Here is a 99,674-nt window from a genome sequence, read left to right on the forward strand (position 1 = left end):
TTTCGAAACATTCAATCAGAATCTATTTATGATGCAGCAAAAGAAAATGATTACTATCATGCCTCACGTTTTATAATCAGCGCTAGAAAATAGAAAACTAGACAGAAAGCTTTTCTTTTTTAACAAAATATCACACAAAAACCGATTAAAATGGAATTCCTTTCCACTTTGATCGGTTCTATTGTTACATCAACATGATTAGTGCAAAAAAGTATCTAAAGAAGTTTATAATTACGTTAAACTTAAAATGATTCCTTAGTCTACTTACCAAGCAGGAATCAAAGCATTATCATAATGAGCTAATATGAATTCCGCTACATTGTCTTGCTGAAAAGCTTCAACAATTTTTAAGTATATTTCATTCTCTGCATCTTCTGTACGTGCGACAATAATATTGATATAAGGTTGTAGATCTTCATTATCTGGATCAATGTCTAAAGCGAAAATCGCATCTTTAACTGGATTTAATCCAAAATCTATAGCCAAGTCACTATTCGTAATCCCTGCTGCCAAGTCAGGAAGTGCTTGAGGAATCAATGCCGGATCCGCTTCGACAATATCCAAATTCAAAGGGTTTTCAATAATATCCGTGATATCTGGCAAGAACCCTTTACTTGGATCTACCTTAATCAAGCCGGCTCGGTCTAAGACAATAAGAGCACGTCCCATGTTGGTCACATTGTTGGGAATCGCAATTTGATCACCTTCAGACAGTTCAGATATATCACTAATGTTGTCTGAATAAATATTCATTGGGCTAATAATTGTATTCCCAATGGCAACTAATTCATAGCCTTTATCTGCAATTTCACTATTTAAAAATGCATTGTGTTGGAAGGCAGTTAAATCTAACTCGCCTTCTGCTTGCGCCTGGTTTGCATAAATCCCATCCATGAAACTAACTAATTCAATTTGAATAGCTTCGCCTAAATTTTCTTGGACTAGCTCCCATATAGGGTCAGTTGAGTCACCAATGACACCGACAGTAACCGTCGTTTGTGCACTTGCAGTTCCATTTACAGAAACACTTAAATATATTACCAAACCTAGTATCGCCAATAACTTCTTTAATTTATTCATCTTGTTTTTTCCTCCTTAATGACCTTTAGCGACCGCATGCTAGTATTAATAACTAAAGCTTAAATCTGTCACGCCATCCAATGTCTTCGCATATTTCTCGCTAAAATAGCGTGCCATTGGTAAGTTTTGATCTAAATAGTTACCACAGTCACGAGCTGCTGCACCTGGAATTTCACCTTCATAGGTCGCACAGAAAACAAACGTTTCTTTCAATAATCTTAATGTATCAGCTGGGTTAACTTGATTGGTCAGAATTAAATAAAATCCTGTCCGACAGCCCATTGGTCCAAAATAAATAACTTCATCTTTAAATTCCGCATGATTACGTAAAAAAGTAGCGGCTAAATGTTCGATCGTATGAATTTCTGCTGTATTCAAGACTGGTTCAACGTTCGGGGCCGTAAAACGTAAATCATAAGACTTAATCACTTGCCCTCCGACTTGATCCTCAAGTGATAAATATAAACCTGGTTTCAAATTTAAGTGATCTACTGTAAAACTTGCAATTTTTTCCATTAGTTATGTTCTCCTATCATTGTTAAAGTTATTGTTAAAAACAAGCGAATTCCCCACTTTAAGGCGGTCTCATCGAATGTAAATTTAGGATGATGTAAACCAAAATTGGCTTTAACCTCTCCAGATTCCTTAGGTTCTGCTGCTCCGACCATCGTGAAAGCAACGGGTACCTTTTGAGCGTAAAAAGAAAAATCCTCACCAGCTAAAGTTGGTGTAAAAGGCTCGACAACCTTTCCATAATGCTTACTTAAATTTTCACTTAATTGCTTCACTAGGCGCTCGTCATTGATGAGTGGAGCGGACGGCGCATCCCCTGCTTGCAGACCATCAATCTCAAACGTCGCTTCAAACTCAAAGCCATAGAGCTTGGCATAGCTTTCAAGCGTTTCAATTATGATTTTTCTAATCTCTAATAGAAGCTGCTGATTTAATGTACGGATTGTGCCACCAAAGTTTAAATTATTGGGGATCACATTCGTTGCCTCACCTGAATGAATATAAGTGACAGAAAAAGTATGCGTCTCTAAAGGATTAATCTTGCGACTCAATTGTGTCTTAATCGATGACAATAAATTCAGACTCGCATTAATTGGATCAACCGTCTCATGTGGTCGACCAGCATGTCCGCCTCTACCTCTAATCGTAATATCAAACCAACTGCCGGCAGCCATAATGGGCCCACTCGCTAATTGATATTTGCCAACCTCTAATTCTGGCCATAGATGCAGCGCATAAGCTTCATCAATCGTTTCTAAAAACCCTGTTTTGATTAGTTCCCTTGCACCTGCCACTTCTTCAGCAGCTTGAAAGACAAACACGATGTCTCCTGATAGTCTATCCTGATAAGGCGCTAGTATAGCAAGCACACTAAGCAAGATGGCAGTATGTCCATCATGGCCACAAGCATGCATCAAGCCAGGTTTCAGTGACTTAAAGGGTAGATCGGTCGCTTCCAAAACAGCTAAGGCATCGATATCTGCTCTCAACAAAATCCTTTTTCCAGGATATTTTCCTACTAATGTAGTTTGCACAGTTGTCGGCAGTAGCCTTTCCACAAAGAGACGTTCATTAATTTGTTTGATGGCATGTTCAATGTAATTGGCGGTTTCAAATTCCTCATGGGCTTTCTCAGGATATTGATGTAAGTGACGTCGCCATTTGATTGTTTGTTCCCAAATAGCTTCAATTTCACTCTCAAATAAATCTGATTTATACATCATGTCTCGCCTCCTTTTAATGCATCGTCATCCCGCCGGTAACATTGATTGCTTGTCCCGTCATATAAGAGGATTCACCTCTCGTAAGAAATTCAATCACCCCTACCACGTCAGCCACTTCAGCGGTACGCCCCAATGGAACCTGTGAACAATCTTCTGCATAAACTTCTTCGGCAGTCATCCCTCGTAAAGCCCCACCTTCAATTCTTTCACGATATTTCATTGGCGTTTCGACAATCCCTGGACAGACCGCATTGACCAGAATATCGTTCTTAGCTAATTCTATCGCTGCCGTTTTGGTCAACCCAATCACCGCATGCTTAGAAGCCACATAAGAACTTAGACCACGGTAACCATTCTTACCTGCTTGAGAAGCAATATTAATGATGCGTCCTGGCAATTGTTGCTTAATTAGTGCTTTCGCTACTACTTTCATTAACTCACTCACCGCAAAGACATTAATCTTAAACGTGTCTTCCCAATCCTTCAATTTACTTTCAATCGTAAAATCCATTCTAGATATCCCAGCACAATTGATTAGCACAGTCGGCACACCGTGTTCAGCAATGACTTCTTCAATAGCTTCTGTGATATCATTGACATTCTTTAAATCGATTGCGACTTGGATTTCATTTGGACTTAAACTTTCCGCCTGACTATGTTGACGGTCTAAATTAATTACAAGATGCCCTTCTTTGATAAAATGCTCTACACACCCGCGACCAATTCCTGAATTCCCCCCAGTAACGAGGATCAATTGTTGCTTCATGATGCTCTGCCTCAATTCTCTTCTTTAAAGATTTCTCTGTTATTCTCCGGATCAAATATGCCTAAAAAGTATTTATCATCCAATTATGAAAGAGCAAGCTCGGACTGTTTATTGTTGAGTTCACAATAACACCTCTATTCCCTACGATTTTTTACTAATCAGTTCTCTATCAAATATTTCGACAGACAAAAAAACCGCCCCTTTGAATGCACCATTAATTGGACATACAAAGGGACGGTTCAACCGTGTTACCACCCTAAATTTATAATAACCTCACAGCTATTATCTCAATAAGTGCCATTGATTAATATCAATGAGACCCGGCAATATAACGGTTGCACCCGTTCGAAAAGCGTTAACCTTTCGAAAACTCAGAGCTCATCTTCACTCATTCAATCCATACCCTTTCACACCATCCAGGCTCTCTTAAAAGGACTTCCTCAGTTACTCTTCTCTTCAAAGTAATAATGTTATTAGCTTAATTAAATTAAGATTAGTAATTGAATAAAATATTATCATTTGTCGTTCTGACTGTCAATGACAAATAAATATATTCAACACAAATTACCACTATTGACTATTAGTGCAACTTTGAACGCTGTTTAAATATACTTTACAACATAAGCCACCAATTCTTCTAGAAAGGCTGTTGTTATCAATTTTGTTCGATTGCCGTCATGCGATTAGCACAACTTAGGTTTTTGATACCAAAGAACTATTTGGCATATTTTGTTTGATAAGTGGATTTATTCTTTTGTCATTAGTTTTGTACAGTTCTCTTTTGACTATTTCTGCATATGACATTGTTAATATGAATATAAATTTCGTGACAATGGCTTGTTTCAAAAAAAGTTCAAATTCACGGATAATTCTTATTATAAATATTGATGCTTTCTTATTCTCCAACAGCTATACTATCGCTTCTCAGCTGATTGAGTAACACACGCCACATGTTTCTAGATCCAAGACTTAGTGTGATTTGATCAATTGAGTATTATGTTATTGTTTAAAATTATTCTCTTTCTAAGTCTAATTCTTCTGATTTATAGATAGTATATCCCTCATAATAATATGAGTGGTCAATACCTTTCATATACATTTCTCGATCATCAATTTTGTCAGTCAGTGCATTCTTTAATAGATGCTTAATTTCAATATCTTTAATTGGACTTCGTTCCATCGCTAAAAGGTAATCATCCTTATCAACTAGACTCCAGTTTACCACTTGTCCTAATTCCTTCTTAAAAATTAAATCTAACCAAATTCGCATACTACGACCATTACCTTTTCGAAAAGGATGTGCGATATTCATTTCAACATATTTTTCAACAATCTCATTAAAAGTAGTTTGAGGCATTTTTTCGATATTTTTTAAAGCAACTTCTAAATACATGATAGGTGCAAATCTAAAATTTCCTTTTGTAATATTAACGAGTCGTGTTTGACCAGCAAATTCAAAAATATCACCAAATAAAAGTTGGTGAATCGTGTATAAAGAGTTTACCTCTCCTAGCTTTAACTGATTCAATAAACCACTATCAAATAGTTATATTGCCTTGGTTTTACTCATCATTTCTTCCACTCTTGCTAATTCTACAGAATCAGATATACCTAATATATTTTCTAATACCAAAACTCGCCCTCCTTTTATTTATAGAATCATTAGTATTCTTCAATTATACTAAAAGATCAGCCTTCTGAATATTATAAACATATCCCAAAAGCTGACTTAACAATGATTTACTCTTTAATCTTTTCCATCAGCTATACTATTGCTTCGCAGCAGAGAGAGTAACTCACTCCGTTCGAACTCTCTCAAGTAATACTACACACTCCACATGGTTTAAATGTGCATTATCCTCTAAAATACTCATGCTCAATTCCAATTAACTTGCTTCCATTAAAATTAAATTGTACTAGCCAAGGTATAATTCCTTTAATTTTATTGAAGTCTTCAAATGAAAATTTCCCAGTATAATGATTTATTATCGTAAAGAGAGATGTTCCGTGACTTCCAACAACAATTGATTGTCCCACGTGAATCTCTAACAAATTCTCAAGAGCAGTGACATTCTTTAGTGCAACTTCATTTAAATTCTCACCATCTGAAAACTTATAATTGAAATCTTCCCATTGTTCTTTAGAAAACTCATCAAAATTTTCAATCCACTGGTCAGTAACTTTCCGTTCCCTAAAGTCCTCAACAGTAATTATATTCAACATTTTTTGATTTGATAATGGTTGTATCGTATCTATTGAGCGTTTATAAGGACTGAATACATAGCAGCAAGTTCTATATTTTTAAAGTAATCGATAATTTGTTGACGGTCAGATAGCCCTTTCGGAGAAAGTTCTCTCGTAAAATCATTATGATTATCTAGATTCGATTCGGCATGACGAATAGAATATACAGTGGTTGTCATATTTACACCCTTTTCATGTACTTATTAGATTTTTCAAAACATAAAACAAAATATTGTCACAATTATAAATCAAAAGAAAAACCCACAACTCTACTCCAGTGTCATGGGCTATTTGAATCCGTCTTTCATACTTCCATTTCAATGCCAGATTTAAAGCATATGACAAAGCGGTCATCATAAACAGTAACATTCTGGATAATCTTCCTTACAAGGGTATCATTATATCTCAGAGTACGGTATTTGTTATTACGGATTAATTCTATCAGCTCGTTGATCCTCTCATTCTCACCATTCAAGGATGCTTCTTCAATAAGGACTGTGCTTTTGTAAAAAGGATGACAGCAATGACAGCTGAAAATGCCTCTCTCTTTAGTAAGGCTGTCATGTGGCACCGATTTTTAATTATTTTGGAATAATGTAGGACGTGATTCCCTTGATTTTGGCCGTTTTGCTAGCGCCGGTAAAATTATACACATAGCAAAAATCATAATTTACTTCAGTGCCGATTACTTTTCCATGCACTGATGCCACTCTTCCGTGAGTAATAATATCGTGAAGGATTAATTCGGTGATTTTGCCTTTGTGATATTCGGCCGTCCTAATGAGGATGGCTTTCTTTCCTTCGATTGTGGCCTCTCCAATAATTTCCCAAGTGATTTTATCAGACATATTTTCTTCTAAAATAGCTTCGTCATTGGTTACAAAAGCGAGACTGAAATCTTTCAGAATTAGCTTTCTCGGAGCATTGTCGCATCCGTCAGGCATCGAAAGTTTGATGTTTTTAGTCATACTTGCCTCCTTTAGTGTTTAAATTAGCGTGTTATTTTCCATTGCGATCCATCTTGCATTCTGCGTAAATAGCCCTGACTTCTTTCAGGTCTAGAGTTGTGAGCTATTTACGTTCTTACTTATCTTTCTTTTCCAACAAAGCCAAACACTCTACAAGTATTAAATACATCGTATTAATGTTGATTGATAAGTAGAGATGGTGTTTTAATTTTTGCTTGTATTCCTTTTATCTTTTCTAAAGTCGTCTCTTGCTTCATATCAATTTAATCAAAACCTCAATAAAGATAGCCCTTCTTTTATGTAGAAAATCCGTGACAGTAGACTTGTTTCAATTAACAAGTTCATCATCACGGATAGCTCTTATTACTAATATTGATATTTTCTTATTCCCCAACCTTTTCCATCAATACTATACACTCCACATGGGACGAGTTGATACAATTGATGTATTTGCGAATTTTAACAAAAGGCTCGTATGTGGAAATATGTCGACTATTTCGTACGTTCGTGGGAACATATCCACCAATCGTACCGTTTACGAAAAAGGCACTCTTGCTAGGAGTGCCCTCAATCATAAAAATCGGTGTAATTAATAGTCTTTTTTCTTTACCGGAATCCAGATTTCGCTTCGATACTTTGGATTTCCAGTGTCTGGACTCTCGTTCCACAAAATTTCTGGACCTTCAGTTAACTGAACTGTATACAACAATAACAGCATCTTGTTTTCATTTCAAGTATTTCTAAATAGTCTCCTTTGCTTACATACATCACTCTAAACATCCCCTAAGTCAAGTATATCTAGTTATTTTGACACCCGCATAAATTTATTGACACCCCGCTATTGGAATGACACCCCTAAAATAAAAAAATCTAGCTTTCTTATTCGCTAGAGTCACCTTGATTCATATTCAAATTTCAAAGCCCTTTATTTCAAGCACTTTTCACCCTATTAGGTGTAGGTAATTATATCCATTTGAGTAGAGTCATATCTCCTCCATGCAATAAGGGAAACTTTCTTATATAAATATTCTCATTCTCTGGGAAGTGTATTTCCCCATTATCCATTTCCCAGTTTCACCCCTCTCATATTATTGCTATGTTTTCACTTATCCCTATATCACCACACAAAAAAACAAGGCCTATTCCAAACTATCGATAACATTGAACGATAGATTTTGAATAAGCCTTTGACTTGTTTTTATTAAATTGTCAGAGCTCACAGACTTTATCATATATACTAATCTTACCTGAGCTATACTTGTTTGTTTTGCTCACAAAATATCACCGTCTTAAAGTTGAATTTTTTTTAATTCACTTTATCCGCCAATTCGGTAATAGAATCCTACAGTGTTTGTAATTATGGTTCTATCAAAGACTTTTATCCAACAGCTCCAACCCATAATTTTCTATTTGTCCATTTACCGCTGAATCAATCCACTCAATAATGTTCTTCTCATTTCCTAATGAATCGAATGGGTCTCCATTAAGTATGGTATGCTGTGTGTTTTGAGTTTTAGGATCTTCTTTTAAACTCCAAATATAAATACCTATTCCTGGAATGTCCTCTTGTAATTGTCCTACCATTGTCTTCAAATGAGATTGGTATTGGTCTCCTAATTCTTTCGTATTCGCCATTTCCCCACTATCTATATAGGATTGATACTGGAGCAGTGTATCATCCCTGTATGAAGAATCAAACAAAATTTTAACTCTATCGCCTCTTTTTTGATAAAGTGCATTCAAGCTATCCAACACTATATTATTTCCTTTTAAAGGTTCTGAAATCTTTTCAGGTGATTTCCACAAGTTCACAGCTGTTTTATTCCAATCATCATATAAGATTAATGCTGAATCAACTGCAACAGTCACATTGTTAGCAGATGGAAATCTATCTATCACATCATCTGCTAATAAGGATGTTGCAAACGCTCCTGCTGAAAATCCTGTAACTAGCAATGTATCTGGTTCATCAATGTACTTTTTAGCCTCATTAACAAAGTTGGAATAGTTTGTATACCCTTGATGATAAACTGTTTTTTCTTTTCCATCTTCAGTATAGGTATACTCTCCTGTTCCCGTATGAAAATCTCCAGAAGCATAGGGTATCACCAAAAAAGACCAATCTTTGAATGGATTTTTATCGCTATCAGACCCAATTCCTAATTGAGCAACAAAATCCTGTCCCATCATGTTGGTAGCAAAAAATTCTTTGCCCCCTTTTGAAGTCTCATCATTAATACTTACGCCACCACCGAAGAAATAGACAACGACTTTATTTTCAGTTCCTTTTCTAAAAATCCCATGCCACTCGCTCCCATCGGAGGATTTTGTCCCCTCAGGTGTAACACGATACCATTTACCTATTTCTGGATCCCCCGTTAATTCAGGGAATGATTTGAGAAATGTCATCTTCAATGTAATAAATACGGCTAAAAGTAGTACTATAATGATTGAAAAAATTATACCTACTATTTTAAACTTTCGTTTTTTCTTTTTTTTCAAAATGGCTTCCATACTAATTCTCCTTGAAATCTAGTTTATTATTGATTTTTCTCGATATCCTGCCAATTTGTATTGGTTAATATCTCTGCTTGCTCACCAACAAAGGATTTTTTGGCTTCTTCATCCCCATAAAGCTGATATAACATCCAAGCAGTCATATACCCATCAGAACGTTCAAGCATATCCTCGTGCTCGGCACCAGATGCTCTCGCACGAATTTTTGCAACATCTTCAGGAATTTTTTCATAAATCTCAATCATATCCTTTAAAGGACTCACACCCGCAAATTCTTTTGTAACATCTTCTACACCAGCATCATCTGATTTTCCTGTTCCCGCTACCATAAAATATGGAATTCTTATTTTACTTATATCATAATCCCAACCCATATTCGTAGCGAGTAATGGATATGCAGCACTTCCTGTGAAGATTGTTTTATATGTTTTGCCGTTTTCATACTTTGTCACAGCTGCCAACGCTCCAGCTCCCCCCTGTGAGTAACCGATGATAGCAATATTTTCTTGATTAATTTTATCCGATAACACACTCTCGGTCCCAAGAGAAAGTACAAAATCCAGCGTTTTGGAAGCCGTCTCACCTGTCCCCGTTTGCGGATCATCATTGCCAACTACAATAAATCCCCAACTTGCCAGTCTATCAAAAAAGGGTTTGTAATTGACTGCTCTAGTACTACTCGCATTGACTACGAGTATCATTGGGTACTTTTTATTCGTATTCTCCAATTCTTTTGGATACCAGATGCGTATCTTTTGGATACTTTGGTTATCAGAGTCGAATTCTGTATATGCTGTTTCAAAATCACCTCGATTGGAATACTTCATTTCAACCATCGAATCACTCTTAAAATCCTTATAGTATTCATCGGTAAGATATGCCTTTCCTTCGTCCATCTTGCCTTTGATAAACAGCACACTGATTATAATCACAATGACAATCATAATAATCAATAAGGCTATACCAAATATTTTCAATAATTTTTTCATAACAAATCTCCTAATAAAATCAAGTTAACTTATGGATCAATTCACGCAAAATATAAAAAACCTCTTGATGATAAGACCATCATTCGAAATGATCTGACGCATTATTTCGTTTTATCATTCAAGAAATCAATCAAACGGTCAAACGCCTCCTTTGCAATCGGATCTGTGCGCTCTGCACCAATAAAGCCATGATCTTTGATCTCACCATATTCTATGTATGGATCAACAAGAATATTTTCACCTCCAAGCTCATTAAGTTTATTGTGCATGACATTCATATCGTGCCTATATTCACTTCCGAGCAAAAAAGCACTAGGATATTCCGCCGTTAAGCTTTCCATGTTGTTATATTTCAGAATATCATCATTCGATAGATAGATACTTCCTTTTACATAATTACCAACAAGCATTTTCGTTGCAATATTAAAATTCTTATAGTCAAGAGGTGCATCATCTAACACAACTGCTTTTACTTGATTCGGATTTAACACAGGTACAATACCTAATGACTCAGCATAGGTAGGATTCGTGATAATACTTCCAAGCTGACTTGTCATAATTGCTCCAGCAGATGAACCCATGATTATGATATTATCCATATTCAGATGGTATTCCTTTTGATGCTCCATCATATAGGCAAAAGCACGGTTTGCTTGAATCAATGGAACTGGAAAACGGCAATCGGGAACGAGACCATAGTCCACATTCACGATGTTATATCCTTGTGCACAAATATCGTCCAATAAAGCAGTAGAATCAGTCTCTGCTAATGGATCGCCCATGTTCTTACTACCTGCAAAAAAACCTCCACCATGAAAATAGAAGAGGGTAGGACGATTTGTCATCAAGTTTGCATCAGGATATATTACATCCAGATAACTATTTGGATATTCTGCATCATAGCGAATTTCACTAATGAGATATTGACCATTTTCTTTTTTTCCATGAATAGGTTCATAAAATGGTTCATAAGAATTAATGGGGGAATTTCCATACGTCAGTTTCTGAATCGCTCCCACAACTATCTGTGTATTTGTTGTAATGACAATATAAAGTATTATAAGTAGCGTGATCAAAACACCAAATACTGAGAAAAATATTTTCAGCCCTTTATGTTTTTTCTTTGCAGTTCTCTCCTCCACTTTAGAATTCTCCTCTTTTCACTTTTACTATATTTTTTGTATTCCTTAAAAGCCCCATCAGATAATCATTAATAAGCTAACTTTCTTTCTTGATAAATACTATTCATTTTGTCTCGTCTAAGGCAAACAATAAATATCACTTGAATTATCGTTGTAACAAGTGTATCATATCTTTATTGAGGAAATAAGTGTTTCATCAAAATGAAACAGATTGAAGAGGTTTGTATCATCTTATGAATATTAATAACCACCAAAAAAAAACTTATGTAAAAAAACAGATTACTCTTGCCCTCCTAGAACTTTTAAAAGAGAAAGCTATAGATGAAATTTCTATTAGTGAACTTACAAAAAAAGCTCAGGTTGGAAGAGTATCATTTTACCGTAACTATCAAACGAAGGAAGATATTCTTAAGGAAGAATCTGATAGGCTCATAAATGAATGGGGAAAACTTTATGAATCAAATCCGGATTCTTCACCCCAGACACTTTTTCCTTCTCTATTTGATTTCTATAAACAACATAAAGACTTTTATACAATTCTATATCATGCTGGTATGTCGACTATAATACAAGAAACCATTATTCGTACAATACAAATAACCCCTGAAATGGAAAATATTGAAGCCTATATTAAGTCATTTTGGGCATATGGTATCTACGGTTGGTTAATTGAATGGATGAAACGCGGAATGCCTGAGTCTGGTGATGAACTCTATCAATTGTTTAAGAACATGAATCAATAACCTCATTCAAGTCTTAAATTAAAACCAACACTTATACGGCATTAGAGTTTTAGATTTTTATGTGCATTTACCGTACTAGTCGCTTTCTAAAAATACTTCGCTTTTACTTTATTGATATTTATTCTTCTTTTTACAACATAATGAGTGTTCTGAAAAAAATGATATTCGTTTCAAGAGGGGGGGTGCAAGGGGGTGCATTTTTCATGTCATTCATTTCCTGGTGTATGCTTGCACTCTTAGATATGTATGTTCCCTCTTACATAATTTTTCACCTAACAAACAAGGGGTATCCCAAGCTAACATTACCTTTTAACGATAATCTTAGAATAATCCCCTGTTTTCTACACTTTATTTACTTGTCAGGGTGCAACTTTTGACATCAAAGCTAGCGTCTCCACATGTGTTGAGCATAAGCTTTGGATTGATTTTGATATTTTGGAAGCGGATCTAGTTAAATGACATTAGTCATTACTAGCAAACTACTGTCAAATTACTACAAAATCTACTCTCAATTACTATTAAACTAACAAGGTTAAAAATTTCTATTAGCGAAGCGAATAGTATTGTTTGGGATCATTCTTTGAATTACCGTGCCATCCAACTGCTCCTTTTTCCAACATTTTAAAAAAAATTTTCTAGTTGTCTCTGTAATCATTTCAATTAATTCAGCAGTTATTTTTACTGTAATCCGATCATTTCCCTATAAATAAGCCCATATTTTGCGTTCATTTTCATTGAATTCATCAAAATCTAGTTTATTCTCTATGTCATCTACTCGTTCATCCAATCTCATTTGGCGTGAAGCATAGTTGTTTTCTAAATTCAAAACGATAGAATACCTGTTAAATATTAGCAGCCTGAAAATTCTTCTCTTAGATAGAAGATATCCACTGTAAGCTTTTGTATGTGGAGATATATCAACATTCTCTTTTGCGATTTTAATAAAAAGGACACTCTTACTAAAGAGTGCCCTCAACCATAACAGTGATATAATTAGTAGTTATTTTTCTTTACCGGAATCCAGATTTCACTTCGGTACTTCGGATTTTCGGTGTCAGGACTCTCGTTCCACAAAATTTCTGGCCCCGGCGCAACCTCGTACCCTGAGGATGGAAACCATTCAGAGTATATCCTCCCCCATACATTTTGAAGTGTTTCTGGGAATGGCCCAACAGATTCGAAAACAGCCCAAGTACTGGCTTCTATTTCCAATACATCGAATTTTCCTGTTTCATCACTTGAAGTTGTTACACCGATATAATGATCCAGCTCGCCTTTTTCTTCCATTCTTCCTTCCGAAAAATTAGCAGATGCACTAATAATACCTGTTGGCTCTATATTTGAGAGTGCTTTTAATTCATTAATAACCTTAGGGGTTAAAAGTTCAGTCATTTTTGCAATCTCTGGATTGACCCCTTCAAAAACAATTGCAACTCTCTTTTTAAATCCTACTAACTTAAACGACCCTTTCTCAACAATACGATAATTCATCTCGCATCCTCCTTTAATTGATAATTGAAAGGTCATTCTAGGATAGGCTTTTAACTGCGTGTTCTCACTTCTTGCTTCAGAAGGAAGAATACCATGCATAGAATGAAAAGCACGGGAAAACGAATCAGCTGAATCATAACCATATTTGACAGCCACATCGATTATTCTCAAATTTGTATCTTTCAAATCAAGAGCAGCCAGCGTTAATCTCCTTCTTCGAATATATTCTGACAAACCAATTCCTGATAAAAATGAAAACATCCTTTTAAAATGATACTCTGAGCAGTAAGCAATTTTCGACACTTCACTGTAATCAATTTCTTCAGTTAGATGCTCTTCAATATATGCCAAAGCTTTATTCATATTACTTAACGTATCCATCAAACAACCTCCTTTCAATTTCAATATTATCAAAGGATTTAATTCCCCACCCGATAATCTGTGCACAATAAAGTCGACTAAGTTTAAAAATATTACTTACAATTACAACTATTATAATGAACTGAACTTCATCTACAATTAAAGACTTAGGGAGTTCTTCCGCTGAAATGTTACAAACCACAAGCGTCTCAACATGTGGCGAGGATAAGTTGTGGATTGATAATATGATGTTGGAGTAGGCTTATGTTCGAATGATGTTGGTAATTACTATAGAGTTACTGTAAACTCACTGCCAAATACTATAAAGTTACTAGCAATTACTATCAAACACTACCCCAAAATATGTGTTTAAGGTTTAGCCATGGTTGTAGTGAACCCCAAAAGTTGGAGTTTATTTAATTGAATATTAAGCAGCTAATTGAGTGTCTTGTTTTCATAGCGCTGTTCCACACTGACCGCAAAATCGAGCACCGAGAACAACGCCGGAGCCACATTTCGAGCAGAACTTTATCTGCGGCTCAGCTTGGTATGTCAGCGGCAGATCCTCATTCGGCGCAGCGTCAGACAGAAACAGCCAGTATATATCCTCGCCATCCTCGCATAAACCGATGGCTCCGGCAGGCGATACCACATAAAAGCTGTCCTCGTCCATAGGATTTTCACTGTCGCTTGTCTCGGCAAGCACCAGCAAGCCTTTTACGTCGTAGTTATCATTGGAAGTGGCAAAACTCCAGCTATTACAGCGTGTTACGGCGAATTCCACCGCCTCTAGCAATGTATTGAATTTTTTCATTAAAAATCTCCCTCCTTTTTTATTTGAACAGCAGATTATTACACCGCTTACAGCGGTCATTTTGTATGGGGTTCATCATGGAGCAGACATTGCAGTAAATGATACGGTCTTTAGATTTGTCGTACTTCTCGTATGTACCGAATTTGGGATGAAACCGCACCCTGTCACCAACGGAGAGATAATCATACATATGCCGCCCGCTGCCCTTTTCCACGATGGTCTTTTTCTTGTCTGCATCGGTGTTAATGATTGTGGTATATTCCGTATAGGTTCTGTAATTATCATCCTCCCCGCCCCTATGTTCGCTTTTCTCCTTGCTATACTTATTGACGACCACACCCTCCCACATTGGTTGCTTGGTTCTTCTCAACGCCAGCAGATTAACGACCAGCATAACAAGAGCAATGCCAACACCGATGACAAGGGATTCTCCAAACGGGAAATCATCCATCAGCAGACCGGCAATGGGAAAGCCGATGAGCGGCACGAAAACCAATATCCACATACAGCCAATAGAGGATTTCCTGTTTATCTGTGCAGCGGCCAGTATCTCAGGGCAGTTATACCTGTCGGAAAAGCCGACCAGCCCCGCTCCGCTCTGTGGGGGCGCGGGAGTTGCTACATGGTGTGGTTCCATCGACTCCGACGTTGCCGAATTCACCGCCTTTCCGCAGCCAATACAAAATTCGGCTCCCTCCGGAAGCGTTGCGCCGCAAGCAGTACACACACCGGGGGCGTTTGTTTGTATTTTTGTGCCGCAGCTTGAACAGAAAGCCATACCCTTCGTAATCTTGTTTCCACAGTTGGGACAAAACATATACGTATCACTCCTTTGCTCGATAATTTGAAATGCAGCGGGCTTCCTCGACGCTGGTTTCTTCTTTTTTCCTCGTCTGGCTGTGCGTATGACAAGCAGCAGCAAAAGCAGAGAATAGATAGGGGTGAGAATGTGGTAAATAATTCCCCCTTCGCCCATCTCGCTAAATTCGCTCAGCATGGCGGGCTTATTCACATAAGGTAAAAAGCTAAGGTAGCGGATGCGCTCGGAGCGCGTTTCGCCCTCATCTAAGCTCGGCCATGCCTCGTCGCTGCTATAGATCACATAACCCTGGTATTCCTTGCCATTTGCTATAAACCAATATCCCTTGGAAACGGTTCGTGAGCGATTTGGCTCCGCATTCGTGTCATCCAGTCTAGATTCGTAGCTGTCCACCGTGCCCATAACGCTGTCGCCCCATATCGCCAGAGCCAGCGTGGAGAGACTTGAATACATGGCAAACAGCAGGACAGTGTAGATCAGGATAAGGATGGGCAGGGGGATGTTTTTATTCGTTTTCTTCTTTGCCATCGGGACGCTCCTTTCATTGTTGTTCGAAGTCACACTTTTTACGCCAGCCTACGCCAAACAGATGCAGAACGGTAAGCAGAAAAAGCGGCGGCAGCGTGAGCGCGGCATAGGAGTGAAGCGGAACGATCAGCAGCACCACCGCCGCCAGTTGTATATAGCCAAGCATCCGACACCAGCAATGTCGGTGGAGCCTCCCCGCAAAGGCCAACCCCGCGATGGCCGTGACCATAGAAAAGATGTACGCTATTCCAGCCGCGAAGCAACCCGCTCCGGCGTAGGTGTAGTCCAGCGCCGCATTGTCAATGAGGTTTAAGCACCACAGCAGCATGGGTAAGGCGGCAAGCAGCATCAGTACGGATGAAATCCGCAGAAGCATTCGTTTTGGCTTCACCGTCTTTGAGCCGGGGCCAAGATTCGTCGCTTTGGTACATCACATATCCCCGGTATTCCTTACCATTCACCATAAAATAATAACCTTTAGAGATGGTGCGAGACCGATTTTCTCCCGCACTTGGATCATCCAATCGGCTGTTATAGCTATCCACCGTCCCCATAACTCTGTTACCCCACAGCCCCAAGGCAATGGTAATGAGGCTATTATAGATGGCAAATAAGAGACATGCGTAAATCAGAATGAGGATGGGTAGTGGTATTTTATTGTTCTTTTTCCTTGCCATGAAAATTACCTCCTTTCATCGTGCTAGACTCACTTTGGCTTAATCTATCTTCACATATACATCTCCGGCCCAAGACCATCCATCATTTATCTCAAAAAAGGTAAAAAGCTCTATTTTACCGTCGGTTTCCTTAAAGCTAAATTCGATGTCAATTTTATCCCCCTCTTCGTATACAGTTGAGAGGCCATACCCACTGTTGAATTCTGATGTATAGGTAAAGGAAATTCCATCCAAGACAAAACCATTGCCGTCTTTTCCTAAGATTAAGGTTTCTCCATCCCTAAGAATTTCTCCGTCGCGGCACTCCCGATAGGTACCGACCACATCATCTATGTTAAGCAAAACGTATTCATCTTTCTCATCCTCTGTTTCCATACTCTCCATCTGTCCTAGTGAAATCACCGTGACCTTTTCCGTCATCGTGAAAGTCTGGGTCAGAACGGCATCTTCCGGGTATATTGCGTCGCTGTCTTTCGGAAACAGCATAATTCTGTCCGGTGCTCCCGCCAGAAGGTATGAAAGATATGTGAATTCACTTTTGACAGCCCATTGGTCATCGTCCCGCGGCGCATGCAGCGTCCATGTGTCGGGTATATCGATAAGAGTGAAGCCGCTTTCATTGCCGAACCGTATCGTGTGTTCTTGATATTTGCACGGATCGCCGGAATCGATCGGCGCAATCTCCTGAACCTGAATGCTGTAGAATTCGTTGAATGGCTCGCAAAGCTTATACAGAGAAGCATAAAGCGCATCCTGTTGCTGTGCAAGCAGAAATTTCTCTATCCACGGTAAAACGTTTTTTCTTAACCGTATATGCATGTCCCTTCTAAGTGCCTCGGTATACGTTGCCTTCTGTTCTTCCGTCGGTGTATAATAGTTTGTTTTACCGGCTTCGGCTACAGCAAAGGTCAGCGCGTCGCTGCCTTCCCTGAATACGTCTTTCCAAAATTCTTCGGAGTATCCTTCGATCGCATCCAGCACCGTTTTATATGCCGCTTCAATCCCTTCTACCGATGCCGTTCCATTCTGCCATTCCTTCCAGTATGTTTCTACAAATAGTTTGTACCAGTACTGTTCGTCAAATATCGCATAGTCCCTGTAATACTGGTCAAATATCGCTCTGTTGGTTGCTTCCTTATACTCTCCCGCCGCTTGGACGCCAGAGTCTAGCCCAAACGCAACTACAGCGACACCGACAAAGGCTGCACTGAACGGCAAGGAGCCGTACCCGGTCATATAGGTGAATAAGGAGCCGCTACTCGAAAAGATGTTCTTGTAAAGATTCGCTGCCGCAGTCCTGTCATTGCCGTTTGAATTATACAGATCCATTCCGAGCTGTGTTAACGCTATCCCAAGCCCAATAACAGAGACGCTCTTTGACACCTTTTCGGTGGAAAATCCTATTTGCATGGACGTCAGATTTGCAAATGAGTTTACTGTGTTGACGAGTTCGTCAAAGATGCTATAGATGTTGTTGGTTGTGTCAATGCCCTCGGGCGAAAATATGTTTTCCGCCCATGGCATGGAATTTCTCGTGTTTCCGTTTTCTACGAAGTCTTTTACAATTGCTCTGGCATCTTCTCGCGGCTGATTCTTAATGATATCCCAATACAGATGGCTTACCTCCATCTTTGCGTTGCTCGTACCTTTTTCGGAAATGTAAAAAACGCCGCCAGGATAATTACTCCCGAGATAAACGAGCTTCACGGGTGAAAGGGATGTCAGACTTGCGGTAACTGTGCCGTCGCCGTTTTTGACGGTACTCTGAGGTATCCACATCCCATAATCACTATTGTAATGCTCTAATACAACCTCACCGCCGTCGGCAGTTTTATTGTTGTATGGAACGGTGACCGTAAGCGGTGCGTAAAGATGATGCATTTCTCCCAGAGTAATGTCATATTCCACCGACGTAAGTCCGGAGGCTTCGTCAACCGATTGTTTTTTGCGGCTGACGGTCAGTTCCTTTTCACCGTCAATGAGGTTTAAGGTATCGACATCAATCCTCACACCGGACAGTGTGATCGATGCGTTATCCGTGGAGACAATCGCCTTTTCGGTCTCAACAACCGCGCCTTTGCCGCCGCCCACCATAAACCCCGGCCAGCCGTAGAGAGCCACCGCCGCGATCTGTATGACGAGCAAGACGGACAATATAATACACAGCGCATTACGCCCGCCGTTTCTTTTCGGTGCTGCGGCACTTTTTCTTTTTGGTGTCGCAACGGGCGGGATTGGTTTTTGAGGTTGTGCCTCGGTTATAAATTGTGGCTGCGGCACAGTTCTCGGCTGTTCTTCGGGAACAGGACTCACGGACCCATCAAGAACCGGCGCGCCGCATTTGGCGCAGAAGCGAGCGCCGGTATGAAGCTCTTTTCCACAATTAGTACAAAATTTTTCCATAATTACACCTCCTTATGGTCGTACCAGCGCCATCAGTGCCGGTGTCCCGTCTGGCGTATCCATCGTACCGACAGCGTATTGCTTTCCATTAAGCTCGTAGAACTGCGCCAGATGTATGGTTCCCGGACCAGACGCCCATAGGTCGCCATTTTCCCACTTGCCCATGAATACGCTGTCTTCCATATCCGTTTCATCGACGCTTTCTCCCTCGTTTGCCAAAAAAATTTGATACCAGTCGAGAGTTAGAGTCAGACTCTCCGCAGTACCTGTAAGGGAGACATTTAAAAACTCCATAGCACCTGCGTCGTATTCGTTATTGGGGTCATAAATAATCAGTGCTTTCCAACTCCCGGTCAGCGATCCGATATTGTCGATAATATTCGCATCCGATGGAAGACCGTCATAAGCCACCTCTTCTGTGTACCAGAGAAAGTCCGCTAAATCGGGGCGTTTCTCTGTGGACAAGCTGGCGTATGTTTCTTCCATGGATAAATTGGTGTCTTTTTCCTCAATGGATAAGCTGGAATCTGTTTCCTCCGGTTTGACAACACTGCCGCTTTCCGTAGCGACGGGTGGAAATTCTTCCTCCTGAGGTGGTGTGGCGGGTACAGTTTGCTCCGCACTCAGCCCAGGAGAATCATTTACTTCTGCTGACTGCAGATTGGGTGGTATGGTGAGAATGCCTATTACAAGCATCATCAAATTCAATGCAATCAGTATTGCGGTTATGACTTTTTTACCGCCGCTATCCATCGCCTTATCATTAATCATTTTACTCCTCCTCTCCGCCCCGAAGGGAACTTTTTAATAGACCCTGTCGCCCTCGTAACTGCCGAACTTTGAGGAGCCGTCTTCATATGTGAGACTTTCATCAATGGCGATGTGTATAGTATCCTCATCCCGAGTGAAGGTCAGTATGGTAAGAACTGTATGACCGTCATCAAACTCGGCGTACCTTGTTGCCACACCAAAGTTAAGGTCGTACTCATACTCTGTTTCTGTTCCATCTGAAAATCGCATCATCATCATGTCGCCTGCTTTGTACAGCTCTATCTGTAGTAGTTTACCCATGCCTTCAACTTCGTAAGTACCTGTTATCTCATCAATACTAAAGCCGGTATAGTCCACAACTGGCGCAGGCTCGGTATCCGTTGTTGCTTCAGGAGTGACCGACGTAGAGGGCACAGCCCCAGTGGGGGAAGAGAACCTGAACCTCAAATCCGGCGCTACGTTGACAAAGCCGGAGTAATAGTGCATGGTGACCTCGCTTATGTCGATCTGCCGCTGATAGACCATCCAGCCGCTGACGGATTCACCTGGTGAAAGCTCTATCTCGTCCTCCATATACCGCTGGTTCCTGTCGGCAACATCCGGCAGCACCTGTGAATTTTCCTCCGAGGTCATGTCGCTGTCATCACCAGTGGGGCCTTCCTCGTAGATGATATAGAGATCCTTCTTGTCGGGGGATTCCACCGGTTCGTTGGATGCGTTTGTAAACGTAAACCAGACCTTCACATATTCAAATCCATCTTTCGGCCTTGAAATCATACCTGTATAATCGAAAGGCTCCGTTCCGTCAATGGTGATGGAAAGCCCGTTTGCCTCGGCTACTTCTCCGATACCGTAATACCTGTTTTCATCTGATCCCGCCTTGTCGGAGGGAGCATTGCCTGATTCGGCGGGTGGGGGGCTTTCGGGCGTTGATTTATCGTCGTTTTTTTCACCGCAAGCGGCGAAGGTGAACATAAGTACCAATGATAAAAATATAATTAATGTCTTTTTCATAAGATTACCTCCTAAAAGTCTTGTTATAGCAAGCCAACTTCCAGTCAGTCGGTCTTGTATCCTTCATACCGGGGTCCATCTTTTGTTTCGTCTTTAAATAACATAGTCGTTTCACCGTTTACTTTTGTACTCCCATCCTCAAGGATAAAAGTATATTTTGAATCTATTGTGATTTCACTGTCTTCATGGGGAATCTTTTGAACATATGAAGCTGTTCCCGAAGCCGGATCATAGGATAATTCGAAAGGTTCTTCACCTTTAGCATCGCTGGATGCCACCAATTTATCTCCGTTCTTTGTGAACACGACAGTATGCTGCTGTTCTTTGCCGTCATAATAGGTGTTCATAGAATAAGTCCCGGCGATATCGTCGAGGGAAAGCCCAGTCTTTCCTTTTTCCATTTCCTCAGACGGTGGAGCGGTAGATTCTTCGGAATCCAAGAACATCTCGTAGAGCAGATTTCGCAGATTTTCTATGACCTCATTCAGCTCTTCCTCGGTGTAATAGTATTCTTCCTCTATTTCCTCTGCCAGCTCTGCGGCGGTCTTAGGCTCTGCTTCCTCCGGCACGGGCAGACCCACTTCCTTTAATTCCTTTGCCATCTCATCGGGGGTTTTCCCTTCTGTGCTGATCTCGGTCATGGTTACGGTGGTCTCGCCATCATCGCCCACGGTAATCGTGCCACCAAGTATCTTTCCCTCGCTGACTAAATCCAGTACGCTCTCCCCGATATAGTTGAGCTTATCCAAAGACCCCATCTGTTTTGAAAACTCTGCACCGGCCTTTATTCCTGCCTTGATCGAGTCTCCGCTGAACACGTTGACCCCTCCGGCGATAGATGCGATGGGGCCCACAATATCCTTGAGGTCGTTGGCAGCCATTGTCACTTTATTATTTTCGCCAAGGATGATGGTGCTCCCGGTGGAAGCGATGTCCACAATGGTATCAACGCCACTGATGACCATGCCTCCTGCCTCTAAAATGCCCGTGGCTGTACCTCCGCTGGCGATTACGCCACCAATATATAGTCCTGTTTTGCAAGCGGTCTTTGTCGCCATAGCCGCGTTCTCGAAGCTCTGCATCGTATCGCCTTCGGCAGAATAGGCTTCGCCCTCCAGAATGTTTTGCGCCATTTTAAGCTGGGCAAAGGCATTTTTTGCATCGGTTCCAAGGTTTTCCGAAAGCTGCTTGATTTTTTGGCCTGAAGGGTAGGAGTCGTATTTTTCGGTCAGCTCCTTTGCCCATTTCACAGCGGCGTTTTCCTCAGCTGCGTAGGCCACCATAGTAAATAGACCAATCCCCGCAGGGCTTGATGAGGTATAGGACGTGGTTGCCGCCTGCGTAGACGCGGAGCTGCGCAGACTTTGAGCATAATCTGCCAATTCCGCTGCTTGGACGCTGGCCAGCTCACAGAGCCGCCATGCCTCAAGCGTGTCGGCAGTCATAGCTTTCAGCTCGTCTATACTGCCATTTTCAATGTCATACTCAATCAGCGCCTCAGTTTTGAGCCGGGCTATGATGTACTGCTGTGTCGCTATCGCGCCCGCCTGTTCCACGGCGGCGCGTTCTGTGGCAACTGCGGGAAGGGATACCGTGGTGTTTTCTTCTGTTTTACCGCCGCAGCTGGCAAGGGTAAAAATCATAATAAGCGCCAGAAATAAAGACACATACTTTTTCATTGCATTACCTCCAAGGTTTATATTTTGCTTCTTGTGTTACCATCCGGTGATTTCCGCCCGTACGCCTGTTTCGTGCCACAGCTTTTGTGCGGCCTCCACAACCATCTGTTTGTGAAGCATACCGTGCAGCAGCTCTACCCGCATGATCTGATCCTTATCGCCAAAGGTCAGGTACATCCGCTCCTTATCAATTTGAACGGCGCTCAGGCGCACGCCATGTACCCCGTCGAGACCCCATCGGTAGATTCTGCTGCCAATTAACACACCAAAGGTAGATACTACAGTTTCCTCAGAGTCTTTTTTTATTTGGCGGCCCGGTATGGAGATAAGAGCCGATGGCACTGCGAGGATGCGATTATCCCAAATGAGTGTTGCGTCATAGAGCAGACGACTCTGCCTCAACAATAACAGGAGAGATATAAGGCTGATAGATCCAAAGGCGAAAACTGCTTCTAACATAAATGTAGCGCCGAGCCACACCGCCAAACTAATACTGGCCGTGAACAATAAAACATATTCATTGCGTCGTTTGCGGATTAATTTCATTTGCATCATACCTCCCTTCAGTATAAATTTTAGGGAAGGGTGCCTCAAAAAGCATCGTTCGAAATGATGAATTTGCAGAAAAAAGCCTCTCATACTAAAGTATGAGAGGCCAATAGAACCCTGTATTTATGTGGTTTTATGTATCATTCAATCGTTTGATTCTTCAGCAGGGTGCTTATGAGTTGTGCCCGACTACCTACATCATATTTTGAAAAAATGTTCCTTGCATGTGTTTTTACAGTACTCTCACTGATAAACAAAGCCCCGGCAATTTCCCGGTTTGATTTGCCTGAAAGGATTAGCTGCAATACCTCCTGCTCCCGGACAGTCAGCGGATCAAGAGTTTTAATTTGACGAACAATGTCCGTTTGCTGTGACTGGCCCATATTGTCATAAGCAGCAAGATAAGCATGGCTTTTCAGCAGTAAGACAAGCTGGTTGTTCAGCGGCGGCAGCATAACCAGTGTAACGCAAACCACAGTAAGGGCAATCACCGCAACCTCCGCACTTGGAAGCCCAATAGAGGTTACAAACATTCCCAAGAAGCCTCCGCAAAGGACTCCGAATACATTGGCAGAAAGTCCAATTCCAAAGGTTTGTGTGGGGTTGTCGCTATAATCCAGCATTTCTCCAAGGATGCTCCACCAAAACAGATCAAAAATACCGCAAGCACCTAGCATCAGCGTATCGACAATCAGATAGTCAGAAGTCTTTCGCCCTAACAACATAAAGCTGATGAACGCTCCTATAATCATTGCCATTCCAATATACAAAATTCTGGAACGCTTTGCTTTAATAGGTAAGTTCCGCATAATAACAAGCGCTACGATATAAGGCACGGCCCAATACCAGCTCACCAATCCCGTCAGATGCTCAAAAGCAGGATTTATTACCTGATACATCAGTCCAGAATTAATTGTGATGATAAAGACAAAAAGACACAGCAATATCAGTTGGCTTTTAATGCCGCCATGCGTTTTATTTTTAAATGTTTGGTTCTTCTCATTATCTTGCTCCAAAGGCAGCATCCAGATGAAGGCTATACCGATCACAAGGCAAAGCATAGTAAGGCTTAGCCCGACAAACGGTGAGCGATTCATGGCAAACACGTTGACTGCAATCATCAGCAAATTAGAATAAATCAGAACGTCGGCACAGGATTTAATGCGTTCGTCCTTGGGAGTAAAGGCCCTGAGAAAAAATCCCCATGCCGCCACCGCGCAGCCGCTAAAGTATCCGCTGACGATCAGTCCGCCCAACCATAGAGAGGAGGGAGCAAAAAAGAAGGGAACAGAAGCGGCTAAGCATAAGCCCATGCCGCCGAGCATCATGCTTCTGGCGGCCGCTTGTGATTTGACAAAAAGACCGCAGGTAAAAAGCCCCGCAAAATGTGCGATAATTGCAGCCAGTATGTAACGGTCGGTGTCTGTTTCACGCAAATCCAGCAGGCTGTACAGCACCTGCCCCTCAAACTGAAACGACAGAATATAGGCAAAGAGAAATGAAAATCCGACAACAGAAATCCTGCGGGCGTTTATTGGTTTATGGCCGTTCATGTGATAACCTCCTCTCTTTTTTAATTGGATTTCCTGCCTTTTATAACGCTTTATCAATGGCGTTTTCCATGATTTTCATCCTCATTTCTTATCAGCCTTTGGCTTATATTTTCGATAGCCGTTCATGAACAAGTGGCAGCAGTACCTTGTCGACCTCACGCCTAAATTCTTCGTCCTCAAGGTATTTCTCACAGAACTCTTGGTTCTTTGTCATACGTCCCAGCACCACATCCATTATGGTGTTGTCGTAGATGATTTTGAAGAGGTCGAGCGGGTTCTTAGAACGCAACACCATTTCTTGGTTGCCCGCCATATCTTGTACGAACTGTTCTAAAACCTTATCCATTTCGGTGAAGTTCGTGCCAAGCCGTTCATTTAGGCTTTGAATGATGGCAGACAGAACCTCTTTTTCATCCTCAAGCGGCAAGCCGCCTCCAGAGGTTCTCTGTTTCAAAAGACCATCCTCGTTCGCCAACACAATGGAGCCTTCAGATACTTTCTGTACCCGATAATATTGAAGCATAACGTCGTTACCAATGTCGGGGGTGTGTTCCGTATCGTCTTTTGGCAATTTGCGAAGCAGGCACTTGGCATAGGCATGGAACTTGTGAAGGTTCTCGTCGCCGAGGCTTATGATGTGCGTGAGGAATGAATATAGGCGGATGAATTTCGCCAGTGCACCCTTGAAATCCATCTTGTCTTGTTCCTCGGTCAGGGCGTTATAGCGGTCTACAGCGGGGTCGATAAAACCATTCAACTTAGCCAAATCAATGTTGCCTTGTTGCTTACTTGTCTTAAAGAAAACCTTGGCTAAAGCATCAATTTCGCTATCCTGATAAATCATAAAGCTATCAAGCACATTCTTAATGTCGTAGATGACATTCGGGTCGGTCGTTTCGGCCACGCCCGTCGCTTGATAGTAGTCTTGGAACGCCTTCTCGATGTCTTCGCGGGAGCTGACGAAGTCCAAAATAAATGTTTCGGTCTTGCCCCTGCACGAGCGGTTGACGCACGAAAGTGTCTGAACAGCCTTGATGCCAGTCAGCTTTTTATCAACATACATCGTATGCTACAGTGGCTGATCAAACCCTGTCTGATATTTTTCGACGACTATCAAAATCTGATATTCAGCGGTATCGAATTTCTCTACAGTTTCGTTGTCCGGAAACTTGTTCAGGTTGGATTCCGTGTACTCCTTTATTTCGCCACTCACCTTATCTTTAACCGTACCAGAAAAAGCCACCAAAATGTGTAGTGAACCCCAAAAGTTGGAGTTTATTTAATTGAATATTAAGCAGCTAATTGAGTGTCTTGTTTTCGGTATGCAACCGGAGATAAGCCGCTCAATTTTGTTTTGATACGTCGATGATTATAATCTATATAATGTTCGATGCGCTCTTTTATTGTATCATAACTTACTTGTTCGACACCATAATACATTTCTTGTTTTAAGAGACTAAAGAAATTTTCCATCGGTGAGTTATCTAAGCAATTGCCTTTGCGAGACATGCTTTGAAAGATACCGTGTTGTTTTAAGGCATTCACCCATGAATTATGTTGATAATGCCAACCTTGATCACTGTGGATGGTCGTTCGATACAACGCATGTTCCGTGACCAAAGCGAGTGCCTCATTTAAAGGATCTAAGGCAATATCTAATGTCGGATGATTGGATATCTTAAACGAAATAATCTCACCGTTATATAAATCTAATATTGGACTTAAGTAAAGTTTTTGGTCGTCTAAACACTTAAACTCGGTCACATCTGTCACGAGTTTTTGTAAAGGAATCGGTGTGGTAAATCGGCGATTCAGTTTGTTTTTAGCGGTCTTACCCACTGTTCCTTTGTAAGAATTATAGCGGCGATTTTTATGAGAAAACTTAGTGCACTTGATTCCTAACTGGTCCATCAAGCGTTTAACTCGTTTGTGGTTAACTTGATGCCCTTTATTTTTAAGCGCCTTTTGAATACGACGATACCCGTAGTTGCCATCATTTTCATCGAAAATTTCTTGAATAAGACTTTCGAGCGCTTCATCTTTATTTTTCGTTTCTTTTTTTGAATAGTGATAATGATAAGTTGATTCTGGTAAGCCAGTTACGCTCAAAACATCTTTAAGCTTAAACTTTTCCTGACTTAATTCATAGACAATCATGGCTTGTTGTTTGCGCGTGGGTCTTTCAAGCCCAGCGCTCTTAACTTTTTTAAGTAAGCTAGCTCCAGACGTAAGTATTCATTTTCTTGTTTTAATAAGTTAAGTTCATCGGTTTTAGGCGTTGACTTCTTGTTTGAACCCTTCACATTTTTTGAATATTTAGGCATCTTAGGCGGTCTCCCTTGCGGTTTATTCAGACCTTTGGCACCTTCAGTTAAATAAGTTCGTTTCCAATTCGCTATAATCGACGGGTCTTTAATGTTGAATAGATTCGCAGTCTCTTTATAGGAAGCGCCAGTGTCTTGCTTAAATCTTAAACATCTAGCTTAAAATTTAAAGGATAGTGTTGCTTCGTTATTTGATGACGTAAGCCCGCTTCGCCAAACTGCTTGTATTGATTGGTCCATTTAGTCACCAAAGACTTACTTGAAAGTTAGATTTTTAATTCTAACTTTTGGGGGTCAGTACAAAAGCTTATATACTGAGTCTTTTAATCTAATTAAAAGAAATTCAACGAGATAAACGACGATGACCGATACCGTCAGAACTGCTAAAGTCACATAAGGAACTTAAAACAAACATACGCCTACATGTTCAAAACTATCAATGTAGGCTTTGAATTCAAGCTTATATAAAAGCTCTATAAGTAATGGTTAGTGTACCTGTACTCACGTGCTGACTACTTTCTTCATAAGTTTGATCATTTTCCTATCCAACCTAACACCCTTACTCTTATTGACTAGTTCCTACAGACATACCCCTGCTTGCATAATAAAAAGGAGTCACTTAATCTTTAAACTAAGTTTACTCCTTTTAATATTAGTGGAAGTTCTTATGTGGTCCATCAAGAACATTATAACATCAAGATTTTAGTCTCTAACCTTTTGCATCAGTTAAACTTCGTTACGCAGCTGAGGCTTTATATCGCTAAGCTCTAACAGCCTCAAGCAATACGACACACTCAGCAGACGACTTCTACCAATCAGACTGCGCCTATCGGCTTGTCTTCTTGGGAAGTCCGTGCATGGGCGGAACATCTACTTCTTCTGTCGCTAATGCTCTTTCACAAGTAGTGTTACCGTCTCAACGTGTCATATTGGGCATGTAATAATTGATTATAGTGTGTTGGAAATGTGGTTTGAATGATTATTAATATAAACTATTGACTGACCACTCCCAAATTTTAAATCATATATAGCCCTTTGATATACCCCTAATGCTTTCATTATATTTTCACTCTTTGAATTTGAGTGAAAACAAAAACGTTGTCGACCTTTTTCATCAATACTTGGTTCAAATCCTGTCACTTCATAAGCAGAAACCACTGTATTATTTATCCCCGTATTGATTCCTAAAATATATTTAACTTTTTCAGCTTTATCTTTCGCAACTCTCCAAGTCCCTAACGTTCTAGATTTAAGATTATGGTCATCTCAATCGTAAAAAGGGTAATCATACGTTTCATCCTTATCTAACTGGAGGGAGTCTGTTATCTTGACAGCAAGTATAAGTTCGTCAGTTTGTAATTCAGTTATGGACATTGGGATACTTCCAAACTGTCTTTCCAAATCACCCACTTCAGTTCCCCGGACTCCATGACCATTTACTTTATTTGTTAGGTTTCGAGGCGAAAAAATGTTAAATAAATTTATTAAAGTGTTTTCGCTCGCGAACGCTTCTCGTTCTGATAACCAGTAATTTAAAATTACTTTTTTTATTGGAAATCCTTCTGCCTTAATAGCTCTGATTTTGTTAATTTTTAAGTCTTCAGTTTTATCTTCACTTTCTAATAGCAGTTCTAATTTTTTATTAAAGGCAGCTTTCTCATGATTAAAGACACGATTCCCCTTCCCTTTACCGATGTAGAATATCTCTTCCTCATCGTTACTAGTATCGACTAAACAATAGATGTAGAACTCTTTATCTTTGTTTTTATTTAAATATGATAATACTTTATCTGAAAATTTTTCCATAAAATATTCCTCTTTATCATCTTTTTCAATTCTGAAGCTATCTAGTATTCAACAAATCAATTAAATAGGCTTCAACATCCTCGTTAGCTTATCTAATGTTTTCGGTGGGTTAACCAGAATTTCACGGGCCTTATCCATATCAACTTTCACATTATATGTTAAAATTCCTGTTGGTTTACCTTTAAAAAGATAATAAACAATATAACCACCAGCAACTTCTTCAATAATCGCATCATCACGGTTTCGACTCATTTCACCAACACCTTCAATAGAAATATCTAAGACATCCGTATAAGAGAGTGGCGCACCATGATTATAAACTTCTTCAGCGCCCGTCATGTTTCGTCCCGCTACTTTCCCAGAATACTCCGCTTGCTCTTCATGTTCAAAACGATTACGTCCTATGATTACATCTGGATAATTCAACACATCTCCTGCTGCATAGATATGTTTGTTGGAAGTTTGCAAATACTTGTCAGCAATAACACCATTACCCACTTCTAAGCCAGCTGCTTCTGCTAATTCAACATTTGGATTTAATCCAATTCCTAAAACAAGAATATCCGCTTTCAATACAGCGCCATTCTCTAGTTTTAGACTTACTTGATCGTCCTCTACTTTGTAACTATCAGCATAGGCATTGTTTATCAAGGAAACGCCAATATCTACAAAGCGCTGTTGAAATTCTTTAGCAAGCATTCGTGGTAGTCGTTTTTCATTTAATATTTCATTAGGAAAAACAAGCGTCACATCCATATCATTCAGCTTTAGACCTGCTGCAAGTTCTGCTCCAACCCAGCCTCCTCCAACGATAATGACTTTGCTCCCAGGTTTGGCAAATTTTCGGAGGTTTCGGTAATCTTCTAGGTTTCTTAAAGCTAGGACACGCTCACTCTCCAGCCCATCAATCCACTTTGGAGCGCCACCCAGTGCATAAAGCAATTTTTCATATTGATAGATTTCTCCACTCTCATTCTCAATCGTTTGTTGATCGGCATTAATTTGCTTAACAGTTGTCCCAGTTAAGATATCAATCGATTCATCATCAGAAATATTATAATATATTGTTTCTTTTGGATAGTCTGGCTCTGTCCAAAATTCTTTACTTAATGGAGGACGATAGTAGGGTTTGTCAGTTTCTTGTGTGACTATCAACAATGTCCCTTCACGGTCATACTTACGAATTTCCATTGCGGCATTGGCCCCAGCCATCCCGCCACCTAATATTATATATTTATATGAATGTTGCATAAATCATGCCTCCCTTTTTCTCTTCCTACATATATTACCAAAATTCTTCTTAAATGTTTTTGTATATGCTATATTTCATATTTTCTCTATGAGTGTCTCAGTCATTCAAGTATAACCTATTAATAAAATATCAGCTTACTTATTGCCCATTTAGAGAAAAAGAAAGCTGCGATCCATAATTGTTAAAAATATACATAAAAGTGAGACACAAAACGATGCAAATGATATTGCATCGTTCTGTGCCTCTTTAATATTTCGGTTGTGTTATATGTATCTAAGTTCAACCTTAAATACTTTAATGGTATATTCTACTATCCGTGAAGCTGCTTAAAATTCTATGCAATCAGTGACCAAAGATGTTGAATCGTACCATTCTCTAACAGAATAAAAATACCCAAGCCGATGAAAACGACTGGTACGATGACTTTTTCGTAACGCTCAACTACTTCACCAATCATAGGAACCGAAGCCAGTCGTTTGGATAAATAACATAAGATAAAAATCCCAATGATAAAAACAAGGATCACAACCATGACTTCCTGGAAGGACATTCCAGTAAAGTAAGGAATATAAATTCCCAAATTATCTCCGCCAAGGGCAATGGTCAGAGCAACCACACTCGCAACTTCTGACTGTCTATGCGACATCTTTTCTTGCAAGTCCTTTTCATCTACATCTTCATCGATGAAGATAGCCCGAATCCCTAGAATCAAAGGAAGTAAACCAAGTAACCCGATCACCCAATCTTGTGGAATAAAGTTCAGGAAGTACGCTGCAATGAGACTAAAGCCAACGAGCAACCCCGTTCCAATATATTGGCCAATATAAATTGATCGTTGTTTACCAGTATTCATGGTAGAGAAAAGAATCGTTAAAACAACCAAATAATCGATGGACGTAGAGATAAAAACTAACATTGAAGATATAATTATTTCCATAAGCTTCCCCTTTCAATATGTTTATTAGAATTGGTGGTTTTCACACAAACACATCAACTTGGCCAAAGCCAAGGGAGAATGTTTAATAAATTGCTTCATATAAAACATCCAACTTTCATATTTTTTCACATGACTCATATGCTTTCTAAACCAACGTTTATGAAGTCGCTTTGTTCCCTCATGAATTATACCATTAAACATACAATGTTTCAGCCTCTCAGCTTGCTCATTCTGCTTGTCTTCTTGGAAAATCCGTGCATGGGCGGAACATCTACTTCTTCTATCGCTAACGCTCTTTCACAAGTAGTGTTACCGCCTCAACATGGGACGAGTTGATAGAATTGATGTATTTGCGATTTTTGGTGAAATGGTCGTATGCGGTAACATGTCGACTATTTCATACGTTCGTGGGAACAGGTCAAAAGTAAATATTATCGAATTCTAACTCTTGATTGAATAGTATTTCTTATTTTATTGTAAAATTTAATTTCCTCTATATGTTCAATCACCATAGACACGCAATAATCCTGAGTATAATTTAGATCATTAATACATTTATTTGAATTAATTATAACAAGTGTACAGGACGAAGTAGGTATATTTTGAGGTTCCCTCTTATACTCTTTTACACCTTTTTGATAGCATCCTTTTTTACGAGTATCGATTCCCGGATCCATAACTATTTCATATTTTTTATCAATCACATTTGCAAGTTGTTCCTCATCACTTAAATCTACTTCAGCAAATTTATTTACAATGATATCAGAGTCTAACGTATGGAATAATTTAAACTCCAATTGATTTCCTAAATAACTATCTCCGCGAGTCATTCTTGTTGGTGGATTGAATGTTAGCGCCACTGGCACCCTTTTATGACCTTTGGCTTCGAAAAAAAGCTTTGGAACATCAACAGAATAGACTTGAATCTTGTTTAATCCAATTGTAGCTTCATCCAATAAAACTACTCTATTATCAAAGGACGCTATAGCATACTCATAGTTTGGTAAACCGTAACCTAATGAGTTAAAATGAAACTTCTTCTTATCGGTATTAGTCCCTTTAACATTTTTGATTTCAGGTAATCTAGTTGATTGTAACAATAGGTTTTTCAACAAATTAGCAGATCCATTTGGATATTTATTTGCAATTTTCCCAAGTATATTTGTAACCATAGGTGCTGAAAAACTAGAACCCACATCGTATGTAAATAATCTTTCCATTGGTAAGTTTGACAATAAAGGTAGCTTACCACTCATATTTTCTTTAATGTTTCCACCGCTTTCTCGTAATATCATGTTACCACCATCGTGAACATCTTCTGGTTTTAATATATTATTAATACCCGGATCAACTCGTGTAAAAGGAGATAGCTCATTTTCATCGGCTATCGGTGTCCATAATTCTTTTTTATGAAAGTCTAGTGATTGCTCCATAATATTAATTTCATGAGCTACTAACCCTACTGTAATAGAAAGAGCAGAAAGGTAACGCAGCGATCGACTACTACAAACACTACACAAAAATAAAAAATGTTGCAGTAGACATAAAGTCACTTTACCTAAAAAGGAACCGAAGTATATTAAAGAAAAAGTTGCTCAAGGATGGCGACTAGATGTCATCATTGGATGTTTTGAACAGCCAATCAGTTGTTCAATGAGAACCTTATATCGTCGATTTAAATATGGCATCTTTGATATCACAACACTCCCTATGAAAGGTAAGAGAAAGTTAAACGAACACCAAGAACGACGGGGAAAACAAGCGTTCAAAAGAAATATCTCTGAAAGAGAAAAAGACTACCCTCTATTTAAAGATGAGTTTGGTCACCTTGTTAGAAAATCATTAAATTATCAAACACCTTTGGAAGTATTTTCAAATTACATAAATGACTCACGTTTGTCTAGCTTATATTGACAATTCAAAAATAATTTAATTCATCTCGATTTTTTATTCTAACTACAATTTATTTCTTTTTCACCCTCCCCTACGCATATCACTTGTCCCAACCTTCATTTAATATTATATTATAATCAAGTTATTGTTTGCTTTTTTCTCTGATGGTTAATATAGTAATCACTTGGATGATTTTTTGAGGAGTGAAATGATGAAGAAGATTATCTTACTGTGCTTTTTACTTTCTTTAATACCTATTCAAAGGGCGGAGGCTCAGTCTCTATCTCCTGTCTTTAGGAAGGATTATGAAGGCGCGGCTGTGCCTTTTTCTGGGTCTGGCTTGACAAACCGTTTGTACAATGAAGTGATTGAGGACTTTGAGGTGGAGATTTCTAAGGATTTTGTCCTGGAGGCCATGGAGAGGAACAATCGCTATCCTGCACTAGTTCCGATTGAGGATGAGGACGTAATGGTTGGGTTCTTTTCGGGGATGGATGAAAACCGTGACCTTATCTATATCTATCAGTATATACTGCCGAATCCGTCTTTGGACTTTGATACTTTTGTCAGTCTGATTCATCTTGTGGATCCGACGATCTCTGAGGCAAACTTACGTGAAGTCTATGCCCCTTGGGTTGAGGATTCCACTTCGACAGACAAGATTGAGCTATCAGGTCATAGCTTTGATGCTTCGCAACACCGTCATCACAATCATGATTATATTGAGGTCTCTTACCATTTCCCGCTGTCGCTTTATAACAATGCTGACACTGTGAATCTCACTAACTCTTTCTATGATTTAGAAGGGGATTTCCCGGATATCTTCTCCCCCGATTATGAAGGCGAAGAAGTCTTTGTCGACCGTGCCTATATCAATCGCATTCTGGACCAATTAAGCCAGACTTTTGGCTTCGAGCTGACAGAGGACCACCTCGATGCGTGGGGCAACACCGTCTATTACTACCCATCTGAAATGGCCAAAGCTGGCCGTTTGAATGAATTTTACATTTTCTCTGGCTTGACTGGTGAGCGGAATGTCCTAGAGATTCGCTTCACTAATGGCTTCGACACCTTCGACGAGTCTTACAACCTCTATTATGATAAGATGACGCGAAGCTACTTCCATTTCTTCGGGAAATTACTCGATCCGACTTTAGACGAGGAAGCTATCGAATTAGCCTATGAAAAATTCCAAGCGGGAGAGGATGTGGAGATGGGCCGCATACACGTCCAATCTAACGGCTATACTGACAACACCCTCAGCATGTCCCTACAGATTCCGACCTCTCAACTTGAAGACCCCGAGACCTACTACTTCGACTCCGTCCCTAGCAACCAGGCCCAAGACGTCCGGATTGACGAAGACGTCCACCACCTAGCTACTGTAGACCGGTTGAATAATCCAGACCGCATCTACGCCGACTACCAGATTGATGAGCAAGTGGTCATTAATCAAACTGATCAGAAGGAAATCTACCGACAATTACTAGACGACCACCAAGTCAACATGCCCCACTACCAAGAGGAAATTCATGTGACGGGCGAGATCATAACCTACTTAGGTTCTGGAAATTGGAAGACCCTTCAAGTTGACGACAATGATTATTTTGCCTCCTTCATTATCTACCTTGAGGGCGATGACCTGCCTGTACTTGAAGGGAATGTCACGGTTGATGGACGCAGCCTTGGTGTCATACGAGCGGGTGCGGGTTCTGGAGGCCGAGTTTTATACCTAATTGCTGAGACTATAACCCAAAATGGCGAGGTCATCTACAATAGAGGAGGATCCGACAATGACTAAAAAACTAAAGATTTTGAGTCTCATCATTCTCATCCTAGCCCCCGCCCTCTTGTTAGCCTATACCAAAAGCAAAGCTGACGCCCCCATCCGCGCCACCGTCCCTGAGGCTTACGAGATCTACCTCAGTGGTGGGCACAATCAAGTCTTGGAGCGCTTGGACCAGTATATTGATGAAAATGCAAAGGGTGGTGAAGACAGCGATGATGCCGGTGTGGCCAACGCGCCCTTCTTCGTCAATATGTCCGAGCAACAATTACTAGCCAAGTCAGCCTTAGAATTCCATAACGCCATTACTAGCGACATCAACCAAGACTTCATGTTCGTGCCGACTGCTATGGTGAATATAGCGGACCGGACTGTCACAGTGGATGGGCAGGACTTAGCTTTTACAGTGGATGGCGAAGACTCCGCTGGACGCCCACTCTATACTCTGACCTCCGACAGTGACGTAATCAGCGACAATAACCTCAGCGTTTTAATTCGCAATGGGGATAGTTTGATTGAGGCGCGCAACAACGCCTACTGGTCTCGCACTTGGCTAGCCATTGCTTACTTCATCGGCTTGTTTACAGTCGGTGTGCTAATCCTGTTCAACCTTGCCTCTCTTTCCACATGGACTGTTGGACTGTACATTAAAGGTGCCGAGCCTGGGCCAATGATTAAGATTGGCTTCGTCGTCTCAGCAGTGACACTGATTATTGTTGGCTTTATGTTTATGTTTATTACCTTTACCGAGATAGGTTAGTTAGTGTACACTCCCCCCAGGCCGAGGCTTGTGGGGAGTTTCTTTGGATTGACCGTCACAAACTCATTGAGAGTCACTTAGCAAGTTTCCTGATTAATATTTATGAAATTAACTTTCTAACTCAGTCGACAAATTAAAAAGGAAGATTTTGAAGTGACCCCCGAAAGTTAGAGTTAAAAATCTAACTTTACGGGGGGCGTTTTTGTGTCACAAAAGCATTCATATAAATTCAAATTAAAGGTTGTCGAAGAGTATCTAACTGAGACATTAGGTTACACCTTACTCGCTAAGAAACACCATATTTCAACGACAAGTTTGATTGAAATATGGGTTAACCAATTCAAAACCAATGGGAAAGAAGGCCTTAAAACCAAACGACGAAATGCAACCTATCCTTTAAATTTTTTAGTTAAATGTTTTAAGATTTAAGCAAGACACGGGTGCGTCCTATATAGACACAGCGAATGCTTTTGGTATAAGTGAGCCATCCATCATAGCCAACTGGCATCGTCAATACGAAAGGTTTGGCACCCAAGGTCTGAATAATCCGCAATGATTTCATTAGCCATATCTTTAAAGGTGATGGCGGTAATTAAGTGATTTTGCCCGTGTACCATCAGTAAGGACAAGGCAACTGGATCGCCACTTGCTTCTTGGGATAACAAAGCAGTTTGGGCGTGGTGGGCTTCAATCAGCGCTGCTCAGGCTAATAGATGTACGTCAGCTTTTTCAAACAAGTTGCTTAGTCTATTGTTGGCCCCTTATCACGGGTAAACAAAGAAATACTCAAAAACTACACCCAAGACCTGAAAAAAGCCGTCGACCTCGCATCCTAACAGTTAGGATATGAAGGGAATAAACGAAAAATAGTCCAAGCAATTTATTTTAAACTGCTTGGACTATTTATACTTACACGCCAGATTCAAATGTACATTTTATTTTCCGTATCATTAGAGCCTTTCAGGTATGAATAATCGTTGCTCATTATCTTCTGTTACGATATATAGCAACTCTTGATCTTGATTAGGCAAAGAGATGACTTCATTTATCATTTCATCGATATCTCTATTACGAGATAAAGCTTCAGTAGTAGTCAATAATTTCTGATTTATATCGGCTAGTCTTTCTTCAACTTTGGCCACTTCTCGCTTAGGCAAACCTGTTACGACGGACTTAAGCCCCTTACTTGACGCCTCACCAATATTTTTTGAAAACTTTCCAACAGACCCAGAAAACTTCTCAACTTGTCCAGGTAATTTTAATCCCTTTTTCTTAGCTTTGTCTTCATCCTTATCCTTTTTCAAAAACGGTAAGTTGCTAGAATTTTCGCTAAAACTTTCCAGAAAGAACTGCGTTTCAGATTATGAGCGAGTTGGTGCTTCAGCACTTACTCGCTAACATGCGTATATTGGTTTAATTAATAATGGTACTTGTACTATACAATTGAATCAGAACATTCAGAAGCTACTCTATTTCAGCTTAGTTTGCATCACACTTTGTGTGATACGGCACTATTCTTCCATCTTATAAGCGAGTTGACGCTTTAGCACATACTCGCTTAAATGCGTTAGAAGTCTCCTGTCTGAACGCCCTGTCTCACATCCTATCTTAAAGCGGCTTGCATTTCATGGATGTAGTCGTAAATGTAAGGCTTTGCTTTTTCACCGTGGGTTTCCACTAGACGCACAATCCCACTCCCTACGATCACGCCATCTGCTTTAGCTGCAATATCTTTAACCTGACTAGGTCGGTTGATACCAAAGCCAACTGCTACTGGAATATCTGAAACTGCCCGAATTTCAGCAACCATAGCTGAAATATCCGTTGTGATATTTGAACGGACCCCAGTTACCCCCATTGAAGATACTAAATAAATAAACCCTTCCGCCTCTTTAGCAATCGCTCGAATTCGATTTTTTGACGTTGGGGCTATCAAAGTGATCACTTCAATCCCATATTGGCTAGCAACTAGTTTAACTTCTTCTTGTTCTTCAAAAGGTAAATCAGGGATAATAATACCCGAAATACCAATTTCCTGACACTTGGCGAAGAAATTGTCATAACCGTAAACAAAAACTGGGTTTAAATAAGTCATAAAAACTAATGGTACATGTATTTTACCTTTTAAATCAGCCACCATATCAAAGACATTATTCAAGCGCACCCCTGCTGATAAGGCCCGAACGCTCGCATTTTCTACGACTGGTCCTTCAGCGATTGGATCTGAAAATGGAATCCCGATTTCAATCAGGTCAGCCCCTGCTTCTTGGGCAGCTAGGATATTTTCAGCTGATTGGTCCAGGTTGGGATCGCCTGCCATCAAATAGGTGATAAAGGCTTTTTTATCTTGGAATGCTTCAGCTATTTTACTCATAAATCTCTTCTCCTTTATAACGGGCAATGGCTGCCACATCCTTGTCCCCGCGTCCTGATAAACAAATCACAATGCTTTGGTCTGGTGACATGGTTGGGGCCAGCTTCTTAGCGTAAGCCACAGCATGTGCTGATTCAATCGCTGGAATAATCCCTTCTATTCTAGATAAATATTCGAAGGCAGCTACCGCTTCATCGTCTGTTACCGGTACATATTCAGCGCGCCCAACTTCATTTAAACGGGCGTGTTCTGGGCCGATGCCTGGGTAGTCAAGCCCCGCTGAAATAGAATAAACTGGTGCAATTTGACCATATTCATCTTGGCAAAACAAGCTCTTCATACCGTGGAAAATACCTCTCGTCCCCTTAGCAATAGTCGCTGCATGTTGAGTGGTATGAATGCCTTTTCCAGCCGCCTCACACCCAATTAACCGAACTCCTTCATCTTCAATAAAGTGGTAGAAAGTCCCAATAGCATTAGACCCACCACCCACACAAGCAATGACCGCATCCGGTAATTGCCCGTGATTTTTCTGGAATTCATCTTTAATTTCACGAGAAATCACACTTTGGAAGTCACGCACCATAGTTGGATATGGATGAGGCCCCATGACAGAACCTAGAACATAATGGGTATCCTCCACCCGGTTACTCCATTCACGCATGGTTTCATTCACCGCATCCTTCAAGGTTTTGGTCCCCTTAGCCACACTGTTAACCTTAGCCCCTAACAATTCCATCCGAAAGACATTCAAAGCTTGGCGATCTGTATCTTCTTGCCCCATAAAAATCTCACATTCCATCTTCAACAAGGCCGCCGCTGTTGCTGTCGCCACCCCGTGCTGACCAGCCCCAGTTTCTGCAATTAAACGGGTTTTCCCCATTTTTTTCGCCAACAAGGCTTGCCCTAGGACATTATTAATTTTGTGCGACCCGGTATGGTTCAAGTCTTCTCTTTTTAAATAGACCTTGGCCCCGCCTAAATCAGCCGTCATATTCTCTGCATAATATAAACGCGACGGACGACCAGCATAATCATTTAATAAAGTCGTCAACTCCGCCTGAAATGCCTCTTCATTCTTATAAAAATTGTAGGCTTCCTCCACCCGTTGCACTTCAGCCATCAAGGTTTCTGGAATATACTGGCCACCAAAGTCGCCAAATCTACCATTAGTCATGTGTTACCTCCCGTATTTTCGCTACGAATTTCTGCATTTTCACTGGATCCTTTACCCCGTCTGTTTCAAGTGACGACGACGCGTCTACCGCATATGGTCGGACCACTTTTAAGGCCTCTTCAATATTTCCAATCCCTAGACCTCCAGCCAGAAAAAAGGGCTTCTCTTGGTATGCTGACACCATTTGCCAATCAAATATCTTCCCTGAACCACCGCGGCTAGGACTCAAGCTGTCGAATAATAAATAGTCAGCTTGATTTGGATCTACCACCAATTCATCCCCAACCGCAACCGATTTGATAATGTGTTGGTCAACTTGACCCTTCAAATGTGCAATATAAGCCTGGTCTTCTTCGCCGTGTAACTGGACTAAATCAATAGTCCCCGCCTGACAAATCGCCACAATCTCTTCAATTGGGGCATTTACAAAAACGCCCACCGTTTGAATATCCGCCGCTAAATCACGTCTAAAACTTGCCGCTAAGTCAGGCTTCACATACCGCTTGGTTTCTGGCACAAAGATAAACCCCACATAATCTGGTTTAGCCGCATTCGCTGCCTCAATATCTTCCGGCCTTCTCAAGCCACAAATTTTCACTTTAATCATTACAAAGCCCCTTTAAGTTCACTTAATTTCACTTGCTTATCCTCAGCCAACATCATAGATTCACCGATTAAAACCGCGTCCACCCGGTTGTCATGCAATAATTTGATATCCGCTGCTGTCTTAATCCCACTCTCAGCAACAAATACCGTGTCATCCGGCGTCAGATTTCTCAAGCGAATCGAATTTTGGAAGTCCACTTCAAAGTTATGTAAATTTCGGTTGTTGACCCCGATAATTCGGCTACCAGCTTCAATGGCCATGGCGATTTCATCCGCATCATGGGCTTCCACTAAAACCGACAAGCCCAATTCGTCCGCTAAGGAAATGTATTCGGCCAACTGGTCTGGACTTAAGATTGCACAAATCAATAGTATAGCGTCCGCCCCGATTGCCCGAGCTTGGTAGATTTGGTAAGGGTCGATCACAAAATCTTTCCGCAAAATGGGAATATCCACTGCTTGGCTAATTTCCTGTAAGTATTGGTTGCGCCCTTGGAAATAATCTTCTTCTGTTAAAACCGATAAGGCCGTCGCTCCAGCCGCTTGGTAATCTTTGGCAATGTCCACATAAGGGAACTCTTTAGCAATTAAACCCTTTGATGGCGAGGCTTTTTTCACTTCGCATATAAAAGACATGTCCCCTTCTTTCAAGGCTTGTTCAAAAGCAAATGGTGGCAAATGACGGTCTGGAAAAGTCACCAACAATTCTTCCAAAGGTGTTTTCAGCTTATCCTCGGCTACCCTTTTTCCCCGGGTAATAACAATTTCATCTAAGATACTCATGCAATGACCTCCTGACCAATAAGGTTTGTTGCGGCAATAAATTCATCTAATTTGGCTTTAGCCTTACCTGAATCAAGCATTTCTTCAGCCAGTCGAACACAGTCGCGTAAAGACAATTCATCTTTACCCATGTACAGGCAGCAAGCCGCGTTCATGACAACGATATTGCGGCGGGCACCTTGTTCACCGTTTAAAATATCTAAAGCGATTTGAGCATTCTCTTCTGGGTCTCCACCGATTAGCTCGCTCAATTGACCACGTTCAAGGCCGAATTGTTCTGGGGTAATAAAGTAGCTAGTTACCTTACCATCATTGACTTCACAAATAGTTGTGGTATCCGTAATTGTAATTTCGTCCAAGCCGTCATGACCGTGAACCACCATAGCCCGTTTCACATTCAATTGGTTTAATACTTGAGCAAGCGGTTCCACTAATTTCTCGTCGTATACACCTAATAACTGTTTGGTTGCACCCGCTGGATTGGCTAAGGGACCTAGAATATTGAACATGGTACGGGCCCCTAATTGTTTACGGACAGGCGCCACATGTTTCATGGCTGAATGGTAAGTTTGGGCGATCATAAAGCAGAAGTCTGTTTCCTCTAAGATTTGTGCACTTTGGTCCGCCGTTAGGAAAATGTTTGCGCCCAAGGCTTCCAGTACATCCGCTGACCCACATTTACTCGATACTGACCGGTTACCATGTTTGGCTACCGCAACACCAGCCGCCGCAACGACAAAGGAAGAAATGGTTGAAATGTTGAAGGAGTTTAGCTCATCCCCACCCGTCCCAACAATATCAAGGACGTCCTTTTTCGCGGATAATTTAAGGCCCTTATCTCGCATGACTTCAGCTGAAGCAGTAATTTCGTCAATTGTTTCACCCTTCATCCGCAAAGCCGCAAGGTAAGCACCCATTTGACTGTCAGTAGCTTCCCCTTCCATCATTTGGTTCATAACCTGGCCTGCCGTTTCTTTAGATAAATCATTGCCTAAGAATAATTCATTAATCGCCTTGTTAATCATGAGTATTTCCTCCTACTTTAAGAAAATTCTGAATCATCGTTTCGCCTGAAGGTGTCAGTATCGACTCGGGATGGAACTGGACGCCAAACATTGGATATTTACGGTGACGCACAGCCATCACCTCACCCTTGTCCGATTCGGCAATCACCAATAGCTCATCCGGCATACTTTGTCGGTCCGCAATCAGCGAATGGTAGCGGGCTACTGGCACAACTGGCGGTAACCCTCTAAAAATCTCACTCCCACTCGCCACATGAATGGTCGACTGTTTCCCGTGGACAGCCGGTTGGGCATGAATAATATCCGCCCCGTAAGCTAGACACATCGCTTGAAGACCTAGACAAACCCCTAAAATTGGAAAGTGGTCAGCCAATTCTTTGGTGACAGCTACTGTGACGCCTGCATCCTCCGGTCGTCCTGGACCAGGAGAGATGACAATATGTGAGGGACTTAAATCAATAATTTCTTCGATGGTGACTTGGTCATTTCGCACAACTTGGATGGCTTCACCCGTATTCTTGCCGATCAATTGGTAGAGATTGTAGGTAAAGCTGTCGTAGTTATCAATCAGTAAAATCATGGTTACGCCTCCTCGTGTCCTAATGCTATCATCATGGCTTTGGCCTTGTTCTTCGTTTCTAAGTATTCTTTTTCAGGATCTGAATCTGCCACAATCCCTGCGCCAGATTGGACAAAGACTTGGTCATTCTTCAAGACAGCCATCCGGATCCCGATACACATATCCATGTTGCCGGCAAAGTCGATATACCCTAAAGCACCGCCATATGGGCCTCGTTTGGTATTTTCAATTTCATCAATCAATTGGCAGGCCCGAATCTTAGGGGCACCGGATAAAGTACCCGCTGGTAGTGCTGATTTTAAGACATCTAAACAAGTCGCGTCTGGTCTGACTTTGGCTGTTACCTTGGATGAAATGTGGCTGACGTGTGAAAACTGCTTGATGGCTCTGTATTCACTGACTTCTAGGGTACCGAATTCAGCGACCTTTCCGATATCGTTGCGGGCTAAGTCAACAAGCATGTCATGTTCGGCCAACTCTTTTTCATTTTCCAAAAGGCCTTCAACCAATGCTCTATCTTCCGCATCCGTTGCCCCGCGCGGTACAGTACCGGCTAATGGGAAGGATGAAGCGACACCGTTACGAACAGAGACCAGGGTTTCCGGTGATGCACACGCGATTTCTAAGTCATCGAAATGCATGTAGACCATGTAAGGTGACGGGTTAATCGTCCGAAGCAGGCGATAAGTTTGTAGTAATGACCCGGAAAAAGGGGCCTTAAACCGGTTGGATACCACCGCTTGGAAGATGTCACCCTCCACAATATGGTGTTGGATTTTCTCTACGATACGCTCGTAATCTTCTTGGCTAAACAAAGCTTCAAAATCGCCCACCGCTTGGGTCAAGTCCTCATCGCGAACATGGTCTGGACGCATAATCAGCTGCTCCATATCCTTCAAGTCTGTAGCCCCTTGGATGTAGTTTTCTTCTAATTTATCGGTTTCAATATTGACGATTAAGACAATCTTTTGGCGGAAGTGATCAAAGGCAATGACCTTATCCATCAACATGAAATGGTAGTCCCGGAAATTTTCTGGGTTATTTTTCGTTAACTGTAGAGATGGTTCCGTATATTTGATGCAGTCATAAGACAAGTAACCAACCAAACCACCTGTAAAAGGCGGTAAATAATCAATACTTGGGCTCTTATAACGGTCAAGGATATCGTTCAAGGATGCTAGTGGATCATCTGCTTGGAAGCTTTCTTCTTGCTTGCCCTCTTGCACGGTTACTTGACCGTCTGTTGAGTAGATCGACAAGTTCGGTTTATAGCCAATAAAAGAATAACGGCTCCAGTTATCCTTATTCACCACACTCTCCAGTAGGTAGAAGTGGTCGGATTGTTTGCTGATCGTTCTCAGCACTTCGATTGAGGTTGCTACATCGGAAAAAATTTCTAAAGCAATTGGAATAATCGTATGGTCTTTGGCTAACTGTCTCGCCTCTTCTAAACTTGGTCTAATCATTGTCGTACGCTCCTTTTAATTCATTATTAAAATCATAAAATTACGGCTAGTCATGACGATTGGGGCGAAAACAACAAAAAAAGCATCCATCCATGACTTATACAAGTCAAGGACGGGTGCTCTAAAAACATCCGCGGTACCACCTTGAATTTACAGACACTACGCCTGTACGCTCTGCAGGATACTAACATATCCCTCGCAACTGACGTATGCGTCACGTCGCAGAATAATCAGAAGTTTATCTCCAAAAATACACTTCCTTTAACTGCGCCCTCCGTGGTCCATTTGATGCACTGCGTTGTGCGAGGCTCTCAGTAACCCCCACTCCCTGTAACTGCACGTTACACCGTTATCTCCACTTCATTGGTTTAAAGTTGTTATTCGATTAACTAGATTATAACGGGACAGGCAAAAAGAAGTCAAGGGTTTTATTAACAGAACATTAAAAATATGGATGTTTCAATCATTATATCTTAATTATTCATATCAAATGTTCATTGCAATTTCTTTACCCATTTTAGGTATCTCAGAAACAAAATTCATAATTTTATCCTTGGAAAGGTTTCTAAAACTATCTATATTGAGCATCCTATTCAGTTCTTTTTCATTATTTAAACTTTTGACCATAACTTTTCTCCTTATTATAACTTCACGAAACTTTTCTCGCTGCATACATCAACAAAATCAATCGTCATAAATTTAGCCAAATAATACTACAGCGCGAATTTAGATTTCAGCTACCACTTAACTTAAATGTAATATATACCATTTCTTCCAAATCAAGCAACAAATTATAAATTAATTGAAGCAACAATAAAAAAGCTAGGTATCCACTAAGGTTGTAGATACCTAGCTTCCTAATTATTTGAAAGTATTATTTCAATTATAATATTTCCTTTACTCGGCCAACGGTGCCATCTCTAGCATGACTTTAATACCATGTGGATGGTTTTGAGAGTTTGTCAGGATTTTACCCACAATACCCTCTGTTAATTTTCCAGATTGTTGGTCCTGTTTTTGAACAATTTTTACCTGGTTACCAATTTGAATATTACTTCTTTTATTACCTTCGTTCATGATGGGCTCCTTTTAAAGGTCTCGATTTTTTTATAGTCGCAACCATTTGTTTAACCTATTTTATCAGAAGATCATCGAAAAAGGCTAATATGAAAAAAATGTAAAGCCAGTCGCTGTACCTTTACCAATATCACCAGTAATAATCCCAACAACAAACCAACATAAAATACCGTAGCATAATTATTCGGGTTCTATTTCCAAAATAAAATCTCCCTATCAGTCCTCTAACAACCTAAACTTATCTAACTTTTTAACGTTCGTTTTTCTCAAATTATTGAAAGTATGATTGTATATTTTATATTGTAATATATACAATCAAGACTATTATTTTTGGGATAAAAAAGGCTATAATCTATTCAATTATAGCCTGCATAACCAATAAAATTGTTCCTACATCAATCTATCTTTCACTAAGTCGTTAAATCGCAGCTAATGCTTTATCTAAGTCAGCTATGATATCATCCACATTTTCAATTCCGATAGATAAACGGATTGTTTCAGGCTTAATACCACCTTCAGCTAGTTCTTCTTCAGTTAACTGACTATGGGTCATTGAAGCGGGGTGAACCACTAATGATTTAGCATCTCCAACATTCGCTAATAGAGAGAATAATTCTAAATTTTCAATGAAATTAACCCCACCTTCATAGCCACCTTTAACACCAAAGGTAAAGATTGAACCCGCCCCTAGAGGTAAGTATTTTTCTTTTAAGCTATAATATGGGCTACTTTCTAACCCCGCATAATCAACCCATTCTACTTTGTCGTGTTGCGCTAAGAATGTAGCCACTTTCTCTGCATTTTCAACATGACGATCCATACGTACGTGTAATGATTCTAAGCCTTGAACTAATAACCACGCATTGAAAGGTGAAATTGAAGCCCCAGTATCTCGTAATAGCGTCGCACGAATTTTTGTAGTATATGCTGCTGGGCCAAAGGCATCTGCGAAAACAAGATCATTATAAGTTGGATCTGCTTGACTTAAGCCTGGGAACTTATCATTTTGTTTCCAGTCAAACTGTCCACTTTCTACAATTACCCCACCGATTGAAGTACCATGACCACCAATAAATTTAGTCGCTGAATGGACAACAATATCTGCACCATGTTCAATAGGTCGTGATAGATAAGGTGTTGCAAAAGTATTATCAACGATTAGTGGAATACCATGTTTATGCGCTACTTCAGCTAAGCCACTAATATCTTCAATATTTCCAGCCGGATTGCCAATTGTTTCTACAAATACAGCCTTAGTATTGTCTTGAATAGCTTGGTCTACATTCGCTAAATCACTCGTATCTACTATCGTCACATCGATACCGAAGTCCTTGAAAGTATGTTCAAATAAGTTGTGGCTTCCGCCATATAGGTTAGCTGTCGCTACAATGTGATCTCCTGCTTTAGCTAAAACTTGAATAGCATAAGAAATAGCGGCCATACCCGAAGCGACAGCCAAACCAGCTGAACCACCTTCTAAAGCAGCCACTCTACCTTCAAAGACGCCCTGAGTAGGATTTGTGATTCGTGTATAGATATTGCCACCTTCTGTTAAGGCAAAACGATTAGCTCCTTGCGCTACATCATCAAAAACATAAGCTGTTGTTTGGTGTAGAGGAACAGCACGTGACCCTGTTTCATCAATCGTTTGGGCAGCGTGAATGGCTTGTGTCTCAATTCTATAGTCTTTTGTCATAATAAATTCCCCCGATTTTATAATTTTTTTTATAAAAAAAGCTTCCATCCCTTGCTTATGCAAAGGATGAAAGCTACTTCATGGTACCACCTTAATTTATTATATTATCGCTAATATAAACTCACAGAGTACGTTAAAAAATCATTATACTCTTTCCCTGTAACGGGGGCTCCCGAATAATCCTCACCTATCTTAGGCTTAAACTATTATGCTCCAAGACCATTTTCTTCTAATCTCCTTGACCTACTTCCACCACACATAGGCTCTCTCAACAAGGGTCATAAAATACTTATCCCATCATCGCGTATTGCATATATCAATTTAGATATATGATAATGGCATTTTGATGATAAGTCAACCTTTAATTTTAATTTTCTTTTCATTTTAAACCTTTTGTTAAGCTTTATTCATTATATTAATAAATATGTAGCCTATAACTTTTTAAAATTAGTTTTATAGCTTCATCAACTGAATTTTTGCTTACAGGTAATCTCTCCGCAACTTTTACTTACGCATTAAATTACTGCTGATACTTTGTCTAGATCTGTCATGATATTACTGACACCTTCGAGTCTAAAGATAAACGGATTGTTTCAGGTTTAATGCCACCTTCAACTGGTTCTTCTTTCGTTAGTTAGCTAAGTGTCACTCAAACCGGATAAACCACTAATGATTTTTCAATTCCCACACTCCCTAAAGCACTCCTACCTACTATCAGCACACCTTGCCAATCCAATCAAATATTTACAAATAAAGTATCACCAGGTGAATTGCCGTAGCCCCATAAACAAAAAAATTCCCTTTTTAATAAGTACCACCTACAATTTTTCCTGCATAATACATAATATACTCTCCCATCATGGCTCGATGAGTAATATCTTATAAGTTCCCTAGTTGTTCTAAAATATAATCTAAATATTCTTTACTGGATGACATAGCGCACCCCCAAGTATTATCGACTTAGCTTATTTTTATAAAAATCGTTGAAGTATTTGCTTAGTTTCTTCGTCGTTTGATTCAGATTGATTGGCACTTTGAGAGACGGTATGGATAATATCCGCTAAGTTGATTTGCTGCATCTCCAATTCAACGCTACGTTGCAATCGATCATATTTTTCGGCTAATACACCTTGGATATTACCTCCTACGATACAGGCAGGTGCTGTCTTCTCATCCACACGAAATAGTTGTTGCGCTTCATCAATTGCTTGATAGATATCGTAAAACGAAATATTTTCGGGTTCTCTACTTAATTTCGGATTGGCTTTTCCTGATTGACTGGTGATCAGGCCAGCCTTTTTAAGGCTACTCATAATGCGTCTAACAGAAACGGGATTAGCATTCACACTTTTGGCAATGACCTCACTAGATAAGTCTGTGCCTTGAAGCATCTCGATATAAACTAGAATATGAATAGCATTACTAAATTTTACTGAATATTTCATCTGAATATCCCACCTCTTTTCTCTTGACTTATTATAGCACATTCACTATCATTAACCTGTAACTTTAATTGTTACAAGTTAATGAAAAAGGAGTGTTTATTCATGAAATATTTAGTAACTGGCGCAACAGGTGCCTTTGGTGGCCTCGCATTAGACAAATTAAAAACATTAGTTCCCGTATCAGATATCCACATCTTAGCGCGTAGTAAAGAAAAAGCTACGCCACTTGCTGAAGCTGGCTATACAGTACACATCGGTAATTACTTAGATAAAGCATCTTTAAAAGCTGCCTTCACAGGTATTGACCGCTTATTACTAGTTTCATCAGCACCCGGCACTCGTCAAGAAGAACATCAAAATGCGATTAATGCAGCCAAAGAAGCTGGTGTTAGCTTTATCACCTATACAAGCTTTGCCCATGCAGACCAATCTTCTGCCGACCTAGCAACTGACCACCGTTATACCGAAAAAGCCATCAAAGCATCCGGCATTCCATTTACAATTTTAAGAAACAACTGGTACTTGGAAAATGAACTACCGCTTGTAGGTGCAGCTTTAAATAGTGGTAAACTATTATACACCGCTGAAAATGGTAAAGCAGGTTGGGCATTACGTCGCGAATACGCTGAAGCAGCTGCGATCGTTTTAGCTGGTGAAAAAACTTTCCCTGAAATTCTAGAATTATCTGGGAAACCAGTAGACTACATTACTTTAACTAAAGCACTAGCAGAAGCAATAGGTAAAGAAATTACCCCTCTAGATACTAACGACGAAGCATTCGTTAAAAATCTAACTGACAATCAATTACCAGATCCAGTAGCAGGCTTCTTCCTAGCGATCCAAGGTGACATCAAAAATGGTGTATTAGATGTACAATCAGATGACTTTGAAACGGTATTAGGCAAGCCATTAACACCGCTTGTGGATGCCTTTAAAGAATTACTTCAATAATTTCATATCGTTCAATAAACCATTCTTCATAAAAAGATCAAGAGCCCCTACTAGCTAGCCTTAATGACAACTAGTAGGGGCTCTTTTTGAATATGAATACCTTCAAATCAAAAAAACGTTTCTGGCTACTTAAAATTTGACATCAAGTCAAAGATCCAACCACCAATAGGGACAGCCTTTTATTAAGCACCCGTCTATCATATGTATTGCCGTATGGTTAATCTACGTCATCATTTAATCAACTACTAAAAGCGTAATTTTTCTTTTTTTACTACCGTATTGCTTTATAGTCCAAATCTGTATATGAAGAATTAGTAATCAAATTGATTAATTGATCGTAAGTTTCAGGGCTTATTGCCTCCTTAAATCCATCGTATCATTGACATGGACTTTTCCAATTTAGTTCATTGGTATTAGATGGTGAACACGAATAAAGTTTTTATCGTGTTCGCCATATACCTTTTCGAATTCGAAGCCACAGACAAAACACTTACATCCATAATATTGAATACACTTTTGACGTGCTATAGAACTTCACTGATACTTGTTTACTAATGTTAACTCTTCTGAATCAACTTGAGCCACTAATCTTAAACGAGCATACATGCCACCTAATGCTTTTAAGTATTCTTCTTTTATAAACCAATACTCTTCGTCGTTTACAATTTCCTCCCTTGACGTGGTGTTAAGTAACTCCTCGATAACTCCCAAGGAAGAGGAACTCCCAAACTGCCTAGGACAAAATAAAAAAAGTCAGGAGACCAAGCCCACTGACTTTTGAAAACCTTGTTTTTAATGGTTAACGGTTAGACATGATGACTTTAATTTCGTCTTCATTAATACCTACCATCGCTTCGCCTAAATCAGTTGAGATTTCGACTAATTTGGCAGCATCTTTGTAATGGGCTACTGCTTCAACTATGGCTTTGGCACGTTTTTCTGGATTACCTGATTTGAAAATACCTGAACCAACGAAAACTCCTTCAGCACCTAATTGCATCATTAAAGCCGCATCAGCAGGGGTTGCCACCCCGCCAGCAGAAAAGTTCAACACAGGTAATTTCCCCGTATCATGGACTCGCTTTAATAAATCATAAGAGACACCTAACTCCTTAGCTTGGTTAAAGAGCTGATCATCTTGTAACGAAGCCACATAGCGGATTTGTTCATGGATTTTTCTTAAGTGACTAACCGCTTGACTGACATCCCCTGTTCCTGCTTCACCTTTAGTACGAATCATTTTAGCCCCTTCTTGAATACGGCGTAAAGCTTCACCTAAATCTCTAGCTCCACAAACGAAAGGTGTTTCAAAGGGTTGTTTATCAATATGATAAACTTGATCAGCGACTGATAAGACTTCTGACTCATCAATATAGTCAATTTGTAAACTTTCTAAGATTTGAGCTTCGACAAAGTGACCAATTCTTACTTTCGCCATGACTGGTATAGAAACTGCTGCTTGAATTTCTTTTATCATTTGAGGGTCACTCATCCGACTAATACCACCAGCAGCTCGAATGTCTGCAGGAACTCTTTCTAAAGCCATGACCGCTACGGCACCAGCTGCTTCAGCAATTTTAGCTTGTTCCACATTTATCACGTCCATAATGACGCCACCAGCTAATTGTTTATGTACTTCTTCAATTGATCGTTTCATTTTGATTGCTCCTTTATACATATTATCTCCACTTTAACAATCTTTTGGATGTTTCTTAAGATGCAAAAACAGATATTTTTATGGGTCCAACTAGTTATTTATTGTATAATGGATAATACGAGAGGAGGAAAAGCATGATTACGGTAAACTTTAACGAAGACCAACACCTCTACTTACAAATAGTCGATGAAGTCATTCGGCAAATTGCCCAAGGACATTTAAAAAGTGGAGACCAACTCCCCTCACGCAGGGCTTTGGCAGATCATTTAAAAGTCAGTCTTAATACAGTCATTAACGCTTATGACCAACTGACCGATGAAGGCTATATAGTGCCGAGGGAAAGATCTGGTTATTATGTGGATTTACTAGAAATTGATATGTTGCCCTCTGAGGAAATGGAGACAAAGCCGCTAAAACATGAGCATTCTACAATAAGTGAAGTCAGCCAATATACTTATGATTTTCACTTTGCCAACCGTGATATGTCAACTTTAAATCCCAAACAATTATTGCAGTATGCACCCGAAGCGCTAGCAAGAAGCGTGGTTAATTGTAATTTAAAAGATGACTTGGGTGCTCTCTCTTTACGCTTGGCTATTGCTAATTATTTACGTAAATATCGGGGAGTGAAGACTTCAGCTGACAATATCATCATTACAGGTGGTCATACGGCTAGCTTACAGACACTATTTGCCTTATTAGACGATGCGATTTATGCCTTAGAAGATCCTGGCTATTATAAAAATTTAGATTTCTTTACAGACTATCATCAAAAGACGATTCGAATTCCGATTGATAAATATGGTTTCTCAGTTAAAGTTTTGGAGACTACCTCAGCTAACATCGTGATAACTACTCCCAGCCATCAGTTTCCCACTGGCATTATCATAGGGATGCGTCGACGTCAGCGTTTATTAAAATGGGCCTATCAGGCAGAAAACCGTTATATTATTGAAAATGACTACTATAATGAGTTCCGCCTTAAGGGCCGTCCTGTTCCTGCTTTGACAAGTCTGGACGACCAAGAGCGAGTCATTTTATTAGGGGCCTTTCGTCAAAGTATGGGGTCAATTTTTAAGATGTCTTATTTAGTTTTACCCGATCAATTAATGAATAAATTCCATCAAGCTAAATTAAAAATCAGTGATATTTCCAGCTTTGAGCAATATTTAATGACTGATTTTCTCAATTCTCCCCATTTTCCTAAATATATTAATAGCCTGCGGACTAATTACCGTCGTAAGGAAAAAGCGGTTCTAGCAGCGCTTAACCAAACCCAACTACCCCTAACCATTAAGGAAGCAGGGGCTGGACTTTTCTTAATTATTAACTTTGAGGGTGAGATTCCACCGACTGACGTGATTCAAGCTAGGCTGGCTGAAAATAAGATCCGCTTACAACCGGTCAACCACTACGCTAAATTAAAGAACCGGTTCGACCAAAGTTATATATTAGGTTATGGTGGGCTAGAGCTTGATGAAATTGATCAAGCTATTCAAGCTTTAGTCTCTATTTTTAAATAAAGCAAAAGACTCAGTTAGTCAGCGAAATGTTGTGACCCCCAAAAGTTAGATTTTTTTACTCTACCTTTTGGGGGTCACTACACTATCGATACCGATACCTGTTATGGCTGCTGTTAGCAGCCCCAAAACGTCAGGTCTTTGTCTAATCAAAAATGAATTACAACAACTCAATGTTAAAGCTATTATTACCCAACTTCCCACGGTAAGCCCTACCCTTATAGATAGTCCCAGCAAAACTGCATCAAAGGGTGAAGTTCCAAGGTCTGATTGTATTGTAAATGAAATACTAAGGGTTAATAATAAAATTCCTAATACATAAAAAATATATTTCACTTTTCGATACCTCATTATTTTATTTTTTGTTGCAAATACAACAAAAATAGGTTAAATTTAATGTCGATTAATCTTGTTGCATTTGCAATAAAACATTTAATAAGGAGTTAATTTATGAAGGAGATTCTTCGTGAGATTGGAATGATAGCAAGAGCGTTAGATTCTATAAGTAATATAGAATTTAAAGAATATGACCTTACAAAAGGACAGTATTTGTATCTTGTACGAATATGTGAGCACCCCGGAATCATTCAAGAACAGTTGGCTGAGATGATAAAAGTAGATCGAACAACAGCCTCTCGAGCTATAAAGAAACTTGAAAAGAATGGCTTTATTGAAAGAAGAGAAGATAAGTATAACAAGAAAATTAAAAAAATCTTTCCAACTATGAAGGGGGAAAATGTTTATCCTAAGATTAAAAGAGAGAATGATCATTCGAATAGTGTCGCATTAGCAGGTTTTAGCGAAAGAGAAGTAGAAATCATTTCTCACCTTCTTCAAAGAGTTAGAAAGAATATAGAGGTTGACTGGGAATATGTAAAAAAAGGGAACAAGAGAAGTTATTGATTATATTAAGGGGCGAAAAAGTAACATGACGATAAGAACGAAAAAGTGCACGGTTGAGGATTTACAAGCACTTCAAGAAATAAGTATAGAAACATTCAATGCAACATTTAAAGATCAGAATTCACCTGAAAATATGACGTCCTATTTGGAAAGGGCATTTAACCTTGAACAATTAGAAAATGAATTATCCAATATTTCTTCAGAGTTTTATTTTGTTTATTTTAAAAATGAAGTCGCTGGATATTTAAAAATCAATATCAATGATGCTCAGTCTGAAGAAATGGGCCATGATTCACTTGAAATCGAAAGGATTTATATTAAGAACAAATTTCAAAGACATGGGCTTGGTAAAGTTCTGTTTAATAAAGCATTGGAAGTTGCGAAGGAACATAATAGAAAGAAAATCTGGTTAGGTGTATGGGAAAAGAATGAAAATGCTATTTCCTTTTATAAGAAAATGGGATTTATTAAAATCGGAACCCACTCCTTTTTTATGGGTGATGAAGAGCAAACAGATTTGATCATGAGCAAAACACTCGTATAACCCTATTGGAAAGGTGGATTTCTATGTATTTTCCAAAAATTTTAAGATGACAAATGTTGATGAAATGTGGGAATTTATTCAAAAAAACTCTTTTGGTACGGTTGTTACAATAGTTCAGGGGAAGCCAATTGCCACTCATGCACCGTTACAATTAATCCGAACCAGCGATGGTGACTACATTACTGGGCATATGGCTTATGCGAATCCTCAATGGAAAGCGTTTGAAGTAGAGAAGGAAAATATTCTTGTTATATTTCAAGGTCCTCATGGGTACATTTCGTCATTTGTGAACGATTCAAGTACGGCCTTAAAATCCAGCCTGTTATTTGATGAAAAAGCTCCCATGACGTTTTCCCAAACAGCAATAACTGGATATGTTCCATTCGTTGCACACCTCATTTCTTCTATGATTCGGATTGCATGATAAAATAAACTGGATTGACTTCCAGTAAGACCTTCTCGTTTACCAATATTAGATAGGTTCTGACAAGGTGAACCAAATGTAATGATATGAACAGGTGGAATTTCCCCACCATTTACTTTTGTAATATTTCCTAAATGATGGATGTTAGGAAAATGCCGCTTCGTAATAGATATGGGAGCTTTTTCAATTTCACTTGCCCAAATCGGTTGAACCCCATAACGAGAAGCAGCTAATGGAAATACACCAATCCCATCAAATAAACTTCCTAAAGTTAGTTTTGTCATATTCCACCTTCTATTCTCCTTTTTTAGGCGCAAAAAAAAGACGTTCATTTTATTTGAACGCCTTACAATATTTTTATTCTATTGTGTTCCCATACCCTGATCAATTACCACTGAAATGGTAATGTGGTTTTTCAGTACTTTATTTCTCGTTTTTTCACCTTCTCCCACAAACACGAAATGCTTGTGAAAGTGTTTAAAACTAAGGATTTCTATATAGTTTCTCTTTGTAGCAACGATACACACTCCACATGGCACGCTAGGACAATATGAATAACTAGTCAGCGTGTCCGTTCGTGAAAACTTATCATAAAACCTTTTAACGATATCTACTATCTATAGTTAAAAGGTTTCAGAAAGATTGACTGGGATTTATTAAGCTTTAGTTATCGGAATCCAAAGTTCCATTTTGTAGTCTTTGCTGTGCATATCACCTTCATAGTAATATTCAAAGTCGGGTTTTCCTGAATGTGCATAGCCATGCTCGGGAAAAAATACTTCCATCGCATATTTCCACCCGTTATGAATACATTCCGGAACACTTCCTATTAACTCTACAACTGCATACTCTGCTTCTTCCACTTCCAAAACATCTAAGCCCATGCTTATGGCTTTGTCTATATCAGTAACTATATAGCCTGCCATATAGTTTATGGTATTGTTTTCTAAAACATCGTGATTATCAAGGTTTACTATGTCATGACAAATACCTACACTTTGATCGCTTCCTAAACCTAAAAGTTCATCGTGGCTATATTTTTTATATAGCTTATCCCAAACACTTGGGCATACTGATGAGTTGATGTTTTGTTCATTAATCCCTGCAACTGTAAAGGCTTTTTTCTTTTGAATTGTAATATTCATACTTCTTCCTCCTCTTACACTAAGTGATAATTGCACTCGTGAAAATAATTTGAATGGCTTCCCATTTCGTACCTCTGAAGGGGTAAATCCATGAAAATTCTTAAAAGCAGAACCAAATGAATCTGATGACTCATATCCAAATTTGAGGGCAATGTCAATAATCTTTTCATCGGTATCTCTTAATATTATGGCTGCTTCTGTTAATCTTCTACTTCTTAAATATTCCGAAAGCGTTATTTCAGTTAGAATAGAAAATAATCGACTAAACATTGAATAAGAGTATCCTGATAGCTGCGTTACTTTCCTTTCCTCTATCTCATCATCAAGAACTGTTTCAAGATAATCAATCGTATTATTGAACGACTTGATAATATTCATTTTGGTTTCCCTCCTCTCTTTTGGTTTACTTTAGTATAGTGGAGAATATCTTTTACTACCCTACAGTATTCGTACAAAATTTATAGGTCTTGCCAAATTGGATTGTCAACACTAAATCAAACAAATATTATAGGGTCTGTACACATGGCATAGAGTGTGGAGCACTCTTATTGTTTTTGTTGTCGTATTTAATATTACAATCCATCTAAAAATGAGAGTTCAAACATTATCACAAAGCCTAGGTTCGTCACTCTATTACTTATTCTTCATACTTCTTCTCCATCAACACAATCGTCTCAACATGGCTTGAGAGGACAGAATGAATGTCATTTGAGTATGTTCGTTCTCGGAAACATATCCACTGCGTTTTTAGCACTATCGGTAGACGGGAACATATCCATTCATGAAAAAAAATAACGTGTCTAATTGCATAATCATGATTGAGTAGAGTTGTCAAAAGAATAAACATAACGTATTTCAGTAAGTTTTTTTCCTGTAATTTCAATAATGCATTCATCGTCTTCATTGCATCGCCACTTATTCTTCCGGCTGAATCAATACTACCCCCTGCTCTGAGATGACAATAATGATATCACCTGAAGCTGGTATCCCCTTGTTGGAAGTATATCTTTCAAAAAATTTGACAAAACTTATCATCTAGTACAATTTCCATGCCTAAAACCACAATATTAATATCCCTCGACTACTATAACTTCACCTTCTTCATCAGTTGGGGGTTGAAAATGATCATAATAAGTGGAAGCTGTTTGCTCCGTCAATATGATATCATTTTGATGATTTCCGTTTCTTTTTCGAATACGTTCCATAACAACTTCCTTAGGTGTCTTTATATAATAGATTTTGGGTTCTATGTCGTATTTCTTTAATAATGAAATATATTCATTTCTCATTTCTCTAGACCAAAATGAATAATCGAGAACAATATCAATGTTTTGCATGATAAGTGAAATTAGTTTTTCATCAAGATAGGTTTTAATATCTTCTAAAACCTCCTGAGGTAAAGGATGTTCATTCAAACCTCGTTTGAATGATTCTTCATCATAAGATAGTATTGTCATCCCGGTCCTTTCAAATTTTTTTGCTAGTGTTGATTTACCTGCTCCCGCAGGGCCGCACATTAAAATAACTTTACTTTTCGACAAATTATCTACTGTATTTTTCATTGATATAACCTCCTATAACAAACCAAGAAAACATGACACTCTCCTTAAGCATTATTACTATTCGCTCTTTTCATGATTTCCTGTACTATTGATGTTTTAGCATTCGCATAGTGCTGGACATGCCTCCATTTATTCTTTGCCAAGCTTCGTTTGACTTGTGCATATTTGTCCCGATCAGTATCATTAGTCCGCAACCAATCACGGAAGCGTAACATTCTATCAATCTCTGATGTGCCCAAACTGAACACATGCAGATTAATATCGGTATCCGGTCCTTTAAACAAACGATGCTCAAACCAGTCAAGTTCTCGAATCTGTAGCACATATCCGGCCGCTTCCAACACTGGAACGTAGGATGACTCATCAGCAGAATCCTTAACAACCAACCGTATTCTTTTGCAACTCATCTCGGAATAAATTTAAAAAATATATTTTGAAGTGACAGTAATACTTTCGGCATTTTAAATTGGGTATTTATCAAAGTCAATGAATCGACAGCTTCTGGGAAATCAACTGCATAATTAAGGGCTAAAGTACCTCCAAGTGATATACCGAAAATTTGTCTCCTGAGTTACCACAAATACGTTTAACTTCATCATATAAATTTTTATAGCCAATCGGACCTTTATCTTGTACAACAACCAAATTAATCTCTGATGTATCCTTCACGGATAATTTTTCCTTGACTGCCTCCCAGCTCGAAGGTTCTTGCCCCAGGCCATGAATCAATATTACTTTCATTAAATTTCTCCTTTAAACCATATCGAGTCAGGTGATTTTTAGCCTATTTTGGCTATTACCAAATAAATGGTATCAATCGATAAGGTACCTTTTGCTTATACTCGGCATAGCCTGACAATTCTTGTTCAAGAAATACCTCTTCTGATTTGATTCGTTTAGCAATAATTAATGGATACAACAGGAAAATAGCAAAGGCGTAAATTGATCCTAGTATCAAAGGCATCGATAAAAACAGCAAAACCGTCGCACTATACATTGGATGTCTGACAATTCCATAAAGCCCTGTATCTATCAACTTTTGGTTTTCCTGCTTCACTATTGTCCGACTAAGATAGGTGTTCTCACGCAGCACCTCAGCATATAAAAGGTAGGCCACAAGAAAAACTAGGGTCGCTGAAATCACTACTCCCTTTGGCAAAATATACCAATTAAACCGAACGCCTAGTCCAGCCACAATAAAGCCTGCACAAAACATTAATCCACTTAGTTTTACAACCAGGCTTTGATCTTTTTGTTTTTCTTTTGCATTCAGTCGTTTTCTTAATAACTCTGGATTTTTATACATCATGACAAGCCCCGCGCAAAACATCGGAATAAACAGGATGCCCATGAATAGCCATGCATTAGCATATGCGGTCGTTCCAGCTGGTAAGAATATCAATAGCCCTACTAGCAAAAGTCCCAATGTGAATTTTGCGATTGCTTGAATAAATAAAGTTAAGGTCATAGCAATTCTCCTTTCACGCTTCTCATTCTAAGGAATCATCGACTCAATTTTATCTGTCATAATTTGCTCAAAGATAAATTTGTAGCTCGTTTTTTAAATACATCCGCATCATAAATTATCCATCTGCTTCTTCACAAATTCTACCATTTCCAAAATGACAGGTTTTATTTTAGAAATAACATATTCCCCGCTCTGCAACTCAATATTATCGATTTCCTGTTTAATAATGTAATCCACTCTTTGAGGATTATCGTTTAGGACGTATTTCAGAGGTTGATCTTTTAACCGATTGTAATAGTGAGTTTGAATTTTTCTGTTATGACCGGAAGCCCAAACTTCAAATCTAAATGTCTTATGTACAAAGACAAGTTGAATTTTAATCCCCTTTGCCTTTAATTCTGGATCAGTTAATTGAAAATAGGCAAAATCCATATTATTCTCAGCGATATTACCAGAAAAAGAATAGTCCGGTAATTCTTTTTCAAGCCCAACACGTAGAAACCTAAATAATTTAATGAATTCCTGATAACCAAGTTGAAGTTCAGTGGTTTCTAAAAGATTTTTATAAGTTTCTAAATAGTTACTATTGAAGTTCATATTTTCACCTTCCTAATATTAATGGTGCTATTTTGTAGTGTATTTTCATAATTGAAATAAAGCGGTATCTTTCTTCAATTATCTTATCACGATTAGGGGATAAACGGAAAACCCACAACTTTGTTTAGAGTCATGGGCTTTCTACATCTACAAGTTACCGCTAGATCGTATTATTTATCAATAACCCATTCTCCAAGACTGTATGTCTAAATCATAGATAGATATTTTATCAAAATATCGAGTATCCTCATCCTAATCCCGCTCAATGACATCAATGCCAAATAGTCTCAAAAGCGTATTAAAGTTATAAGGGTAAGAGTTATCTCCTTCAAATACTACCGCCTTATGCCCATCACTATATTTAAATTCCAACTCCCACTGTGTTCCATCAAGTACCGTGTATCCAAAGCGTCCAGTTGTATAATGTCGTCTCCACTCACTGATGTGTAGCTCTTTAAGCGCAGCTACGAATATATTTTTTGTATATGGTTCATCATTATCATCCAATAATAAGAGTGGTTCCTTTACTTCCCATAACTTTGTATAGGCTTTCAATTCATCGGATAGCAGTACAATATAGGTACGATAACCACCCAAATAACCTCCAATGTTAAAAGTAATCTTACAGATAGCATTAACGTTTGCATCAAAATCAGCTATCTTTTTTTCAGCCTTTGATAAATTATAAATTCCGCCAGCCTCAACATAGGCTTGTTTGGCTATATCTAAATACTCACGGTTCCAATAAATTCGGTTATCTTTACTGGGCTTAATAACAGTTTTCTTGTCAGCATATGGGTTTTCCAGAGAATTTTTGAGGCGACCTATTTCTTGCTTAAGCCCTCGGATAGTGGTCATTATTTCCTCTTTCGTTTTTCCTTTAAGATGCTCTTCATAGTAACTTTCCGGACTGATCATCATAATAGACTGTCTCCTTTATTCGATAGGAACTTTTATTTCATCACCAACAGGTCAAACAAATCCCTGCTGAAACTTGATACCAAATGCATCTCCAATAACTTTTATCTCATCTAAACTTCCTGTCACCCGTTTTAATTTCCTATTGATGTTCTGCGGAATCTATCAATTGTATCTAACAAATTCAGAAACGTTTATATTCAAAAGTATATAATGGAACTTTGCCTATTTTGTAAAGCATCACTTTTTCAATTATTTGATAACTTAAAACGACATAGTTCTAATATATCCAGGTATCAAACGATTCCGTTGAGTCTGTCAAAAATAGATTTTTCAACGTCATCGCGGCCCAATCTACATCGTCTGCCTCAAACTCAATTGACTGATTCTCTTCAAAAAGTTTATTAACAACAGCTAATACAAAATTCTCAAACGTACTTTCATCTTTTGAGCAAACATAAGCAATTAAATTATCCGAAACGAAAGCAACATGTTGGATGCTATTATTTTTAACATAGTAAACTTCTGCTGGTAAAATCTTTGTAAAGTCCTCAAAAGTAGCTGATAGAGGATTTATCGCTTGGTGAGTCTCTTTATAGTGATTAAAAAGCAACTCGCAACACTCTCTATAGTCATTTTGACCTCGGATTGCCTTGAATATTTTACTTTCACCAGAGGATAAACCCTTTAGCAAATCTTGTTTCTTTACTTCCATTTCATGACTAATTCTAGCCTTCTTAAAGCCTTGAGATGCTAAGAAAGTTGTTTTCTGAGTTTCAAGAGAAGATATCATCACTTGTAGTGGAGACTTCTCTTCATCAGCAATTTTCTGAAACAAGTTCGCCTCACTTATTACTGCTGTATCCTCCAAATCAAATTTGATATAACAATGATTCTTATGATAAGTATTTCGATACGTTTCGACTTTAGCTAGTTGTTCTCCAGAGTTTTCTATCAGATACTTATCTTTATGCTTAGTAATTTTCATGTTCATATCCTTTCATTAAATCAATCTCAAATGATAGAAAGCCCACAACTTTATTTAAGAGTCATGGGCTACCTACATCTATAATTTACTGCTAGATCGTTATTATTTATCTATTTTGACTAAGAGACAAACAGTCTCAACATGTGTCGTATGCGGGAATTGGTCGACTGGTTGAACCGTGACCAATTCATAACCGAATTCACGTAGCCAGACTAAATCTTCTGCTAAACTTTTAGGCGCACAGGACACATATACAATCTTATCTGTTCCGTAGCGGCCGATGCTACGCATCACTTTACCGCCTGCTCCACTTCTAGGTGGATCCAGGAGTAACATATCTGGTTGGCCCCAAACGTCTCTTAACTCTTTAAGCCCGGTACGTGCGTCAGAAGTCATGAAGAAGGTATTGTCCAAACCGTTATCTTTCGCATTACGACGCGCAGAGATAATCGAATTTTCGACAATTTCAATTCCAGCTAATTCTTTACTGTTTCTGGCAAGTGGTAAACTAAAAGTCCCCACACCACAGAATAAGTCTAATACTTTCATGTCTGAATTAACATTAGCCATCTCAAGAGCCAACTCAACTAATTTTTCTGCTTGTACGGGATTAGCCTGAAAGAATGTATCCGGCCAAATACGATACTTAAAGCCATTTAATTCATCATTGATATAATCACGGCCATGCAGGATATACGTCTCATCAGCTTGAATTCTTTCAACTGCTTCTTTGTGTTCTACCCACTGTAAACTGACTAGATTCTCAAATTTCGATGTCAGTCTTTCAACTAAATCATCGACGGCTGCTTGCAATTCACTTGGTGCTTTCGTCGCATAAACAACAACCATAATCTCTTTTGTCACAAAAGAAGTTCTAAGTAATAAATTACGTAATAAACCTGATTTTTCATCTTTGTCATAACCTGGAAAGTTATAATCCTTTTGCCATTGACCAAGAACGTGTTTAATCTCAACCATCACTTTTGGCGCAAGAATCGAATCTTCTAAATCAATCACATTGCGAAAATTCCCTTGTTGATGCATGCCAAGTTCGCCTGTCGCACCAAAAGTCAATTCCATTTTATTACGGTAGCGCTCTGGATTTTCCATCCCAATAATCGGCTGAACTAAAGCCGGATCAAAGCCGGACTCTTTTAAGTAATCTTTGACCATATTCGATTTATATTCTAATTGCGCATCATACAACATATATTGTAGTGGGGTTCCTCCAGAAATTGCTTCATGGATTGGGACGTCTAAATTACGGGTTGGGCCTGCTTTAAGTAGCTCATCATACTCAACCACTGCTTTACTGCGACCTTTCGCATTTTCAACCGTTACTCTGACCACATCACCTGGAACAACATTCGTTACATTAATATTTAGATGTTTTCCATTCGATCCTCGATCTGGTGGATGAATATAACGGGCATAACCGTAACCGTTTGGGTTGATAAATTCAATCGTTACTTCAAGTGTTTCTGTTGGATATCTTTTTTTAGCCATTTCTTCACCTTAACCTTTAAAAGTTCTCGATACACCTTAGTATACTAAAAAACGGCCAAAAGCACTATCACACTTGGATATCCTTCAATTGGATCAGAAAAAGAAGCCGTCATCATCATTATAACTTTCACACTCGCCTTGCCAGTCTGACATACTTTCCTTAATGACGTCACATAATTCATCGTAACTTTCTTTGTCAACAGGCCCATGTGTCAGCATGGCTTTGTAGAATTTCTTAATACTAGCGGCATTGGCTTTAATGGTCGCTGGTGTGGCCCAGTCGGGTTTACGAACGAAATAATCTCCGAAATATGCATCGAGTTCATAACCACACCCGTCTTTCATCTCTTGGACCGATCGATTCATAAGATAAGTATTTATATAAAATTCAGTATTGTCTAAATGCTTTGCAATCGTCTTTGCTTTCAAATTGGCCGCTTTTAATTCTGCTTCAAACACTTCTAAATAACGTTGATTTTGCTGACCAAGTCTTTCAATTTCAATTTCATAATCCTTTAAAAAAACTCCTATCTTTAAATAAATCATTGGAAAAAAATGATTTCCAATTACTCCGGCAAGTTTTTTATTTTTTGGTGCATCCGAATGAGTTGCTCCAAGCTAGCGTTTAAGCGTCCTATTTTGTCCTGGGTTTCGGCAATTTTAATCGCTAGCAGACTTTCTATTTCTTGACGGTCCTTGAGAGGCATCGTCTGGATATCTTCAATTGTTTCAAAACTTTCATCAAAAGCTACTAATTGCTGAATCTCATTTAATGAATAAGCCAGGTGTTTGAGTTGCTGAATATGCTGCAGACGCTCAAGATCCTTTTCATTATAAAGGCGTGCATAGTGATCACGGTTGGGACTGATTAAACCAAGCTTTTCATAATATCTGAGCGTATCTTTCGACAGACCTGTTCTGGCCACCACTTCATTCGTTCGCAATTTGAATCCCCTCTCTTGACATGGAGCGCACTCCATCTTTTAGAATAAGTATATCAAATAATCTTGAGGAGTGAGTAAATGTTAATGTTAAGAATCTTGACCTTTTTATATGGTTTATTGACGGTCCTGGCAATTGGCGAAGATGCAAAAATTTATGGTCTACAATGGGTGCATGCCCTCTATCCGCTATTTTCTCTGTGTTTAATGTATTTTGCCATTAAAACTGAGCCGTTGAATTTACTTTATATCGGATTAGTCGGTTTATTACTCGCCGCTGCCATAAGTGGCTTGGTAATGAACACATTTCACTGGAGCCATCTTATTGTACGCTTGGTCGTTTCACTCCTTCTGTTGTGGTTTTGGATCCAACTTAGTTAAACTAAAGAGCAGCCCCTGGGCTGCTCTTGTTTTGTGATTATTGGCTGGCTTTCATTTCTGTCGCTAATGTTCTGATTAATGGTTTTAACCAACTTTCAAGTTCATCCAGTCCAAAGCCTGCTGCTTCAATTTTATCTGAAATCAGATACCAGTTCTCTCGTGTATTAAACGGTGAACCAGTAATGGTTTCTTGCGTATAGTCGACTTTCACTGTTTGCCCAGTCATTTCTTGTAACCACTCGATAAAAGTTTGACGACTAATCGAATCGCGAGAACTTATATTTAGACTACCGGTTTGTTGGTTTTCAATTACCCATACAATCGCATTAGCCGCACTACTACCTTTAACAAAATTAATTTTTGCTTCTGGGTTATTAAATTGAATCGTGTCATTGTTGAGTGCTTTTTCAACGTACAGGTGCAAACGTTTCGTATAATCATCCTCATCTAAAACAATTGGAAAACGAAAGGCAGTTACCTTGAATGGTGCTTTTGTGAACAAGACTTGTTCGGCTTGACGCTTGCCTTCGCCATAATCCACCTGTTTTTCGGGGTCGATATGGTATGCGGTTGGATCAAAATCTGCTTCAACAAAACCATCTTTGGCACCATCGTAGACAGCTAAAGAGGATGTAAAATAATAATGTTCCAGTTGCTTTCCAAATTTATCAATCCGAATATGGGCATCGCTTGCATAATAACAGATGTTATCGAACACCGCGTCCCAGTTTTCTGTCTGGACGAATTCCCAACCAGCATGGTCGCGGTCGCTTGCGTCTAATGCGATATGCTGCGCCTTGCCTTCAAATGGATTTGGTTTATTGCCTCTTGTCGCAAGCGTCACATCATAGCCTTTATCTAATAATAGTTGTACTGCTTTCTTGCCGAAAAAATTGGTTCCACCTAATACAAGTATCTTTTTCATTTCAGTCACCTTTTCCTCTTTGGTATGCTCGCTCCTAGGACTTTCTAAACTTTCATGGTTAGTCGATATCTATAGGATATACAAGATAAGAAAGCATGTCTACTATAACTATTAGCAACAGGTTGGTTGGGATAATCATTGCTGATTGAGTGTTTATCATGGATGTGTCTAATTTGGGAATTGTTGCAGCTGTTGGTTTCGTTGACTGGCTGTGGTTCTTATTGTATCCGGAGGTGGGGGTGCAAATTAGTTGCACTATTTCTTGGTTTATTACACTTACACTAGGAGGGGGTGCCACGATGTTCATGGATTTAGCTAATTACTTTGGGACGAATGCGTCAAAGTATGTTCAATATGTCAGTGAACATGTTTCTTTGAGCTTGAGTGCTTTAGTGATTGCGATGTTGATTGGCCTGCCCTTGGGATATTTTGGCTACCGATTTAAGCGTGTAGGTAATCTGTTTTTGACGGGTTCGCAAGCTTTGCGCGTTATTCCGAGTTTAGCTGTGTTGTTTATTCTAATTCCAATTGTGGGAACGGGTAAGTTGCCCGCGACGATTGCGCTAGTGTTTCTGGCGGTGCCTCCGATTGCGATTAATACTCAAGTTGGTTTTAGTGAAGTGCCTGCAGTCACAATTGAAACAGCAACCGGTTTGGGAATGAATAGTCGTCAATTATTTCGTAAAATACAGATTCCATTGTCTTTGCCTTATTTACTGAATGGCATTAAATTGGCGCTTGTTGAAATCATCGCGAGTGCGACTTTAGCGACTTATATTGGTGCAGGTGGTTTAGGGACTTTGATTTTCACTGGTCTAGGGCTTTATCGGCTAGATTTATTATTAATTGGTGGGTTATCGGTCGCGATTCTGTCTCTGTTTTCAACCGTCTTGTTCGATTACTTTATTAGAAGGAGTGATATTTAATGATAAAAAAATATTTAATCAGTCTTGTCGCAGTGTTGTTCGCCTCTGCGATTGTGACCAGCAGTGTCAGCGTCTCAGCTAATCACGAAGGAGAAGCCATTCGTATTGGTTCAAAAGATTTTACGGAGAATTTACTGGTGGCTGAAATTTATGCCTTAGCATTAGAGGCTGAGGGGTTTGACGTGGAACGCGTGCCAGCTATCTCGAGTGCGATTGTACATACAGCGATTACTAATGATGAAATTGATTTGTATCCTGAATATACTGGTACGGGCTTATTGACGGTTTTACAGTTGCCAATGGAAACGGATCCGGAGAAAGTGTTTGAAATTGTAAAGACTGAATATAATGAGCAGTTCGACTTAACCTGGTTAGACTATTCCCAGGCCAATGATAGTCAAGGTTTGGTCATTACGACGGCCAAAGCCGAGGAATTAGAGATTGAGACGATTTCTGATCTTCAAGCTCACGCCGATGAGTTGCGTTTCGCTTCTCAAGGTGAATTTGATATGCGTGAAGATGGGCTTCCTGGTTTAGAAGGCGTCTATGGCAGTTTTACTTGGGCCTCTTCCACGATTTATGATAATAGCTTAAAATACCAAGTGTTAAAAAATGATGAAGCCGATGTGACGCCTGCCTATACGACCGAAGGTCAGCTTGTGAATAATGATTTGTATACAGTTCTAGAAGATGACAAGCAATTCTGGCCGCCTTATAATTTAGTGCCGATTGTGCGTAATAATGTCTTGGAGGCTCATCCGGAAATTGAAGAGATTCTAGGGGAAGTTAATGATCAGTTGGACACAGAAAAAATGATTGAATTGAATGCTAAAGTCGATGTTGATGGCGAAGAATATCTAGAAGTTGCTAAGGAATTTTTCGATTCACTTAAGTAGCTTTTGAAGGGAGAGTATGATGATGCCAATAGCTATTGAATTTAAATCGGTCAGTAAAACATTTCATCTAAACGCAGAGCCCGCTCTGTCTGATGTTTCTTTTCAAATTAAAGAAGGCGAGTTCATCACCGTTTTAGGTTCATCTGGCTCTGGTAAAACCACTACCCTTCGCATGATGAATCGATTAATTGAACCTGACAACGGCCATATTGAGTTTTATAGTCATGATATACGAGGGATTGATGCGATTCAACTTCGTCGACAAATGGGCTATGTTGTACAACAAATCGGCCTATTTCCTCATTTGACGGTGGCTGAAAATATAGCGACTGTGCCTAGTCTATTAAAATGGGATAAAAGGAAAATATTGGCTCGTACAGAAGAGTTACTTCATTTAGTGAAACTTCCTCCTGAGGATTATTTGAACCGTCGTCCGCGTGAATTGTCTGGTGGGCAACAACAAAGAGTCGGTGTAGCCCGTGCTTTAGCTGCTGATCCGGCCATTATGTTGTTGGACGAGCCATTCGGTGCGGTGGACGCCATAACGCGTTTAGATCTACAAGCTGAAATCCAGAAAATTCATCAGCAATTAGATAATAAAACCTTTATTTTTGTGACACATGATATCAATGAAGCTTTTAAATTGGGCGATCGCGTGATGATTATGGATCACGGTCGTATTTGTCAGTTTGCTCCGCCTCGGGAAATTATTCGCTCTCCTCAACCGGGTTTTGTTCAGAAATTGATTGATACAGTCAATGAACAAGAAGCATTGTGGGGTGAGTTCAAATGATTGACTACTGGCTTCGCTACAACGACCGCTTAATTGAAGCAACTTGGCAACATGTGCAGATTGTTGGACTGGTGATGTTGATCTCAATTATCATTGCGGCCAGTCTGATTGTGCTATTGGCTCGTTTTCCACGATGGTTGAATCGTTCTATTTACTTGTTTTCGGTAGTTTATTCCATCCCTAGTATGGCGCTGTTCGCTCTGTTGATTCCTTTAACTGGCTTAGGTCGTACGACTGCGATTGTAGTCTTGGTGATTTATTGTCAGTATATTCTGTTGCGAAGTTTTAATACTGCCTTGTTGGAGGTCGATCCTTTGATGGTTGAGACAGCTACCGGGATGGGCATGACGCCTCAACAAGTGTTTCGTAAAATTCAGCTACCACTCGCAATGAAGGGGCTACTGGCTGGCATTAAAATTGCGGCTATTTCAACGATAGGTATTACAACAATTGCTGCGACGATTAATGCAGGTGGGTTGGGAACGATTCTATTTGATGGGATGCGTACAGCAAGTTTAGTTAAACTATTTTGGGGTACTATATTAACAGCAGGTTTATGTTTATTGGTAAATGCTATATTGTATGTGGTTGAACGTTTGGTGGTTCCGTTGGAAGATTAATAGGTAATTTGATAAGCAAGCAGTGCCTAATGGGGCTCTGCTTGCTTTTTGTTTTAAGAGGTAGAGGTCGAAAAACTAAACCTACAGGCGGACTACATTGCGGAATAAAATGTCGTACGACTGTAGGTTTTTTTCATCTTATTAACGTTTCTAACCGAGAAAAATAAATAAATATTTTGTTAGAATTTTACTGTCTAATTTTGTACTTAAATGCTTTATCTTTAAATAAATAGTCAAATGACTTATGAGTATTAACATAACTATTCGAAGCGGAATGTTTCTGAAAGTTACTCGTCACTATATTGAGAATGGTATTGTATTTAATTCTATCATCTACCAAACTTTTAATTCTCAAAACTCGGAGTGGTTCATAGGGAAACAAGATTCCAAATGCACAAGCCATTCTAAGAACTGTACGCGAAAAAGCTTCTGAGTAATAACAGTTTTCGCATTTGAAATGCTTATGATAGAAGTTGGTATTAAAACTTTTACATTCTGGACAATAGATTCCTTTCTGAACGACTGCGTAACGTTCTGCTGTTAAAGACATCAAATGATCATCCTCTACACTATTTTTCAATAGCCATTCTACTTCTTTTTGCCAAGTTTCTTGAGGATATTTTCTACTTTCCTCCTGTAATTTACGAATAAAGGAACGCAACCTTGCACGTTTAATGAAGGGTAAACTAGCATCATCAATATCAACTGTATCCTCTTCACTGATAAAAACAACATAACTACTCATGGGGATTTTAAATCCTTGTTCACGCATCAATTGAGCCAAAAGTTGATGCGTTCTTTCTAATTGTCGAAAATCATCATGATACTTGGGCCGACCATTGACTTGCCATAAGCCCTGACTATAAATATATTCTGCAGTATAATTTTTAACTTCAAGAATAGTCACACCTGATGGCTTAACCAACAATATATCAATTTGAATTTCTCCCCCGCGTGTTCTATATCGTAAGTCCTTAAGAAGTAGCCAATCTTGAGGGATTTCTTTTTGAAGAATACTTGCGAGTTCAACTTCTCCTTGAAAGCCTGATTCACAATACTTCAAATCTTGTTGTTCTTTCTCATCTAACGCTTGACGAACATACATTTCTTCCAACCAATAATGTGCTTGGGTTTTATACAACATATCTGATTCTCCTTTTATTATTTATATATAAATACGTAATTAGTGTCCAAACATGCCTCGAATTTATTAAGTTTTCGTTAAGTTTATTTCATAATTAGATTTGTAGCTGATTTTTGTCCAATAACATAGTTTTAAATGAGAAAATAAAATATTAAACCTGATTTTATCACTTGGAAGTGATATATCAAACTGCTACATCACCTAGAAGTGATATAACAAACTGCTACATCACCTGGAAGTGATATATCAAACGGCTACATCACCTGGAAGTGATATAACAAGTCGCTACATCACCTGGAAGTGATATATCAAACGGCTACATCACCTGGAAGTGATATAACAAACGGCTACATCACCTGGGAGAGATATAACAAACGGCTACATCACCTGGGAGTGATATAACAAACGGCTACATCACCTGGGAGTGATATATCAAACGGCTACATCACCTGGAAGTGATATATCAAACGGCTACATCACCTGGGAGTGATATAACAAACGGCTACATCAACTGGGAGTGATATAACAAACGGCTACATCACCTGGGAGTGATATAACAAACGGCTACATCACCTGGGAGTGATATAACAAACGGCTACATCACCTGGGAGTGATATAACAAACGGCTACATCACCTGGGAGTGATATAATAAACGGCTACATCACCTGGAAGTGATATATCAAACTGCTACATCACCTGGGAGTGATATAACAAACGGCTACATCACCTATTACTGACAATTCCATGCAACAAACCCTTCCCCACCCCATCAAAAAAAGCATTGTTCGCCATTTAGTCTTTCAATGCTTTCAACCCTCTATTAAATAAACTCAAAGACTCTAAAAACATCCCTTAAGCAACTTGTTCTCTGTCATTCCGCTAATATTCAACTCAGTCACTTCAATTCAGAAAACACCCGTTATTATCTAGTGATTAAAACCGTATAGTTTCTTACATACGAACTAGCTACGTCCTATTTCATGGATAAAATAGCTAAGTGAAACCAAAGGAACGCAAAAAAGCGAACCAAATGATTAGGTTCGCTATTTTGTCCGAAATATTCTTTTATTAATTAACTTTCTTTAATAAAGCGACACACTCCACGTGGGGTGTCTGGCCGAATAAATCAACGGGTTGAACAAATTGTAATTCGTAGCCTGCTTGCGAGAATAACTCACAGTCACGTGCACAAGTCGCTGGGTTACAGCTAACGTATACGATTTTTTCAGGGGCTTGTTCAATAACAGCTGTCACAAAGTTTTCTTCTAAACCTTTACGTGGTGGATCCACTACAACGACATCAAAGTTTACACCTAAGTCGTTCCAACGTGGTAACCATTCTTCGGCTTTACCAACTTCAAAAATCACGTTTTCAATTGAATTTAATTCAGCGTTTTGCTCAGCCATTTCAATGGCTTCTGCAACGATTTCCATGGCATATAGATTTTTCGCATGTTTGGCTAAAGCTAAACTTAAAGTACCAATCCCACAATAAGCATCTAGAACAGTTTCTTTACCAGTTAGACCTGCAGCCTCAATAGCTGTTTGATAAAGTACTTCTGCCTGGGGTGTATTCACTTGATAAAACGAGTTAGGTGAGATGCGGAACGTCATATCAAGCATTTTGTCTTCTATAAAGTCTCTACCCCATAAAATTTTGTTCTCGCCACCTAAGATAACGTTCGTGTCCTTATTGTTAATGTTCTGAACGATGCTGACAACGTTTGGTAATTGTTGCTTAATCTTTTCAACGATAAACTCTTGTTTTTCTAAACGTTTTTGGTTGATCACTAAGATGATCATCATTTGACCAGTATAGTGGCCACGCTTCACAACGATATGACGCATAACACCACGTTTTCTTTGCTCGTCGTAAGGTTGAACGCCTTCTTCACGTAGAATATCACGAATCGTAACAATCGCTTTGTCAATTTCTGGTTGTTGAATGTAGAAATTTTCTACAGGTACTAAATCGTGACTGTTACGACGGAAGAAACCAGTTTCCAATTGTCCTCTAATCGTACGAACCGGGATTTGTGCCTTATTGCGGTATTCCCATGGATGTTCCATCCCTAGAGTTGGTCTTACATCAGCATTTGTGAAATGGCCAATTCTTTGGAAGGCTTGAGCCACTGCAGATTGTTTATAGGCTAATTGCGATGGATAATTCATATGTTGTAAAGTCATTGTTCCTACTTGACGGCCTACTGGATCAGTAATTTCCACTCGATCTGGACTTTCAACAATAATCTTTTGTAAACGACCATAACCGAATTTCTTACCCGCCTTAGTAATATTGAAGATAATTTCTTCCCCCGGGATTACTCCTTCGACGAAAAATGGAAAATCATCCACTTTAACCACACCAGCACCTTGGGAAGTTAAGTCAACGACAGTCGCTTGTAATTCCTCGTTCTTTTTAAATATACGCATTTCTTTCATAATTAGCTCCTAGCTGTTTCATTTTGTTATCCTATTGTACCAAACATCTGCCCAAGATACATATTTCTAAAAAAAAATTAATAATATATTTTCACAACTTGTCTGTACGCGTTTTCACCAAAGTGTCATGACAGTACGTTTTCCCCTTAATAAAATATTTAATATTTCACAAAGGTAACTTGTTTTTATAAAAAACATTACTTTTTAAGGTTTTTAGACTAGTGCATTCTCTCACGTTATGTGTTACAATACGCTCAGAAACAATTTCGAGGAGGAAATTTTGTGAAAAAGATTAAATTAGTCGGATTAGGTTTAGTTGCTTCATTGTCATTAGCTGCTCCAGCAGTTTTAGCAGGTGTAAGTGGGTTTGATTACACTCCAGCAATCGTTCAAGCGCAAGAAGATGGCACAGTATTGAAAGTAGCTTATTTAGCTGCTCATGGTGATCGTTCATTCACATCCGTTGCAGTATTAGTCAAAGGAGACGTTATTGTTGATGCATACCTTGACGAGTACCAATATAGCGAAGGCTATGAAGGTGTGCCAAACTCAGATGCAAGTTTTGGTGAAGCTTTCCCAGAAGGCCTAGTCTTAGCAAGTAAAAAAGTTAACTCAGAAGCTTACTCAGCATCTATGGCTGAAAAAGCAGGTTCAACAGTTGCTTATGACGAAAACTTAGCAGCTATCGAAGACTCAGTTAAAGGTAAAACGTTTGAAGAAGTAGAAGCTTTAATTGGTGAATTAGATGCATTAGGGGAAGACGGAAACGTATCTGATGTTGTTTCTGGTGCTACATTAGCTGATGCGGGTGGTTATGTTGGTGCAATCTTAGAAGCTGCAAAAACAGGAATCGAATTCCCAACAGCAGCAACTGAAGCTAGCGAATTAGAAATCAAACAAGTTTTAGCAGCACCACATGGTGACAAATCATTTGCCTTAGTCAACGTTGTAATGGACGGTGACGTTATCGTTGCGGCCTCTCTAGACGAATTCCAATTCGTTGAAGGTGATCAATGGACAGGCGTTCCTAACTCAGACGCTGCATTTGGCGAAAACTATCCAGAAGGAAGCACTTTAGTTTCTAAATTAGTAGATAGCGAAGGATACTCAGCTATGATGAGTGAAATTGCTGGTTCAACTGTTTCTTACTATGACAACTTGCAAGCTGTCGTTGCCTCAGCCGTTGGCAAAACAACTGACGAAGTGGCAGCAACAATTGAAGAATTAAACGGTTTAGGCGAAGACGGAAACGTTTCTGACGTTGTTTCAGGTGCTACTTTAGCTGATGCTGGTGGTTACTTACAAGCAATCTTAGACGCAGCAAAATAATTTAAACTAAATACTATTTAAGCGACTTGTGCACCATACACAAGTCGCTTTTTTATTCTGGAAATAGTTAGACGCCTTAAATCATTTATTCAAACGTCACTTAAAATTTGATATATACGGCTTAGCCCCTCATAATGAAAGAAAGCTAGATTGTTCATCATGTCAAAAGCTGATGAAAGTAGGTGAAAACATGAATTTTTTAAAAAGGTATCTAGTGACCTTACTCATCATTCTAGTCGGTTCAGTTACTTTTCAAGTCAATCGAGTCATTGCGAGTACCGTAGAAGAAACGTTTATAGAGACGCTTTATACGGTCACTTATGAGGAAGCTGCTGAATTTGATAAACGCATTGAAGAGGACTATCATGATTTTGTTGTTAAGGAATTAAATCAGGCGCCTAATTTACCACTAATGCCTGTCGTCCTAGTTAGTTTTGAAAGTCAGTATATGACAAACTTGATCAATGAGCAGTTCGAATCCTTAGTTGAAGCTGACTATTTGGAAAAATTGCTGATTAACGGCGATTTAACGCGAATCTACGTCTATGCCTATGAGCATCAAACCAATTATTCTGTAATAGATCTCAACATGATCAGCGAAACACTTGAAGATGACTTGATTAAACAGAAATGGTCCTTCACAATTGTCGAGCAAGATACTAATCAAAAACCAACAACCACTTGGGAGCTAGAGGCTCTATTCAATCGTTCGGCTACGTCTAACTTACTGACTCACTTCGAACTCACTCAAGACAGTCCGTTTAAATAATAACCCTCTCATAACTGTGACTTCGTCTAAAATTTCAAAGAGCTCACGGTAATGTTGACAGAGAATTAAAAATCTCTGTTGACATTATTAGGAGCTTTTGTTGTGTTAAAAGTAGTTTGAAACAGAAATCAACCCCATTTATCACTTCGCAGGCAGCTTTCACCAAATTAAAAAAACAGCAACCAAGAAACAAGTCCTTTCTGACAGAATATAAAAAATACTCCAGCTCCGCTCTTAAACATAGCGGCAACTGGAGTATTCTGACTGTTGATTTAGCCTTTTAAGAAACGCGTTAAGAATTCTTTTGTACGCTCTTCTTTAGGATGACTGAAAAATTCTTGAGGATTACCTTCTTCAGCAATCACCCCTTTATCCATAAAGACAATACGGTCTGACACATCACGCGCAAATTCCATTTCATGCGTCACGATAATCATCGTTAAACCAGATTTTGCTAAATCACGCATAACTGTTAGTACGTCGCCAACCATCTCTGGGTCTAAAGCAGACGTTGGTTCATCAAACAACATCACATCTGGTTGCATCGTTAAAGCACGTGCAATCGCGATTCTTTGTTGTTGACCACCTGATAATTGACTAGGGCGGGCATTAATATAAGCACTCATCCCCACTTGTTCCAAGTGCTTCAAAGCTAACGCTTCTGTCTCAGCCTTAGATTTACCTAAAACTTTAATGGGACCAACCGTACAGTTGCCTAAGACATCTAAATTGTTAAACAAGTTAAATGATTGGAAGACCATGCCAATATGACTCCGGTATTTCGTTGGATTATATTGACGTTCTAACACATTGTCACCACGGTAGTTAATTTCGCCACCTGTAGGATCTTCTAGTAAATTGATACATCTCAATAATGTCGATTTACCTGAACCAGATGAACCGATGATTGAAATAACTTCCCCTTCTTTAACAGAAAAGTTGATGTCCTTTAAGACTTCATTCGTACCAAAAGTTTTGCTTAAATGTTTGACTTGAATAATTTCACTCATGTTAAACACCTGCCTTATCTTTAATTTGGGCTACTTGGTTTTGATTGCCACCCACTAATTGGAAGTTAGCATTCCCATCCATACGACGTTCAATACGCCCAAGGATCCAAGTCACAGTATAAGTGAGAATGAAATAAATAACAGCCGTCACTAAGAATGTACCAAAGAAATTAAAGTTATTCGACGCAATCGTATTTGACGTGAAGTATAATTCATTTACCGAAATAACGTTTAACACTGACGTATCTTTAATATTAATCACAAACTCGTTTCCGACTGATGGTAAAACGTTTTTGAACACTTGCGGCATAACGACCTCTTTCATTGTCTGCCAATGTGTCATCCCAATCGCACGCGCTGCTTCGAATTGACCTTTATCAATTGAAATAATCCCACCACGTACAACCTCGGCCATGTAGGCACCCGTGTTAATCGAGACAATTAGAAAAGCTGCTTGTAAAGATGAAATATTCCACCCCCATAGAATCGCCGTCCCATAGTAGAAAACCATTGCCTGAACAATCATCGGCGTCCCACGGAAAATTGAAATATAGGCATTCAATAACCAGTTAACAACCTTTATGAACACTTGTTGGCCCTTGTTTTTCGACGTAGGAATCGTACGAATCACACCAACAAGCACCCCAATACCCAGACCAATAATCGTCCCCGTTAAAGAGATTAATAATGTATATCCAATTCCCCGCATATAACTGTCTCTATTATCTAGAAATATTTGGAGCATATCCTGTAAAAACTCTAGTGTACCCACTTTTTTTCCTCCAATTAAAATAGCATTTACGCATCAACTGCTTCAATAATATGAAAATTATATCATAATCCCACAGCTCAACCAACCTGAATCTGGCGATGCACCAAACAAATATACTAACAAGCATCCACCACAAAAGCAATGGGCAAAATAGGACTGACAAGCCTCTAGCGAAAAAAAGAGTCTACCGACAAACACTTTGCTTTCAGTAGACTACCCTTTAACCTATTCAAATGCTTAGACAATTAACATATCATTGTCATCAAACTGCCAATCAGGACCGAATGCTACTTCCCAATAAAAGCCATTCAACTCTTTGAAGTAACCGCCATAGCCTCCCCAACTTGTTGTCTGAGGGGCTTTAATCAGCTCCGCACCTGCTGCCAATGCTTGCGCCATCACTTGGTCGACTTCTTCTTTGGACTTTCCATTGTAAGCTAAAGTGACACCAGTAAAACCTTCAGGCGGCGTCAAAGCAAGCGGCCCTCCAATATCCTCTATTAAATCTTCAATCGGAAATAAAGATATACGCGTCCCTTTATTCTTAAAAAAAATCACGTTAGGTTGAGTCTCATCGCCGACCACTGACACATCAAAGCCTAAACCCTCTCGGTAAAACTTGAGTGAAGCAGCCATATCTTTTACACCGAGTGTTAATAAATTTAAACGATTTAATTTCATTCTTTCACCCTTATCTTTCGTCTACTAGCTTCACATCCTGAATCGCAAAATAATGCCCTTCTTGATCTGCGAAATTAAAGACATTCCCCATCGGCATCTCAACTAAATCTCCAACCGTAATTCCTTGATCACGAAACTTATGATACAAAGCTGTCGCATCTGGCGTTTGAAACATTAAAGACGGAGTCCCCAGATTGAGTTCCGGTGATTGAGCTGCGATGACTTTTCTGTCAAACAAGACAATACTCGTTTGACTATTACTCGCCGGAGCAAGCTCCACATAATGCATGCCACCTGCTTCAGGCTCTATCTCCTCAAGTAACTCAAAACCAATCAGTTCAATCCAAAATTTTTTCATAGCTGTCACATCATCAACATAAACCATGACTTGCTTTAATCGCTCAATCATCATATTGTCCTTTCTTTAAAGACAGAGTCACTTCACTCGGAAAATTTACTTGCTTCTACCGTGAGTATTTGCCACACACTAGTCCATCACTAAGTAACAGTCATAATGAGGATTAACGTTGACATCATCTACGGTTAACACTGCCCATATCCACAGTCTTCCCTCAGTATTAATACGCTTTCATTATGACATACTATACTTCCCATGACAAAACATTCCCTTGGCTATTAAACCAAAAATCACTCTAAATTCCTTATGCGTTTAGAAATCAGAACGTAAAAAAAAATCATCTACCTGTTAGAGTAGATGACTGAGTAGGTTTAGTTAGCGCCTGGTTGAGTATTAATGGCTTTTTCCATAATTTCTTCACGTTGGTCGTCAGAAATTTCTGCTAACGCTTTGTTAATGTCTTCTAATAATGGACTATCTTTCTTAACACCAACTGAGATTGTCGCGTCTGCTTCAGGCACATCAAATGATGGGTCAAGTAATACATAAGTAAAATCTTCTAATGCATTCGTTGCTGAGATAGCTTCTGGAATCTCAGAAACATAGGCATCAATACGTTTAGATTGAAGGGCTACACGCATGACTGGGAAAGCATCCATCGCTTGTTGAACGTCTGCACCTTCCAGTTGCTCCAATAAAGCATAGTGTAACGTCCCTAATTGTCCCGTCACTTTTGCATCTGCAAAATCACTAATTGATTTAGCTCCAGCAAATGAAGAGTCTTTCAACATCACCATCGCGAATTGAATGCTATAGTAAGGATCTGAGAAATCGATAACTTTCGCACGTTCTTCTGTTGGTGACATACCAGCAATAATCATATCGATTTTTCCTGATTGAAGGGCTGGTAATAAACCTTCCCACTCAGTCTTGACAATTACCACTTCACGACCTAAAGCTTCACCAATTTTACGAGCAATTTGAACGTCATAGCCGTTCGCGAAATCGGGTGAGTTTTGAATCGTCACAGCATCATTACTATCATCGGACTGTGTCCAGTTATAAGGAGGGTAAGCAGCCTCCATTCCAACTAATAAGGGGGCATTATCTTGAGCATTCACGAAAACAGTAGGCATAGTTACTGACAGTGATAATAAAGCAACTAGCGAGATTAATAGCATTCTTAGGTGTTTTCTCATTATTCTATCCAACCTTTCATTTATACATGCAAAAAGTATAGCAATCTTTACCTATGAATGCAATGCTAGAAAGTCTAAGATTCTTCTAAGGCTGACACGTCTTATCAGTCTTGCGACCGATTATCTTATGTATCTGTTGCCAAGTTTTAAAGAGTCCGCTAAACTGAAGTAAGAATGCATTTGGCAAAGGAGTCATGACGTGAAAATATTACTACATAGTGAACACTTAGAGAAAATTAAAAAATCGGGTTTAGGAAAATCCATCCAACATCAAATGCGCGCACTTGAAATTGCAGGCATTGATTTCACCACAGACTCAGATGACGATTTTGACTTACTACACATCAATACCTATTTTCCAAAATCAATGCTTTTTGCCCGTAAAGTACGTGAAAAAAGCATCCCAGTGGTGTATCATGCCCACTCAACAGAAGAAGATTTCAGGGATTCTTTCCGATTTTCAAATCAAATCGCTCCTCTTTTTAAACAGTGGTTGGTCCAATGTTATAAATTAGGTGATATGATTATTACACCGACTAGCTACTCTAAAAAAATCCTCGACACTTATGAACTCGACACTGAAATTGTTGCTATTTCAAATGGCATTGATTTGGATCGTTTTTCTCCTATTGATAATGCTCGTGAGAAGTTTCTAAGTCAGTATGACTATGCTGAAGATGATTTTGTGGTAATGGCCATTGGCCTTTATTTAAAGCGTAAAGGAATTCTCGAATTTGTTGAGTTAGCTAAACGTATGCCCGATGTCAAATTTATTTGGTTTGGCTTCACAGACCTCTCTTTAGTTCCAGATGAAATTGAAGAAGCTGTTGAAACAGAATTGCCGAATTTATATTTTGCCGGCTATGTCGATAATCAAGATATCCTACTTGCTTTGCAAGGAAGTGATTTGTTTATTTTTCCGACTCATGAAGAAACGGAAGGGATTCCAGCGATTGAAGCCTGTGCTTCTAAAGCGGATTTTATCGTCAGTGATATTCCAGTCTTCGATGATTGGCTAATTGATGGCGAGACCACTTACAAGGCAAAAGACATCGATGAATTCGAACATAAAATTCGCGCCTTTAAAAACAAGGAGCTACCTTCCTTAACAGAAGCTGCCTATCAAGTTGCATTGGATCGTGATTTGCCTGCTATCGGCGAACAATTACGAGAAGTCTACGAACAAGCATATCGCTTAGCCCAAGACCGTAAAATCTAAGGCCAGAATATGAACCCAAAAACGCCCGCGAGTCAGTCACGACTTGCGGGCGATTCATGTTTATTTAGTCATCTACTGGTCCATCTCTAAAAACAAGGCCAATATATTCAACTTCAAAAAGCCCTTCTTCAGTTTGCTTTACTTGGGATACTTTTGGGATGTAGCCAGTATAGCCAAATGAATGATAGTAGAGCGTTTCTGGTATCAAAGAGGCGTCAGTATATTTTTTAGTGACACCAATCGTAAGTATTGGAAACTTTTCAAACATGAGCCTATCTAAAGCTTCGTCGACACCGAGGTAATAGAATACTTCATTAAACATCGGATCATTTTCATCGATAAAGTGAATCGCCTGATAGTCTTTCTCTATGCCACTTTCTAAAAGCTTAGTGCCTGTGTTGATCAATTCAACTTTTGATGGTGAAAGACTAACATGCGCCGAAACTATCCTTGCTTGCGGATTCCATAAAGTAAGCAAACCTACCGCAATTACTATTAATCTGACAATCTTTTTCATAAAGAATCGCTCCTTTTCTTTAACAAACTTCGCTCCACAACATGTTCATCTAAATAATCACGCGACATAACGAATGACTTATGCTAAGATTTTTAAAAAACGAAACCGTTTTCAATTTAATTATAACTTTTTTTTTGCATAACAGTCAAATGTATCGATTGTTTTTTTTTGTTTCTTCTTTTTTTGCGCTAATCCTACCATATCAAAACCATTTCATTCCCTGCTATTTTCAGATGTATTGGAAGGATAAATTGAATTGAATAACCAAAAGAAAAGATGGCCAATTACTGTAAAGGACAACTATAAAATCTCTCCGATTAAAGCCCCTTCTCCTTCCGTTTACCTCCAAAAACAACAGTAACACTTTTCAATTACAGATCTTGTATCTAACTTTAGAAATAACTACTTCTAAAAGTAACTGATTTGTGTTATGTTAGTTATAAGTGAGGTGACAATTATGATAAAACATACCATTAGTAATAGAGAACGAGATATTCTTTCTTTGATGTGGGAAGCAAGCGAAGCGTTAACTGCCAAACAAATTTGTGATTTAAATGAAGAGTTAGTTATGAGCACCGTTCAGACGTCCCTTAGAAGTTTACTCAAACAGGAGCTAATCAAAGTAGATGAGGTTGTATTTAGTGGTAAAGCACTTTCACGCAGCTATATTCCAACTGTTAGCCAAGAAGAATTTATTGTGGACCAGTTTGACTCCATCAACATCCAGAAATTTATGACAGCATTCTTTGACCAAGGAAAAGGAATTTCTGAGGAAGAAATTAACAAGGTAGAAGCATTATTAAATAAAGCGCGTAAATCCGAGTAATTGGAGGCTGCCCTATGAACCTTTCTTTTAAAACGCTTTTTATATCGATTGTTTTGAGTGCACCATTTATTCTTTTGTCGCATATTTTGATGAAAAAATAAGTGATAAATCACTTATTTCTGCAAGAATGTTAAATTTAATTTCATTATTAATTTTCTTTAGAATATTATTACCATTCGAGTATCCTTATACCCTTACTATCTATTCAAAAGTAATTTTTCCTTTTGTACGTGATCTTTTCCTCACTGAAATCCCCCTATTCAATATGAGTGTAATGGTATTTCTCTGCATAGTCTGGGCACTTGGCAGTTTCTATAAGTTCATTAGGTTAATTCGAGAGTATCTGACTCTAAAGAAGTTTCTGAAATACGACTTTTCGGATGATCATTTTATGAATCTTATTCCCCCCGCTTATCAACAACACAATGTAAGGGTCTTGCCAAGTATCAAATCGCCCTGTGTAGTAGGTATTATTAAACCGACAATCATTTTACCGATTACTTTCTTTACGGAGAAAGAATTGGAGTATATCTTTCAACATGAGTACTTACATATTTCACGTATGGATTTACTCCTCAAAGGTATCTATGAACTGTTAGTCATCATTTATTGGTGGAACCCTTTGATGTATATCTTTAGACAACAATTTTCTACAACGATTGAATTGGGCGTAGATGAAGCGCTTGTTAAGAACTTTTCGAAGAGTGAAAGGATTGACTATATTCAATTAATGCTAAAAGTTCAAAATGAACAAAATTATTCTGATAAAGAATCGGAATTTGCGCTGTATTTTACCTCAGCACCAGCTGAGCCCTTATTACAGCGTGCCTCTAATGTTTTGAATAAACATAAAGTTTATCCCAGTGTTTGAATCTCAACCCGAAAACTGAACACTCAAAAAAAGAGTGTTGTAAGTTTTCGGGTTATTTTTATGCAAAATTTTCGGTATACTCTATTTGAGTTATACAGAAGGGAGTGGACAGGATGAGTAAAAAGATATATAGCCAAGCTGAGATTCAAGCTTTAAGAAACAATCCTAATGTGAAAAGTGTGACAGAGAAAAGTATTACCTATTTTCATCAGAATTCAAAATAAAGGCCATTAAACAAAGCAAACAAGGCATGAAATCCACTCAGATATTTGAACTTGCTGGACTTCCGTCTCATTTAATCGGAAAAGGAAAATCCGATCAATCACTATCACGTTGGAAAAGATTATATAAAGATCACGGAGAAGATGTATTGTTACAAGAGACTCGCGGTTCAAAAAATAATGGTCCCTATGGACCAAGAGAACAATTATCGTTACAAGAGGCGCTAGACAAAGCAAATGCCCGTATAGCCTATCTAGAGGGGAATCTTGAACTAGTAAAAAAATTAGAACAGCACGAGAGGAGCGTGAAAAACGACAAAAGAAACGACTTAAGTAAACAAGAACGCTTTAGATTAATTAACCAAATTATTCGTGAGAATCAACTTGCTGGAATGGTGAATCATTTATGCGACCTTGCAGGGGTAAGTAAAAGCGGCTACTATTACTGGCTAAATAGTAGCGATAAACGTGCTGAGCGTGATCGAAATGATTGGGAAGATTTCCAATTGTTATATAGAATTTTTCTGGATAAGAAGAAGTGTGGGATTGATGAAATAAAAATGGCGTTAGAAACTGAATACGATGTAGTAATGAATCATAAAAAAATCAGAAGAATTTTGCGCAAGAATAACATCATATCATCAATACGAGCAGCGAAACCATACCGTAAAATGATGAAGGCAACCCAAGAAAATGCTACCAAGAAAAACCTTGTCAATCATCAGTTTGATCAAGGTATCCCGTACAAAGTATTTCTCACAGATATCACTTATCTTCCTTATGGAAGTGGACAATGGGCCTATCTTTCAGCGGTTAAGGATGGTGCTACCGGCGAGATTGTTGCACATCACTTCTCAACTAGCTTAAAAATGAATTTAGTTTATGAAACGCTAGATAAATTAAATAATGTGATTAAGGATATGCCAGTAATGGAAAGGTATATCCACTCAGATCAAGGGCTTCATTATACCTACCCTGTTTTCCAGGAAAAAGTTGAGAATATGGGGCTAATTCAGTCTATGTCGAGGCGCGGTAACTGTTGGGACAATGCACCTATGGAATCATTCTTTGGTCATATGAAGGACGTTGTATTATCTGAAAGAACAGAAACACTACAAGATCTTTGGTATGCAGTTGAAGATTATATTGAATTTTACAACAATCGTCGCTATCAGAAAAAATTAAAAAAGATGACCCCGACAGCTTATCGGGATCATCTTTTGTGGGTAGCGTAACTCTCTTTTTTTATTTGTTCAGTTTAACGGTAGGGTTTCACATGTACTTTCGGACTACCTTTTTATTTTGCCTAAAGTTTCAAATCAGATGGCGGTTTATACTAACGCATTGATTTGGAAACCGCGGTCTTCCAATACGTATAGAATTGCTTCTGCTGTATCGATGGATGTTAATAGTGGCACACCACGCTCGATGGCAGCTTTACGAATTAATTGACCCGAGTTTTGGTCGTGTCGCGCGCGACCCCATGTATTAATGATAATTTGTGCACGTTCTTCGGTAATCAAGTTCACTAATGTTTGCTCAATTTCTTTTTCGTCTGTTACTTCATTTGATGTCACTGCAACAGTATCAATACCTGCAGCTTCAAATTCCGCTTGCATGTCGCCCGTTACCATGACACTGAAGCCAATTTGACGGAAACGTTGTGCCAATGCCAAACTTTCTGCTACGTCAGCCTTGGTAATTGTGAACAAGACATTACCGAAATCATTGACGTGGATGTTGCTACCTGCAAAGGCCTTGTATAGTGCTTTTTGTAGGTTGATATCTGAACCCATCACTTCACCAGTTGATTTCATTTCTGGTCCTAATTGCGGATCAACTAGGTTCAATTTAGTGAATGAGAATACTGGTGCTTTTACATGAACCATGTTGCCTTCAGCGTAAAGACCTGGTTGGTAACCTTGGTCAATAATGCTTTCGCCAAGGATAGCACGCGTTGCTACTTGTGCCATTGGAATACCCGTTACCTTACTCAAGAAAGGTACTGTACGGCTGGCACGTGGATTTACTTCAATCACATAAACTTGGCCATCTTGAACAATGAATTGAATATTCATCATACCCAAGCAATTTAAGCCAAAAGATAGACGTTCAGTGTAATCGACGATGGTCGCCTTCACCTCATCAGATAGACTTTGTGAAGGATAAACGGCCATAGAGTCACCTGAGTGGACCCCAGAACGTTCGATATGTTCCATAATCCCTGGGATTAAGACATTTTCACCGTCACAAATTGCATCGACTTCGACTTCGGTACCCACTACATAATGGTCAATCAAAATTGGACGGTCTGGAGAGGCAATCATGGCATCTTCCATATAGCTGCGTAAGTCGGCATCGTTATCCACGATTTCCATACCACGCCCACCTAAGACATAACTTGGACGTACTAAGACTGGATAGCCAATCTTACTTGGGATTTGTAAAGCATCTTCTACAGACATTGCTGTAAAACCTTCTGGTTGAGGGATTCCTAAGTCTGTTAAGGCTTGCTCGAACAAGTCACGGTCTTCAGCACGATCTAAGTCTTCTACGGTTGTCCCTAAGATAGGAATACCTAATGCATGTAATGGTTCAGCTAGATTTATCGCTGTTTGACCACCAAATTGTACAATAACCCCTTCTGGTTGTTCAAGGTCGATGACATGTAGTACGTCTTCTAAAGTAAGTGGTTCGAAGTAAAGTTTATCCGAAATAGAGAAATCAGTTGAAACTGTTTCTGGGTTGTTATTCATGATAATCGCTTCGTAGCCAGCTTGTTGGATTGCTTTAACAGAGTGAACTGTGGCGTAGTCAAATTCTACCCCTTGACCGATACGGATGGGACCTGAACCTAATACTAAAACAGTCTTTTTGTCTGAAGGCATACTTTCGTTATCAGCACTATAGGTTGAATAGTAGTATGGTGTGTTCGATTCAAACTCGGCCGCACAGGTGTCAACGGTTTTGTAGACTGGGCGAATGCCGTTTGCAGCTCGTAAGTCACGTACATCTGCTAAATCATTTTCCCATAGTCTAGAGATGGCTAAATCAGAGAAACCATAACGTTTTGCTTCTTTTAAGACAGCAACATCTTCTTTATTGGCTTCAAGTGTATTTTCTAATTCTACAATGTGCATTAAAACATCTAGGAAATAGAGATTAATTTTTGTCATGTCATGCAATTGTTCAATGGTATATCCGCGGCGCAAAGCTTCAGCTAAGTAGAAGATACGGTCATCTTGTGCACGTGTAATCTTATCAATTAAGGTTACTTCATCAGCTTCGCGACTAGCAGTTGTTGCCATGTGTTCAGCACCAATTTCTAGTGAACGGACAGCTTTTAACAGCGCTTCTTCAAGGTTCGTACCAATAGCCATGACTTCACCAGTGGCTTTCATTTGAGTACCTAACTGACGATCACCTTTCTCGAATTTATCGAATGGCCAACGTGGAATCTTCGCAACCACATAGTCCAAAGCTGGTTCAAATTCGGCTAAGGTTGTACCTGTTACAGGGTTGATCAATTCATCAAGTGTTAACCCTACTGCGATTTTGGCTGCAATTTTGGCGATTGGATAACCAGTTGCTTTAGATGCAAGCGCTGAAGAACGGCTCACCCGTGGGTTTACTTCAATAACGTAGTAATTGAAGCTGTTTGGATCTAAGGCTAATTGCACATTGCAACCACCTTCAATACCTAAGGTACGGATAATCTTTAATGATGCATCGCGCAACATTTGGTTTTCGTGGTCTGTTAGAGTCAAGGTCGGTGCGAAAACAATTGAATCTCCTGTATGAATACCAACTGGGTCAAAGTTTTCCATGTTACAAACAACCAAAGCATTATCTGCGCTATCACGCATTACTTCGTATTCGATTTCCTTGTAACCAGCGATTGAAATTTCAATCAAACATTGGTTTACAGGCGATAATTTAAGGCCCTTAGCAACAATTTCACGTAATTCAGCAGGGTCATTACAAATCCCCCCACCTGTTCCACCCATGGTAAAGGCAGGACGTACAATTACTGGATAACCAGCCTGTTCTGCGAAAGCTAGTGCTTCGTCAACTGTATGTACAATATCACTCTCAGGAACTGGTTCATTCAATTCACGCATTAGATTACGGAAAAGGTCACGGTCTTCAGCTTGATCGATAGCTGATAATTTTGTACCCAATAATTGGATACCTAATTCATCTAAAATACCATCATTGGCTAATTCAATCGCCATGTTTAAACCTGTTTGGCCACCTAAAGTAGGTAGAATCGCGTCTGGACGCTCTTTACGTAAGATGCGTGATACAAATTCTAGCGTAATCGGTTCAATATACACTTTGTCAGCAATTTCCGTGTCAGTCATGATAGTTGCTGGATTGGAGTTAACTAATACAACTTCATAACCTTCTTCACGTAAAGATAAGCATGCTTGTGTACCAGCATAGTCAAATTCTGCTGCCTGTCCGATGATAATTGGACCAGATCCAATAACCATAATCTTGTGAATATCAGTACGTTTTGGCATTAAATAGTCCCCTCCAAGTTCTTGTTGTTATCCATTAATTCAATAAAACGATCAAATAAGTGGTCTGCATCATGTGGTCCTGGTGCTGCATCAGGATGATATTGCACACTAAAAGCAGGTAAAGTTTTGTGGCGCACACCTTCTACCGTTTCATCGTTGATTTCGATATGAGTGATTTCTAAATCTGTATGCACTAATGAATCAGCATCTACCGCATAACCGTGGTTTTGAGAAGTGAAATCAATACGACCAGTAGCAATTTCACGTACAGGGTGGTTAAAGCCACGATGGCCGAATTTCATTTTGAAGGTTTCGCCACCATTCGCTAAACACAACAATTGGTGACCAAGACAGATACCAAACAAAGGTATTTTACCTTGAATTTCATTAATCATGTCTAAAGCTTCTGGAATACTCGTTGGATCCCCAGGGCCGTTGGTTAACATGACGCCATCAGGAGCTAAACGTAAAATTTCTTGGGCAGTTGTATCATATGGTACCACCGTTACATTACACTCACGTTTGTTTAATTCACGTAAAATTGAATGTTTCAAACCAAAGTCTACTACGACCACATTCTTACCAGCATTTGGATTCACATATCGCGTTTTAGTTGATACTTGCGCTACTTGGTTTGTAGGCAAGTCTGTCGCGCGAAGTGTCGCAAGCGCAGCTTCAATGTCAGTCCCCTCATTTAGTAAACTAGCTTTCATCGTTCCGTGACTACGGATTGTTTTGGTTAATTGACGCGTATCAATATGTTTAATGCCTGGTATATCATATTCCACTAAGAACTCATCTAAGCTCATTTTTGATCGCCAGTTAGATGGGAAACGTGCAACTTCACGACAAATGATAGCCTTCACGGTAGGGTCTACAGATTCAAAATCATCAGCATTTACACCATAGTTTCCAATTAATGGAAAGGTAAATGTTAACATTTGACCGTTATAACTCTGGTCAGTTAATGATTCTTGATAACCTGTCATTCCTGTTGAAAAGACTACTTCGCCAATAACCTCTTTCGTAGCACCAAAAGCTTCACCATAAAATGTTTCACCAGTTTCTAACAACAATATTTTTTCCATTTTTTCACTCACCTTCAACGAACATACCGATTATGACCATTTACATTTACACTATAAAAAAAAGCACTTAGCCCGAGGGCTAAGCGCTTTACGACACTACAAGTAAATTGAAGATATAGTAAACAAACCATTCGCATGGTTTCACTTGACCCCTTGTAAGCCTCACAGGACTTGATTTAAAGGTTGCTTTGTTTTTTCTAAGATTACGCTATTGACTATGCAAAGTCAACAAAATCATGTAAAAAACTTTCATTTTTCACAATTTTATATACAATCTACTCATAGAATTCTAATAAAAGTCCCTTAAATCCGGTCTCCTGAAATTTCATTACTATATTAATTTAGGTTAGAATGTGCAAATACTGAATAAAAATGAAAAGACAACAAGCAAGCACAAATCCTTATTCCTTAAAGCTACTTGTCTCTTTACAAATGCACTAGCTTTATTTAGCTTGTCTTATCGAATGCTTCTCGTTCAATCTTATACCAACTATGCAAGTGGGTACTATAAGTAATCGCAGCATATAAACGAACAAATAGTAGATAGGGTCTATAGAAGATCGAATCTAGAATTGTAATACCAAAAGCTTTTAAGGTATCCCCGCGGAAAAATTGATAGTCTTGGATAAAATATCTGCCCACGTAGAAAACCATCGTTTGAAAAACACAAAACAGAAAATATAACAGCGCAAGTGCTATCGCGGAAGAAACATTTAATATGCCTAGCATGAATGATAAAGAAATAATGATGATACCTAGTAATTCAATAAATGGCGCCATCAATTCACATAGAAAATAGAATAAGTACGATACGGTACCTAGTAAACCATATTTAGGATTTAATATGATGGTACGATGTTGCCACATACTTTGTATTAATCCTCGATGCCATCTCGACCGCTGTTTCGTCAAGTCTTTTAAAGTAAAAGGCGCTTGCGTCCAACAGATTGCATTCGCAACATACCGATTATTATAGGGGATTTTATTCTCTACGTAATACCGATGTAAGCGTAAAGCCAAGTCCATGTCTTCAGCCACACTATTCACATCATAACCATTCACACGAATAAGCGCTTCCTTTTTAAAGAGACCAAACCCACCCGATACATTTAAATTACCATTAAAAGCATCGCTAAAAATGCGAGAGCCCATAAAGGCTCGTGAATACTCTAGTGACTGCATAGCTGCTACCAAACTTTTAGAGATTTTTGTTTCCACAGGATATGCATGTTTAAAAACAACATCATTTGAAACGCCTAATAAACCACCAACAGCAACCGTAGTCGCGTCCTCAAAGAAAGGTCTAATCGCATGCTTTAAGGCGTCCGCTTGTAAAATTTCATCGGCATCCATTGACACAATATACGGATACTCTGAAACGTTAATCCCAGCATTTACAGAGTCAGCCTTATTCCCCCCATTCTCTTTGCGAATCAATTTAATCGAAATGCGTCCTATTTTATGACCATAAACCGCTTGTATAGGTTTACTAAGGACTTGAAGACGAATTGGATGGGTTATAAGTGACAAATCAAATGCATCAATCACTTTTTGCCCAGTACCATCTGTAGATCCATCATCGACAACAATTATTTCAAAAATTTTGTAATCCTGGTACAACAAGTTATTGATTGTCGAAAGAATGGTCGCACTCTCATTATAAGCTGGCACGATAATAGAAATTGGATAGTAATATTCGTGGTCTAACTGATTCATCATCAACCTGCGTTGTCGATTTCGGTAAATTTTAACCATTGCAAATATATTCCCAACTGAAATATAGGTCACATAAAAAAATAAATAGTATAAGAAAAATATTTCCGTATATTGAATCACTTCCCTAACATCCATGACTAAATCCTTTCTGGTCATAATAATAGATTAATTGCTCCTTAGCATACGGATCATCTCCATTAAATATGATACTCAACTCACTTGGAGCAACCGCTAATTCGCTTAAAGCGATACTTGCATTTCTTCGAATATACCACTCTCTCGAAAAAATATTTTTCTTCAATTGATCAATAGTTGCTGGTCCTGGATAGTGGGCTAATGTTGAGGTAGCGACTCCTGCACACGCCCATTCTCGCACGTCACTGGTATCTGCCCATTTTAAAATATGTGGATATGCCTTATCTACATGAACTTTTGCATAATAACGTAAAATAGCACAGGTTAAATCAACATTCTCGTCTTTATTTTTTAGATAGGGTAACAACATATTTGAAAAGTCGGGAGAATCGATTAATTTAGCAAAATCAACGAGGGCAACGCGGTAATGTGTGTTGAAAACATTATCTGATGAAATGATTTTTTCAAATAATAAATCGAAATCACCAGTAAAAGACAGTAGACTACTTGAAATTAGTTTCGTATTCAATGGTATACCCTTTGAATTATTTAAAACTTTTAATGCTTGAATAACGGTATCAGTGTTACCAATTTTGTTTAAAGTATTGAAGGCATAATTTTGACAATAGGCTGAGTCTTGCGCAACTATTTTTAATAAAATTGCTTCAAGTGATTTGGTATCGTGGTTTACTTGATGAAAAGGCAATAAACAAGAGATATAGGCAAAATAAGCCTGATAGATAAGTGGCCGCTTTAAGTAGGATTTGCCTAAAGCCACCCATACTGGATAAATGCTAGATCTAAAATCATTCAATCTAACTTTGTCTGCTTGACTATCCATATTTTTCAGTTCTTGGATAACAGCTTCAAAAGCTACTAATTGTTTTACCTGTTTTAACTTTTCATAAATAGCGTCCTGATTGCCTACAAAATTGTCACTAGCATAATAATCACGCCATTGGTCTTTTCTCTTTTCGAATCTTGCTTTTGTAAAATGGACATATATTCTATGGCACAACACAATGAGCATCATCGCTACACTTAATACAACAATAAAAATTAAATACAAATATATAAAATTATACTTCATGTCCTCTCCCCATTTTACTCTAGCAGCTTCACCAAACTCTTGTATTCATGTAAACCCAAATTAACTTGTTGGTCGCTAAAGTGCGTCTTTAATTGATTAAAATTCTCTACCACAGCATCCAATGATAAATGATGATAAGTATTTATTTCCGCCAAATCAAATTGACCTGGTGCTTGTAACTCATAAATCGTTTGAATGGGTTTATGATATTGCTTACTTAAACTAGCTTCATTGCTTATATGGTCGATTTCCTTGCCTCTATAATAGTTCATGATGGCCACTTGATCGGAGGCTCTTTGAACAATGGTCGCTAATTCATCGCTAAATCCTTCCGTATCAAAAAAATACGGTAGACATACGATGACCTCTAATCCTTTTTGATTAGCAACTTGATACGCTGCAGTCAATCCTTCTGTAAAATGCCTCATCAGTAAGTCTGGATTAGACTCAAATTCTGGCAGGCTTTGTGGTTCAATATCAATAACAATTCCTTTAATCTGCTGATCCTTGGGTAACGATTGGTTCAATTCATCCACAGTGTTGATATATTGAATAAGCTCCCTTGCGTCAGGATCCATCGCCCATTCCGGTTCGCCATTTAACAAATATACCCTTTATTAGCCTGTTCCGTTTTTTGAATGAAAGCAATGATATTATCTAAATATACGGGATCATTCAAGTATGCTTCTGAAGCGTATTGGTAAATGTCATCGATGTCTAATGAAATTAAGGTACTCACAGTATCATCTGGGTTTTCCACCTGAACCGTATCCCATGAATAAACGGCTGTTGTAGAACGCCGTGAATTTATCATTTGGTTAAATAAAATAAAAGCCAAAAGGATAAAACCTCCAATACAGTTCCGGCAATGATTGGTTTATTTATCTTAGGGTTTTATCTATCAACATCAATTATTATTGAACCTCACTATACGAATATTCCTGAACTTGAAGGTACATTTACAATTAATGAAGAAAATGCCTATTTTTTAGTTAGTCTTGATAATGGTTATGAATTATATGTTGATGGTCAATTTGTACAGAATTTTCAAAACATTATAGACGAAACATTATTAGCTCTACCCCAATATACTTCAAAGGAAGAGATCATTGATTAAGAAAAAATGATTGTTATGATTACCACTAGCAGATTCTATTGAATGGCGTTATCAATTCATTAATGGTGTACGACATAAAACACAATATAATGCATCTACAGGCGCTTGGCTTGAATAATGAATTCCCACAAATTAAAGTGATTGCTGAGAAGCTTCTTGTTCTTGTTTTTTAGCAAGATCTACTATGTTTTTATTCAGCAAAATAAACAGGCTCTGACCGACAATTAGTATGTCGGTCAGAGCCTGTTTATTTGTTTAATTCAGATTAAACTATCCTTGTTGGCTTTCTAAGAACTTAGCCAATTGGTCTTTGTCGCGGGCTTTTTGGGCCTGGGAGATATTACTTGGATTGAGAAATAAACGTGCTTGCTCTACCCCAGCTTCGTCATAGGCTACAACCGCTTCCCCTTCGTCCTCATTGTCGCTGACACGTTTAGCCGAGTCATATTGATCAGACCAAATTGCGAGTGTTTCTTCAGCGACAGCTTCACGTAATACTGTGTACATTTCAGCTTGTTGAGCGGGTACTTTAAAGATATCGATTTGAACAAATTCTTCTTCTTTATCTCGACGTTGGTGCTTGCTTGTGCGATTAGTTGGTTTCTTCGCCATAATTAACCTTCTTTACTATTCTAAATTTTAACGTTTATCTCTGCGAAATTTCTTCATGAAGGCCATTGAATCATTTGCCAACAATTGTTCAAGAATATCTAAAACGGCTTGGTCATTATTATTACCAATCTGATAATGGGTGTCTGCCACTAAATCTGGATCGGCATTGCCCATTGAGACGCTATATAATGCTTCATGCATCATCGATGAATCATTTAAACTATCGCCAAAGGCCATTGTTTCATCAGATGAAATATTATATTTATCCTGGAGATAGCGGATCGATGCGCCTTTACCACCGTCACGGTGATAAACATCTAACCAACCATCACCACTAGTCACGGACGTGACATCATCATAGCGTTCGATAATAATCCGAGCCATCGTTTTATTTTCATGTAAAGCCTTCTCGCTGTGGATCGCTATTTTGACCGCTTGTTCAGCACTTGGAATCTCACTAAAGCGATTCACGATGTCGATATTATCGTTATATCGTTTGACCACTTCTAATTCTGCTCCTGATGTCTCACGGAAATACGTTTTGACCCCAATACTGACGTTCGGATGAAAGCCATCAAATTCATCGAGAAAGTTCTCAATCGAAAGCATTGTTGCAGGTTCAATCGCTAGTGCATGAAGTAATTTCTGGTTACGTACAATATAATTCCCATTATCCCCGGCAAAATATAAACGGTCACGGTCCTCTTCATCAAAATAAACTTCTAATTTATGAAAACTGTTCCCACTAGCAATACACACAATAATATCACGTTCTAACAACGCTGTCAGTACACGCTTGAAGCGTGATACATCGTAAGTTTTGTCCGTTCTTAAGAACGTTTCGTCCATATCAATTGCAATTAATTTAATCGTCATGATACCCTACCTTTTATTATTTTAAGGCAAACTATTGCCTGCACTTAGATATATATCATACCACTCTTCGCGGCTTAATTCGATCTCTGTTCCACGAACCATACCAGAAATTCTCTCTGGATTCATTGAACCAGCAATCGGTTGCATCTTCGCTGGATGACGCAAAATCCATGCCATCACGATTGCTTCTAAAGTCACATTGTATGTTTTGGCATACCGTGTTAAAGTGGCCGTCAGTTTTTGATAATCTGGGTGCTTAATAAATAATCCTTGATCTAAATCGACTAAAAATGGTGACCAAGGCTGAATGGTCATATCATGCAAGCGCGAGTAATCCAGGATACTGCCATCACGACTAGTCGCAGCGTCACTTAAGGTATTAACATAGAAGCCTGCATCAATCATCGGTGTATGTGCAGGTCCAAATTGTAATTGATTCGCTTGTAATTTCATCGGAACGAACTTTTGTAATAATTCAATTTGCATGGGATTTTGATTGCTGACACCGAAATGTCTAACTTTACCACTCTGTTGTAATTGTTCAAAAGCAGCGGCGACTTCCTCTGGTTCAACTAAAGTATCTGGACGATGTAATAATAAGAAATCTAGATAGTCAGTTTCCAGGCGCTCTAAAACGCCATCAACTGCGGTTAAAATATGGTCTTTTGAAAAATCAAAGAAGCCTTTACGAATGCCAACTTTTGATTGTAAAAAGATGTCATCGCGTTTTAAGCCAATTTCTTTAGCTGCTGCCGCGAAGACTTTTTCCGATTGTCCCCCGCCATAAATATCAGCGTGATCATAAAAATTAATCCCATGCTCTCTCGTTGCTGATAATACTTTAGCGGCTTCCTGAGTGGATAAGCCAGCCATACGCATGCAACCTAAAATCATTCGACTTGCTTCAATACCTGTTGTACCCACTGATGAATATTTCATAGTTTATTGCTCCTTTTGTGTGTCTTATTTGTTGTTTTGTGTATCGACGAGCTGTTTCGCTAAAACAGAAAATATGTGCTCATTATGATCATAACTTATTCGGCTTTTTCTTGAGTCTGTCGCATCCAGTGCCACGCTTCAATTTCTCACTTTTTGTCTGGTGAATCAGCGCTTGAACATACCAGTAATTCCACGAGTTAAGGCTTTGCCAACTTCTCGACCGACTGAACTCATAATATTCTTAGTAAAACGATCCATTGGTGAATCAGTCCGACGCGTACTGGTTTTGGTTCGCGCTTTTTCAGCGGCTTTTTGGGCGCGTTCAAATTCTTTTTCGGCTTCCTTACGTTGGCGCTCAAGTTCTTTAGCCATAGCGGCCTCTTGCTTTGCTTCGGCTTTTTCATGTTCTTGAGTCAATCGCTCAGCTTCTGCCGCTTGCTTAGCAGCAACTGCTTCATGTTCGGCTGCTTCAGCTTCTGCGATGAGAGCGGCTTCTTGTTCGGCGACTAGTTCATTAAGCTGTTCATGGGCGCTTGTTCGATTAATTGTTTCCTGATATTTCACAAGTAGAGTCGAATGATTGATTAGACTTAGTAAAACAGTCGGATCAATCGTTCCAATTTTACTCTGTGGTGGATAAATCATCACTCGGTCAGCAAAAGATGGCGTGCCATCCGCCTGAAGAGTCGAAACGACTGCTTCTCCCACCTTTAATTCTTGAATTACTTTTTCTAAATCCATGTCAACTTCTTGACGGAACGTTTGAGCGACTGCTTTGACAACCGTCAATTCTTTTGGTGTAAATGCTCGTAAGCCATGTTGAATTCGGTTCCCTAGCTGACTTGCCACTGTATCTGGAATATCTGTCGGATTCTGTGTGACAAAGAAAACACCGACACCTTTTGAACGAATCAATCGAACAATCAATTCTATTTGATCGAGTAATGCTTTAGGTGTTCCCTCAAATAGTGAGTGGGCTTCATCAAAGAAAAACACTAGCTTCGGCTTATCCAAATCGCCCACTTCTGGTAATTCCTCGTAAAGCTCAGATAGAAGTGCTAACAAGACGGTCGCATATAGGGTTGGCAGTGTATAGAGTTGCTTGGCATTCAGAATATTAATCACGCCACGACCATCTTGAGCCTGGCGAAGAAAATCGTTAATTTCTAAACTCGGCTCATTAAAGAAACGAGCGCCTCCTTGTTGTTCTAAGACAACAATACTTCTCAAGATAACGCCAATTGAAGCTTTCGAAATGGTTCCATAATGGCTGGCCAATTCTTTCGCATTCTCAGCAACATAATTCAACATTGCTCGAAAATCCATCAAATCAATCAACAACAAGCCTTGTTCGTCGGCCACCGCAAAGACAATATTTAATATTCCCGTTTGTGTGTCATTCAGTCCTAAAAGGCGAGCCAGTAAAATCGGCCCCATCTCAGAAATTGTAATACGAACGGGTAGTCCTTCCTCACCCAATACATCCCAAATTTCAACCGGATACTGTTTCGGTTCAAATGTCGTGTACTGCGTAGCTTCCAAACGCCCCTGTAAATCATCATTCGTGTTGGCTTCGGCTAAACTTGCCAAATCACCTTTGATGTCCGATAGAAATACCGGAATGCCAGCATCACTTAATTGTTCCGCCAAAACTTTCAATGTGATCGTCTTTCCCGTTCCCGTTGCACCTGCAATAATTCCGTGGCGATTCAGCTTATCCAATTCAAGTGATGCAACCTCTTTTCCAAACCCCAAATATACCTTCTCAGTCACCGCTAACATCCTCCTCAAGTCGCAATCTAATAGGTCTAGTTTAACACAAGTTCCAGAATGATTGTTAGCGAATTCATTTATGTCTTTCAGGTCCAATCCTCGATGAATGTTTATACGGACTGATCAACTTTACTCTTAACAGATGTTAAAGACCTCCCCAAAAGGAGAGGTCTTAAGCTAACTGACTAAATAGATAATTGATCCAAAGCTATCATATCTTCTTCGCTTATTTCAAAATCCAATTGAGTATTTGCTAGAATATATTTCTCATGCACCGATTTCGGCAAGATAATATGACCTTTTTGAACCGGATAGCGGTAACAAATCTGTGGAATCGTTTTATCATACTTATCAGCAATCGCTTGAATATCGGCATTCCCAAGTAAACTTCCTGTTCCTAATGAAGAGTAGGCTTCAATCAGAATGTTATTTGCTTGACAGTATTCAACAATATCCGATTGTGTATAACCAATATGGAAGAGAATTTGGTTAACAACTGGTTTAATATCTGTATTAGCCAATAGATTTTCCAAGTCTGCCACATTAAAATTCGAGACACCAATCGCACGGATTAAACCATTTTCATAGAGTTCACTCAAAGCACGCCAAACCTCTAAATTCTCTAGGTAAAAGTTAGGACGTTTGTCATCGCGACTGAAAAATCGCCAAGGGGTTGGGCAGTGAACTAAAACTAAATCAATAGAATCCGTTCCCAAGTCCTTCAACTCATCATAAAAATCAGACATCACGGCCGTATAAGTTTTCGATTCTCCGCGTACTTTTGTTGTAATAAAGATTTCTTCACGTTTCACTTTGCTAGCTGCAATCCCCGCCCGAATTCCCTTGCTATTACCATAACCATGGGCACCATCGATATGGCGGTAACCATTCTTCAACGCAAAGGCCGTCGAATGGACAGCGTCAGCCGTCGAGACTTGCCAAGTTCCTAATGCAATTTGTGGAATTTCCACGCCATTATTAAGTGTCAATTTTTTATTTAAGATTGTCATCAAAGCCACCTCTTTCTAACGTTAGTATATACTTATTAATCATTTTTTTAAATCAATACGGTCAAAATAAGACGAATAATCTGACAGCAATGTTATACTGAATTCAGTAATGTCGTGTGTCATAGATGATGGAGGTATTTAAATGAAAAAATCAGTGCTTAATGACCCTCGTGTAATGTATCATTCAGACAAATTCCCTGTTCAAAAAACACAAGCCGAACCAGCTTTGCAAAGTCAAATGCAACCCCGCCCAGATTGTGGGGAAGCCTCCTATGTCGGAACAGGCAAGTTACTGAACCGAAAAGCGCTCGTGACTGGGGCAGATTCAGGTATCGGCCGGGCAGCAGCAATTGCTTTCGCTCGTGAAGGCTGTGATGTTGCGATTCAGTTTGTTCCTGGAGAAGAAGCCGATGCAAAGGAAGTTAAAGGCTATATCGAAGATGAAGGTCGACAAGCCTTCTTGTTACCCTGCGACTTGCGTGATGAAGGTGCAGCCAGTTGGATTGTTCATGAAACTGTTGATGCTTTTGGTGGTTTAGATCTGTTGGTTTTGAATTCAGCCATGCAAGTGGCGATTGAAACCTTAGCAGACTTACCGATTCAACAGGTGGAAGATACCTTTAAAGTCAATGTTATCAGCATGTTTGAAAGTGTCCAAGCAGCGCAGAAGCATTTACTACCTGGTAGTTCCATTATTACGACAACTTCTTCTCAAAGTTTCGATCCAAGCCCTCAATTGTTAGACTACGCAGCAACTAAGAGCGCCATTTCTAATTTAACGGTCAACTTGGCGCAATATTTCGCTGACAAAGGGGTCCGTGTCAATGCAGTGTCTCCTGGTCCCGTTTGGACCCCCTTGCAGTTGAATAAAGGACAGTTACCCGGACAATTGCCTAATTTCGGACAAGGTTCCTTGATTGGCCGTGCCGGTCAACCAGCCGAATTAGCCCATATGTATGTCTACTTAGCCTCAGATGATGCTAGTTTTGTGACTGGTCAAATCTATGGGATTAACGGTGGGACGAATATCAACCTGTAACACTGTTAAGTTAGTCGACGGTGTGCTGGGTTATCTAAAGTGAAAGATGTTAGTTTTAAGTGTAAGCATAAAAACTCTCCTCCCGACTCTGTTATTTAACTGAGTTAGGAGGAGAGTTTAATTTTCATTGAAATTAACGTTTAAAGTAATTTGTAATTCCTGTCACCAAACCACCTACCAATTTCTTTTGGTAAGAAGGTGTGATTAATTTTTGATGCTCTGCCCAGTTATCTAAGAATCCTAATTCAACTAATGTTGCTGGTACATTTGTTGTACGAGTCACATGTAAGTTTTGTTTACGTATTCCTTGATCCACTGCACCTGTCGCATCCACTAAAGCATCTTGGATCGCTTGTGACAAGTTTTTACCTGCATTGATACGCGTCCAATTATCTGTTTTCAGCGTTGGCCAACCCGGCTCAGAAATGTCTGGATGATGATATAGTGTCACAATCCCATTTACACGCCCTTGGTAAGAAGCTGGCATCGCATTATGGTGAATACTTACGTAAATATCAGGCATCACTTCGTTTGGATGATCATCACGATCATGCAGTTTGACTTCTTTATCAGTTGTACGTGTTTCATAGACCATATAGCCTAATTCACGTAAACGCTCTGCTAATTGACGTGTAATATTCAAGTTTAAATCTTTCTCAGCAACACCGTAATTGTAAGTTCCGGTTTCGCTCCCACCATGTCCAGCGTCTAAATAGACAACTTTTTTATTCGCTGGCACTTCAACCGCAGCATCCGCATTGACGTAACCAACGGTTTTACCGTTTTGAGAAACTTCTAAGAATTTAACACCCTTCTCATCAGTAAATTCACTCACAACTTTAAACCGTTGGCCAAAATATTTAATTGAATCAGACGCTACTGCAGACTCTAATTGTGATCCCACATAGAAAGCTAAGTCTGGCTTGTTAATTTTCACGTCAAATGTCGTTTCCGTTGTATCGCCTTCATCGACTACAGGAGGCGTTGTTGGAATTTCTGGTTTAGGCTCTGGTTTAGGAGCTGGTACTTGACTAGGATCTGTTACGACAAACACATCACCTGAATAAATATAATTAGATGTTAGTTTATTCCAAGCTTTCAACTGATCAATCGTAATGCCATTGTTATTGGCGATTAACCATAGTGAATCCCCAGGACGAACGGTATACGTCTTAGCTGGTGTTTCTGGTTCTGGTTTCGGTTCTGGTTTTGGTTCTGGTTTCGGTTCTGGTTTCGGTTCTGGTTTCGGTTCTGGTTTCGGTTCTGGCGCCTTGCTAGGATCCGTTACCACAAAAACATCTCCTGAATAAATATAGTTAGATGTTAGTTTATTCCAAGCTTTCAACTGATCAATCGTAATGCCATTGTTATTGGCAATTAACCACAATGAATCTCCAGGGCGGACAGTGTATGTCTTCGTTGGAGTCGTCGGTGTTGGGTTTGGAGTTGGCGTTTCAGGTTTCGGTATTTCTGGTTTTGGATCTGGAGTTGGCGTTGGTTTAACTGGCGCCTTACTTGGATCTGTTACATAGAATACATCCCCTGAATAAATATAGTTAGACGTTAAATTGTTCCATGCTTTTAATTGCTCGATGGACACGTTGTTTTGCGTTGCTATTTTGTATAGATAGTCGCCTGGGCGAACTGTATACGTCTTAGCTTTGGGTGTTTCCGTTACCGGCGGCGTCACTGGGTCTGGCGTCGGTTCTGGTTTCGGCGTCTCTGGCTTCGGATTCTCTGGCTTCGGTGTGACCGTTGCTGGATTCGTAACCGTTAATTTGTCACCTGAATAAATATAATTAGACGTCAAATTGTTCCATGATTTTAATTGCTCGACCGTAATATTATTGTCAGTCGCAATTTTATATAAATAATCACCTGGACGCACAGTATACGTTTTGCCTGTTGTTGGCGCTGGTGTAGTAGTTTCTGGTGTTGGCTTTGTTTCTGGTTTCGGCTCAGGAGTTGGTGTTGTTGGTGTGTCAACTACTGTTCCTGGATTTGATACAACTAATTGATCTCCAATAAAAATCATATCTCCTGAAAGATTATTCCACGAACGTAATTGCGCTACTGTAATGCCATGTGCATTAGCAATTTTCCATAAAGTATCTCCGTAAGCAACCGTATGTGCTCCTGCCGCTACACGAGTGTTTGCAAATACTGCAGGTGCTTCAGTTGCCATAGCTACAGCTTCTGCTTCAACTTCTGTTTCGTCTGTGACTAATGTTTCGTCCGCACTAATTACATCTGAAATTAATTCATCTACGACATTGTCTACTAACTCTGATTCTTCATCTGTTAATGAAGCAATCGCTTCTTCTGGTGCATCGTTTGTTGAAACCTCATCGGAAATAACAGCTGAATCATCTGTTATTTCTTCCGCTTGAGCAACTGGTGCCACTAGGCTTAAAGCAAACGCAGAAACTAGCAAAGATGATGACAATACAACCCATCGGCCTTTTGATTTATGCATAATTTTTCTTTCCAATGTCTGAGCTCCTAACTTAATTAGAATATATAAATGACTACGTTGCAATTTTACCATGAATCCCTAACAATTTCTATCTTGAATGTTACAAGAATCTAACAATTTATTCAAACAACAGACACGCTAGTGTCAAAACGATTACTTTATGAGACGAGAAATTCAAAAACATTTGACTACCTCAGATATATTAATATTCAAACTGTGATAGGGGAAGTGATTTGTTGATTTAGTTAGTTGAGTTATTGCTACAACACTTGCTTGGTAAGCTTTCTATGTATTTCCCTACAGTTCTTGACTTGCCAAATCCAGCTACTTTTATCAAAAAAAGGACGTGTTATCTCTTGTCACGCGTTTTCAGTGCTTGCAAAAGACGTGGCGGAAGATGACACGACGACTTATAGAGAGTT

The 99,674-nt window shown here is 39.2% G+C and carries 98 protein-coding genes, 7 pseudogenes and 2 other annotated features (1 of these 107 only partly in view); of the genes and pseudogenes, 26 read left to right on the top strand and 79 right to left on the bottom strand.

From position 1 onward, the window contains the following. Positions 1-93: the end of a class I SAM-dependent DNA methyltransferase gene (locus ACTQ5J_RS08815; protein ID WP_441752422.1), read on the top strand. Its footprint begins 495 nt before the window's first position; the window shows 93 of its 588 coding nt (coding positions 496-588); its start codon lies beyond the left edge, outside the window; the stop codon is at positions 91-93. 171 nt (positions 94-264) lie between these two features. Here the strand turns inward: ACTQ5J_RS08815 and ACTQ5J_RS08820 are convergent, their stop codons facing one another. The 10 genes and pseudogenes from ACTQ5J_RS08820 to ACTQ5J_RS08865 form a co-directional block, all read right to left on the bottom strand. Continuing rightward, positions 265-1,080 (bottom strand): MetQ/NlpA family ABC transporter substrate-binding protein, encoded by an 816-nt coding sequence (locus ACTQ5J_RS08820; protein WP_441752423.1) that lies wholly within the window; start codon positions 1,078-1,080, stop codon positions 265-267. Positions 1,081-1,125: 45 nt separating this feature from the next. Beyond that, positions 1,126-1,596 carry an S-ribosylhomocysteine lyase gene (locus ACTQ5J_RS08825; RefSeq protein WP_441752424.1) on the bottom strand — a complete coding sequence of 157 codons (471 nt, stop codon included), beginning with the start codon at positions 1,594-1,596 and terminating at the stop codon, positions 1,126-1,128. Further along, a complete protein-coding gene (locus ACTQ5J_RS08830; RefSeq protein ID WP_441752425.1) occupies positions 1,596-2,816 on the bottom strand; it encodes a M20 metallopeptidase family protein in 1,221 nt (406 codons plus the stop codon). The genes ACTQ5J_RS08825 and ACTQ5J_RS08830 overlap by 1 nt, the downstream gene beginning before the upstream one ends. Before the next feature lie 13 nt (positions 2,817-2,829). Further along, entirely contained in the window at positions 2,830-3,582 is a 753-nt protein-coding gene (locus tag ACTQ5J_RS08835) for an SDR family NAD(P)-dependent oxidoreductase (RefSeq protein WP_441752426.1), read from the bottom strand. Positions 3,583-3,809: 227 nt separating this feature from the next. Further along, positions 3,810-4,051, bottom strand: a binding site (T-box leader). 543 nt (positions 4,052-4,594) lie between these two features. Continuing rightward, positions 4,595-5,215 (bottom strand): annotated as a pseudogene (fic, locus tag ACTQ5J_RS08840) (protein adenylyltransferase Fic). Positions 5,216-5,436: 221 nt separating this feature from the next. Continuing rightward, on the bottom strand, positions 5,437-5,805 hold the full coding sequence (locus ACTQ5J_RS08845) for a histidine phosphatase family protein (protein WP_441752427.1): 369 nt from the start codon (positions 5,803-5,805) through the stop codon (positions 5,437-5,439). Positions 5,806-6,407: 602 nt separating this feature from the next. Continuing rightward, positions 6,408-6,794: a hypothetical protein gene (locus tag ACTQ5J_RS08850; RefSeq protein ID WP_441752428.1), complete on the bottom strand. Its 387-nt coding sequence runs from the start codon at positions 6,792-6,794 to the stop codon at positions 6,408-6,410. Between the two features lie 1,368 nt (positions 6,795-8,162). Then, positions 8,163-9,308, bottom strand: coding sequence for a pectin acetylesterase-family hydrolase (locus ACTQ5J_RS08855; RefSeq protein WP_441752429.1), 1,146 nt, complete (start codon positions 9,306-9,308; stop codon positions 8,163-8,165). Between the two features lie 26 nt (positions 9,309-9,334). After that, positions 9,335-10,300, bottom strand: coding sequence for a poly(ethylene terephthalate) hydrolase family protein (locus ACTQ5J_RS08860; protein WP_441752430.1), 966 nt, complete (start codon positions 10,298-10,300; stop codon positions 9,335-9,337). Between the two features lie 101 nt (positions 10,301-10,401). After that, positions 10,402-11,442 carry an alpha/beta hydrolase gene (locus ACTQ5J_RS08865; RefSeq protein WP_441752431.1) on the bottom strand — a complete coding sequence of 347 codons (1,041 nt, stop codon included), beginning with the start codon at positions 11,440-11,442 and terminating at the stop codon, positions 10,402-10,404. A gap of 233 nt (positions 11,443-11,675) precedes the next feature. On the opposite strand from ACTQ5J_RS08865, the gene ACTQ5J_RS08870 reads away from it, so the two are divergent. Beyond that, positions 11,676-12,185 (top strand): TetR/AcrR family transcriptional regulator, encoded by a 510-nt coding sequence (locus tag ACTQ5J_RS08870; RefSeq protein ID WP_441752432.1) that lies wholly within the window; start codon positions 11,676-11,678, stop codon positions 12,183-12,185. 993 nt (positions 12,186-13,178) lie between these two features. Here the strand turns inward: ACTQ5J_RS08870 and ACTQ5J_RS08875 are convergent. The 3 genes from ACTQ5J_RS08875 to ACTQ5J_RS08885 all read right to left on the bottom strand — a co-directional run bounded on the left by ACTQ5J_RS08875 (position 13,179) and on the right by ACTQ5J_RS08885 (position 16,198). Next, complete coding sequence (locus tag ACTQ5J_RS08875; protein ID WP_441752433.1) at positions 13,179-14,057, bottom strand: AraC family transcriptional regulator; 879 nt, start codon at positions 14,055-14,057, stop codon at positions 13,179-13,181. A 433-nt stretch (positions 14,058-14,490) separates the two neighbouring features. Beyond that, positions 14,491-14,850 carry a zinc ribbon domain-containing protein gene (locus ACTQ5J_RS08880; RefSeq protein ID WP_441752434.1) on the bottom strand — a complete coding sequence of 120 codons (360 nt, stop codon included), beginning with the start codon at positions 14,848-14,850 and terminating at the stop codon, positions 14,491-14,493. 19 nt (positions 14,851-14,869) lie between these two features. Beyond that, positions 14,870-16,198 carry a zinc ribbon domain-containing protein gene (locus ACTQ5J_RS08885; RefSeq protein ID WP_441752435.1) on the bottom strand — a complete coding sequence of 443 codons (1,329 nt, stop codon included), beginning with the start codon at positions 16,196-16,198 and terminating at the stop codon, positions 14,870-14,872. Between ACTQ5J_RS08885 and ACTQ5J_RS08890 the strand changes: the two genes are divergently transcribed. Further along, complete coding sequence (locus tag ACTQ5J_RS08890) at positions 16,170-16,511, top strand: hypothetical protein (protein WP_441752436.1); 342 nt, start codon at positions 16,170-16,172, stop codon at positions 16,509-16,511. The genes ACTQ5J_RS08885 and ACTQ5J_RS08890 overlap by 29 nt on opposite strands. On the opposite strand, the gene ACTQ5J_RS08895 is transcribed toward ACTQ5J_RS08890, so the two are convergent. The 15 genes and pseudogenes from ACTQ5J_RS08895 to ACTQ5J_RS08965 all read right to left on the bottom strand — a co-directional run bounded on the left by ACTQ5J_RS08895 (position 16,498) and on the right by ACTQ5J_RS08965 (position 32,656). After that, positions 16,498-16,875, bottom strand: coding sequence for a hypothetical protein (locus tag ACTQ5J_RS08895; protein WP_441752437.1), 378 nt, complete (start codon positions 16,873-16,875; stop codon positions 16,498-16,500). The genes ACTQ5J_RS08890 and ACTQ5J_RS08895 overlap by 14 nt on opposite strands. 39 nt (positions 16,876-16,914) lie before the next feature. Then, positions 16,915-19,278: a zinc-ribbon domain-containing protein gene (locus tag ACTQ5J_RS08900; RefSeq protein WP_441752438.1), complete on the bottom strand. Its 2,364-nt coding sequence runs from the start codon at positions 19,276-19,278 to the stop codon at positions 16,915-16,917. A 12-nt stretch (positions 19,279-19,290) separates the two neighbouring features. Next, on the bottom strand, positions 19,291-20,049 hold the full coding sequence (locus ACTQ5J_RS08905; RefSeq protein WP_441752439.1) for a hypothetical protein: 759 nt from the start codon (positions 20,047-20,049) through the stop codon (positions 19,291-19,293). A gap of 33 nt (positions 20,050-20,082) precedes the next feature. Next, positions 20,083-21,063 carry a DUF4352 domain-containing protein gene (locus ACTQ5J_RS08910; RefSeq protein ID WP_441752440.1) on the bottom strand — a complete coding sequence of 327 codons (981 nt, stop codon included), beginning with the start codon at positions 21,061-21,063 and terminating at the stop codon, positions 20,083-20,085. A 44-nt stretch (positions 21,064-21,107) separates the two neighbouring features. Further along, entirely contained in the window at positions 21,108-22,742 is a 1,635-nt protein-coding gene (locus ACTQ5J_RS08915; RefSeq protein WP_441752441.1) for a hypothetical protein, read from the bottom strand. Between the two features lie 36 nt (positions 22,743-22,778). Beyond that, positions 22,779-23,288 (bottom strand): hypothetical protein, encoded by a 510-nt coding sequence (locus ACTQ5J_RS08920; RefSeq protein WP_441752442.1) that lies wholly within the window; start codon positions 23,286-23,288, stop codon positions 22,779-22,781. A gap of 143 nt (positions 23,289-23,431) precedes the next feature. Continuing rightward, positions 23,432-24,844 carry a LuxR C-terminal-related transcriptional regulator gene (locus ACTQ5J_RS08925; protein ID WP_441752443.1) on the bottom strand — a complete coding sequence of 471 codons (1,413 nt, stop codon included), beginning with the start codon at positions 24,842-24,844 and terminating at the stop codon, positions 23,432-23,434. 103 nt (positions 24,845-24,947) lie between these two features. Then, positions 24,948-25,907 (bottom strand): hypothetical protein, encoded by a 960-nt coding sequence (locus ACTQ5J_RS08930; RefSeq protein ID WP_441752444.1) that lies wholly within the window; start codon positions 25,905-25,907, stop codon positions 24,948-24,950. A 227-nt stretch (positions 25,908-26,134) separates the two neighbouring features. Continuing rightward, on the bottom strand, positions 26,135-27,001 hold the full coding sequence (locus tag ACTQ5J_RS08935; protein ID WP_441752445.1) for an IS3 family transposase: 867 nt from the start codon (positions 26,999-27,001) through the stop codon (positions 26,135-26,137). Next, on the bottom strand, positions 26,998-27,168 hold the full coding sequence (locus ACTQ5J_RS08940) for a transposase (protein ID WP_441752446.1): 171 nt from the start codon (positions 27,166-27,168) through the stop codon (positions 26,998-27,000). The genes ACTQ5J_RS08935 and ACTQ5J_RS08940 overlap by 4 nt, the downstream gene beginning before the upstream one ends. Before the next feature lie 18 nt (positions 27,169-27,186). After that, positions 27,187-27,312 (bottom strand): annotated as a pseudogene (locus ACTQ5J_RS08945) (helix-turn-helix domain-containing protein); the annotation flags it as partial. A gap of 1,122 nt (positions 27,313-28,434) precedes the next feature. Then, positions 28,435-28,974, bottom strand: coding sequence for an LEM-3-like GIY-YIG domain-containing protein (locus tag ACTQ5J_RS08950; protein WP_441752447.1), 540 nt, complete (start codon positions 28,972-28,974; stop codon positions 28,435-28,437). Between the two features lie 60 nt (positions 28,975-29,034). Then, a complete protein-coding gene (locus ACTQ5J_RS08955) occupies positions 29,035-30,225 on the bottom strand; it encodes an NAD(P)/FAD-dependent oxidoreductase (RefSeq protein ID WP_441752448.1) in 1,191 nt (396 codons plus the stop codon). Positions 30,226-30,560: 335 nt separating this feature from the next. Then, the gene (locus ACTQ5J_RS08960) at positions 30,561-31,163 is read right to left on the bottom strand and encodes a CadD family cadmium resistance transporter (RefSeq protein ID WP_441752449.1); all 603 of its coding nucleotides are present in this window, start codon (positions 31,161-31,163) and stop codon (positions 30,561-30,563) included. A 431-nt stretch (positions 31,164-31,594) separates the two neighbouring features. Continuing rightward, complete coding sequence (locus ACTQ5J_RS08965) at positions 31,595-32,656, bottom strand: S8 family serine peptidase (RefSeq protein WP_441752512.1); 1,062 nt, start codon at positions 32,654-32,656, stop codon at positions 31,595-31,597. Between ACTQ5J_RS08965 and ACTQ5J_RS08970 the strand changes: the two are divergent. The 5 genes and pseudogenes from ACTQ5J_RS08970 to ACTQ5J_RS08990 all read left to right on the top strand — a co-directional run. Next, positions 32,656-32,993, top strand: a pseudogene (locus tag ACTQ5J_RS08970) (IS30 family transposase); the annotation flags it as partial. The gene ACTQ5J_RS08965 and the pseudogene ACTQ5J_RS08970 sit on opposite strands and share 1 nt — an antisense overlap. 274 nt (positions 32,994-33,267) lie before the next feature. Then, positions 33,268-34,857, top strand: coding sequence for a hypothetical protein (locus ACTQ5J_RS08975; RefSeq protein WP_441752450.1), 1,590 nt, complete (start codon positions 33,268-33,270; stop codon positions 34,855-34,857). Further along, complete coding sequence (locus ACTQ5J_RS08980) at positions 34,850-35,602, top strand: hypothetical protein (RefSeq protein ID WP_441752451.1); 753 nt, start codon at positions 34,850-34,852, stop codon at positions 35,600-35,602. Before ACTQ5J_RS08975 ends, ACTQ5J_RS08980 begins: the two co-directional genes overlap by 8 nt. 204 nt (positions 35,603-35,806) lie before the next feature. Continuing rightward, positions 35,807-36,031, top strand: a complete 225-nt coding sequence (locus tag ACTQ5J_RS08985; RefSeq protein ID WP_441752452.1) for a helix-turn-helix domain-containing protein — start codon at positions 35,807-35,809, stop codon at positions 36,029-36,031. A 22-nt stretch (positions 36,032-36,053) separates the two neighbouring features. Next, positions 36,054-36,158, top strand: a complete 105-nt coding sequence (locus ACTQ5J_RS08990) for a helix-turn-helix domain-containing protein (RefSeq protein WP_441752513.1) — start codon at positions 36,054-36,056, stop codon at positions 36,156-36,158. 1 nt (position 36,159) lies between these two features. Here ACTQ5J_RS08990 and ACTQ5J_RS08995 read toward each other — a convergent pair. The 14 genes and pseudogenes from ACTQ5J_RS08995 to ACTQ5J_RS09060 form a co-directional block, all read right to left on the bottom strand. Beyond that, a pseudogene (locus ACTQ5J_RS08995) lies at positions 36,160-36,297 on the bottom strand (PTS lactose/cellobiose transporter subunit IIA); the annotation flags it as partial. Between the two features lie 255 nt (positions 36,298-36,552). Then, positions 36,553-36,906: a hypothetical protein gene (locus ACTQ5J_RS09000; protein WP_441752453.1), complete on the bottom strand. Its 354-nt coding sequence runs from the start codon at positions 36,904-36,906 to the stop codon at positions 36,553-36,555. 299 nt (positions 36,907-37,205) lie between these two features. Next, on the bottom strand, positions 37,206-37,976 hold the full coding sequence (gene trpA / locus ACTQ5J_RS09005; RefSeq protein ID WP_441752454.1) for a tryptophan synthase subunit alpha: 771 nt from the start codon (positions 37,974-37,976) through the stop codon (positions 37,206-37,208). Beyond that, positions 37,969-39,153, bottom strand: a complete 1,185-nt coding sequence (gene trpB, locus ACTQ5J_RS09010; RefSeq protein WP_441752455.1) for a tryptophan synthase subunit beta — start codon at positions 39,151-39,153, stop codon at positions 37,969-37,971. Before trpB ends, trpA begins: the two co-directional genes overlap by 8 nt. Then, complete coding sequence (locus tag ACTQ5J_RS09015) at positions 39,146-39,760, bottom strand: phosphoribosylanthranilate isomerase (protein ID WP_153833297.1); 615 nt, start codon at positions 39,758-39,760, stop codon at positions 39,146-39,148. Before ACTQ5J_RS09015 ends, trpB begins: the two co-directional genes overlap by 8 nt. Next, positions 39,760-40,542: an indole-3-glycerol phosphate synthase TrpC gene (gene trpC, locus ACTQ5J_RS09020; protein WP_441752456.1), complete on the bottom strand. Its 783-nt coding sequence runs from the start codon at positions 40,540-40,542 to the stop codon at positions 39,760-39,762. Before trpC ends, ACTQ5J_RS09015 begins: the two co-directional genes overlap by 1 nt. Then, entirely contained in the window at positions 40,539-41,567 is a 1,029-nt protein-coding gene (trpD, locus tag ACTQ5J_RS09025; protein WP_153833295.1) for an anthranilate phosphoribosyltransferase, read from the bottom strand. Before trpD ends, trpC begins: the two co-directional genes overlap by 4 nt. After that, positions 41,560-42,147 carry an anthranilate synthase component II gene (locus ACTQ5J_RS09030; protein ID WP_441752457.1) on the bottom strand — a complete coding sequence of 196 codons (588 nt, stop codon included), beginning with the start codon at positions 42,145-42,147 and terminating at the stop codon, positions 41,560-41,562. Before ACTQ5J_RS09030 ends, trpD begins: the two co-directional genes overlap by 8 nt. A 2-nt stretch (positions 42,148-42,149) precedes the next feature. Then, complete coding sequence (locus ACTQ5J_RS09035; RefSeq protein ID WP_441752458.1) at positions 42,150-43,613, bottom strand: anthranilate synthase component I family protein; 1,464 nt, start codon at positions 43,611-43,613, stop codon at positions 42,150-42,152. Between the two features lie 486 nt (positions 43,614-44,099). After that, positions 44,100-44,240: a hypothetical protein gene (locus ACTQ5J_RS09040; RefSeq protein WP_153833292.1), complete on the bottom strand. Its 141-nt coding sequence runs from the start codon at positions 44,238-44,240 to the stop codon at positions 44,100-44,102. Between the two features lie 270 nt (positions 44,241-44,510). Then, positions 44,511-44,690, bottom strand: coding sequence for a YwbE family protein (locus ACTQ5J_RS09045; protein WP_441752459.1), 180 nt, complete (start codon positions 44,688-44,690; stop codon positions 44,511-44,513). A gap of 418 nt (positions 44,691-45,108) precedes the next feature. After that, positions 45,109-46,386, bottom strand: a complete 1,278-nt coding sequence (locus ACTQ5J_RS09050; RefSeq protein WP_441752460.1) for an O-acetylhomoserine aminocarboxypropyltransferase/cysteine synthase family protein — start codon at positions 46,384-46,386, stop codon at positions 45,109-45,111. A 59-nt stretch (positions 46,387-46,445) separates the two neighbouring features. After that, positions 46,446-46,696 (bottom strand) — a binding site (T-box leader). A 497-nt stretch (positions 46,697-47,193) separates the two neighbouring features. After that, positions 47,194-47,322 (bottom strand): annotated as a pseudogene (locus ACTQ5J_RS09055) (TfoX/Sxy family protein); the annotation flags it as partial. A gap of 35 nt (positions 47,323-47,357) precedes the next feature. Beyond that, the gene (locus ACTQ5J_RS09060; protein WP_441752461.1) at positions 47,358-47,831 is read right to left on the bottom strand and encodes an Rrf2 family transcriptional regulator; all 474 of its coding nucleotides are present in this window, start codon (positions 47,829-47,831) and stop codon (positions 47,358-47,360) included. 102 nt (positions 47,832-47,933) lie between these two features. Here ACTQ5J_RS09060 and ACTQ5J_RS09065 point away from each other — a divergent pair, with 102 nt between their 5' ends. Next, positions 47,934-48,782: an SDR family oxidoreductase gene (locus ACTQ5J_RS09065; RefSeq protein ID WP_441752462.1), complete on the top strand. Its 849-nt coding sequence runs from the start codon at positions 47,934-47,936 to the stop codon at positions 48,780-48,782. Positions 48,783-49,316: 534 nt separating this feature from the next. Here ACTQ5J_RS09065 and ACTQ5J_RS09070 read toward each other — a convergent pair. Both ACTQ5J_RS09070 and pdxS read right to left on the bottom strand, forming a co-directional pair. Then, positions 49,317-49,493, bottom strand: a complete 177-nt coding sequence (locus ACTQ5J_RS09070; RefSeq protein ID WP_441752463.1) for a hypothetical protein — start codon at positions 49,491-49,493, stop codon at positions 49,317-49,319. Positions 49,494-49,581: 88 nt separating this feature from the next. Further along, the gene (gene pdxS, locus ACTQ5J_RS09075) at positions 49,582-50,439 is read right to left on the bottom strand and encodes a pyridoxal 5'-phosphate synthase lyase subunit PdxS (protein ID WP_441752464.1); all 858 of its coding nucleotides are present in this window, start codon (positions 50,437-50,439) and stop codon (positions 49,582-49,584) included. Positions 50,440-50,573: 134 nt separating this feature from the next. Here pdxS and pdxR point away from each other — a divergent pair, with 134 nt between their 5' ends. Then, entirely contained in the window at positions 50,574-51,962 is a 1,389-nt protein-coding gene (gene pdxR, locus ACTQ5J_RS09080; protein WP_441752465.1) for a MocR-like pyridoxine biosynthesis transcription factor PdxR, read from the top strand. A 60-nt stretch (positions 51,963-52,022) separates the two neighbouring features. Here pdxR and ACTQ5J_RS09085 read toward each other — a convergent pair whose 3' ends face one another. Then, on the bottom strand, positions 52,023-52,295 hold the full coding sequence (locus tag ACTQ5J_RS09085; protein ID WP_441752466.1) for a hypothetical protein: 273 nt from the start codon (positions 52,293-52,295) through the stop codon (positions 52,023-52,025). Positions 52,296-52,409: 114 nt separating this feature from the next. On the opposite strand from ACTQ5J_RS09085, the gene ACTQ5J_RS09090 reads away from it, so the two are divergent. The 3 genes and pseudogenes from ACTQ5J_RS09090 to ACTQ5J_RS09100 form a co-directional block, all read left to right on the top strand. Continuing rightward, positions 52,410-52,862, top strand: a complete 453-nt coding sequence (locus tag ACTQ5J_RS09090; RefSeq protein WP_441752467.1) for a MarR family winged helix-turn-helix transcriptional regulator — start codon at positions 52,410-52,412, stop codon at positions 52,860-52,862. Positions 52,863-52,887: 25 nt separating this feature from the next. Beyond that, a complete protein-coding gene (locus ACTQ5J_RS09095) occupies positions 52,888-53,406 on the top strand; it encodes a GNAT family N-acetyltransferase (RefSeq protein ID WP_441752468.1) in 519 nt (172 codons plus the stop codon). Positions 53,407-53,470: 64 nt separating this feature from the next. Beyond that, positions 53,471-53,638, top strand: a pseudogene (locus tag ACTQ5J_RS09100) (FMN-binding negative transcriptional regulator); the annotation flags it as partial. Between the two features lie 32 nt (positions 53,639-53,670). Here ACTQ5J_RS09100 and ACTQ5J_RS09105 read toward each other — a convergent pair. The 13 genes from ACTQ5J_RS09105 to ACTQ5J_RS09165 all read right to left on the bottom strand — a co-directional run bounded on the left by ACTQ5J_RS09105 (position 53,671) and on the right by ACTQ5J_RS09165 (position 62,958). Beyond that, positions 53,671-54,114, bottom strand: coding sequence for a DNA cytosine methyltransferase (locus tag ACTQ5J_RS09105; RefSeq protein WP_441752469.1), 444 nt, complete (start codon positions 54,112-54,114; stop codon positions 53,671-53,673). Between the two features lie 372 nt (positions 54,115-54,486). Next, positions 54,487-55,353, bottom strand: coding sequence for an AraC family transcriptional regulator (locus ACTQ5J_RS09110; protein WP_153862759.1), 867 nt, complete (start codon positions 55,351-55,353; stop codon positions 54,487-54,489). A 689-nt stretch (positions 55,354-56,042) separates the two neighbouring features. Continuing rightward, positions 56,043-56,537 (bottom strand): AAA family ATPase, encoded by a 495-nt coding sequence (locus ACTQ5J_RS09115; RefSeq protein WP_441752470.1) that lies wholly within the window; start codon positions 56,535-56,537, stop codon positions 56,043-56,045. A 44-nt stretch (positions 56,538-56,581) separates the two neighbouring features. Then, positions 56,582-56,944, bottom strand: coding sequence for a GrpB family protein (locus ACTQ5J_RS09120; RefSeq protein WP_441752471.1), 363 nt, complete (start codon positions 56,942-56,944; stop codon positions 56,582-56,584). Then, entirely contained in the window at positions 56,941-57,096 is a 156-nt protein-coding gene (locus ACTQ5J_RS09125) for an alpha/beta fold hydrolase (RefSeq protein ID WP_441752514.1), read from the bottom strand. Before ACTQ5J_RS09125 ends, ACTQ5J_RS09120 begins: the two co-directional genes overlap by 4 nt. After that, positions 57,066-57,278 (bottom strand): hypothetical protein, encoded by a 213-nt coding sequence (locus ACTQ5J_RS09130; RefSeq protein WP_441752472.1) that lies wholly within the window; start codon positions 57,276-57,278, stop codon positions 57,066-57,068. The genes ACTQ5J_RS09125 and ACTQ5J_RS09130 overlap by 31 nt, the downstream gene beginning before the upstream one ends. A 55-nt stretch (positions 57,279-57,333) precedes the next feature. After that, the gene (locus ACTQ5J_RS09135; protein WP_441752473.1) at positions 57,334-58,005 is read right to left on the bottom strand and encodes a methyltransferase family protein; all 672 of its coding nucleotides are present in this window, start codon (positions 58,003-58,005) and stop codon (positions 57,334-57,336) included. A 108-nt stretch (positions 58,006-58,113) separates the two neighbouring features. Then, positions 58,114-58,602: a DUF7000 family protein gene (locus tag ACTQ5J_RS09140; protein ID WP_153833512.1), complete on the bottom strand. Its 489-nt coding sequence runs from the start codon at positions 58,600-58,602 to the stop codon at positions 58,114-58,116. A gap of 252 nt (positions 58,603-58,854) precedes the next feature. Continuing rightward, positions 58,855-59,523, bottom strand: a complete 669-nt coding sequence (locus ACTQ5J_RS09145) for a hypothetical protein (protein WP_441752474.1) — start codon at positions 59,521-59,523, stop codon at positions 58,855-58,857. Positions 59,524-59,800: 277 nt separating this feature from the next. Then, positions 59,801-60,508 (bottom strand): hypothetical protein, encoded by a 708-nt coding sequence (locus ACTQ5J_RS09150; RefSeq protein ID WP_441752475.1) that lies wholly within the window; start codon positions 60,506-60,508, stop codon positions 59,801-59,803. Between the two features lie 102 nt (positions 60,509-60,610). Further along, on the bottom strand, positions 60,611-62,014 hold the full coding sequence (gene rlmD / locus ACTQ5J_RS09155) for a 23S rRNA (uracil(1939)-C(5))-methyltransferase RlmD (protein ID WP_441752476.1): 1,404 nt from the start codon (positions 62,012-62,014) through the stop codon (positions 60,611-60,613). A 93-nt stretch (positions 62,015-62,107) separates the two neighbouring features. Continuing rightward, complete coding sequence (locus ACTQ5J_RS09160; protein WP_441752477.1) at positions 62,108-62,560, bottom strand: hypothetical protein; 453 nt, start codon at positions 62,558-62,560, stop codon at positions 62,108-62,110. A gap of 20 nt (positions 62,561-62,580) precedes the next feature. After that, positions 62,581-62,958, bottom strand: coding sequence for a MerR family transcriptional regulator (locus tag ACTQ5J_RS09165; RefSeq protein WP_441752478.1), 378 nt, complete (start codon positions 62,956-62,958; stop codon positions 62,581-62,583). A 78-nt stretch (positions 62,959-63,036) separates the two neighbouring features. Here ACTQ5J_RS09165 and ACTQ5J_RS09170 point away from each other — a divergent pair, with 78 nt between their 5' ends. Continuing rightward, positions 63,037-63,336, top strand: coding sequence for a hypothetical protein (locus ACTQ5J_RS09170; protein ID WP_441752479.1), 300 nt, complete (start codon positions 63,037-63,039; stop codon positions 63,334-63,336). Positions 63,337-63,373: 37 nt separating this feature from the next. Here ACTQ5J_RS09170 and ACTQ5J_RS09175 read toward each other — a convergent pair whose 3' ends face one another. Then, a complete protein-coding gene (locus tag ACTQ5J_RS09175; protein ID WP_441752480.1) occupies positions 63,374-64,261 on the bottom strand; it encodes an NAD-dependent epimerase/dehydratase family protein in 888 nt (295 codons plus the stop codon). A gap of 299 nt (positions 64,262-64,560) precedes the next feature. Between ACTQ5J_RS09175 and ACTQ5J_RS09180 the strand changes: the two genes are divergently transcribed. Genes ACTQ5J_RS09180 through ACTQ5J_RS09195 form a run of 4 tightly spaced genes read left to right on the top strand, consistent with a single transcriptional unit; the run spans position 64,561 to position 67,496 of the window. Beyond that, complete coding sequence (locus ACTQ5J_RS09180; RefSeq protein WP_441752515.1) at positions 64,561-65,187, top strand: ABC transporter permease; 627 nt, start codon at positions 64,561-64,563, stop codon at positions 65,185-65,187. Continuing rightward, positions 65,187-66,083 carry a glycine betaine ABC transporter substrate-binding protein gene (locus tag ACTQ5J_RS09185; protein ID WP_441752481.1) on the top strand — a complete coding sequence of 299 codons (897 nt, stop codon included), beginning with the start codon at positions 65,187-65,189 and terminating at the stop codon, positions 66,081-66,083. Before ACTQ5J_RS09180 ends, ACTQ5J_RS09185 begins: the two co-directional genes overlap by 1 nt. A 22-nt stretch (positions 66,084-66,105) precedes the next feature. After that, a complete protein-coding gene (locus ACTQ5J_RS09190; protein WP_441752482.1) occupies positions 66,106-66,876 on the top strand; it encodes an ABC transporter ATP-binding protein in 771 nt (256 codons plus the stop codon). Then, entirely contained in the window at positions 66,873-67,496 is a 624-nt protein-coding gene (locus ACTQ5J_RS09195) for an ABC transporter permease (protein ID WP_441752483.1), read from the top strand. The genes ACTQ5J_RS09190 and ACTQ5J_RS09195 overlap by 4 nt, the downstream gene beginning before the upstream one ends. Before the next feature lie 187 nt (positions 67,497-67,683). Here ACTQ5J_RS09195 and ACTQ5J_RS09200 read toward each other — a convergent pair whose 3' ends face one another. After that, entirely contained in the window at positions 67,684-68,640 is a 957-nt protein-coding gene (locus tag ACTQ5J_RS09200) for a nuclease-related domain-containing protein (protein ID WP_441752484.1), read from the bottom strand. Positions 68,641-69,709: 1,069 nt separating this feature from the next. Continuing rightward, positions 69,710-71,083 carry a 23S rRNA (uracil(1939)-C(5))-methyltransferase RlmD gene (rlmD, locus tag ACTQ5J_RS09205; protein WP_441752485.1) on the bottom strand — a complete coding sequence of 458 codons (1,374 nt, stop codon included), beginning with the start codon at positions 71,081-71,083 and terminating at the stop codon, positions 69,710-69,712. Between the two features lie 282 nt (positions 71,084-71,365). On the opposite strand from rlmD (ACTQ5J_RS09205), the gene ACTQ5J_RS09210 reads away from it, so the two are divergent. Beyond that, positions 71,366-72,412, top strand: coding sequence for a peptidoglycan-binding protein (locus ACTQ5J_RS09210; protein WP_441752486.1), 1,047 nt, complete (start codon positions 71,366-71,368; stop codon positions 72,410-72,412). A 190-nt stretch (positions 72,413-72,602) separates the two neighbouring features. Then, complete coding sequence (locus ACTQ5J_RS09215; protein WP_441752487.1) at positions 72,603-73,181, top strand: hypothetical protein; 579 nt, start codon at positions 72,603-72,605, stop codon at positions 73,179-73,181. Positions 73,182-73,453: 272 nt separating this feature from the next. Here ACTQ5J_RS09215 and ACTQ5J_RS09220 read toward each other — a convergent pair whose 3' ends face one another. The 5 genes and pseudogenes from ACTQ5J_RS09220 to ACTQ5J_RS09240 form a co-directional block, all read right to left on the bottom strand. Then, on the bottom strand, positions 73,454-74,191 hold the full coding sequence (locus ACTQ5J_RS09220) for an amino acid ABC transporter ATP-binding protein (protein ID WP_441752488.1): 738 nt from the start codon (positions 74,189-74,191) through the stop codon (positions 73,454-73,456). Position 74,192: 1 nt separating this feature from the next. Continuing rightward, positions 74,193-74,948 (bottom strand): annotated as a pseudogene (locus tag ACTQ5J_RS09225) (amino acid ABC transporter permease); the annotation flags it as partial. 252 nt (positions 74,949-75,200) lie between these two features. Next, complete coding sequence (locus tag ACTQ5J_RS09230) at positions 75,201-75,644, bottom strand: VOC family protein (RefSeq protein WP_441752489.1); 444 nt, start codon at positions 75,642-75,644, stop codon at positions 75,201-75,203. A 10-nt stretch (positions 75,645-75,654) separates the two neighbouring features. Then, positions 75,655-76,053 carry a VOC family protein gene (locus ACTQ5J_RS09235; RefSeq protein ID WP_441752490.1) on the bottom strand — a complete coding sequence of 133 codons (399 nt, stop codon included), beginning with the start codon at positions 76,051-76,053 and terminating at the stop codon, positions 75,655-75,657. A 320-nt stretch (positions 76,054-76,373) separates the two neighbouring features. Continuing rightward, positions 76,374-77,201, bottom strand: a complete 828-nt coding sequence (locus tag ACTQ5J_RS09240; RefSeq protein WP_441752491.1) for a transporter substrate-binding domain-containing protein — start codon at positions 77,199-77,201, stop codon at positions 76,374-76,376. 199 nt (positions 77,202-77,400) lie between these two features. Between ACTQ5J_RS09240 and ACTQ5J_RS09245 the strand changes: the two genes are divergently transcribed. Further along, positions 77,401-78,420: a glycosyltransferase family 4 protein gene (locus tag ACTQ5J_RS09245; RefSeq protein WP_441752492.1), complete on the top strand. Its 1,020-nt coding sequence runs from the start codon at positions 77,401-77,403 to the stop codon at positions 78,418-78,420. Between the two features lie 64 nt (positions 78,421-78,484). Here the strand turns inward: ACTQ5J_RS09245 and ACTQ5J_RS09250 are convergent, their stop codons facing one another. Further along, positions 78,485-78,937: a hypothetical protein gene (locus ACTQ5J_RS09250; RefSeq protein ID WP_441752493.1), complete on the bottom strand. Its 453-nt coding sequence runs from the start codon at positions 78,935-78,937 to the stop codon at positions 78,485-78,487. 457 nt (positions 78,938-79,394) lie between these two features. Between ACTQ5J_RS09250 and ACTQ5J_RS09255 the strand changes: the two genes are divergently transcribed. The 3 genes from ACTQ5J_RS09255 to ACTQ5J_RS09265 all read left to right on the top strand — a co-directional run bounded on the left by ACTQ5J_RS09255 (position 79,395) and on the right by ACTQ5J_RS09265 (position 82,090). Then, positions 79,395-79,763, top strand: coding sequence for a BlaI/MecI/CopY family transcriptional regulator (locus ACTQ5J_RS09255; RefSeq protein ID WP_441752494.1), 369 nt, complete (start codon positions 79,395-79,397; stop codon positions 79,761-79,763). A gap of 274 nt (positions 79,764-80,037) precedes the next feature. Continuing rightward, positions 80,038-80,634, top strand: a complete 597-nt coding sequence (locus ACTQ5J_RS09260; protein ID WP_441752495.1) for a M56 family metallopeptidase — start codon at positions 80,038-80,040, stop codon at positions 80,632-80,634. A 250-nt stretch (positions 80,635-80,884) separates the two neighbouring features. Continuing rightward, a complete protein-coding gene (locus tag ACTQ5J_RS09265) occupies positions 80,885-82,090 on the top strand; it encodes an IS3 family transposase (protein ID WP_441752496.1) in 1,206 nt (401 codons plus the stop codon). Positions 82,091-82,186: 96 nt separating this feature from the next. On the opposite strand, the gene carB is transcribed toward ACTQ5J_RS09265, so the two are convergent. The 6 genes from carB to ACTQ5J_RS09295 all read right to left on the bottom strand — a co-directional run bounded on the left by carB (position 82,187) and on the right by ACTQ5J_RS09295 (position 90,248). Further along, positions 82,187-85,381 (bottom strand): carbamoyl-phosphate synthase large subunit, encoded by a 3,195-nt coding sequence (gene carB / locus ACTQ5J_RS09270; RefSeq protein WP_441752497.1) that lies wholly within the window; start codon positions 85,379-85,381, stop codon positions 82,187-82,189. Then, positions 85,381-86,469: a carbamoyl phosphate synthase small subunit gene (locus ACTQ5J_RS09275; protein WP_026858272.1), complete on the bottom strand. Its 1,089-nt coding sequence runs from the start codon at positions 86,467-86,469 to the stop codon at positions 85,381-85,383. The genes carB and ACTQ5J_RS09275 overlap by 1 nt, the downstream gene beginning before the upstream one ends. A 447-nt stretch (positions 86,470-86,916) precedes the next feature. Further along, the gene (locus ACTQ5J_RS09280) at positions 86,917-88,320 is read right to left on the bottom strand and encodes a glycosyltransferase (protein WP_441752498.1); all 1,404 of its coding nucleotides are present in this window, start codon (positions 88,318-88,320) and stop codon (positions 86,917-86,919) included. Continuing rightward, entirely contained in the window at positions 88,310-89,410 is a 1,101-nt protein-coding gene (locus tag ACTQ5J_RS09285; RefSeq protein ID WP_441752499.1) for a HEAT repeat domain-containing protein, read from the bottom strand. The genes ACTQ5J_RS09280 and ACTQ5J_RS09285 overlap by 11 nt, the downstream gene beginning before the upstream one ends. Before the next feature lie 14 nt (positions 89,411-89,424). Continuing rightward, positions 89,425-90,015 (bottom strand): hypothetical protein, encoded by a 591-nt coding sequence (locus ACTQ5J_RS09290; protein WP_441752500.1) that lies wholly within the window; start codon positions 90,013-90,015, stop codon positions 89,425-89,427. Beyond that, entirely contained in the window at positions 90,009-90,248 is a 240-nt protein-coding gene (locus ACTQ5J_RS09295; protein ID WP_441752501.1) for a hypothetical protein, read from the bottom strand. Before ACTQ5J_RS09295 ends, ACTQ5J_RS09290 begins: the two co-directional genes overlap by 7 nt. Positions 90,249-90,278: 30 nt before the next feature. On the opposite strand from ACTQ5J_RS09295, the gene ACTQ5J_RS09300 reads away from it, so the two are divergent. Further along, entirely contained in the window at positions 90,279-90,527 is a 249-nt protein-coding gene (locus tag ACTQ5J_RS09300) for a hypothetical protein (protein ID WP_441752502.1), read from the top strand. Positions 90,528-90,797: 270 nt separating this feature from the next. Here the strand turns inward: ACTQ5J_RS09300 and ACTQ5J_RS09305 are convergent, their stop codons facing one another. From ACTQ5J_RS09305 to ACTQ5J_RS09325, 5 genes are all read right to left on the bottom strand, one after another. After that, the gene (locus ACTQ5J_RS09305; protein WP_441752503.1) at positions 90,798-91,139 is read right to left on the bottom strand and encodes a hypothetical protein; all 342 of its coding nucleotides are present in this window, start codon (positions 91,137-91,139) and stop codon (positions 90,798-90,800) included. A gap of 27 nt (positions 91,140-91,166) precedes the next feature. After that, positions 91,167-92,015, bottom strand: coding sequence for an HAD family hydrolase (locus ACTQ5J_RS09310; protein WP_441752504.1), 849 nt, complete (start codon positions 92,013-92,015; stop codon positions 91,167-91,169). Positions 92,016-92,036: 21 nt separating this feature from the next. After that, positions 92,037-92,954 carry an aldo/keto reductase gene (locus tag ACTQ5J_RS09315; protein WP_441752505.1) on the bottom strand — a complete coding sequence of 306 codons (918 nt, stop codon included), beginning with the start codon at positions 92,952-92,954 and terminating at the stop codon, positions 92,037-92,039. Positions 92,955-93,119: 165 nt separating this feature from the next. Then, on the bottom strand, positions 93,120-94,727 hold the full coding sequence (locus ACTQ5J_RS09320; protein ID WP_441752506.1) for a helicase HerA-like domain-containing protein: 1,608 nt from the start codon (positions 94,725-94,727) through the stop codon (positions 93,120-93,122). A 185-nt stretch (positions 94,728-94,912) separates the two neighbouring features. Next, positions 94,913-95,737 (bottom strand): aldo/keto reductase, encoded by an 825-nt coding sequence (locus tag ACTQ5J_RS09325; protein WP_441752507.1) that lies wholly within the window; start codon positions 95,735-95,737, stop codon positions 94,913-94,915. Positions 95,738-95,879: 142 nt separating this feature from the next. Between ACTQ5J_RS09325 and ACTQ5J_RS09330 the strand changes: the two genes are divergently transcribed. Continuing rightward, entirely contained in the window at positions 95,880-96,776 is an 897-nt protein-coding gene (locus ACTQ5J_RS09330) for an SDR family oxidoreductase (protein WP_441752508.1), read from the top strand. A gap of 133 nt (positions 96,777-96,909) precedes the next feature. On the opposite strand, the gene ACTQ5J_RS09335 is transcribed toward ACTQ5J_RS09330, so the two are convergent. After that, complete coding sequence (locus ACTQ5J_RS09335) at positions 96,910-99,267, bottom strand: LysM peptidoglycan-binding domain-containing protein (protein WP_441752509.1); 2,358 nt, start codon at positions 99,265-99,267, stop codon at positions 96,910-96,912. Positions 99,268-99,674: the final 407 nt, after the last annotated feature.

Origin of the sequence: Fundicoccus sp. Sow4_F4, from assembly GCF_052116145.1 — a bacterium.
GTDB lineage: Bacteria > Bacillota > Bacilli > Lactobacillales > Aerococcaceae > Fundicoccus.

Bases quoted from the DNA above. Each gene is read 5' to 3' on its own strand.
- ACTQ5J_RS08820 (WP_441752423.1), bottom strand. From the start codon at position 1,080: ATGAATAAATTAAAGAAGTTATTGGCGATACTAGGTTTGGTAATATAT.
- ACTQ5J_RS08825 (WP_441752424.1), bottom strand. From the start codon at position 1,596: ATGGAAAAAATTGCAAGTTTTACAGTAGATCACTTAAATTTGAAACCA.
- ACTQ5J_RS08830 (WP_441752425.1), bottom strand. From the start codon at position 2,816: ATGATGTATAAATCAGATTTATTTGAGAGTGAAATTGAAGCTATTTGG.
- ACTQ5J_RS08835 (WP_441752426.1), bottom strand. From the start codon at position 3,582: ATGAAGCAACAATTGATCCTCGTTACTGGGGGGAATTCAGGAATTGGT.
- ACTQ5J_RS08845 (WP_441752427.1), bottom strand. From the start codon at position 5,805: ATGTTGAATATAATTACTGTTGAGGACTTTAGGGAACGGAAAGTTACT.
- ACTQ5J_RS08850 (WP_441752428.1), bottom strand. From the start codon at position 6,794: ATGACTAAAAACATCAAACTTTCGATGCCTGACGGATGCGACAATGCT.
- ACTQ5J_RS08855 (WP_441752429.1), bottom strand. From the start codon at position 9,308: ATGGAAGCCATTTTGAAAAAAAAGAAAAAACGAAAGTTTAAAATAGTA.
- ACTQ5J_RS08860 (WP_441752430.1), bottom strand. From the start codon at position 10,300: ATGAAAAAATTATTGAAAATATTTGGTATAGCCTTATTGATTATTATG.
- ACTQ5J_RS08870 (WP_441752432.1), top strand. From the start codon at position 11,676: ATGAATATTAATAACCACCAAAAAAAAACTTATGTAAAAAAACAGATT.
- ACTQ5J_RS08875 (WP_441752433.1), bottom strand. From the start codon at position 14,057: ATGGATACGTTAAGTAATATGAATAAAGCTTTGGCATATATTGAAGAG.
- ACTQ5J_RS08880 (WP_441752434.1), bottom strand. From the start codon at position 14,850: ATGAAAAAATTCAATACATTGCTAGAGGCGGTGGAATTCGCCGTAACA.
- ACTQ5J_RS08890 (WP_441752436.1), top strand. From the start codon at position 16,170: ATGTTTTTATTCGTTTTCTTCTTTGCCATCGGGACGCTCCTTTCATTG.
- ACTQ5J_RS08885 (WP_441752435.1), bottom strand. From the start codon at position 16,198: ATGGCAAAGAAGAAAACGAATAAAAACATCCCCCTGCCCATCCTTATC.
- ACTQ5J_RS08895 (WP_441752437.1), bottom strand. From the start codon at position 16,875: ATGGCAAGGAAAAAGAACAATAAAATACCACTACCCATCCTCATTCTG.
- ACTQ5J_RS08900 (WP_441752438.1), bottom strand. From the start codon at position 19,278: ATGGAAAAATTTTGTACTAATTGTGGAAAAGAGCTTCATACCGGCGCT.
- ACTQ5J_RS08905 (WP_441752439.1), bottom strand. From the start codon at position 20,049: ATGATTAATGATAAGGCGATGGATAGCGGCGGTAAAAAAGTCATAACC.
- ACTQ5J_RS08910 (WP_441752440.1), bottom strand. From the start codon at position 21,063: ATGAAAAAGACATTAATTATATTTTTATCATTGGTACTTATGTTCACC.
- ACTQ5J_RS08915 (WP_441752441.1), bottom strand. From the start codon at position 22,742: ATGAAAAAGTATGTGTCTTTATTTCTGGCGCTTATTATGATTTTTACC.
- ACTQ5J_RS08920 (WP_441752442.1), bottom strand. From the start codon at position 23,288: ATGAAATTAATCCGCAAACGACGCAATGAATATGTTTTATTGTTCACG.
- ACTQ5J_RS08925 (WP_441752443.1), bottom strand. From the start codon at position 24,844: ATGAACGGCCATAAACCAATAAACGCCCGCAGGATTTCTGTTGTCGGA.
- ACTQ5J_RS08930 (WP_441752444.1), bottom strand. From the start codon at position 25,907: ATGTATGTTGATAAAAAGCTGACTGGCATCAAGGCTGTTCAGACACTT.
- ACTQ5J_RS08935 (WP_441752445.1), bottom strand. From the start codon at position 27,001: ATGATTGTCTATGAATTAAGTCAGGAAAAGTTTAAGCTTAAAGATGTT.
- ACTQ5J_RS08940 (WP_441752446.1), bottom strand. From the start codon at position 27,168: ATGCCTAAATATTCAAAAAATGTGAAGGGTTCAAACAAGAAGTCAACG.
- ACTQ5J_RS08950 (WP_441752447.1), bottom strand. From the start codon at position 28,974: ATGGAAAAATTTTCAGATAAAGTATTATCATATTTAAATAAAAACAAA.
- ACTQ5J_RS08955 (WP_441752448.1), bottom strand. From the start codon at position 30,225: ATGCAACATTCATATAAATATATAATATTAGGTGGCGGGATGGCTGGG.
- ACTQ5J_RS08960 (WP_441752449.1), bottom strand. From the start codon at position 31,163: ATGGAAATAATTATATCTTCAATGTTAGTTTTTATCTCTACGTCCATC.
- ACTQ5J_RS08975 (WP_441752450.1), top strand. From the start codon at position 33,268: ATGAAGAAGATTATCTTACTGTGCTTTTTACTTTCTTTAATACCTATT.
- ACTQ5J_RS08980 (WP_441752451.1), top strand. From the start codon at position 34,850: ATGACTAAAAAACTAAAGATTTTGAGTCTCATCATTCTCATCCTAGCC.
- trpA (WP_441752454.1), bottom strand. From the start codon at position 37,976: ATGAGTAAAATAGCTGAAGCATTCCAAGATAAAAAAGCCTTTATCACC.
- trpB (WP_441752455.1), bottom strand. From the start codon at position 39,153: ATGACTAATGGTAGATTTGGCGACTTTGGTGGCCAGTATATTCCAGAA.
- ACTQ5J_RS09015 (WP_153833297.1), bottom strand. From the start codon at position 39,760: ATGATTAAAGTGAAAATTTGTGGCTTGAGAAGGCCGGAAGATATTGAG.
- trpC (WP_441752456.1), bottom strand. From the start codon at position 40,542: ATGAGTATCTTAGATGAAATTGTTATTACCCGGGGAAAAAGGGTAGCC.
- trpD (WP_153833295.1), bottom strand. From the start codon at position 41,567: ATGATTAACAAGGCGATTAATGAATTATTCTTAGGCAATGATTTATCT.
- ACTQ5J_RS09030 (WP_441752457.1), bottom strand. From the start codon at position 42,147: ATGATTTTACTGATTGATAACTACGACAGCTTTACCTACAATCTCTAC.
- ACTQ5J_RS09035 (WP_441752458.1), bottom strand. From the start codon at position 43,613: ATGATTAGACCAAGTTTAGAAGAGGCGAGACAGTTAGCCAAAGACCAT.
- ACTQ5J_RS09040 (WP_153833292.1), bottom strand. From the start codon at position 44,240: ATGGTCAAAAGTTTAAATAATGAAAAAGAACTGAATAGGATGCTCAAT.
- ACTQ5J_RS09045 (WP_441752459.1), bottom strand. From the start codon at position 44,690: ATGAACGAAGGTAATAAAAGAAGTAATATTCAAATTGGTAACCAGGTA.
- ACTQ5J_RS09050 (WP_441752460.1), bottom strand. From the start codon at position 46,386: ATGACAAAAGACTATAGAATTGAGACACAAGCCATTCACGCTGCCCAA.
- ACTQ5J_RS09060 (WP_441752461.1), bottom strand. From the start codon at position 47,831: ATGAAATATTCAGTAAAATTTAGTAATGCTATTCATATTCTAGTTTAT.
- ACTQ5J_RS09065 (WP_441752462.1), top strand. From the start codon at position 47,934: ATGAAATATTTAGTAACTGGCGCAACAGGTGCCTTTGGTGGCCTCGCA.
- pdxS (WP_441752464.1), bottom strand. From the start codon at position 50,439: ATGAAACGATCAATTGAAGAAGTACATAAACAATTAGCTGGTGGCGTC.
- pdxR (WP_441752465.1), top strand. From the start codon at position 50,574: ATGATTACGGTAAACTTTAACGAAGACCAACACCTCTACTTACAAATA.
- ACTQ5J_RS09090 (WP_441752467.1), top strand. From the start codon at position 52,410: ATGAAGGAGATTCTTCGTGAGATTGGAATGATAGCAAGAGCGTTAGAT.
- ACTQ5J_RS09095 (WP_441752468.1), top strand. From the start codon at position 52,888: ATGACGATAAGAACGAAAAAGTGCACGGTTGAGGATTTACAAGCACTT.
- ACTQ5J_RS09105 (WP_441752469.1), bottom strand. From the start codon at position 54,114: ATGACAAAACTAACTTTAGGAAGTTTATTTGATGGGATTGGTGTATTT.
- ACTQ5J_RS09110 (WP_153862759.1), bottom strand. From the start codon at position 55,353: ATGAATATTATCAAGTCGTTCAATAATACGATTGATTATCTTGAAACA.
- ACTQ5J_RS09115 (WP_441752470.1), bottom strand. From the start codon at position 56,537: ATGAAAAATACAGTAGATAATTTGTCGAAAAGTAAAGTTATTTTAATG.
- ACTQ5J_RS09120 (WP_441752471.1), bottom strand. From the start codon at position 56,944: ATGAGTTGCAAAAGAATACGGTTGGTTGTTAAGGATTCTGCTGATGAG.
- ACTQ5J_RS09130 (WP_441752472.1), bottom strand. From the start codon at position 57,278: ATGAAAGTAATATTGATTCATGGCCTGGGGCAAGAACCTTCGAGCTGG.
- ACTQ5J_RS09135 (WP_441752473.1), bottom strand. From the start codon at position 58,005: ATGACCTTAACTTTATTTATTCAAGCAATCGCAAAATTCACATTGGGA.
- ACTQ5J_RS09140 (WP_153833512.1), bottom strand. From the start codon at position 58,602: ATGAACTTCAATAGTAACTATTTAGAAACTTATAAAAATCTTTTAGAA.
- ACTQ5J_RS09145 (WP_441752474.1), bottom strand. From the start codon at position 59,523: ATGATGATCAGTCCGGAAAGTTACTATGAAGAGCATCTTAAAGGAAAA.
- ACTQ5J_RS09150 (WP_441752475.1), bottom strand. From the start codon at position 60,508: ATGAAAATTACTAAGCATAAAGATAAGTATCTGATAGAAAACTCTGGA.
- rlmD (WP_441752476.1), bottom strand. From the start codon at position 62,014: ATGGCTAAAAAAAGATATCCAACAGAAACACTTGAAGTAACGATTGAA.
- ACTQ5J_RS09160 (WP_441752477.1), bottom strand. From the start codon at position 62,560: ATGATTTATTTAAAGATAGGAGTTTTTTTAAAGGATTATGAAATTGAA.
- ACTQ5J_RS09170 (WP_441752479.1), top strand. From the start codon at position 63,037: ATGTTAATGTTAAGAATCTTGACCTTTTTATATGGTTTATTGACGGTC.
- ACTQ5J_RS09175 (WP_441752480.1), bottom strand. From the start codon at position 64,261: ATGAAAAAGATACTTGTATTAGGTGGAACCAATTTTTTCGGCAAGAAA.
- ACTQ5J_RS09180 (WP_441752515.1), top strand. From the start codon at position 64,561: ATGTTCATGGATTTAGCTAATTACTTTGGGACGAATGCGTCAAAGTAT.
- ACTQ5J_RS09185 (WP_441752481.1), top strand. From the start codon at position 65,187: ATGATAAAAAAATATTTAATCAGTCTTGTCGCAGTGTTGTTCGCCTCT.
- ACTQ5J_RS09190 (WP_441752482.1), top strand. From the start codon at position 66,106: ATGCCAATAGCTATTGAATTTAAATCGGTCAGTAAAACATTTCATCTA.
- ACTQ5J_RS09195 (WP_441752483.1), top strand. From the start codon at position 66,873: ATGATTGACTACTGGCTTCGCTACAACGACCGCTTAATTGAAGCAACT.
- ACTQ5J_RS09200 (WP_441752484.1), bottom strand. From the start codon at position 68,640: ATGTTGTATAAAACCCAAGCACATTATTGGTTGGAAGAAATGTATGTT.
- rlmD (WP_441752485.1), bottom strand. From the start codon at position 71,083: ATGAAAGAAATGCGTATATTTAAAAAGAACGAGGAATTACAAGCGACT.
- ACTQ5J_RS09215 (WP_441752487.1), top strand. From the start codon at position 72,603: ATGAATTTTTTAAAAAGGTATCTAGTGACCTTACTCATCATTCTAGTC.
- ACTQ5J_RS09220 (WP_441752488.1), bottom strand. From the start codon at position 74,191: ATGAGTGAAATTATTCAAGTCAAACATTTAAGCAAAACTTTTGGTACG.
- ACTQ5J_RS09230 (WP_441752489.1), bottom strand. From the start codon at position 75,644: ATGAAATTAAATCGTTTAAATTTATTAACACTCGGTGTAAAAGATATG.
- ACTQ5J_RS09235 (WP_441752490.1), bottom strand. From the start codon at position 76,053: ATGATTGAGCGATTAAAGCAAGTCATGGTTTATGTTGATGATGTGACA.
- ACTQ5J_RS09240 (WP_441752491.1), bottom strand. From the start codon at position 77,201: ATGAGAAAACACCTAAGAATGCTATTAATCTCGCTAGTTGCTTTATTA.
- ACTQ5J_RS09250 (WP_441752493.1), bottom strand. From the start codon at position 78,937: ATGAAAAAGATTGTCAGATTAATAGTAATTGCGGTAGGTTTGCTTACT.
- ACTQ5J_RS09255 (WP_441752494.1), top strand. From the start codon at position 79,395: ATGATAAAACATACCATTAGTAATAGAGAACGAGATATTCTTTCTTTG.
- ACTQ5J_RS09260 (WP_441752495.1), top strand. From the start codon at position 80,038: ATGGTATTTCTCTGCATAGTCTGGGCACTTGGCAGTTTCTATAAGTTC.
- ACTQ5J_RS09265 (WP_441752496.1), top strand. From the start codon at position 80,885: ATGAAATCCACTCAGATATTTGAACTTGCTGGACTTCCGTCTCATTTA.
- carB (WP_441752497.1), bottom strand. From the start codon at position 85,381: ATGCCAAAACGTACTGATATTCACAAGATTATGGTTATTGGATCTGGT.
- ACTQ5J_RS09275 (WP_026858272.1), bottom strand. From the start codon at position 86,469: ATGGAAAAAATATTGTTGTTAGAAACTGGTGAAACATTTTATGGTGAA.
- ACTQ5J_RS09280 (WP_441752498.1), bottom strand. From the start codon at position 88,320: ATGGATGTTAGGGAAGTGATTCAATATACGGAAATATTTTTCTTATAC.
- ACTQ5J_RS09285 (WP_441752499.1), bottom strand. From the start codon at position 89,410: ATGAAGTATAATTTTATATATTTGTATTTAATTTTTATTGTTGTATTA.
- ACTQ5J_RS09300 (WP_441752502.1), top strand. From the start codon at position 90,279: ATGATTGGTTTATTTATCTTAGGGTTTTATCTATCAACATCAATTATT.
- ACTQ5J_RS09305 (WP_441752503.1), bottom strand. From the start codon at position 91,139: ATGGCGAAGAAACCAACTAATCGCACAAGCAAGCACCAACGTCGAGAT.
- ACTQ5J_RS09310 (WP_441752504.1), bottom strand. From the start codon at position 92,015: ATGACGATTAAATTAATTGCAATTGATATGGACGAAACGTTCTTAAGA.
- ACTQ5J_RS09315 (WP_441752505.1), bottom strand. From the start codon at position 92,954: ATGAAATATTCATCAGTGGGTACAACAGGTATTGAAGCAAGTCGAATG.
- ACTQ5J_RS09325 (WP_441752507.1), bottom strand. From the start codon at position 95,737: ATGACAATCTTAAATAAAAAATTGACACTTAATAATGGCGTGGAAATT.
- ACTQ5J_RS09330 (WP_441752508.1), top strand. From the start codon at position 95,880: ATGAAAAAATCAGTGCTTAATGACCCTCGTGTAATGTATCATTCAGAC.